The sequence below is a fragment of the Adhaeretor mobilis genome (genome assembly GCF_007741515.1).
In the GTDB taxonomy this organism is placed as follows: domain Bacteria; phylum Planctomycetota; class Planctomycetia; order Pirellulales; family Lacipirellulaceae; genus Adhaeretor; species Adhaeretor mobilis.
On the sequence record NZ_CP036263.1, the window covers coordinates 863,635 to 978,977 of the forward strand.

The 115,343-nt window shown below is 56.1% G+C and carries 95 protein-coding genes and 2 tRNA genes (1 of these 97 running past the window's edge); 53 read left to right on the forward strand and 44 right to left on the reverse strand.

What is annotated here, in order from left to right; translation table 11 throughout:
• The 4 genes from HG15A2_RS03350 to HG15A2_RS03365 all read left to right on the forward strand — a co-directional run.
• Positions 1–536, forward strand: the 3' portion of a protein-coding gene (locus tag HG15A2_RS03350; protein ID WP_145057830.1) for a hypothetical protein. 214 nt of this gene lie to the left of the window's left edge; the window shows 536 of its 750 coding nt (coding positions 215–750); the start codon falls outside the window, past its left edge; it ends in the stop codon at positions 534–536.
• A 66-nt stretch (positions 537–602) separates the two neighbouring features.
• On the forward strand, positions 603–1,211 hold the full coding sequence (locus HG15A2_RS03355; protein WP_145057832.1) for an RNA polymerase sigma factor: 609 nt from the start codon (positions 603–605) through the stop codon (positions 1,209–1,211).
• A 280-nt stretch (positions 1,212–1,491) separates the two neighbouring features.
• On the forward strand, positions 1,492–4,182 hold the full coding sequence (locus tag HG15A2_RS03360; protein ID WP_246117946.1) for a serine/threonine-protein kinase: 2,691 nt from the start codon (positions 1,492–1,494) through the stop codon (positions 4,180–4,182).
• A gap of 48 nt (positions 4,183–4,230) precedes the next feature.
• Positions 4,231–5,559 (forward strand): hypothetical protein, encoded by a 1,329-nt coding sequence (locus HG15A2_RS03365; RefSeq protein ID WP_145057836.1) that lies wholly within the window; start codon positions 4,231–4,233, stop codon positions 5,557–5,559.
• A 95-nt stretch (positions 5,560–5,654) separates the two neighbouring features.
• On the opposite strand, the gene HG15A2_RS03370 is transcribed toward HG15A2_RS03365, so the two are convergent.
• Both HG15A2_RS03370 and HG15A2_RS03375 read right to left on the reverse strand, forming a co-directional pair.
• Complete coding sequence (locus HG15A2_RS03370) at positions 5,655–8,114, reverse strand: beta-propeller domain-containing protein (protein WP_145057838.1); 2,460 nt, start codon at positions 8,112–8,114, stop codon at positions 5,655–5,657.
• A gap of 281 nt (positions 8,115–8,395) precedes the next feature.
• Positions 8,396–9,337: a mechanosensitive ion channel family protein gene (locus HG15A2_RS03375; protein WP_145057840.1), complete on the reverse strand. Its 942-nt coding sequence runs from the start codon at positions 9,335–9,337 to the stop codon at positions 8,396–8,398.
• A gap of 191 nt (positions 9,338–9,528) precedes the next feature.
• On the opposite strand from HG15A2_RS03375, the gene HG15A2_RS03380 reads away from it, so the two are divergent.
• From HG15A2_RS03380 to HG15A2_RS03410, 7 genes are all read left to right on the forward strand, one after another.
• Positions 9,529–10,173: a hypothetical protein gene (locus tag HG15A2_RS03380; RefSeq protein WP_145057842.1), complete on the forward strand. Its 645-nt coding sequence runs from the start codon at positions 9,529–9,531 to the stop codon at positions 10,171–10,173.
• Between the two features lie 259 nt (positions 10,174–10,432).
• The gene (gene scpB, locus HG15A2_RS03385; RefSeq protein WP_145057844.1) at positions 10,433–11,137 is read left to right on the forward strand and encodes an SMC-Scp complex subunit ScpB; all 705 of its coding nucleotides are present in this window, start codon (positions 10,433–10,435) and stop codon (positions 11,135–11,137) included.
• Between the two features lie 166 nt (positions 11,138–11,303).
• On the forward strand, positions 11,304–12,014 hold the full coding sequence (gene rpe, locus HG15A2_RS03390; protein WP_145057846.1) for a ribulose-phosphate 3-epimerase: 711 nt from the start codon (positions 11,304–11,306) through the stop codon (positions 12,012–12,014).
• Positions 12,015–12,055: 41 nt separating this feature from the next.
• The gene (locus HG15A2_RS03395) at positions 12,056–12,640 is read left to right on the forward strand and encodes a histidine phosphatase family protein (RefSeq protein WP_145057848.1); all 585 of its coding nucleotides are present in this window, start codon (positions 12,056–12,058) and stop codon (positions 12,638–12,640) included.
• 180 nt (positions 12,641–12,820) lie between these two features.
• Positions 12,821–13,708, forward strand: coding sequence for an acetyl-CoA carboxylase, carboxyltransferase subunit beta (gene accD, locus HG15A2_RS03400; RefSeq protein WP_145057850.1), 888 nt, complete (start codon positions 12,821–12,823; stop codon positions 13,706–13,708).
• 150 nt (positions 13,709–13,858) lie between these two features.
• Complete coding sequence (locus HG15A2_RS03405) at positions 13,859–14,734, forward strand: serine/threonine protein kinase (protein ID WP_145057852.1); 876 nt, start codon at positions 13,859–13,861, stop codon at positions 14,732–14,734.
• Positions 14,735–14,920: 186 nt separating this feature from the next.
• A complete protein-coding gene (locus tag HG15A2_RS03410) occupies positions 14,921–15,136 on the forward strand; it encodes a small basic protein (RefSeq protein WP_145057854.1) in 216 nt (71 codons plus the stop codon).
• Between the two features lie 106 nt (positions 15,137–15,242).
• On the opposite strand, the gene ilvB is transcribed toward HG15A2_RS03410, so the two are convergent.
• Together ilvB and HG15A2_RS03420 are read right to left on the reverse strand one after the other, a co-directional pair.
• The gene (gene ilvB, locus HG15A2_RS03415) at positions 15,243–17,012 is read right to left on the reverse strand and encodes a biosynthetic-type acetolactate synthase large subunit (protein WP_145057856.1); all 1,770 of its coding nucleotides are present in this window, start codon (positions 17,010–17,012) and stop codon (positions 15,243–15,245) included.
• A gap of 289 nt (positions 17,013–17,301) precedes the next feature.
• Positions 17,302–17,526 carry a hypothetical protein gene (locus HG15A2_RS03420; RefSeq protein WP_145057858.1) on the reverse strand — a complete coding sequence of 75 codons (225 nt, stop codon included), beginning with the start codon at positions 17,524–17,526 and terminating at the stop codon, positions 17,302–17,304.
• 258 nt (positions 17,527–17,784) lie between these two features.
• Here HG15A2_RS03420 and HG15A2_RS03425 point away from each other — a divergent pair, with 258 nt between their 5' ends.
• Entirely contained in the window at positions 17,785–18,603 is an 819-nt protein-coding gene (locus HG15A2_RS03425) for a glycosyltransferase family 2 protein (protein WP_145057860.1), read from the forward strand.
• Positions 18,604–18,714: 111 nt separating this feature from the next.
• On the opposite strand, the gene HG15A2_RS03430 is transcribed toward HG15A2_RS03425, so the two are convergent.
• Positions 18,715–19,116 (reverse strand): GxxExxY protein, encoded by a 402-nt coding sequence (locus HG15A2_RS03430; RefSeq protein ID WP_145057862.1) that lies wholly within the window; start codon positions 19,114–19,116, stop codon positions 18,715–18,717.
• A 228-nt stretch (positions 19,117–19,344) separates the two neighbouring features.
• Between HG15A2_RS03430 and HG15A2_RS03435 the strand changes: the two genes are divergently transcribed.
• The 3 genes from HG15A2_RS03435 to HG15A2_RS03445 all read left to right on the forward strand — a co-directional run bounded on the left by HG15A2_RS03435 (position 19,345) and on the right by HG15A2_RS03445 (position 24,756).
• The gene (locus HG15A2_RS03435; protein ID WP_145057864.1) at positions 19,345–19,716 is read left to right on the forward strand and encodes a hypothetical protein; all 372 of its coding nucleotides are present in this window, start codon (positions 19,345–19,347) and stop codon (positions 19,714–19,716) included.
• 364 nt (positions 19,717–20,080) lie between these two features.
• Positions 20,081–23,362: a transcription-repair coupling factor gene (mfd, locus tag HG15A2_RS03440; protein WP_145057866.1), complete on the forward strand. Its 3,282-nt coding sequence runs from the start codon at positions 20,081–20,083 to the stop codon at positions 23,360–23,362.
• A gap of 305 nt (positions 23,363–23,667) precedes the next feature.
• Positions 23,668–24,756: a peptidylprolyl isomerase gene (locus HG15A2_RS03445; protein WP_145057868.1), complete on the forward strand. Its 1,089-nt coding sequence runs from the start codon at positions 23,668–23,670 to the stop codon at positions 24,754–24,756.
• A 57-nt stretch (positions 24,757–24,813) separates the two neighbouring features.
• Here HG15A2_RS03445 and HG15A2_RS03450 read toward each other — a convergent pair whose 3' ends face one another.
• From HG15A2_RS03450 to fae, 3 genes are all read right to left on the reverse strand, one after another.
• Positions 24,814–25,683: an NAD(P)-dependent methylenetetrahydromethanopterin dehydrogenase gene (locus tag HG15A2_RS03450; RefSeq protein ID WP_145057870.1), complete on the reverse strand. Its 870-nt coding sequence runs from the start codon at positions 25,681–25,683 to the stop codon at positions 24,814–24,816.
• A gap of 305 nt (positions 25,684–25,988) precedes the next feature.
• Positions 25,989–27,278 (reverse strand): IS1182 family transposase, encoded by a 1,290-nt coding sequence (locus HG15A2_RS03455; RefSeq protein ID WP_145056780.1) that lies wholly within the window; start codon positions 27,276–27,278, stop codon positions 25,989–25,991.
• Between the two features lie 187 nt (positions 27,279–27,465).
• A complete protein-coding gene (fae, locus tag HG15A2_RS03460) occupies positions 27,466–27,963 on the reverse strand; it encodes a formaldehyde-activating enzyme (RefSeq protein ID WP_145057872.1) in 498 nt (165 codons plus the stop codon).
• 521 nt (positions 27,964–28,484) lie between these two features.
• Here fae and HG15A2_RS03465 point away from each other — a divergent pair.
• Positions 28,485–29,615, forward strand: a complete 1,131-nt coding sequence (locus tag HG15A2_RS03465; protein ID WP_145063908.1) for a DUF1559 family PulG-like putative transporter — start codon at positions 28,485–28,487, stop codon at positions 29,613–29,615.
• A 348-nt stretch (positions 29,616–29,963) separates the two neighbouring features.
• Positions 29,964–32,318 carry an MMPL family transporter gene (locus HG15A2_RS03470; protein ID WP_218932303.1) on the forward strand — a complete coding sequence of 785 codons (2,355 nt, stop codon included), beginning with the start codon at positions 29,964–29,966 and terminating at the stop codon, positions 32,316–32,318.
• A 78-nt stretch (positions 32,319–32,396) separates the two neighbouring features.
• On the opposite strand, the gene HG15A2_RS03475 is transcribed toward HG15A2_RS03470, so the two are convergent.
• A complete protein-coding gene (locus HG15A2_RS03475) occupies positions 32,397–33,395 on the reverse strand; it encodes a serine/threonine protein kinase (protein WP_145057876.1) in 999 nt (332 codons plus the stop codon).
• 384 nt (positions 33,396–33,779) lie between these two features.
• On the opposite strand from HG15A2_RS03475, the gene HG15A2_RS03480 reads away from it, so the two are divergent.
• The 3 genes from HG15A2_RS03480 to HG15A2_RS03490 all read left to right on the forward strand — a co-directional run bounded on the left by HG15A2_RS03480 (position 33,780) and on the right by HG15A2_RS03490 (position 37,742).
• Positions 33,780–34,769, forward strand: coding sequence for a glutamine synthetase beta-grasp domain-containing protein (locus HG15A2_RS03480; protein ID WP_145057878.1), 990 nt, complete (start codon positions 33,780–33,782; stop codon positions 34,767–34,769).
• 219 nt (positions 34,770–34,988) lie between these two features.
• Positions 34,989–36,416, forward strand: a complete 1,428-nt coding sequence (gene glnA, locus HG15A2_RS03485; protein WP_145057880.1) for a type I glutamate--ammonia ligase — start codon at positions 34,989–34,991, stop codon at positions 36,414–36,416.
• 141 nt (positions 36,417–36,557) lie between these two features.
• Entirely contained in the window at positions 36,558–37,742 is a 1,185-nt protein-coding gene (locus HG15A2_RS03490; RefSeq protein ID WP_145057882.1) for a hypothetical protein, read from the forward strand.
• A 155-nt stretch (positions 37,743–37,897) separates the two neighbouring features.
• On the opposite strand, the gene HG15A2_RS03495 is transcribed toward HG15A2_RS03490, so the two are convergent.
• Positions 37,898–39,583 carry an alpha-keto acid decarboxylase family protein gene (locus tag HG15A2_RS03495; RefSeq protein WP_145057884.1) on the reverse strand — a complete coding sequence of 562 codons (1,686 nt, stop codon included), beginning with the start codon at positions 39,581–39,583 and terminating at the stop codon, positions 37,898–37,900.
• A gap of 128 nt (positions 39,584–39,711) precedes the next feature.
• Complete coding sequence (gene mtnA, locus HG15A2_RS03500; protein WP_145057886.1) at positions 39,712–40,734, reverse strand: S-methyl-5-thioribose-1-phosphate isomerase; 1,023 nt, start codon at positions 40,732–40,734, stop codon at positions 39,712–39,714.
• A gap of 113 nt (positions 40,735–40,847) precedes the next feature.
• Here mtnA and HG15A2_RS25025 point away from each other — a divergent pair, with 113 nt between their 5' ends.
• Genes HG15A2_RS25025 through HG15A2_RS03515 form a run of 3 tightly spaced genes read left to right on the forward strand, consistent with a single transcriptional unit; the run spans position 40,848 to position 43,393 of the window.
• Positions 40,848–41,918, forward strand: a complete 1,071-nt coding sequence (locus tag HG15A2_RS25025) for an ISAs1 family transposase (RefSeq protein WP_145057888.1) — start codon at positions 40,848–40,850, stop codon at positions 41,916–41,918.
• Positions 41,878–42,390 carry an ISAs1 family transposase gene (locus tag HG15A2_RS24755; RefSeq protein ID WP_145057890.1) on the forward strand — a complete coding sequence of 171 codons (513 nt, stop codon included), beginning with the start codon at positions 41,878–41,880 and terminating at the stop codon, positions 42,388–42,390. Before HG15A2_RS25025 ends, HG15A2_RS24755 begins: the two co-directional genes overlap by 41 nt.
• A gap of 40 nt (positions 42,391–42,430) precedes the next feature.
• A complete protein-coding gene (locus tag HG15A2_RS03515) occupies positions 42,431–43,393 on the forward strand; it encodes a transposase (RefSeq protein WP_145057892.1) in 963 nt (320 codons plus the stop codon).
• A gap of 244 nt (positions 43,394–43,637) precedes the next feature.
• On the opposite strand, the gene HG15A2_RS03520 is transcribed toward HG15A2_RS03515, so the two are convergent.
• Both HG15A2_RS03520 and ald read right to left on the reverse strand, forming a co-directional pair.
• Positions 43,638–44,309 (reverse strand): hypothetical protein, encoded by a 672-nt coding sequence (locus HG15A2_RS03520; RefSeq protein ID WP_145057894.1) that lies wholly within the window; start codon positions 44,307–44,309, stop codon positions 43,638–43,640.
• A gap of 243 nt (positions 44,310–44,552) precedes the next feature.
• A complete protein-coding gene (ald, locus tag HG15A2_RS03525; RefSeq protein ID WP_145057896.1) occupies positions 44,553–45,665 on the reverse strand; it encodes an alanine dehydrogenase in 1,113 nt (370 codons plus the stop codon).
• A gap of 109 nt (positions 45,666–45,774) precedes the next feature.
• Here ald and HG15A2_RS03530 point away from each other — a divergent pair, with 109 nt between their 5' ends.
• The 3 genes from HG15A2_RS03530 (at position 45,775) to rpsI (ending at position 47,201) form a co-directional block, all read left to right on the forward strand.
• Positions 45,775–46,038, forward strand: a complete 264-nt coding sequence (locus tag HG15A2_RS03530; RefSeq protein ID WP_145057898.1) for a hypothetical protein — start codon at positions 45,775–45,777, stop codon at positions 46,036–46,038.
• Between the two features lie 237 nt (positions 46,039–46,275).
• Positions 46,276–46,725, forward strand: coding sequence for a 50S ribosomal protein L13 (gene rplM / locus HG15A2_RS03535; RefSeq protein ID WP_145057900.1), 450 nt, complete (start codon positions 46,276–46,278; stop codon positions 46,723–46,725).
• Between the two features lie 77 nt (positions 46,726–46,802).
• Positions 46,803–47,201, forward strand: coding sequence for a 30S ribosomal protein S9 (gene rpsI / locus HG15A2_RS03540; protein ID WP_145057902.1), 399 nt, complete (start codon positions 46,803–46,805; stop codon positions 47,199–47,201).
• Positions 47,202–47,863: 662 nt separating this feature from the next.
• Here the strand turns inward: rpsI and HG15A2_RS03545 are convergent.
• A complete protein-coding gene (locus HG15A2_RS03545) occupies positions 47,864–49,522 on the reverse strand; it encodes a hypothetical protein (RefSeq protein ID WP_145057904.1) in 1,659 nt (552 codons plus the stop codon).
• 273 nt (positions 49,523–49,795) lie between these two features.
• Between HG15A2_RS03545 and HG15A2_RS03550 the strand changes: the two genes are divergently transcribed.
• Positions 49,796–50,224 carry a thiol-disulfide oxidoreductase DCC family protein gene (locus tag HG15A2_RS03550; protein WP_145057906.1) on the forward strand — a complete coding sequence of 143 codons (429 nt, stop codon included), beginning with the start codon at positions 49,796–49,798 and terminating at the stop codon, positions 50,222–50,224.
• Between the two features lie 148 nt (positions 50,225–50,372).
• On the opposite strand, the gene HG15A2_RS03555 is transcribed toward HG15A2_RS03550, so the two are convergent.
• A complete protein-coding gene (locus HG15A2_RS03555; RefSeq protein WP_145057908.1) occupies positions 50,373–50,891 on the reverse strand; it encodes a zinc ribbon domain-containing protein in 519 nt (172 codons plus the stop codon).
• Between the two features lie 216 nt (positions 50,892–51,107).
• Positions 51,108–51,941, reverse strand: coding sequence for a 3-methyl-2-oxobutanoate hydroxymethyltransferase (gene panB / locus HG15A2_RS03560; protein WP_145057910.1), 834 nt, complete (start codon positions 51,939–51,941; stop codon positions 51,108–51,110).
• Positions 51,942–52,075: 134 nt separating this feature from the next.
• Here panB and HG15A2_RS03565 point away from each other — a divergent pair, with 134 nt between their 5' ends.
• A complete protein-coding gene (locus HG15A2_RS03565; RefSeq protein ID WP_145057912.1) occupies positions 52,076–52,888 on the forward strand; it encodes a hypothetical protein in 813 nt (270 codons plus the stop codon).
• A gap of 69 nt (positions 52,889–52,957) precedes the next feature.
• A complete protein-coding gene (locus tag HG15A2_RS03570; protein WP_145057914.1) occupies positions 52,958–53,371 on the forward strand; it encodes a RidA family protein in 414 nt (137 codons plus the stop codon).
• A gap of 57 nt (positions 53,372–53,428) precedes the next feature.
• On the opposite strand, the gene HG15A2_RS03575 is transcribed toward HG15A2_RS03570, so the two are convergent.
• On the reverse strand, positions 53,429–54,277 hold the full coding sequence (locus tag HG15A2_RS03575) for a class I SAM-dependent methyltransferase (RefSeq protein ID WP_145057916.1): 849 nt from the start codon (positions 54,275–54,277) through the stop codon (positions 53,429–53,431).
• 382 nt (positions 54,278–54,659) lie between these two features.
• Between HG15A2_RS03575 and gap the strand changes: the two genes are divergently transcribed.
• On the forward strand, positions 54,660–55,679 hold the full coding sequence (gene gap, locus HG15A2_RS03580) for a type I glyceraldehyde-3-phosphate dehydrogenase (RefSeq protein WP_145057918.1): 1,020 nt from the start codon (positions 54,660–54,662) through the stop codon (positions 55,677–55,679).
• Between the two features lie 128 nt (positions 55,680–55,807).
• Here gap and HG15A2_RS03585 read toward each other — a convergent pair whose 3' ends face one another.
• Both HG15A2_RS03585 and HG15A2_RS03590 read right to left on the reverse strand, forming a co-directional pair.
• A complete protein-coding gene (locus HG15A2_RS03585) occupies positions 55,808–56,320 on the reverse strand; it encodes a ferritin (protein WP_145057920.1) in 513 nt (170 codons plus the stop codon).
• A gap of 284 nt (positions 56,321–56,604) precedes the next feature.
• Positions 56,605–57,969: a Gfo/Idh/MocA family protein gene (locus HG15A2_RS03590; protein WP_145057922.1), complete on the reverse strand. Its 1,365-nt coding sequence runs from the start codon at positions 57,967–57,969 to the stop codon at positions 56,605–56,607.
• A 350-nt stretch (positions 57,970–58,319) separates the two neighbouring features.
• Between HG15A2_RS03590 and HG15A2_RS03595 the strand changes: the two genes are divergently transcribed.
• Positions 58,320–60,263: a family 16 glycoside hydrolase gene (locus HG15A2_RS03595; protein WP_145057924.1), complete on the forward strand. Its 1,944-nt coding sequence runs from the start codon at positions 58,320–58,322 to the stop codon at positions 60,261–60,263.
• A gap of 499 nt (positions 60,264–60,762) precedes the next feature.
• Here the strand turns inward: HG15A2_RS03595 and HG15A2_RS03600 are convergent.
• Positions 60,763–60,846: transfer RNA gene (locus HG15A2_RS03600), tRNA-Leu, on the reverse strand.
• On the opposite strand from HG15A2_RS03600, the gene HG15A2_RS23780 reads away from it, so the two are divergent.
• A complete protein-coding gene (locus HG15A2_RS23780; protein ID WP_218932304.1) occupies positions 60,817–60,993 on the forward strand; it encodes a hypothetical protein in 177 nt (58 codons plus the stop codon). The genes HG15A2_RS03600 and HG15A2_RS23780 overlap by 30 nt on opposite strands.
• Before the next feature lie 16 nt (positions 60,994–61,009).
• On the opposite strand, the gene HG15A2_RS03605 is transcribed toward HG15A2_RS23780, so the two are convergent.
• Positions 61,010–62,173 (reverse strand): Gfo/Idh/MocA family protein, encoded by a 1,164-nt coding sequence (locus tag HG15A2_RS03605; protein WP_145057926.1) that lies wholly within the window; start codon positions 62,171–62,173, stop codon positions 61,010–61,012.
• Positions 62,174–62,567: 394 nt separating this feature from the next.
• Entirely contained in the window at positions 62,568–63,905 is a 1,338-nt protein-coding gene (locus HG15A2_RS03610) for a citrate synthase (RefSeq protein WP_145057928.1), read from the reverse strand.
• Positions 63,906–64,254: 349 nt separating this feature from the next.
• Between HG15A2_RS03610 and HG15A2_RS03615 the strand changes: the two genes are divergently transcribed.
• Positions 64,255–65,997 (forward strand): tetratricopeptide repeat protein, encoded by a 1,743-nt coding sequence (locus HG15A2_RS03615; RefSeq protein ID WP_218932305.1) that lies wholly within the window; start codon positions 64,255–64,257, stop codon positions 65,995–65,997.
• Positions 65,998–66,239: 242 nt separating this feature from the next.
• Positions 66,240–67,772 (forward strand): dicarboxylate/amino acid:cation symporter, encoded by a 1,533-nt coding sequence (locus HG15A2_RS03620; RefSeq protein ID WP_145057932.1) that lies wholly within the window; start codon positions 66,240–66,242, stop codon positions 67,770–67,772.
• A 114-nt stretch (positions 67,773–67,886) separates the two neighbouring features.
• On the opposite strand, the gene mutY is transcribed toward HG15A2_RS03620, so the two are convergent.
• The 6 genes from mutY to HG15A2_RS03650 form a co-directional block, all read right to left on the reverse strand.
• Positions 67,887–68,972, reverse strand: coding sequence for an A/G-specific adenine glycosylase (mutY, locus tag HG15A2_RS03625; protein ID WP_246117870.1), 1,086 nt, complete (start codon positions 68,970–68,972; stop codon positions 67,887–67,889).
• Positions 68,973–69,051: 79 nt separating this feature from the next.
• Positions 69,052–70,533: an NAD(P)(+) transhydrogenase (Re/Si-specific) subunit beta gene (locus tag HG15A2_RS03630; protein ID WP_145057934.1), complete on the reverse strand. Its 1,482-nt coding sequence runs from the start codon at positions 70,531–70,533 to the stop codon at positions 69,052–69,054.
• 135 nt (positions 70,534–70,668) lie between these two features.
• Entirely contained in the window at positions 70,669–70,935 is a 267-nt protein-coding gene (locus HG15A2_RS03635; RefSeq protein ID WP_145057936.1) for an NAD(P) transhydrogenase subunit alpha, read from the reverse strand.
• Positions 70,932–72,161, reverse strand: coding sequence for a Re/Si-specific NAD(P)(+) transhydrogenase subunit alpha (locus tag HG15A2_RS03640; protein ID WP_145057938.1), 1,230 nt, complete (start codon positions 72,159–72,161; stop codon positions 70,932–70,934). Before HG15A2_RS03640 ends, HG15A2_RS03635 begins: the two co-directional genes overlap by 4 nt.
• A 93-nt stretch (positions 72,162–72,254) precedes the next feature.
• Positions 72,255–74,453: a hypothetical protein gene (locus HG15A2_RS03645; protein WP_145057940.1), complete on the reverse strand. Its 2,199-nt coding sequence runs from the start codon at positions 74,451–74,453 to the stop codon at positions 72,255–72,257.
• Between the two features lie 193 nt (positions 74,454–74,646).
• Positions 74,647–76,173 (reverse strand): carboxypeptidase M32, encoded by a 1,527-nt coding sequence (locus HG15A2_RS03650; RefSeq protein WP_145057942.1) that lies wholly within the window; start codon positions 76,171–76,173, stop codon positions 74,647–74,649.
• Positions 76,174–76,283: 110 nt separating this feature from the next.
• Between HG15A2_RS03650 and bshB1 the strand changes: the two genes are divergently transcribed.
• The 4 genes from bshB1 to HG15A2_RS03670 all read left to right on the forward strand — a co-directional run bounded on the left by bshB1 (position 76,284) and on the right by HG15A2_RS03670 (position 80,172).
• The gene (gene bshB1, locus HG15A2_RS03655; protein WP_145057944.1) at positions 76,284–76,985 is read left to right on the forward strand and encodes a bacillithiol biosynthesis deacetylase BshB1; all 702 of its coding nucleotides are present in this window, start codon (positions 76,284–76,286) and stop codon (positions 76,983–76,985) included.
• Between the two features lie 114 nt (positions 76,986–77,099).
• Positions 77,100–77,609 carry a peptide chain release factor family protein gene (locus HG15A2_RS03660; RefSeq protein WP_145057946.1) on the forward strand — a complete coding sequence of 170 codons (510 nt, stop codon included), beginning with the start codon at positions 77,100–77,102 and terminating at the stop codon, positions 77,607–77,609.
• Between the two features lie 105 nt (positions 77,610–77,714).
• Positions 77,715–78,425: an HAD family hydrolase gene (locus tag HG15A2_RS03665; protein WP_145057948.1), complete on the forward strand. Its 711-nt coding sequence runs from the start codon at positions 77,715–77,717 to the stop codon at positions 78,423–78,425.
• Positions 78,426–78,591: 166 nt separating this feature from the next.
• Positions 78,592–80,172, forward strand: coding sequence for an adenylate/guanylate cyclase domain-containing protein (locus HG15A2_RS03670; protein ID WP_145057950.1), 1,581 nt, complete (start codon positions 78,592–78,594; stop codon positions 80,170–80,172).
• Positions 80,173–80,372: 200 nt separating this feature from the next.
• Here the strand turns inward: HG15A2_RS03670 and HG15A2_RS03675 are convergent, their stop codons facing one another.
• The 8 genes from HG15A2_RS03675 to HG15A2_RS03710 form a co-directional block, all read right to left on the reverse strand.
• On the reverse strand, positions 80,373–81,947 hold the full coding sequence (locus HG15A2_RS03675; RefSeq protein WP_145057952.1) for a hypothetical protein: 1,575 nt from the start codon (positions 81,945–81,947) through the stop codon (positions 80,373–80,375).
• A 177-nt stretch (positions 81,948–82,124) separates the two neighbouring features.
• Positions 82,125–82,712 carry an ATP-dependent Clp protease proteolytic subunit gene (locus tag HG15A2_RS03680; protein WP_145057954.1) on the reverse strand — a complete coding sequence of 196 codons (588 nt, stop codon included), beginning with the start codon at positions 82,710–82,712 and terminating at the stop codon, positions 82,125–82,127.
• 75 nt (positions 82,713–82,787) lie between these two features.
• A complete protein-coding gene (locus HG15A2_RS03685; protein ID WP_449186546.1) occupies positions 82,788–83,459 on the reverse strand; it encodes a ClpP family protease in 672 nt (223 codons plus the stop codon).
• A gap of 143 nt (positions 83,460–83,602) precedes the next feature.
• The gene (gene tig / locus HG15A2_RS03690) at positions 83,603–85,081 is read right to left on the reverse strand and encodes a trigger factor (RefSeq protein WP_145057958.1); all 1,479 of its coding nucleotides are present in this window, start codon (positions 85,079–85,081) and stop codon (positions 83,603–83,605) included.
• Between the two features lie 268 nt (positions 85,082–85,349).
• Positions 85,350–85,421, reverse strand: a tRNA-Gly gene (locus HG15A2_RS03695).
• A 252-nt stretch (positions 85,422–85,673) separates the two neighbouring features.
• On the reverse strand, positions 85,674–86,330 hold the full coding sequence (locus HG15A2_RS03700) for a hypothetical protein (RefSeq protein ID WP_145057960.1): 657 nt from the start codon (positions 86,328–86,330) through the stop codon (positions 85,674–85,676).
• A 150-nt stretch (positions 86,331–86,480) separates the two neighbouring features.
• On the reverse strand, positions 86,481–86,897 hold the full coding sequence (locus HG15A2_RS03705; protein ID WP_145057962.1) for a hypothetical protein: 417 nt from the start codon (positions 86,895–86,897) through the stop codon (positions 86,481–86,483).
• On the reverse strand, positions 86,894–87,982 hold the full coding sequence (locus HG15A2_RS03710) for a M28 family peptidase (protein ID WP_145057964.1): 1,089 nt from the start codon (positions 87,980–87,982) through the stop codon (positions 86,894–86,896). Before HG15A2_RS03710 ends, HG15A2_RS03705 begins: the two co-directional genes overlap by 4 nt.
• Positions 87,983–88,209: 227 nt before the next feature.
• Here HG15A2_RS03710 and HG15A2_RS03715 point away from each other — a divergent pair, with 227 nt between their 5' ends.
• Both HG15A2_RS03715 and HG15A2_RS03720 read left to right on the forward strand, forming a co-directional pair.
• Positions 88,210–88,863, forward strand: coding sequence for a DUF4254 domain-containing protein (locus tag HG15A2_RS03715; RefSeq protein WP_145057966.1), 654 nt, complete (start codon positions 88,210–88,212; stop codon positions 88,861–88,863).
• A 121-nt stretch (positions 88,864–88,984) separates the two neighbouring features.
• Positions 88,985–90,118, forward strand: coding sequence for a glycosyltransferase family 4 protein (locus HG15A2_RS03720; RefSeq protein ID WP_145057968.1), 1,134 nt, complete (start codon positions 88,985–88,987; stop codon positions 90,116–90,118).
• Between the two features lie 26 nt (positions 90,119–90,144).
• On the opposite strand, the gene HG15A2_RS03725 is transcribed toward HG15A2_RS03720, so the two are convergent.
• A complete protein-coding gene (locus HG15A2_RS03725; RefSeq protein WP_145057969.1) occupies positions 90,145–91,218 on the reverse strand; it encodes a glycosyltransferase family 9 protein in 1,074 nt (357 codons plus the stop codon).
• A 228-nt stretch (positions 91,219–91,446) separates the two neighbouring features.
• Between HG15A2_RS03725 and wecB the strand changes: the two genes are divergently transcribed.
• The 9 genes from wecB to miaE all read left to right on the forward strand — a co-directional run bounded on the left by wecB (position 91,447) and on the right by miaE (position 102,178).
• Positions 91,447–92,586, forward strand: coding sequence for a non-hydrolyzing UDP-N-acetylglucosamine 2-epimerase (gene wecB / locus HG15A2_RS03730; protein WP_145057972.1), 1,140 nt, complete (start codon positions 91,447–91,449; stop codon positions 92,584–92,586).
• Between the two features lie 503 nt (positions 92,587–93,089).
• Complete coding sequence (locus tag HG15A2_RS03735) at positions 93,090–94,610, forward strand: MraY family glycosyltransferase (protein WP_145057974.1); 1,521 nt, start codon at positions 93,090–93,092, stop codon at positions 94,608–94,610.
• A 201-nt stretch (positions 94,611–94,811) separates the two neighbouring features.
• A complete protein-coding gene (locus tag HG15A2_RS03740; protein WP_145057976.1) occupies positions 94,812–96,062 on the forward strand; it encodes a glycosyltransferase in 1,251 nt (416 codons plus the stop codon).
• Entirely contained in the window at positions 96,062–96,946 is an 885-nt protein-coding gene (locus tag HG15A2_RS03745) for a sulfotransferase family protein (RefSeq protein ID WP_145057977.1), read from the forward strand. The genes HG15A2_RS03740 and HG15A2_RS03745 overlap by 1 nt, the downstream gene beginning before the upstream one ends.
• Before the next feature lie 42 nt (positions 96,947–96,988).
• Positions 96,989–98,191, forward strand: coding sequence for a glycosyltransferase family 4 protein (locus tag HG15A2_RS03750; protein ID WP_145057979.1), 1,203 nt, complete (start codon positions 96,989–96,991; stop codon positions 98,189–98,191).
• Positions 98,192–98,254: 63 nt separating this feature from the next.
• On the forward strand, positions 98,255–99,202 hold the full coding sequence (locus HG15A2_RS03755; protein ID WP_145057981.1) for a sulfotransferase family protein: 948 nt from the start codon (positions 98,255–98,257) through the stop codon (positions 99,200–99,202).
• Between the two features lie 122 nt (positions 99,203–99,324).
• Positions 99,325–100,689 carry a hypothetical protein gene (locus HG15A2_RS03760; protein ID WP_145057983.1) on the forward strand — a complete coding sequence of 455 codons (1,365 nt, stop codon included), beginning with the start codon at positions 99,325–99,327 and terminating at the stop codon, positions 100,687–100,689.
• A 21-nt stretch (positions 100,690–100,710) separates the two neighbouring features.
• Complete coding sequence (locus HG15A2_RS03765) at positions 100,711–101,511, forward strand: SDR family NAD(P)-dependent oxidoreductase (RefSeq protein ID WP_218932306.1); 801 nt, start codon at positions 100,711–100,713, stop codon at positions 101,509–101,511.
• A 91-nt stretch (positions 101,512–101,602) separates the two neighbouring features.
• On the forward strand, positions 101,603–102,178 hold the full coding sequence (gene miaE, locus HG15A2_RS03770; RefSeq protein ID WP_145057987.1) for a tRNA-(ms[2]io[6]A)-hydroxylase: 576 nt from the start codon (positions 101,603–101,605) through the stop codon (positions 102,176–102,178).
• 51 nt (positions 102,179–102,229) lie between these two features.
• Here miaE and HG15A2_RS03775 read toward each other — a convergent pair whose 3' ends face one another.
• Both HG15A2_RS03775 and HG15A2_RS03780 read right to left on the reverse strand, forming a co-directional pair.
• Positions 102,230–103,072, reverse strand: coding sequence for a class I SAM-dependent methyltransferase (locus HG15A2_RS03775; protein WP_145057989.1), 843 nt, complete (start codon positions 103,070–103,072; stop codon positions 102,230–102,232).
• 320 nt (positions 103,073–103,392) lie between these two features.
• Positions 103,393–103,968, reverse strand: a complete 576-nt coding sequence (locus HG15A2_RS03780) for a hypothetical protein (RefSeq protein ID WP_145057991.1) — start codon at positions 103,966–103,968, stop codon at positions 103,393–103,395.
• 228 nt (positions 103,969–104,196) lie between these two features.
• Here HG15A2_RS03780 and HG15A2_RS03785 point away from each other — a divergent pair, with 228 nt between their 5' ends.
• The 4 genes from HG15A2_RS03785 (at position 104,197) to HG15A2_RS03800 (ending at position 109,989) form a co-directional block, all read left to right on the forward strand.
• The gene (locus HG15A2_RS03785) at positions 104,197–105,276 is read left to right on the forward strand and encodes a 3-isopropylmalate dehydrogenase (protein ID WP_145057993.1); all 1,080 of its coding nucleotides are present in this window, start codon (positions 104,197–104,199) and stop codon (positions 105,274–105,276) included.
• Positions 105,277–105,403: 127 nt separating this feature from the next.
• The gene (locus tag HG15A2_RS03790) at positions 105,404–107,044 is read left to right on the forward strand and encodes an AMP-dependent synthetase/ligase (protein WP_218932307.1); all 1,641 of its coding nucleotides are present in this window, start codon (positions 105,404–105,406) and stop codon (positions 107,042–107,044) included.
• Between the two features lie 135 nt (positions 107,045–107,179).
• Positions 107,180–108,145, forward strand: a complete 966-nt coding sequence (locus tag HG15A2_RS03795) for a C-terminal binding protein (RefSeq protein ID WP_145057997.1) — start codon at positions 107,180–107,182, stop codon at positions 108,143–108,145.
• A 212-nt stretch (positions 108,146–108,357) separates the two neighbouring features.
• Complete coding sequence (locus HG15A2_RS03800) at positions 108,358–109,989, forward strand: coiled-coil domain-containing protein (protein WP_145057999.1); 1,632 nt, start codon at positions 108,358–108,360, stop codon at positions 109,987–109,989.
• Between the two features lie 64 nt (positions 109,990–110,053).
• Here HG15A2_RS03800 and HG15A2_RS03805 read toward each other — a convergent pair whose 3' ends face one another.
• The 5 genes from HG15A2_RS03805 to HG15A2_RS03825 all read right to left on the reverse strand — a co-directional run bounded on the left by HG15A2_RS03805 (position 110,054) and on the right by HG15A2_RS03825 (position 115,228).
• Positions 110,054–110,581, reverse strand: a complete 528-nt coding sequence (locus tag HG15A2_RS03805) for a DUF3299 domain-containing protein (RefSeq protein WP_218932308.1) — start codon at positions 110,579–110,581, stop codon at positions 110,054–110,056.
• Between the two features lie 23 nt (positions 110,582–110,604).
• Positions 110,605–111,318, reverse strand: a complete 714-nt coding sequence (locus HG15A2_RS03810; RefSeq protein ID WP_145058003.1) for a hypothetical protein — start codon at positions 111,316–111,318, stop codon at positions 110,605–110,607.
• 33 nt (positions 111,319–111,351) lie between these two features.
• Positions 111,352–112,980, reverse strand: a complete 1,629-nt coding sequence (locus HG15A2_RS03815) for a hypothetical protein (RefSeq protein WP_145058005.1) — start codon at positions 112,978–112,980, stop codon at positions 111,352–111,354.
• 74 nt (positions 112,981–113,054) lie between these two features.
• Positions 113,055–114,548 (reverse strand): ABC transporter permease, encoded by a 1,494-nt coding sequence (locus HG15A2_RS03820; RefSeq protein ID WP_145058007.1) that lies wholly within the window; start codon positions 114,546–114,548, stop codon positions 113,055–113,057.
• The gene (locus HG15A2_RS03825) at positions 114,545–115,228 is read right to left on the reverse strand and encodes an ABC transporter ATP-binding protein (RefSeq protein ID WP_145058009.1); all 684 of its coding nucleotides are present in this window, start codon (positions 115,226–115,228) and stop codon (positions 114,545–114,547) included. The genes HG15A2_RS03820 and HG15A2_RS03825 overlap by 4 nt, the downstream gene beginning before the upstream one ends.
• Positions 115,229–115,343 lie beyond the last annotated feature (115 nt).

The window sequence follows — 115,343 nt, forward strand, 5'->3', positions numbered from 1 at the left end:
CGGCTCCGAAGCCGAAAGAGGAGAAGAAGCCGGCGGCGAAGAAAAAGGCCGCGCCGAAGAAAGATGCAGCTAAGCCGCAAGCGGAGAAAAAGTTGTCGCCGCTGGAGATGGCACGCCAGCAAGGCTCGGCGGGTAAGGACGCTGCCGCGGCAAAGAAGCCCAAGTCAGATAAACCCAGTTCCACGTCTGACATTCTGGCGGCTGCTCGCGGTGGTGCAGCAAAGGCAGCACCTAAGCAAGAGGCAGTAGCGAAAACTGAGAGCTCGCCTAAGCCGCAAGCGGCCGGTAAGGTCGATCGCGGGAAGATGTCTGTCGCAGATATGCTTGCCGCAGCGCGTGGTGGCGCAGCGGCAGCGCCGGCGGAGACTGAACAGCCTAGAGATGAAGTAGCACCCGAAGATTCGCCAGCTGCGGAGGAAGTCGTTGAGGAAGCGGCTCCTGCTGCTTCGGAAGAAACTTCTTCAGGCGGCCCCGTCGACAAGTCTTCCATGAGCATCGACGACATGTTGGCGTATTGTCGCGAGCATGATGCTTAATCGGCATTTGGGCGTGTTGCACGGCTCGCTGGCGTCCCCGCTTCCGCTCTCACTATTCTTCAAATCATGCGCTCCGCTGATCGTTCCTCCGACACGCTTTCGTCGACGCTCCTGGTGCGACTTCGTCAACAGGAGCCCGACGCTTGGCTGCGGCTCACCAAGCTGTTTGGTCCCGTGGTGTACGGCTGGTGTCGGGGAGCAAACCTCAAGCCAGCCGACGCGGCGGACGTGACTCAGGAAGTCTTTCGTTCGGTCACGATGGGCCTCGCGAAATTCAGGCGAGATCGCCCCGGTGATACGTTCCGAGGCTGGATCTCGACAATCGCTCGGAATCGAATTCGCGACCACTTCCGCCGTTTAGCCAACCAGCCCCAAGTTCGCGGCGGTACGGACTTTCTCCAGCAGGTTCACAACTTGCCCGATCCAGAAGCGGAAGTTAGCTTCGACGGCCACAGCTCGGCCAGCGTTGAGTCCCGCGGCGTGTTGCAGCGGACTCTCGACTACGTGAAGGCGGAGTTCGAGTCTAACACTTGGCAGGCATTTCTGCTCACCACGGTCGAGCAGATGTCACCGGCGGACGTCGCCGGGAAGCTGGGTATTTCCGTGAACGCCGTCTACAAAGCCAAAAGCCGTGTGCTGCGACGCTTGCGCGAAGAGCTGGATGGGCTCGTTTAGCCGATCCCCTCGTTGACAGAGACTTCAGACCTCGGACCTCGGGCTTCAGGCCTCCACGCCAACCCTGAAGCCTGAAGCCCGAAGTCTGAGGTCTGAGGTCTGAAGCCCGAAGCCAGTACGCCTCGCCCCACTCTGCGATGCCCTGCCCCACACCCATGCTTTCCACAGTTTTCTGGCTTCCCAGAAATTTCTCTGGCAGACCCCTGCGTTCTTCCCTTAGGCAGCAAGCAAAACACAACTGCTTGCTTTTCAGTACCCGAACTGAGGAGAATGCACGGTGATGACCGCACTAGATCACCCGGCCCACGAAATGCTCAGCGACTACGCCCTCGGTCGACTTCCGGCCGACGAGCTAGACGAAATCGCGGAACACCTCCAGCAGTGCGACGACTGCCAGGAGACGCTCACTTCGCTGGCCGGTGAGGATACCCTCGTGCGAGGCCTCGCGATGGCTAACGATGGCTCGCCCTATGAAGCGGAGGCTGATCTGCAAGCGGTCCTTGCCAAGTTGCAGGAAACGGAGCCGCCTGAAGAAACGCACGATCTGCCGGAGAAACAATCCGCAGGGGGACCAGCGGGCTCGCTGGGTCAGTTGCGTGAGTATCGCCTGCTGGAAAAGCTCGGCTGCGGCGGCATGGGTACGGTCTATCGGGCGGAACATCAGAAGCTGGGCAGAATGGTTGCCGTGAAGGTGCTACCTGAGGAACGCATGCGTCATCCCGAAGCGATTGCCCGCTTTCATCGCGAGATGCAGGCAATTGGCAATCTCGATCATCCGCATATTGTGCGAGCGTTCGACGCCGGTGAATCTGAGGGTAAGCATTTTCTAGCGATGGAACTCATCGACGGCGTCGATCTAGGCGCGCTCGTGAAGCGCGAAGGACCGCTGCGCGTGGGAACTGCGTGCGAGCTAGTCCGCCAGGCAGCAATTGGTTTGCAATACGCACACGATCAGGGACTCGTGCATCGCGATGTAAAACCGTCGAACCTCATGCTCGATAAGCAGGGTAAAGTGAAAGTCTTGGACCTGGGACTGGCGAGGCTCTTGACCGATGCGCCCGAAGAGTCTGCTAGGCCTTCAGTAGCCACAGGCGACTTCCAAAGAATCGACGCCTCTTTAACCGGTACCGATCAAGTCATGGGCACGCCCGACTTCATGGCACCTGAGCAATGCACTGGCGGACGTATCGATGGTCGCAGCGATGTGTTTAGCCTGGGAGCAACGCTCTACAAACTGCTCACTGGCAAGGCACCTTATTCCGGCAGCCAGTACGACACGCTCGCCAAGAAGATTGCTGGACTTGCCGAGCGAGCTGTGCCCCGAGTGACTGAGCATCGTCAGGATCTACCCAAGAGACTTGTCGCAGTGCTAGATCGTATGTTGGCAAAAGACCCAAAGCAACGCTTTGAATCACCAGCGGCAGCCTCTGAGGCGCTCGCGCCGTTTGCTGATGTGTGCGGTCTAGTGGCGTTGAATCCCGAAGACGCAAACGCCACAGACGATCATTTGGTGAAGGCGTCTCCCGAGCCGCTAGCGGCTTTGCCGCCTCGTCGCGCAATCCCCGGTTGGACTATTGCCGCGGCGGCATTTGGAATCGTTCTGCTTGCTGCGCTATTGCTCAAGCTCCGCACCCCGGAGGGTCAGCTCACGGTCGAAGTCCCGCCTGAAGCGCTCGATCAGGTACAAGTGGAAGTCCGTCAAGGCAACCAAGTGGAAGTGATGAACCTGGAAGAAGGTTGGGAAGCGAAGTTGCTGGAAGGCCAATGGGATGTGACGCTCAAGAATGCTGGCGACCAGTTCAGGCTTGATAAGGATCGCGTGACGATCGAGCGGGGCGAGCAGCAGTTGGTGCGGATCATGCTGGATCGGGAGAAGTCGGCAGTCGGCCCAACTTCTGGAAACTCTGGGCAGGGGACGCTGGAAGTTGCTGACCACGATCGACAGACCAGCCCAGAACGAAGCGACTTCGGCCTCGACTGCACGCTTTACACCAAGGCTTACGAAATCGATGATGCCGGTAGGATCGATTTGGGTAAGAAACTCCGTTGGCAGGTGCGCTCGGAATATCGTGGGCACACTGCTCGGGGGCCCGTTGTCGATCCGCGAATCACCATTGCGCTTGTGGATGATGAGAAAAGCTTCTGGCCCATCATCGCTAAGCTGTCGTTAGACGAGGCGATAAAACTTCATGAATCGTTAACGGGTGCTGTCGACGAACTGGAAAAACAGACAATAGAGGATGACCCGGCCAAACCGCTTACTGCCTCGATGATTCTGCAAAGCTACGAGCCGGATGACATTGGGCGTGTAGAGTTGCCTTCACGAGTCCGTTTGCAGGTGAGCTGGGCTCCAGCCGCATTTTCAACGAATAGATTTCTCGGGCTCGGCATCTGGGACGTCACCGAGGAAAGCTTGGCATTCTATTCTAAAATGTCCTTGCTGACGGCATCACGACTGACGGAGCAGCTTGGCAGAACTATCAATGCGAAAAAACGCACGGTTGCCGTGAAACGACCCGATCCGAAAGTGTTGGCCACCTTCGAAAAAGGGAAAGATAAGACAATCACTCAAGACGAGCATGCCGGTTTGCTTGGGGCACCAGCTAATTCCTGGGAATTTCGTGCCAAAGAAGCCAAGACCATCCGGCTCTTTGAGATCGACCCATCGAAGCTAGAACCGCCAAGGGAACTAGAAAACTGTATCGTGACTTACCGCGCCAAATTGAAAACCAAAGACGCTACAGGCAAGGTCTATCTGGAGATGTGGTGCCGCGTGCCTCCGGGCCCCGCTTCATTCTCCAAGGGTTTCCACCATGCAGTGACCGGCACCAACGGTTGGGCTAACTACGAGACGCCGTTTTTTTTGAAGAAGGGTGAGAAGGCCGATCAATTGAAGTTGAATATCGTCACCGAAGGCAGCGGCACCGTGTCTGTCAAAGATGTCGAAGTGATTGTGGCCCCCATGCCGTAGGGCCCGCTGATGAGAGGTAGGGTACTGCCGAGTGGAGCGAGGCCTACCATGTCCGACGAACTACAGAAATTCCCAGCCCCACAGAACGGTCCGCACAGCGGACCCTACGAAAGGAACCTCATGCGAATTCCTTTAGTCCTAGCAATGGCCGTCTCACTTTCAACATGCACGGCGTTTGCCCAGCAACCCGTCTCCCCCGTCGTTGAAGCGATGCTTGTGCAAGGCAAGCTTTCCGATGCGGAGCAGCAACTGACCACACAACTCGCCAACAACAATGAAACCGGCGGCGAGGACCCCAACGCACAATTTGCACTTGGTGTGGTGCAAACGCTGCAGGGCGTCGAGGGGCTCATGCAATCGCTACACGAGTACGGGCTGAACCCCGCCTGGGAATCGATGCTCCCGTTCGTACGCTTGCCGGTGCCTAAGAACGACGATCCCACGCCGCTCACTAACGAGGCCTTCCGCCAGATGATCGCTGACTTTTCAGCTAGTCTGGCCCGTGCGGAAGCGACCCTCGCAAAGATCCCTGAAGGGGCAGAAGTAAAAGTTCCCATTCCGGTGGGCATGATACGGATGGACTTCGATTCCAATGGCACAGTGGATGAGAAAGAGGCCCTGTGGATCGTCTTCAATCGGGTGTTCTCACAACGGCGGCGCAACGCGGGGTTAACGCAGGAACAAGCTGAGCAGTTCGTGATCGGCTTCGACACGGCCGATGCCTACTGGCTGCGGGGGTACTGTCATGTGCTGCAAGCGCTGTGCGATATTCACTTGGCTTACGAGACGAAGGAATTGCACGATCGCACGGCTCACTTGTTCTTCCCCAAGGCGAAAATGAAATACCACTACGCCCGGAGAGCAGAAGTGTTTACCAACATCGCCGACGCGATTGCCTTCATACATCTCATCAAGCTCCCCGTGGTCGAGCCTGAACGACTGGCGTCTGCCAGAGAGCACATGCTGAAGATGATCGAGCTCAGCCGACAGAATTGGGAGGCTATTCAAGCAGAGACCGACGACGACCGCGAATGGCTGCCCGCTCCTCAGCAAACGCAAACGGCAATCCCAGGCATGCGAATCACTGGTGGCATGGTGAAAAGTTGGGACAAGACGCTCGGCGAGTTCGAGCGGATGCTCAATGGCGAAAAACTAGCGCCCTTCTGGCGCGAGCCGGCCAAAATGAAGGGACGCCGCGGGATCAACCTCAAGAAGGTCTTCACCGAACCGCAACCGCTCGATCTCATCCTCTGGGCTCAAGGGAGCGGCTTGGAACCGTTTCTGGAAGAAGGCGAGATCACCGACCCCCAACTGTGGCGCGAAATCCAGCGGACCTTTCAGGGCCGTTTTGTGATGTTTGCCTTCTGGATTAATTGATCGCAGATTAACTGAGATCGTGGATTGATTTGCACGTAGGCAATTCTCTCCGAGAATTGTGTCAGGCCCGAAGGCCTAGAGTCTCGGAGACTGAGCTACGCGTGAGCAGTTAGCACGTCGTCTAACAGCGAGTCACGCAATGTGAAATGAGCCTCTGCTGTTTCGCTCTCTCCCGAGGAGGTGAACACAGAATCCGTAGCTTGTAGATGACTCACTGAAAGGTGCGGCAAGGGGCTCGCAGTCTGCGAGGTTTGGAAACTATCTGGCCCTGACCAATCCTGTGGTTCCAGCGCACTCGCCAGTGGGACGTTTAGGTTGGCTCCCAAGGCTGCCTGGATTGCAAGTGCTTGTAGATCGACGTTGGTGGGAATCGTTAGGTAGTCTGATAATTCGACAACGCCGACATCTGTGCCGACGAGCAGCGACAAGCTATCCAGCTGGTTCGAGGGGTCGGCGAGCTCATGGGAAGTGATTTCGCCGGCAGAGAAAACCAACAGCGACTCTCCGATACGAAGCGATCTGAGGATGGGCGAGTCGTGCTCGATCATCGTGAGTGGTTCGAATCCGTTCTCGGTGCTCACGGAGAAGACTTGCAAACCACCGGTACCTGCGGCGAAGATCGGACGGTTGTCTACATTGGCCCAACTACTGGTATGCTGGTCGGCACTGTAGATGGGGATAGCCAGAATCTCTTCTGAGGGGAAGTAGCTGACGGCATGGTGATCGCCGTCGCCTTGGCTCCAGCGGCCACCTGTGGCAATCGAGGCGGTATTCCGGCCCCCTTCAAACGAGTAGCGGTGAGCAAGCAGAGGATCGTCGAGGTCGGTCACATCGAAGATCGAAACCTGTAACTCCTGGAAGAGCCCAATCGATTCGTCAGCCCCACGTCCTAAGCCTAGCAGGTGATTCTCGCCAATCGGTTGCAAATAGTCTGAGTAGCCGGGGATCTTTAACTCACCAGCCAGCTCTGGACTCTCTGGGTTGCTCAAGTCGATGGCAAACAGTGGATCGACTTTTTGGAACGTGACGAAAAAGGCCCGCTCGCCTAGGAAGCGAACCGAGTGCAGTCGCTCGCCGGGCGCTAAGTTTTCGACGCTGCCGACAATCTCGAGCCCGTCACCGACTTGCTTGAGGACATGCAGGCTGTGGCCGCTGCTCCAACCTGGTTCGCTGACGACGACTCGCAAGTACCCCTCGTGCTCGTCGAGCGAGAACTGGTTGAGTAGCGTGCCTGCGATCTCACCCTTGGCAGAAAGTTCGATGGAATGATCGTCGGAGTCGAGATCGAATTTCCAGATGGTCGTTGCTTGGGAGTAGTAGCGTCCCGAGTTGCCAGCGAGATAGATGCTATCCCGTGAAGAGTAGACGGTCGTGGCATTCGTGGAGAACAAAGTTTGAGAGTCAGCCGGGCCAATCTCATCGTCTAGCACGTCGAAGGTCGCAATGATCGTGCGATGCCCGCCCTCGCGCAGGCTGTAGCCGTTAAGTTCCTCCGGCCTCACCAGCTGTGACTTCTCAAGAAGTTGTCCATCGACCGAATACGAACGGGCGGTGGAAAGCAGGCTGTCGATCGTATCTTCAAGTACCCGCTCCAAGTAAGCATCTCGCGACTCATAGACGTAGTTGCCACCGTCCTCCGTGGACTCTGAGGAGAGGTGGGATTCGGGAGTAGGAAGATGGATGCGATCTTGCTGCAAAACAAGGCGCAGTTGTCCGCCCACCATTCGGGAGGAGACAACCTGGCCCTGCAGTTTGGTGCGCTCTACCAAACTAGGCTGCGAGCGATCAGTAATGTCGAGTACCGTTACGACGGTAGACTCGCGGCTAGTGGAGCCATAGCCGTAGCCAACATCGATGGTCAAGAGATTGATGCCACCAGTCGATGGCTCCCTGTCTGAGCTTCCTGAAGAGAGAAGCGTGAGTCGATCTCCCGAGAGATACATTCCAACGGGTTGCTCTTCCAGCTGAATACGAGAGGCGATGGACAGCTCATCGGGATCAGTGGCATCGACGATCAGTAGTTGCTTCCCTGAGATTAGGTAGAGGTACTCGCCGTCGGTTTCAATCAGGTCGGCTTCGTCAACGCCTTCGACCTGAACATTCGTCTCCGAATAAGAATCGCTAGCTATGCCGACGTTACTAGAGGCAGCATTGCTAACGAACAAGGCATTCGTGTCGAACTCAAAAAATTGAATAGTACGCCAAGGTCTTGTCGTCGCAGTGCCAAACAAATCGGCGTATCGTTGGTCGATCGCGTGGATCAGCCAATCTCTTACGGCTTGCTCAGATTTCAAGTCCTTAGCTTGCTCTGAGAGGTCTTGCCAGCGTTCGTAGGACCAACCAGCGTCGTCGACATCGACCAAGCCAACCAGTGGCTGGAATACGGCCGGCGTGCTTGCCACATCGAGCGCAGCGACCACGTTACTCGTGACTGGCGATATCGAGTTGTTGTCCGCATTCATCAGCAGCCGCGGCTCCAGCTGCTCAATGCCCAACTGGAAGCCGGTGCGTTGCTTGGGTAGTCTTGTGTTGCTTCGCTGTGGAGGCTTACGCATCGTTGATTCGCCTAGGCTAGCAGTCTGGTTGTCTTAGGGTGGCACTAGTTCTAGGCCGATGAACTGGCCAAGCGTTACGCTCCAAAGGAAGAAATTGTGAATATTCTGCCCTTCGGGTTTTGATCCCCTTTTCACTTACCGGTGAGGTACGCCTCGCCTGGACCAACACACTTCGGGGCAACACGGAGCAGCATGGATCAGCACCCTCTGGAGCAACGCGAGACAATACGCGACCTCGCAACAGTATGCAGCTAAGCCGCAAGCGGCAGGGATTGCTTGCGCTATACATTGGGTGTTTCTAAGTGCACATCCATCTGCGGAAACGGGATACTGATTTGTGCTTCGTCGAGTGCTAGCTTCACCGCCCGAGTGATGCCTTGCTTGGTCTTAGAAAAGTCGTCGTTGCGAGCCCAGCCGCGCACGGACCAGTTGACGCTCGATCCGCCCAGCTCTTGCAGCACGACTTCCGGCTCAGGGTCGGCAAGCACTTCCGGCACGCGGCGCACGGCAGCTTCCAGGACCTCTCGCGTATGGTCGAGGTCAGCCGCGTAGTCGGTTCCGACGGCCACTTCGGCGCGGCGTCTGGGATGGAAGGTGATGTTCTCGATCGTCGCGCCAAAGATCTCACTATTGGGAATAATGAAACGGCGATTGTCGAATGTGTCGATCGAAGTGGTGAATAGCTCGATTTCAAAGACTTTGCCGATATTGCCCGCGACATTCACCACATCGCCCACTTTGTAGGGACGGAAGATGAGCAGCATGGCCCCCGCGGCAAAGTTGGAGAGCGTGCCCTGAAATGCCAAGCCAATCGCCAAGCCGGCGGCACCGATGACCGCCGCGAAACTGGTGGTTTCTACACCGAAGTAGCTCAGGCAAGTCAGCCCAGCTAGCAGTAGAATGATCCAGCGCACGAGCTTCGCTAGGAACTTGGTGAGCGTCTCGTCGAACTTCACGCGGCGCATCGCTGTGCGTACCAGCGACGATGCCCAGCTGGAAAGTGTCCAGGCTAAGACCATCAGCACCAGAACAAAAGCAGCACGCAGGCCATAGTATTCGGCCGCGGATATCCACTCTTCGCTGTTCATGGCGGTAAACTGAAGCTTGTGAACGTGCTCCAGCATCTTGTTGCGAACCACGTCGGCAGAAGTCGATTGTTCTGCTTTTTCTGCGGTTTCGCCGGCAACCTTGCCGACGGCTTGGGCTAGGAGTGGGAAGTTCATTTCATTGACCAATGGTTAGCTCTGGCGGTGTGCGTTATCACAAAGTGCGCTATCTAAGCGGTTTTGGCGAACGGTTGCCAGAGCAACTTGCGAGAGTTGAAGACCAGGCACTAGAGACTAGGTATCCTGGTGCTTAGCATCGCCCAGATTCCTTGCCGCTAGACTCTCAACCTAGACTCTCGACTTTTAGAATGAATTTCTTCGCTCACGCTCAACATTGCCTCGACGATCCTTACCAGTGTGCAGGCGTGGCGGTGCCAGACTGGCTGGGGGTTTTTCGGCCGCGGGTACGTTGTCGCTCGCGCCATGTGGAGCCGCATATAGGGTCTCAGAACCCAGACATCGCAGCCCTCTCGGTGGGCATCATGCGACATCACACGGACGATGGCTGGTTCCACGAGACGGCAGCTTTCTCCGAGCTATCGGTCGATTTTGCCGGTCGAATCCGCTGTGCCACGGGCGACGTGGATGGCATGCGCCCCAGTTTTCTCGGGCACATTTTGGTAGAACTGCTGCTCGATTGGACGCTCATAGAGGAGAAACCCGGCGACCTTGATCGCTACTACAAGAGCCTTGCCAAAGTTTCGCCAACTCTAGTGGCAAGACAAGTGAGCAATATGTGCGGGCAGGACGCAGGCGAGTTGGAAAGCCTAATTCCCCGCTTTCTTGAAGTGCGGTTTTTGGAAGACTATGGCGAGGACGAAACGCTGTGCTATCGCCTAAACCAAGTGATGAAACGTGTGCGACTGGCGGAATTGCCTGTAACGTTCCGTGAAGTCCTCCCTCAAGCACGTCACGATGTGCGTGAGCGTCGACGTGATCTGCTGGCGAGGTAGTGCTAGCAGGGTGGCATGGGCAGCTTGCTGCCCTTGAGTTCCCTGGCTAGGCCGAAAGTTCAGAGGTATTGCCCTAGGCCTCAGACCTCAGCCTCCTGGCTTCAGGATTAGGAGATCCTACCGAAGCCCGAGACCTGAAGCCCGAGACCTGAAGCCCGAGGACTGAACTCGAGCACCTCAAGGGCAACAAGTTGCCCATGCCCCCCCCCCGAGAGCCTGCTATTGCGATAACAGCTACACAACCAGTAGTTTCCGAGTCATGGCCCATTCCCCCACAACTCCTGCTCCCTCAACCCCAGCGCCGAAAAACCCATCGCCGAAGTTCTCGCTGGCACGCCTCTCAACGGCGTTTGCGAAGCTGATGACTTCTCCCAACGGTAAGTCAGGGGAGAGTGAAACCGCAGAGAGCCAACCCCAGGTCGCGCGGGTTTCGCCCAAGATGATTGTCGAAGGGTTACTGTTTGTCGGCGACGAACAACGTAAGCCTTTGACCTCCGAAACGCTCGCTGGGCCCATCCGTGATGTATCGCCTGAGGAGATCGAGAACTTAGTCAAAGAACTGAACGACGATTACACGGCTAGTAACTCAGCCTACGAGATCGTATCCAGTGGCGGTGGTTACTCGTTACAACTTCGTGAGCCGCTGGTGAGACTACGGGATCGGTTCTACGGGGAAGTTCGTGAGACCAAGCTCACACCCGCAGCATTGGAGGTGCTGTCCATCGTCGCCTACCGTCAGCCGTTGACCGCCGATGCCATTGGCAAGCTGCGCGGAACCAAGAGCCAAGCAATTCTTGCCAATCTCGTACGACGCGAATTGCTGGGCGTGCAAAGTGATACTGCAGAATTGCCGGTCGGCGTTCGACCAACGCGGCAATATGTGACCACTGTCCGCTTCAATCGACTATTCGGTATCGCTTCGCCGGAGGAATTACCGCGTTCTGCGGAGCACGCAGATAGTTAAGCAGCTACATTGATGATAAAGTAATCTGTAAGCTGTTGTTTTACAACGGTTTGCGCCGATCTGCGTGACGATCTGCCCTAGCGACATCGCTGGCGACGGGTAGAATCTCACGCCGCCCTTCATTTAAGCCGTAACACTGTAATTTGTCTCGAAATCGTTGAGTCCTATGCCACGCGAATGTCTCGCTAAACTGCGTTCCGGCACGCCGGCTATCATGCCATCGATGCTGCTCTGTGATTTCGCCAATCTAGGTGCGGAAGTCCGCGCGATGGAAGATGCGGGTGCACGCGGGTTGCATCTTGACGTGATGGATGGGCAGTTCGTCGATAACTTCACCTACGGAATGACCATCGTGCGGGCTGTGCGATCAGTGACGAACTTGCCGCTGGACATTCACTTGATGATGGTCGAGCCGGAAAAGTACTTGGGCGATTTCGCCGACGCCGGCGCAGACATTCTAACGATCCACACCGAAGCGGTCGAAGACCCCAAGCCGTTATTGAAGGCGATTCGTGAGAGAAACGTTGGTGCCGGACTCGCCTTGAACCCCACAACACCGCTGGAACAGATTGCGGACGCGCTACCGTTGTGTGATTTAGTCCTGGCAATGAGCGTTCACCCTGGGGCGGGCGGCCAGTCGTTCAATCCTGTAGCACTGGAAAAACTCAGCTCGCTCAAAGACCAGGTCGCTAAGGAAGTCTTGCTTGAAGTCGACGGTGGCGTGAACAACACAACCGCTGCCGCTTGCGGCTTAGCCGGCGCTCATCTCTTAGTCGTAGGCTCGGCAATCTTCCGGCACGACCCGAGTGAGTACCGCGCGAAGCTCGAAGAGCTAACCCAATTGGCCGCATCCAAACTTGCCGCATCAAACCTTTAAGACGCTCGCCAGTGACGGCACATTGCCGGCGGCCAACACGCATGCTCACGCTTTATCTTATACGTACCGGCGACACCGAATACGATGGCCAAGGGCGCATCCAGGGAACTCTGGACATTCCGTTGAGCGCCGATGGTCGGCTGCAAGTCCAGAAAGCCGCCCAAGAGCTGGCTGAGCAGCAACCTCCGATCTCGACACTCTACACAGGACTATCTCGCAGCGTTCTCCAGACAGCGCAACTTGTCGGCGAGCAACTGAAGCTCAAACCGAAGAAGCTCACCACGCTTGGGAATCTTGATCACGGGTTGTGGCAAGGCATGCTGGTCGATGAGGTCCGCGAGAATCAGCCGAAGGTCTACAAGAGGTGGCGCGAGTCGCCCGAGAGTGTCTGTCCGCCTGAGGGAGAAACGCTGAGCTCAGCGAAAGAGCGACTGCAAAAAGCGATCGACAAGCTCGCCAAGAAACACAAGGAGGGAACAATCGCCCTCACGCTGCCTCGGCCACTGTCGGCCGTGCTTCATAGCTTGCTCAGCCAAGAGAAACTGGTCGATCTCTGGCATGTCGAGGAGGAGGGAGCTACTTTGTGGGAAAAGCTCAGCTACTCGCCGGAAGCTAAAGACGATTAGCCTCTTGACCAAGTGCCTCGGTGCGGTGCCTTATGGCGTCCGAAGCCGGTTTCAGGAGCAAACTCTCCATCGGGAGCTCCTTCCCGGCATGGTTGGCCACGCAATTCGCTGATATACTGGCAGCTGTTACCAAGCACGGCGACGAATCAGAAATACCCTGTTTTGAATACTAATTCCTCCATGGCGACTGGCAAACCACCGGCCGGCGGCGCTGAAAAGCGCAATCAAGAAGGCAAGAGCGGCCAAGAAGGCAAGCCCACGCGTGAGAAACGGGGCGTGCCTAGCGGCTTGTGGCTGCGCTGTGGGGGCTGCGGCGCCACCGTTTTTCGCAAAGAAGTCGAGCAACGACTAAGCACGTGCCCCGATTGTGACTTCCATATGTACCTCAGCGCTGCCGGGCGAATTGCGGCGGTGCTTGACGACGGCACCTTCGAGGAGTGGGACGGCAATCTCTCGCCGACCGATCCGCTGGAGTTTGAAGACAAGAAAAAGTATCGCGAACGGCTCATCGCCGAACAAAAGCGAACCGGTCTGCGCGACGCTGTGATGAGTGGTTCTGGCATGATCCGCGCACGCCGCGTGGCCTTCGGCGTGACGGACTCTGCGTTTATCATGGGCAGCATGGGTTCGGTGGTGGGCGAACGGCTCACGCGCCTTGTCGAACGTGCCACCGAACAAAAGCTACCACTGATTATCGTCAGCGGTTCAGGCGGCGGGGCGCGGATGCACGAGGGTATTTTCTCGCTCATGCAAATGGCGAAAGTCTCTGCGGCGCTGGCTCGTTACAGCGAGGCGGGCGGGTTGTTCATTTCCGTTCTTACCAATCCCACGATGGGCGGAGTGGCCGCAAGTTTTGCCTCGCTCGGGAATGTGATTTTCGCTGAGCCCAAAGCATTGATCGGATTTGCCGGCCCTCGAACCATCAAAGCCACCATTCGTATCGAGCTGCCCGAGGGCTTCCAAACGAGCGAATTCCTGCTGGAGCACGGTTATATCGATCGGATCGTTCGCCGCGCGGAACTTAAGAGCGAGATCGCCCGAGTCATCGATTACTGCGGCTGGAGTTAAGTTTGTAGCCATTTAGGCCTCTCGTTTTCGCTATCGGGACCGATGCCTCGCTTGATTGCCCTCTCTTGGGTACTTAAGTTGAAGAGGGCGACTGATTGCTCTCGAACGCCTTAGCCGGCGACTCCTCACACCAACAACAAGATTCTTCACATGGGTATAAGCGGCTTTTTCAAATCGATGTTGGAAGGAGGCAAGGTCGATATCGCGAAGCGGTACGAGATCATGCGCGACGCGGTCTCAGGCACGATGAGCGACTTCCACATGGCGCGCGATCGCCAGACGGAGCAAATCGTCGGCGTCAAGATTCTCGACAAGGAGAAGACAGAGCAGTTGGAGATGCGATTTCGCGGACTCGACAAGCCCATCGAGGGCGAGATCGCCATGCTGATGAAGCACCCGTTGATTGTCACTACCCACGGTTATGGGATGACGACCAAGGGAGAACACTTCGTGATCATGGAGTTCCTCGACGGGCCAGGACTCAATTCGCTGATTGTGGGCCAAAGCCCGCTGCTTGACGGAAACCGGCTGAATCTCATGCGCGAGGCCGCCGAGGGGCTTGGCTTTGTCCACGAACAAGGCTTTATCCACCGCGATATTTGCCCACGGAATTTTGTTTGTGCCAAGGATGCGACGACGCTAAAGCTCATCGATTTCGGGCTAACTGTTCCTGCCAAGCGGGAGTTCATGCAGCCCGGCATTCGCACGGGTACTCCCAACTACATGGCGCCTGAAATCGTGCGCCGTAAGACCACGGATCTGACGCTAGACATCTTTGCCTTTGGCGTGTCGATGTACGAGATGTTCTCCTTCGAACTGCCCTGGCAACGTGGTGCCGACGGCCTAGCCGCCATGAGCCACGGCCAGAGCGACCCCACCCCGCTGACCAAGCATTGCCCGGATATTGACCCAACTCTCGCTGAGGCGATCCACAAATGTATGCAAAATGAGCCTAAAAACCGTTTTCAATCCCTGAAGGCATTTCTCAATGCCATTCGCAATGTGAAGAGCGAAACGGTCGTCTAGCCTCAATTCTTGAGCCTGATCGCTCCAGCCAGCCTGGGAGGCAGGATCGAAGGAGTTGGCCCGCACGGCAAATTGCGGGCCTTTTCACTTCCGCGGGGGTCTCGTATACTACGAAATCGCCATAAATCAGTTATTGCTCGCTAGGCAGCTCTCTATCGCCGAAGCGAAGCCCGGAGACAAAGAAAAATGACAATAGACAAGAGCCTAAAAGTCCGCCGCGGCGGTGTGAGCAGCCGCAGCGTTTTAACCCGTGTTGAACGCATTTCTCAGCTCAAAGAGAACGGTCGCTGGAGCGAAGGCGATTCGCCGCTTGGCTTGCCCAAAGTGCGCGTGAAGAAGCTGGTCCTCAAGAAGAAAAAGAAGAAGGCCAAGGATGAGGACGGCGACGATAAGGCAGAATAGCCCGCTACCAAATTAATCAACCAGCAGACGCAGACAAAAAGAACGCCCGCCGAACGATCATCGTTCGGCGGGCGTTCTTCATGATTAATTCGTTTGGCGTGACTGTTTACTCCGTAATAATATCCTTTACCGTTTTCCCGCCGGGGATCATCGGCAGCACGTGTTCCTGGTAGGGAGTTTCCACGTCCAGAACGTAAGGGCCGTCGTAGGCGATCATCGCCTTGAGCGCAGGGATCAGGTCGGCCTTGTCTTTCACGTAGGCCGCACCGCAGCCGAAGCCGCGGGCGATGCTAACGAAGTCGGGATAGCGCTCTGGCGGGCCGATGCCGTCGCCTTCGCCTTTCCACTCAGGATTATCGATTGGCCCCAGGTAAGTGTGGGCCCGGTTTCCCTGCATGAAGCGATCTTCCCACTGCACGACCATTCCCAGGTGCTGGTTGTTGAGCAGCAGCACCTTTACCGGAAGTTTCTCGCAAGCGCAAGTCGCCAGCTCTTGGATGTTCATCAGGAAGCTGCCATCGCCGTCGATGTCAAAGACCAGCCGATCTGGGAAGGCTGTCTGAGCGCCCATCGCAGCAGGCAGGCCAAAGCCCATGGTGCCCAGGCCGCTACTGGAAAGCCAATTGCGTGGTTTGTCGAACTTGTAGAATTGGGCGGCCCACATTTGATGCTGTCCAACGCCGACAGCAACAACTGGATCCAGGTCGCGAGTGAGCTTATACAATTCATGAATGGCCAATTGCTGGGTAATGCCCGGGTAGCTTGCGTCGTAGCTGAAGGGATGCTCTTCTTTCCACTCTTTGCACTGAGCGACCCAGCCCGCGATATCTTCTGGTGGCTCAACAATCTTGTTGAGCTCTGTCAGGGCGTACTTCACATCGCTACAGATGGGAATGTGAGCTTCTTTATTCTTGTTTAGCTCGGAAGAGTCGATATCCACATGTATGATCTTGCCGTGCTTGCAGAACTCTTCCACTTTGCCAGTCACGCGATCGTCGAACCGAACGCCCAAGGCGATTAACAGGTCTGCCCCATCGACGGCCTTGTTGGCATAAACCGAACCATGCATGCCGAGCATATCGAGCGACAGCTCGTCTTCACCCGGAAAGGCTCCTAACCCCATGACGGTTGTGGTGATCGGAATGCCTGTCTTGGCGACCAGCTCGCGGAGTTGCTCGCTCGCCTCGGCAATGATAATGCCGCCACCAGCGTAGATAACCGGACGCTTGGCCAGCTTGATGGCCGCAGCTATCTGGTTGATTTGCTCTGGGCGGGCCTGCGGATCGTCGAACGAATAGCCGGGCAGGTCGAGCGTGGCATCGAAGTCGGGCACACACGAGTCGAGCTGTACGTCCTTAGGAATATCTACCAACACGGGCCCAGGGCGTCCTGAGGCAGCAATGAGGAACGCCTCCTTGAACACGCGAGCAAGGTCGTTCACGTCGGTCACCAAATAGTGATGCTTCGTGAGGCCGCGGCATGCTTCGACGACCGGCGTTTCTTGGAACGCATCGGTGCCGATAACCTTCGTAGGCACTTGCGCGGTAATAGCCACCATGGGAATGCTGTCGAGCTTGGCGTCGGCAATAGCGGTGATCAGGTTGGTAGCACCAGGGCCACTGGTGGCCATGCAAACGCCCACTTGACCTGTGCTGCGCGATATGCCCTGCGCAGCGAAGCCGCCGCCCTGTTCGTGGCGGGGCAGGATGGTGCGAATCTTGTCGCTGAATCGCGTGAGTGCTTGGTGCAAAGGCATGCTGCAACCACCGGGGTACGCGAAGATCACTTCCACGCCATGATTCACCAGCGACCGAATCACGATGTCAGCGCCAGAAGTCACGTCGCTCTTCGTTTTCGTCTTCTCAACAGTAGCCACAACTGCACCTCAGTTTACTTATGATCTGTAAAATCGAACGGATTTCCTAAAACCTCTTGGGCCGCATGGCAGGATCATGCCTGCACGAGTGGCGTAAACCTAACCATAGTAAGCGGATTTGCTCCCCAGAACAAGGATTTTCACCCCGTCTGTGGCTTAGCGGTGCTGCGGACTGGTTTGGCGGGCCGAATGGGTTGGCGGTTCCGCTAAGCCGCAAGCGGCACTTCAGCAGGACCGCTATGGCGACGGGGAAGTTCGCTGTGCCTGCAGTGCGGGGAAAATGCAGGGGCTATCCGTTCATCCGGCGGGGAATCGTGAAGGAGTAGAGAATCACGACCGCGCCACCGCCCATGAGGCTCCAGGGGGCCCACGCGGGTGGATCGAACGTGCGGACGGAATACCTCTCAGGGCTCCGCCGATCTGGGTATTTTATAGTCGCCTGCTCGAGCGCCAACGCTTCTACGCCTATCAATAGGCACGTAGCACCCAAAGCTAGAAAGAGGGATCGAAACATCGTCGGCTCCTCAGGGGAAGGAATTGGCAAGGGGAGTGGACTCTTGAAGAGGGCATCGGCACTTCCCTGCTATCACTGCAATAAGCCGTACATTTCGACAACGTGTGCGGATTTTATCGTTCCGCTGGTACGTGCTAGCACGATTGTGCGGTTTTTGGCCCGAGGTTCTTTTCTGCCCCCGTATTGATTCACGAGTAGTGTTCTCCTAGCATCCTTCGCGCGTGAATACCTTCCACCATCAAATTTGTCTCCACTCGCATGCCCAACCAACTTACTGTTATCGTTCCCTGCAAGAACGAGCTGTCGAACATCACTCACTGCGTTCAATCTGCCCTACTGGTAGCCGATGAAGTACTCATTGCCGATTCTGGTTCCACCGATGGCACGCTGGAGTTTGCGCAAAGTCATCCCGCTTGCCGCGTGGAGGAACGCGAATACCGCACTTCGGGCGACTTCAAGAATTGGGCGATTCCGCAGGCGACGCACAACTGGGTCATGATTCTCGACGCCGACGAACGCGTGACGCCGGCACTTGCCACGGAAATCAAAACGCTTCTCAACGGCGAGCCTGAGCAGGACGGCTACTGGATCTACCGCGCGAATCACCTCATGGGGCATCGCGTGAATCACACCGATTGGGCACGCGATAAAGTGTTGCGCCTATTTCAGCGAGACTTGGGACGCTACGAAGGGCCCAGCGATCATGGCGAAGTCGTCGTGTCGACAGGCAAGGTGGGAAAGCTAACCGAGCGCATGGACCACTACACGCTGTGGTCGTGGGGCGACTACATGAAGAAGTTCGATCGCTACACGCGTGTGCAAGCCGAACAGTGGTACGAAGCGGGCCGCAAGCCGAGCTGGAAACGCATGCTCTTCCAGCCGCCGCTGCGCTTCCTGCGCGACTACGTGTTCTTCAAAGGCTTTCTCGATGGCTGCGTAGGCATGCAAATCGCCTGGACGGCCGCCTTCTACAGCTACATGAAGCAAGCCCGGCTGTGGGAACTACACCACGGAATGCAGCACGGTGAGGTCGAGAAGCCAGTCCCAGCCTCAGAGGCCGAGTCGATAGCGGCATAGCAACGCTGTTGTTTTTCCGAGTAGAAACGACGAAATGGCATCGATTTGCGTAGATCGGCAGTAATAGTTTTACCACTAATGTGCGCTAATCGACGCTAATGAAGGAAGAGATCAATCGTCCAGGTATTCTGAGAGGATGAAACGTTGGTATTGTAGTTTGTCCGTTGGAGCAAAGTTGATCAGGTAGCCAACTGGCTGGCGGGTGACTCGCATGTAGTTGAGGAGTAGGGATTCGTGGTTCGAAGTGAGAGCCGAGACGGATTGTAGTTCGACTACGAAGTGTTGATGCACGAACAAGTCAGGGATGTATTTCGTTTCGAGCAATCTTTCTTTGTAGTAGACCCTCAGTTGCCGTTTTGATTGAAACGGAAGTTGACGCATTTGGAATTCAATTTCCAAACTCTGCTGATAGATTTCCTCGGACAGACCACCGCCCAGCACATTGTGCACTTCAAAGGCGGCGCCCAATAAATCGTACCCCTCTTGAGCCAGCGGCTGATCAGAAACAGCCATCACCACCTCCCCTTTCAATACAAAGTTATTAGCGTCCAATTGCGGACATTAGCGGTAAAAAACTAACCGCTAATGACCGCTCATGTTCGCTAATAGGCGACCAGTTTGCAAATTTGCGCAGGGTAGGTGCAGGTAACTGGCCTTCTGCTTTACTTTTCCGCATAAGAGCCGACCGTGCTTATCGTCTATCCCTACAGATTGTGGTTCTGGCAGAGTACAATAGGAGTCATGTCCTCAGCCTCTCGCCCCTGGTATCGCCTGCGAATTCGCACGCTGCTTCTGTTGCTCGTCCTCGTAGTCGTCGCGTGGAGTGTATACACCTACTGGAGCGACTACACCGAGCGCCATGCCCGAGTTTCGCGTGAATTGATGACACCCACTTCTGGAACGTCTTGCCGAGTACTGTTCCGAGGCGATGCGATCGGCGTGGAAAACTCCGGCGTCCGCTGGGGAGAGGTCAACGGCAGGGCAAACTATGTGCGTGGCGATTTCGTGAAAATGAATGAGCAGTGGCTGGTCATCGAGAGCGAGCAGAGCGAGAAAACCGTCGAACGCTGGATTCCTCGCGAGCAGGTGTTATTTATTGAGATTGAGAAGTAGAAGCAGGAACCACGCAGAGGATGTGGCAAGTCTCTCTGACAGGACTGTTTTTTTTGAACCACAAAGATCGCAAAGAGCACAAAGTAAGAAGGAAGAATCGAGTCTTATTCGAAAGGGAAAAGTAATGATCTTATCTCGCAAGGAGCTGATGATCTAATAGGCAAATTCTTTGCGATCTTCGCGGTTTCGAACGTATCGCTAGGAAGATTTGCTACGCACGCCTCAAGGGTATTCGTTAGATTCGTGCGATTCGTGGTCACTAAATACTTTGCCATGAAGGATCGTCATACACCTGCTGGGTCGCTCAATTTTGCTGTCGTGTTCTCGACTTTGCCAAATACGCACTCTGCGATAAGATGCCCTTGTGGCAAAAACATCTGAGGCGACGGAAACCGCCTCCCCGGTCGATGCGAGCGCCGCTGCGGCGATTCGTGACTTGCCCGGCTATCTTGAAACGCTCGACGACTTTACCGACGTACTCACCAGCCTCAAAGAAGGGCACGGAGGGACGCTCGGCGGAGTCTGGGGGTCTTCGCGCGCACTGGTCGCGGCCGCTTTGCAGCGGCGATGCGAGGGCACACTGCTGGTGGTCCTACCTCACGCGGCCGACATTGATGTATTTGCTAGCGATTGCGAGCTCTTCACTTCGGCCAGCATCGCAACGCTGCCCGCTTGGGAAACCGACGCCGGCGAGCGTGTGCTACACGACGAAATCTTCGGTACCCGACTGCGCGTACTCAAGGCTCTCGCTAAACCTAGTTCTAGCCGTGGGCCGCTTGAAGTTGTTATCACGTCGATTCAGAGTCTCTTGCAGCCAGTGCCTAGCGAAGATGATCTCGCAGCTGCAACGCGGAATATTGCCGTCGGCGAGGCGCTCGATGAGGCGGAATTGGCTCGCTGGCTCGTCGAGCATGGCTGCACGAACACGACGGCAGTGGAGCTGCCAGGTGAGTTCTCTGTGCGTGGCGGTATTCTCGATGTGTTCCCGCCCGATTCGCTCAATCCGTTTCGTATTGAATTATTCGGCGACGAGATCGAATCGATTCGCACATTCGACGTGGCCACACAGCGCAGCTTAGAAAACTTGCAAATTGCGCCGATCACGATGCTTGCTCCGAGCAGCGAAAGCCGCACGCACTTTGCCAGCTATTTGCCTCAAGGCAGCTGGGTGTTGCTGGTGGAACCCAACGAGCTTGAGGAGGAGGGACGCTACTACCACAAACGCCAAGAGAATGCAGAGAATTTTTTCGCCACGAGCACCACACTTGCCGAGCTGTACAAATTCCCCTCAGTCACCGCTTCCGGCGTGCCGAGTGGTTCTTACGAGACGACCGCACACTTGCAGTTTGAATCGGTCGAGCAGTTCTCCGGTGACGTGAGCCGGGTTCGCAATGAATTGGAAGTGGCCGCCGCTGGTCAGCAAGTATTTCTAGTTTGTGACGTCGAGGAGGAAGCCCAGCGACTAGCAGAGGTGTTTGCCGAGAGCCCGTTGCTAGCCCAGGGCGATCTGCACTTCACCCTTGGCCACTTGCGAAGCGGCTTTCGTATCGTGGGCCGACAAACGGTACTCATCAGTGCGGCTGAATTGTTCCAGCGCCAAGAACTGGCCCGCGGAAGCACGCGCCAAACGGGTCGCGCGATCGACAGTTTTCTTGAGCTGCGCGATGGCGATTTGGTCGTCCACTTGGCACACGGCATCGGACGCTATCGCGGTCTCAGACTCATCGAGAAAGCGGACCAAGCCGAAGAGCATCTGGAGCTCGAGTACGACGGCGGCACGCGCATCTTCGTGCCTGTCAGCAAGATCGAGCTAGTCCAAAAGTACATCGGCGGCCGCAAGGCAAAGCCGAAGCTGGCCAAAATTGGTGGCAAATCGTGGGCACGGCAAAAGCTGGCGGCTGAGAAAGCCGTCGTCGATATGGCCGCCGACATGATCCAAGTGCAAGCCACCCGTGCCGCTCGCCCGGGTATCGCTTTCCCAGACGATAGTCAGTGGATGGATGAATTCGAAGCAGCTTTCCCGTATCAAGAGACGCCTGATCAGCTGACTGCTATTGCCGCCATCAAAGGCGACATGCAAGAACACAAGCCGATGGACCGCCTCCTCTGCGGGGATGTTGGCTTCGGCAAGACCGAGATGGCCATTCGTGCAGCGTTCAAAGCCATCGACGCGGGCTATCAAGTCGCCGTGCTTGCACCGACCACAGTGCTGGCCGAACAACATCGCCGCACATTCACCCAACGCATGGCTGAGTTCCCCTTCAAGATTGCTTGCCTGTCTCGCTTCTGCACCGCCAAGGAACAACGCGAGATCGTGAAAGGCGCTGCTGAGGGAACCATCGATTTGGTGATCGGCACGCATCGCTTGGCTTCGCCTGATGTTTCATTCCAGAACTTGGGCTTACTGGTGATCGACGAGGAGCAACGCTTTGGCGTCGCAGTCAAGGAAAAACTGAAAGCCCTGCGTGCAGCCGTCGATGTGCTCACGATGACGGCGACGCCCATTCCGCGCACGTTGCACATGTCGCTGTTGGGCGTGCGGAGTATTTCCAACTTGGAAACGGCCCCCAAAGATCGTCTCGCGGTAGAAACTCGCGTATCACGTTTCGACGAGACGCTCCTACGACACGCAATCCTGCGAGAACTAAATCGCGATGGACAGATCTACTTTGTCCACAATCGAATTCACGACATCCAAAAAGTATCACAACGCTTGCAACAGATCGTGCCTGAAGCGACCGTCGGTATCGGTCATGGGCAGATGAGTGCTGGAGAGTTAGAGGAAGTCATGCTCGGCTTTGTGCGCAAAGACTACGACATCCTGCTAGCAACCACGATCATCGAGAGCGGGCTCGACATTCCCAACGCGAATACCATTTTCATCGACGATGCGGATCGCTACGGCCTTGCCGACCTGCACCAACTGCGTGGGCGCGTCGGCCGTTGGAAGCACCGGGCGTATTGTTATTTGCTAGTCGATGAGAATCGCCACTTGTCACCGGAAGCCGCACGACGCCTGCGGGCGATTGAGGAATTTAGCCAGATGGGTGCCGGCTTTGCTATCGCCATGCGCGACCTGGAACTTCGCGGTGCCGGGAACATCCTCGGCACGCAGCAAAGCGGGCATATCGCCACGGTGGGGTACGAACTGTACTGCACGCTACTCGAAAAGGCGGTCCGCCAATTGAAGCAACTGCCACCGAAACAATCGGTGGATGTGTCGGTTGATCTACCCATCATGGCTTACCTGCCGGGCAGCTATGTGCCGGACATGCGGATGAAGATCGATCTCTATCGCCGCCTCGCACGCGTAGCCACCGAAGAGGAACTCGACGACTTCAGCGGTGAGCTGGCCGACCGGTTCGGCACACCGACCGAAGCGGTTGAGGAGCTGCTGCGCGTCACGCGGCTGCGAATCTGGGCCTACCAGCACGATATCCATGCGATTCATCTGGAGGACCAGTACGTCGTACTAACCTTCAGCGAGCGGGCGAAAATCGAACGCCTAGTTGCTAGCAGTGCCGGAAGACTGCGCATTGCCGACAAGCGTAGCGCGTATCTGCCATTGATCGCAGATGTCGACGATTCGCAAGCGGTGCTGGCGGAAGTGGAATCGCTCTTGCAACCAGCGGGGGTCGGTGCCTAAACTCCTGCCGCGCTGCGATTTCACGTTTGCTTGCTAGCAGCGAAGATGCCCCAGTGATCCCCTCCCAGTCTTGAGAAAACTCCGCCGAGGACACTCCGCTGTTTCCTTTTGCAAAACCAATACGACTCGTTGCGCTGGCGCTCATCGCTTGCGGCTTAGCCGCGGAATCCTGTCTTGCGCAATCGCCCTTCGCTCCGCCGCCATTGCCGGCCACTGGAAGTGCTGCTCCTTCCAGCGTACGTGGTATTTATGATCCTAATCGGGCTCCTACGGGGCCCGTTGCGCCGTTGGTTGATCCTGGTGCGATGACAACCCGTGTTGGAACCTCAGTTAAGCCGCAAGCGGGTGTGATTACGCCTACGCCTGTGGGGACTGCCCAGCCGGTTGAGGGCGGGCAGATCATTGCTCGCATCGACGGACAAGTTGTGCTTGCCAGCGATTTGCTGTGGCAAGTCAACCAAATCGTTGAGCTCAATCGCGATCGCATTCCCGATGAGGAACTCGATACCGTTCGCCAAATGCTCCTGGAGAAGCAGCTCGTTAGCACGATCGATACCAAATTGCTCTATGCAGATTTTGTTGGCACCATCCCTGCCGAAAACCTTCCCAAGGTGAAGACGAGTCTCGCCAAAGCGTTCGAGGAGCATGAAGTTCCCCGTTTGATCAAGATGATGAAAGTGAAAGATCAAACTGAGTTGGAAGCGAAGATCACGTCCTACGGCGGATCGATGAAGGACATCCAGCAACAGTTTTTTGAACGCTCAATTGCCGGCGAATGGCTACGGCAACGCACGCCGAAGCCCAAAGAAGTTACGCACGAGCAAATGCTCACGTATTACAATCAGCACACTACCGACTTCGAATTCCCCACTCAAGCACGTTGGGAAGAAGTGATGGTTCGTTTTGATCGCTTCAATGGCGATCGCGAAGCGGCTTGGCGGGCGCTGGCTAAGATGGGGAACGACATCTGGCAACAAGTAGCCGCTAATCCCAATCTACGCGGGCCGGTCTTTACAGCTGTGGCCCAAGATCGTTCGCAAGGCTTTACCGCCAAAGATGGCGGCATCCACGAGTGGACCGTGATTGGCGATCTGAAGTGCGAGGACATCAACAAAGCGCTAGCCAACTTGGAAGTGGGGCAGATGAGCGACCCGATCGTCAGTAGCCGGGGCTTTCATTTGGTGCGCGTAATTGAGCGAAAACAGGCAGGCCGTACTCCGTTTACCGAAGCGCAAACGAGCATTCGCAAGACGCTTGAAGACAAGCAGAAGAGCGGACTGGCGATGGCTGAGATGGAGAAGATGCGTAAGCAAGCGCAAGTGTGGACCCACTTCCACGGGGAACTCCCTACTGCGAGGCTCACGGAACTGCTCGACGCGCGACAAAGACGATAGACCATAGCGAGGGGGCAATCTTGCTCGGGCGGTCCGTTGATCCGCGGCTATTTCCCTCTAGCCTTCTAGCTCTTTGCCTAGAGCGTAGATCTCTAGCGCATCGAGCACTTGGTCGTTGCCATCGAAGAGTCTAGCGACGGCTGCCTTGTGGATTTTCATTTTCGTACCGCCGACTCCTAGCGCGCCGTAACACAAGTGGCCGTCTCGCTGGACGGCATGGTCTTGCACTTCGACACCCCCTAAACCCAGCGGTGGGACGGCGTTGAGATCTAATGCCACTTCTAGCGAACTGCATTCTGCTCGCAACTCGGCCGATGCCAGTTCGACCGCCGGTGGACCAGAAGCGACAAGCACTTGCGTGCCCTCCAAAGCGGCGGGCATGGCTTGCGGGTTGGATGTCTCTAACGGTTGAAGGTGGGCATCTGCGACAACCGCTTTCACTTCTTTACACGTCTGCTCAGCCGCTTCGAGTTTGCGGGAACAGACTCGCACGCTGGCTCCTTCTTCGGCGAGCAATCGCACCACACGTTTACCGACTGAGCCGGTCGCCGCCAGTACCGTCGCTTGTAGGCCGCGCAACGACACATGCCGTCGCGCTGCCAGTACCGTCGCAGCGGCCGTGGTGTTCGCTCCGTTACTATCGAGCATCACCGAGGTGCGCATCGGCCCGAAGAATGCGTCTTGTACTTCTGCCATCACCGCTTCGCCAGCAGTGACATTTGACCCGCCGACGAAGACAGCAGTGGATTGCAAGTCTTCAATACCGCGCGTGAAGATAGCCCCGTAGACCAAGTTCCTCACAACCTCAGGCGTGACTCCACCGTGACGGAATAGCTGATCGACCCCTGCATCCACGGCTACGACGCCATCAAACACGCTCGGCTGGGGATCGGTATCGAGGCAAACGAGAATTTTGGCTTTGGACATTTAAGTAGGGTCCGCTGTGCGGACCATTTGTTCGAGCTTAGGAGACGAGTAGATGAACGTCGCTGATAAATGGCACCTTTATTTTGCAACCACGCTAGGTGGTCCGCACTGTGCTATTAATCCGCACAGCGATATTGGTCCGCACAGAGGCCGTGAATTTTTCTCAACCGGGCCTGAGGTCCTAGTGCTCGGGGGTTCTTTCTTGAAAGGTTGGTTGTGTCGTTGTTAAACACCCCTGTTTGCTAAAGTTGCTTGGGATGCTGACGACCCGATGGCGTTGGCATCCTTGCCTGATCATCACAAGCTTACCCGGTCGCTTGCCGCCGTAAATCAAGTGTTCTCTGGAAGTTGTGCGCTAGTGCCTGCCATAAACAGATCGCTCTGGCTTTCAGCAACCCTCGAACCGGGAACTGACCCAGCCCCCGATTCCGACAGCCGGCGTTGGGGAACTCAGCAGTCGCACTGCGCTGCTGATAGATCTCTTTCGCTGTGGAAGTGCCCATCCGGGCACGCCACCGCTTGACCTCTTCGCTATCGCCTTTCACCGGAGCAAACGGGTCGATCCCCTTGGACTCCTTACGTGTTTGCTCCATGATCGGCAGGTACGTTGTGATACCCGCCTGCTCAAGGGCAGTAATGTCGTCCAGCTTCACGAAGCCCCCATCGGCCAGGTACTGCTCGGGAGCCTGCTGGTAGCGCCGCTCAAGTTGATCAATCAAGGGCTTCATCTGACCACCGTCAGTCCCCGCATTGACCACATCCACACCAGCAATCACCAGCGTATCGGTCGTCGTCGCAAACTGTACGTTATAGGCCGGACGAAAGCCCCCATCGGCCATCTTCATCTTGCGTGCTTCGGGGTCGGTGGTCGAAGCGCGTGCTTCGCTACCAGAACCCTTCTTACGACGCTCCATTTTCGGAACGAGCGTTTCACGCTCTTCTAAAGCCGCTTCAATACGCTCCTGCCGCTCACGAGCCGCACGCACCCGTGCTGCCTGTTCACGACGGTTCTCAACCCCGACATCTTCTTCGCTCTCCCTCTGAAGTGTTTCCAGATGTTGCTCCGCCTGGGCGAGGCATTCATCGAGGGTGGGCTTCCTGCGGAAGGAACTCGAACTGGCCGATGCGCGAACACGCATCCCGTCTTGGGCCAGGCTGTTGAGTTCAATGAGTCCCTGGTGCAGCAGCGTGGCCACGCTTTGAGTGAGCAGGTCGTCGAGAAACTCATGGTGTTGGGTGCGAAAGTCGCTCAGCGTATGGTAATTCACGCTCACTTCGCCACAGATCCACAGGTAAGCCAAGTGTTCTTGGCAGAGCTTAGCGAGTCGACGAGCGGAGGTGACTCCCTCGACGGTGGCGAAGAGCCACAACGAGAGGAGAATCTTTGGATCGATCGGATTGCGACCAGCATTCCCATCCACCGCCTTAATCTTCTGATACAAGAGCGTCAGGTCGAGTCCTTCCACGTAGGCCCAAATCAGTCGCGCTGCGTGATCTTCAGCAAGCAAGTGATCGAGTGCGAGCGGGCGAAACTCGATCTGTCGTCGCTCAGCACGCTGAAAACGGGCCGTGCCGGTCTGTGTGGTACGTTCCATCAAGAACCTCCATCGCAAAGCATGTTAGAATCAAAGCAGTCACCGATTCTAAATTCTTAGCTGCCGAGTAGGTAGCTGAATAATTCACAAGCTCACAGCGGACCCTACAGAAAAAACCACGCGCCGTTGCCGACGCGTGGCTTGATTCTTCGTGACTACGGCATCTCTGCAATCGTGATCCTCACGCTTAGAAGCCGCGATAAGGATGGGCGGCTGATTCCTTACCTTCGATCATCTCGTCAGCTGAAGGGCTTCCCTCCATGGCATTCTTAATGGCCATTTTGGTCGCTTCGTAGTTGTAATCGTAAATCTTCTTGTCGTCGGCTGCTTCGGGGTGAATGAACACACCGCACACACAAACGAGGTCTTCGGCTTGTCCCTTGTCGATCACGCCGTCGGCGACGCTATCGGCAACGGCCTTCGCGACAGCTGCTTGGGCGGGGCCAAACATCTGCACCGCTTGGCGCATGCCCTTGATAGTGACCTTGGTGATCATGACGGTCGCCGGCTTGACCGCTAGATTGGGTTCCAGCACGGCCAGCAAATTCGAATGCCCGTCACTCTGGCGAGCCAGAGCATTTGCAAAGGCGGTGCCGACGGGGCCCTCTTTGCTACCGATCATCAGATCGATATGTGCGATTTCATTGCCGTCGCCGGTGAGTGCTTCTCCGATGAACATGCTCATGGTTTTGTTACTCCAAAGTGGGGGTCGTGCGGTGGGCAGTTGTGTTGAGCCTTGCACGAATGATTTCCGCAACGCGATTTGGAACACGTCGCGCGGTGGCCAAGCCACAGTTTTCTAGTACATTGCTAAGTGTCGGCCCGAATCGTCAATTTTCCGAATCGGGACGAGCCGCACAGGATACCGCACTGGGGCAGCCGATTTCAACCGGCCCAGGACCGGCTGTGCATAGCACTACGGCTAGAGTCTCTATATTACATTTGGAGAAGAATATCGGGTAAATAAGCGTTTCTGGACAAACTGGCCATTTCCTGCGACAATTCAGGATGAGGCCTTTTCGTAGACACCCTACGCTATATTTGGTTTTATTGTCTTCGAAGCATCTGCGGACTGCGCCTCGTTTTGTCCAGGTTAGTAGTATCACCCACGGTGAGCGTTTCTTAGAGGCAAACGCTTGCCGAGGTTCCACTACTGGCTGCTCCCCCCACTTGTCTTGAGTTTAGAACGAACAGAGGAGACCCTCCATGATTCCAAACACTGCGAAGCGACACTCCCGCATCCACCATCACCGCCATGTAGGCTTCACGCTCGTCGAACTGCTGGTGGTAATCGCCATCATCGGCACGCTCGTTGGTTTGCTTTTGCCAGCCGTACAAGCGGCTCGCGAAGCAGCACGGAATAACACGTGTAAGAATCGTATGGGGCAGTTGCAGAAGGGCATCTCGCTGCGTGAATCTTCGACGGGTGACTATCCTGGTTACATTAATAAGCTTGGCATCGCGGGTGCAGGCATTGCAAATCAGACACGTGCCAGTTGGGTAGTGATGACTTTTCCACACATTGAACAAACTGCACTCTGGGATAGATGGAATCAAGGCTTTGGATCCCCACCCAACCTGACGAATGCCTACTCAAACATCGAAATCTTGTCTTGCCCGAGCGATCCCGCAGAGATCCTCGGTGCGCCAATTCTCTCTTATTCAGCCAACGCTGGTTTTATTCAGCGCGATCCTACGTCTGAATCGGGAAATGTAACGGAGAACGCAGCCAATGGTGTATTCTTCGATCTAACTCGTGTCGAAGATGGAAATGGAAATTCAACTGGAGTTCCTGGCCCCGCAGATATTCGTGATACGCCAGGTCCTGATGCGAAGATTACGATGACACCGGCTTACATCCAGGCCAAGGGTGATGGACTGACCGGCACGATCATGCTCTCTGAAAACCTGAATGCTGTCTTCTGGGGATATCGGTCTGTCGACGACTACACGAGCAATGCTCCCGACAGGAAGTTCCACTTCGGAATTTGCTGGGAACAACCAGTCGTGGTTGCACAAGCGCCTGGTAGTACTCCAAATGACAAGCTGGACGACAGAGCCCGGCGAATAAATGGCCAGAAAGGAAATGCTGCGGATCATTTTGGAAATGATGATATCTCGATGGGCGATATGGTGGTCAACGATGGCTTCCCGTCAAGCAATCATCCCGGTGGTGTAAATGCTGCCTTCTGTGGTGGTTCGCTACGATTTATTACTGACCAAATCGAGCCTTTCGTTTACGCACAACTCATGACCTCGAATTCCAAGAAGTCTGACCTGCAGTTCAATGGTGTGCAAGAAAAGGACCAACCTCAACCTTCGGATGCCGACTACTAAGGCAACCGAGTCGAGAAAAGCATCCTAACGAGGCGTCGCGTACTGCGTGGCGCCTCGTTTTTGTTTGCAGGGCAGGTCTCGCAGCTAGATCGTTTTCGAGTTCGCTGGTGCGACTCAATTCGTTGAGTAGCCGGCGAGCTACGCCTCGCCCGGACGCCTCGCCCGGACTCTGCGACCCTGGCACTCAGGCGAACTGCAAAGTCGACATTCCAATCCTCCCGGACTCTGGAACTGCATCACCGATCTGAGAACTGCTCTAGTCGGTACAAGTTCTCGACGGGCCGTGATGAACGTAATCACGTGTTCCCCCGCTGTCGTTTTGGCTGGCGAGTGAGTACGATCAGAGGTGTGCTCTACCGTGTCGGCCAGTTTCTGAATTCCCATCGCTACGCAGTCATCATCGCCTGGCTTGTGCTGGCTGGTGGACTGAAGCTCACCGCTCCCAGTTGGACGAGCGTGGCAACCGATGGCGACCTTGAACAACTCCCTGCCGACACCACCAGTGCAAGGGCCGCTCGACTCAACCGCTTAGCCTTCCCTGAGGATCGCGCTCTTAGCTCCATCGTGCTGGTATTCGCTCGCGAAGGGGTTCCGCTGATCCAGCAAGATCGGCAGTTCATTCTGGCGATGGCCAAAACGCTCAGCGAACGAACCGATTTGCCGTTCAGTACTCCGCGCAGCGACGAGGGTCCGGACCTCAGTGTCTGGACGGAGAGAACCCCCGTCATTGGCCCCATGCTGAAGAACGAGTCGGGCTCCGCCCAAAGAGTGGTTGTGCAGCTTACGAACGACTTCATGGCTACCGACAATATCCGTGTGTTGGAGGTCGTGGAGCAAACTCTTTTGCAATTCCAGCCGCAAGCACCTGCCGGTCTGGCCATGGGAATCTCCGGTTCAGCCGCTATCGGTGGCGACATGCTTTCTGCCGCCTCGGAGAGCTTGCGTAGTACCCACCTCACAACTTTGTTGCTGGTGTTTACGGCGCTCATGTTGATTTACCGATCGCCCCGATTGGTTGTGATTCCGCTACTTGTGATCACCTTGTCAGCTTCGGTATCACTCGATCTGCTCGCTCTGATGGCTGAGTTCAGTCAAAACCATCCAGACCTCTGGCCGACGATCCGTGTGTTCACCACGACGAAAATCTTTGTCATTGTACTACTCTTTGGAGCGGGGACTGACTACTGCTTATTCCTAATTGCCCGCTTCAGGGAATTGCTCGACACCGATTCCCACCGTGTGGAATCTCAGGGTGAGGCAGTCGCTCAGTCTCTAGATCGTGTCGGGCTGGCACTGGCGGCCAGCGCACTGACGACTGTCGTGGGCCTCACCATGATGGGCTTCGCAGAGTTTGGGAAATTCGCCTACAGCGGCCCTGCCATTGCGGTGAGTCTGCTTGTGACACTCGTCGTGTGTCTGACGCTAGCCCCCGCCTTGCTCTCGACGCCGTTGGCTGCGCCTCGGAGCAATGGCGCTGCAAAGACCCCCGATGCCGTTTCTTCGGAGCAAAGGCGCGCCGCGTCGCCGTGGTGGAATGAGATCGCACAGCGAGTTACCCGACGACCCGGCGTGGTGCTTGCGGCAAGTCTGCTCGTTGCCTTGCCACTCGCTTGGCACGGTTGGTCGACGCCGGTTTCCTACGACCTATATAGCGAACTCCCCTCCGGCCGAATAAGCCGTCAGGGCACGCGTCTGCTCCAACGCCACTTCCCTCCGGGTGAGTTGGGCCCGCTGACGGTGCTTGCCTTTTCACCCGATGCAGAATTAGATACCGCCGAAGGTCGCATCGCCATCGCGCGACTAGTCAAGCCGTTGACTGATCTCCCGGGCGTCGCCAAAGTGCGAAGTCTCGATCAACCGACCGGCGATCCACCCGGTACCGTGCGACTGGGCTCGGTAGAAGGACTTGCGGCACTCGCAGCGAAGTCCAATCCGCAAACCAAGGCAGCATTCGTCTCTACCTCGTCACCACTGGCAGGAGAAGTCACGCGTTTGAGATTGGTGCTCGACCACGAACCTTTTTCTGCTGAAGCGGTAGCGACGTGCGATCGTATTTTGGAAACGCTCAATCAAATGAAGGTAGACAAAGAGTCCGACTGGTACGGCGCTACCTTCGAGCTCTCGGGCCCCACGGCAGGCATTCGCGACTTGGAGAATATCACCCAGTCGGATCGACGTCGAATCGAAGTGCTCGTCGCCGGGGCTGTATTCCTTGTCTTGCTATTGCTACTGCGCCGCCCGCTGGTGTGTTGCTACCTAATTTTCACAGTCGTGGTTAGCTACTTGGTCACCTTGGGACTCATCAGTCTCATTTTCCAAAGCTTCGACGGCTATGCTGCTGGCACTCTATTGACCGGAGAAGTCGCCTGGGCGGGCGTGAATTGGAAAGTGCCCGTGTTCCTGTTCGTCATCCTCACCGCAGTCGGTCAGGACTACAATATCTACCTAGTGACCCGCGTTTTTGAAGAGCAACGCCGTCTGGGCCCCATCGCCGGACTACGCAAAGCCGTGGTGCAAACCGGCAGCATCATCACGAGCTGCGGCTTGATCATGGCAGGCACGTTCGTCTCCATGATGACCGGCAGCCTGCGCGGGATGATTGAACTGGGAGCTGCGCTCTCGCTGGGAATTGTTCTGGACACGTTCGTCGTGAGGACGATCTTAGTACCAGCGTTCTTGGCGCTGTTGGCACGTCGGAAGTAGGGTCCTCTGTGCGGACCACTTGAAGAGGCTGCATCGCTCCCCGGACAAGCTGCCGCCCCCAGGTCCGCGCAGCCGACCCTAACCGCCACTGATCACCGCCCAGGTAATCAACGCCGCCAGCACGCCGAAGACGACCAGCATTCGCAGAGTTCGGTTGCCTGACGAATCTACCTCCAGAGGTGGCAGATCGTGCGTTAGCTCACGGGACTCCTCACCGAACTTGTCTTCCAAGCGATCGCGGATTAGGCCCTGCACACTTCTTGCATTGAAGGGGCGGTCCTGCGCGTCCTTCGCTAGCAAATTCATGATGAGCTCTTCCAGCCAGTCGGGACAATCGACGCCGTACTCGGCCAATGGCTTAGGTTGTTTATGGAGATGCTGGTCCCAAATCTGTGCAAAGTTCGCGCCCGTATAAGGAGGTCTACCTGCGAGCATTTCGTAAAGCACGCAGCCTAGTGAATACAAGTCTGCTTGCGCAGTGATCTCGCCATCGGCGGTGATTTGTTCCGGCGACATGTATGCATAAGTGCCTACCGTAATGCCGTCGGCGGTGATGTCTGTCTCGTGCGTATCGCGCGCGATACCAAAATCTCCCAGCACGACGTCCCCCGAGTCGTCGAAGAACAGGTTGCTTGGCTTCAAGTCGCGATGGATGATGCCGTGGTTGTGCGCATGTTGCAATGCCGAGGCAATTTGCGACGCGTAGGCTGCCGCTTGGGGCCAAGGTAGCGGACCGTGCTGAGTGAGTCGGTCTTTCAGCGAGCCGTGCTCCAGCAATTGCATTGCATAAAAATACTGCCCATCAAGGATGCCCCCGCCGTAGTGGCGGACGATGTGCGGATGGTTGAGCTTCTGCATGATTACGATTTCGCGCTGAAATCGATCGACGATATTCGGATCGTGCGCGATGTTCGGATGCAGGAGCTTCACCGCAACCGGCTCCTCGAAGTCGGGACTGGTGGCCCGAAACACGGCTCCCACTGTGCCGATTCCCATCTGCTCATGCAGCTGAAATGTGCTCTTAGTCGGGATGAATTTCATCCGCCGCGGCGAGGGGTTGGAAGGTGTGAGGCTCATCGCTGGGGAAGCAACCGGGGACGGATCTATCTAGAAAATCAGTAATACTGCGTTGCACGCACTGTGGCGGGACGGCAGGTTATTGGCAGATTCTATCATACGATACAGGTTCGGTGGTATGAACGGGTAAGCTTGGCAGAGCTGCTCAGGGAGCGGATTTTCGTCAAAACAGGCTGTCTGGCATCTAGTCGCGGGCCGTTTCACTGCCTACGATATGGGCTTGGTCTTTTGCGGTCGCTTGGTCTCTGGGGATGGTCTCTGAGAACTCAAGGGGCACCGCAAAGCGTCAAACCCTTCCAGGCAAAGCAGGGCGGTACTCACACAGTGTTTAGTTCACTTAGCGTTTAGTTCACGAAGCAGGTTTTACGTAGGAGTAGAATTCAGATGAGTTACAAGCTTGAATACATTTGGCTGGATGGTTACACCCCCGAAGCGAATTTGCGCAGCAAGACGAAGGTCGTTGATAGCGAACCCAAGTCGCCCGACGACTGCCCCGGCTGGTCGTTCGATGGCAGCAGCACCGAGCAGGCGGAGGGCAGTTCGAGTGACTGCTTACTCAAACCGGTTAAGCTCATTGCCGACCCCCAACGCAAGAATGCTTCGCTCGTTTTGTGCGAAGTGCTGGCTGCTGATGGCTCGGTGCATCCCTCGAATATTCGTGGCTCGTTCGAGGACGATCCTGATCTGTGGCTCGGCTTCGAGCAAGAGTACACCATCATGAAAGATGGTGCACCGCTGGGCTTCCCCAGAGATGGCTACCCCGGACCACAAGGTCCGTACTACTGCTCGGTCGGTTACAAAAATTGTGTCGGGCGTGATCTTGTCGAAGAGCATTTGGATGCTTGCCTCGACGCGGGCCTTTCAGTGACCGGCATCAATGCCGAAGTTATGAAGGGTCAGTGGGAGTATCAGCTGTTCGGCAAAGGTGCCAAGAGCGCCTGCGACGATGTCTGGCTGAGCCGCTTCCTACTGCATCGCACAGCCGAGAAGTACGGCGTGGTGATCGAGCTGCATCCCAAGCCAGTCAAAGGCGACTGGAATGGTAGCGGCATGCACTGCAATTTCTCGACTACTGACATTCGCGAGAAGGGTGGCGAGGAGTTCATCAAGGGCATTTGCGAGAAGTTCCGCGGCCGTCACGACGAGCACATCGCTTCCTACGGTTCGGAGAACGACCAACGCCTGACTGGGCTTCACGAAACGCAATCGATCGAAAAGTTCAGCTTCGGCGTGAGCGATCGTGGCGCTTCGATTCGTATCCCAATCGGTACCGTCCAGAACGACTGGAAGGGTTACTTGGAAGATCGACGCCCCGCGTCGAATGCCGACCCCTACAAGGTCACCTCCAAGATTCTGGGCGCTTTGAGGTCTTAATGCCGGGCGTTCCTCGTGGCAGCTCGAAATAAGCTTTGATCTACGCAACCCCGCTTTGCTACCAGTAGCAAAGCGGGGTTTGTTTTTTTAAGCTTAGTTAGAGATACACGGCGAGACCGCAAGCGCCGCGGCATGTCGAAGAATTTGCATGTGTGCTGTGTCTGTTTGCCGTGACGCTTGCGGTTTCGCGGCCCCCAATCATTCGCCTAGAAAGCCACCATGATCTCCCCTCAAGATGTGCTCGCCCTCTGCCGTGAAAAAGACGTGAAGGCAATCGACCTGCGCTTCACCGATCTTCCCGGTTTGTGGCAGCACTTCACGATTCCTGTTTCCAAGCTTGACGACGACGTATTCGAGGACGGACTTGGCTTCGACGGCTCGAGTATCCGCGGCTGGCAGGCAATCAATGAGAGCGACATGCTGCTGGTGCCCCAGAGCGACACCGCCAAGCTCGACCCGTTTCCTGAGCTACCCACACTCTCGATGATTTGCAACGTGCAAGATCCGATCACTCGAGAAGATTACACACGCGACCCGAGGAATATCGCCCGAAAAGCGTCGAACTATCTCAAGAGTACCGGCATCGCAGATCGCTGTTTGATCGGACCGGAAGCAGAGTTCTTTATCTTCGACGAAGTGCGCTACGACCAAACCGCCAACAGCGGGCACTACCATCTCGATAGCATCGAAGGAGTGTGGAATCGCGGCCAAGACATGACGTTTATGGGTAAGCCGAATTTGGGCAGTCAATTGCGACTTAAGGAGGGCTACTCTCCTTGCCCGCCGGCCGATCAGTTGCAGGATCTGCGCAACGAGATGATGCAGACGATGATCGATTGCGGACTGGATGTCGAATGCCAACATCACGAGGTCGCTACGGGCGGGCAGGCAGAGATTGACCTGAAGTACGGCGATCTTGTTTCCATGGCCGACGACATGTGTCTCTACAAGTACATCGTGAAGAACGTTGCGTACAAGCACGAAAAGACCGTCACCTTCATGCCCAAGCCAATCTATGGCGACAACGGCTCTGGCATGCATACGCATATTTCGTTCTGGAATGGGGATCACCCGTTATTCGCCGGCAACAGCTACGCCAGCTTGAGCGAGGAAGCCCTCTACGCCATCGGAGGCATTCTGAAGCACGCTCCAGCCTTGTTGGCGTTCACCAACCCGACGACGAATAGCTACAAACGCTTGGTGCCGGGCTACGAAGCGCCGGTCAACTTGGCGTACTCGCAGCGAAATCGCTCAGCCGCCTGTCGGATTCCCATGTATAGTCCCAATCCCAAATCAAAGCGCATCGAGTTCCGTTGCCCCGATCCCAGCAGCAACCCCTATTTAGCCTTCAGCGCTCTGATGATGGCCGCCTTGGATGGAATTCAGAATAAAATTCACCCCGGCGATCCGCTCGACAAAGATATCTACGATCTCGAACCCGAAGAGCTAGCCAACGTGCCCAAAACGCCAGCAAGTCTGTCCGAGGCACTTGAGGCACTCTCACGCGACCACGAGTTCCTCCTGCGCGGCGACGTCTTCACGCAGGACGTGATCAATACATGGATTTCGTACAAGAAAGAGAACGAGGTCGATGCATTGGCCCTAAGACCTCATCCGTATGAGTTCTGCTTGTATTACGACGTGTAATGTTCCTCGAAGACTCGACTCTTAGCCCGCGAGCTACGTCTCGCGCGGAAACCTTGTACTCGCTCCACCGCGCGAGTCGTAGCTCGCGGGCTAAGGGATCGTCATGAGCTCCCGACGCTTCTGAGTAAGCTATCCTTATGCATGGCCCTTCTGCGCTTGCTCCTCCTGCTCGTTTCGCTGATTCCCTCGTATTGTTGTGCGCAAGGCGTCCCCCTATGCCCCTCTATTCTGCTTTTCTATAAAGAACATCACCGCAGCGGCATCGAGCAGCTGCAGAAGGCGGCTCAATTAGGGTTCGAGCAGGTGAATCTGGTCGTCACCCTGCGCTGTGAGATCGATAACGAGGGACGTGTCCTCAGCTACGGGCGAGTAAGACATGGCAAGTACCGGCCTTTGACCAACTTCTCATTGACTGCTTTTCGGAGAGAGTTGCTTGCCACTTGCCGAGAAGCAAAGCGGCTTGATTTGCGACTGAGCATCCTGCCTCATCTGGATGCCGCTGGGGAAATCTACGAGTGGCGAAACCACTTCGATTTCGATCCGCTGCAGTTCTATCAGGGCCAGAGTTACGATCAGGCGATGCTCCAATCGATTGCCAGCGCACTAAACGGTTCTGGCTATGGCGAACAGGAAGTCTACTTTGCGTTGAGTGGCGAGATGGGGCGGAGCTTGTTTATCTACCCGGATTCCTACGCGGCGATTCTCAAGCAGCTTCGCACCGACCCACGACTCACTGGCATTCGTTGGGGAATCTCGCTCAATTTCAGTGAGGTGGCAGGCGAAGCAAAAGCCACTGCTGAGAGTGGCCCAGCCGTTCAGCGGGTGATCGACCAGTGCGACTTCTTAGGGCTGTCGCACTACCGTCCGTTCAAGTTGCCGGCACGCCCGGAGCACTTCGCAATCTCTGCGGAAGGATTTCTTGCCGAACTGGCGGAGCACCAAGTAGAGTTCCCTGAGAGTTTAGAGCTGCACTTCAGCGAGATCGCCTTGGGGGGTGGTGGAGCAGATTCACCGGTCGCGAAGACGCCAAGCGACGCGGCGGCTACGCCCTGGGAAGGCAGTGCGGACCCGCGGAAAAATCCTTGGGACACTCCCGAAATGCGCACCCTGCGCGTTGGGTTTCACAATGCACTCTTGGAGTACCTTGCCGATCCTGCTACGCATCACGCGACACTAAAAAATCCGGTAACGGCTGCTTATCTTTGGAACGAAGGTTCGTGGGATCCAATGGACTTGGCGGAAGATGGTTTTGCGGATGAAGAAATTACCGCCACGATCCAGCAACACAATGAACAAGTCGAAGAGTCAGCTACGGATCGACGCTGAGCAAGGTAGGGACTGTCGCAAAAGTAGGGTAGGTCGAGTGGAGCGAGGCGTACCATGAACCAAGGCGGAGGGCGGAAGGCGGAAGGGGGAAGGCGGATAGGTGCCGCTTGCGTCCGCCCTCCTCTATCTTCTTGGGTACTACCAGCCATCCATTGTTAGCTGCTGGTTTCTTTACCGGTAATCACAGTCTTGCTCATCATTTCGGCAAGTCGTTCGAGCGAAGCGCTGCAATCTTCTTCCGCGAGTCGCACCTGCAGAATGCTTGGCTGAGATCGCTCGGCCCATGCTGTCGTCAGCGCTTGGTCGAATTCTCCTTCGGTTCGTATATCGTAACCATGCCCACCACCTAGCACCTCCGGCAGCTTGTGGTGCTGCCAGCTGTGAACATCGTTGAATTCGTAATCGCCAGGGTGTAGCAAGCGTTCGGTTCCATAGCCACCATTGTCGAGAACGATGACGATCACTGGTAGTCCGCCGCGCACCAAGCTAGAAAGCTCCATGCCGGTCATTTGAAACGCCCCGTCCCCCACAATCGCCACAACGCGTGCCTCTGGCTGAGCGATTTGCACACCCAGCGATGCGGGCACGGCAAAGCCCATCGACGTGTAGTAGGCGGGGCTCAGGAACTCGGAACGCCCGTGGGTCGTCAGCTCCGTAGACGCGAACAGTGCGTCGCCGATATCGGCAATCACGATCGTGTCATTCTCAGAAGGCTCGGCCAGTTGCTCGTCAAGTCGGCGAATCATCCTTGAAACCGTAATCGGCGCGGCGGGCTGCAGCTCGAACGACTCTGGCTCCCATTCCGTGGGAGCCCGCCTCGGGTGCGAGCTTTTGAGATCACGCTTGGACAGCTCGCCGATGAAGTCTTGGAGACGAATCTCGTGAAAATGGTGATGTCTTATTCGCAACTGCTCGCTCGTAGCATAAATGCAGTCGCCGATATTCAACTCTGCCGTGTAGATGCCTAGGTTGATATCCGTCATGAAGGTGCCCAGCATGACGACGCAATCACTCGCTTCGACGTACTTGGTGACCTCCTCACGCCCGAGCGCACCTTCGTATAATCCCATGTACAGCGGATGCGTCTCGGCCACCACACCCTTACCGAGCATCGTGGCCGCCATCGGGATGTTTGCTTTCTCGGCTAGATGCAACACTTCGTCCTGCAAGCCAAAGCGATGGACCTCGACGCCCACCAAAAGCACCGGCTGCTTAGCAGCTTCAATTCGGGCAGCCGCTTCGCTCACCGCCTCGGCCAAGACTTGCGGATCGCTACGCGGCTCGGGCTGCGGCGCTGGTGCGGGGGTGCCGGGCACCACGTGGACCATGTCGCGGGGGATTTCCAAGTAAACGGGCCGCTTGAATCGTTGGCAGGCGGCAAGAACGCGATCGATCTCGCGGAAAGCCGTCTGTGAATCGTCCAGCTCAGCCCCTGCCACGCACAGTTTTTCAAACACATCGTACTGCGTGCGAAAATCGCGCACCATGTGATGCAGCAGCGGATTGTGCACCCGCTCACGCAGCCCGGGCGAGCCGGTAATCATCACCACGGGTGACTTTTCCGCGTAGGCACCGGCGATCGAATTGCAAACACTCAAGCCGCCCACACAATAAGTTACGCACAGTGCACCCATACCGTTGACGCGAGCATAGGCATCTGCCGCGAATCCTGCACAATCTTCCCGCGTGCAACCCACTGTGTTGAGCGGGCTTTCCTCCAGCATCGTGTAGAATGAGAGAACGTAGTCACCAGGAATGCCAAACACATCGGCAATGCCGTAGTCCTGAAGTCGCTGGATGAGATACTGGCCAATGGAAAGGTTTTCGGCTTGAAGAGTCATGATCGCTCACTCCTTGAATAGCGCGGTACTGATTCATTGTTGTTAGCCCGCATCGTCCCGATGCCGCTACAAAGAATTATACGCGTTCAGAATTGCACGGCAGCGGCCCGCTTCAGAAGCAACGCGGGCTAACTCAAATTAAACTCATCCATCGCCCTCTCCTCAGTAATCCACCCTGCGATCAGTTCCGCTGGGGTCACATCAAACGCAGGATTGTAAACCGAGACACCTTCCGGAGCCGTGACGCTGCCAAAGCCGTTGGTGACTTCTTCCGCGTCGCGTTCCTCAATGGGGATCTCTTCCCCCGTAGCAAGTGCAGGGTCGATCGTGCTCGTGGGCGCGGCGATGTAGAAGGGGATATCATGGGCCCGGGCGAGCGTGGCCGCGCCGTAGGTACCGATCTTGTTGGCGGCGTCGCCGTTGGCTGCGATTCGATCGGCACCGGTGACAACTGCCTGCACACGGCCTTCTTTCATAACCGTTGCGGCCATGTTGTCGCAGATAAGCGTGCAGGGAATGCCTCGTTGAGTGAGTTCCCACGCCGTCAGGCGACTACCTTGCAGCAAGGGGCGGGTCTCATCGACCCAGACATGCACGGGCAAATCTCTGCGAGCCAGCTCAAAAATGACCGACAGCGCCGTGCCTTCGCCCCCGGTGGCGAGTGCGCCTGCGTTGCAGTGCGTAAGAATGCCGATGCTTTCGCTAGTTGCTTTCTCAAACAACGGCACGAGTATGTCGGCGCCGTGCTTGCCTATGGCAGCGCACATGGCGGCATCTTCTTCGTGAATCGCTCGTGCCTCGTTAAGCAGTGCCTCGCCGCTGGGATCTTGCTCTACAACGGAACGCATGCGATCGAGCGCCCAGAATAGATTGACCGCAGTGGGCCGGCTTGTAGCAAGATAGTCGCACGCCTTGCGAACTTCTGCAATCGTACCACCAGCCTGTGTTGCGAGGCACACACCGTAAGCCGCCGCCACGCCAATGGCCGGGGCGCCGCGTACGCTCAGTCGCTTGATGGCTTGCCAAACGTCCTCAACCGTGTGGCAGTCGATCTCGACCAACTCCGTAGGCAAACGAGTTTGATCGATCAGACGCAGGTGGCCGTCCGTTTCGCCGATCCACTGCAATGTTGGTGGGCAATCTCGGTTCATAGGATGTAGGGTCCGCTGTGAGCTTGTGAATTATTCAGCTACCTACTCGGCAGCTAAGAATTTAGAATCGGTGACTGCTTTGATTCTAACATGCTTTGCGATGGAGGTTCTTGATGGAACGTACCACACAGACCGGCACGGCCCGTTTTCAGCGTGCTGAGCGACGACAGATCGAGTTTCGCCCGCTCGCACTCGATCAATTGCTTGCTGAAGATCACGCAGCGCGACTGATTTGGGCCTACGTGGAAGGACTCGACCTGACGCTCTTGTATCAGAAGATTAAGGCGGTGGATGGGAATGCTGGTCGCAATCCGATCGATCCCAAAATACTCCTCTCATTGTGGCTCTTCGCCACCGTCGAGGGAGTCACCTCCGCTCGTCGACTCGCTAAGCTCTGCCAAGAACACTTGGCTTACCTGCAGGACTACGCAAAGAATGAACCTGTGCAGATCAGGTTGCGTACGTGTTTTAGAGCAACTAACGTTTCGTCCTTAATTTCAGGAGGTTTTACTGTGAATGCCGCTCACGCGGAGAGTCTGCTAGCTCACTTGCAGCAGATTCCCGACCCGCGTGGGGCTAAAGGAAGGCGCCACTCATTGCAGGCCATGCTGGCCACCGTTGCCTGTGCCGTATTGTGCGGTGCGCGAGGCTATGAAGCCATTGCCCAGTGGATTCACGCTCAAGAGAAGAGCGTTTGGTATCTGCTGGGGTACTTTCGCACGCCGCCCAAAGAAGGCGCGTTTCGTTACTTACTGAACATGATGGACCCGGAGCAACTCGAACAAGCCTTGCGTGCTTGGATCACTCCTCACGCAGAAGTCGACCCCCAAGCAATGGCCTGCCTAGCCATTGATGGAAAGACGCTTTGTAAGACCCTGGATCGGTACGGCAAGTCGGTCCATCTCTTGAGCCTGTTTGATCAGCAGACCGGCTGCGTACTCAGCCAAATGCCTGTCTCGGGAAAGACGAACGAGATTAAGACCGCCCCCGAAATTCTCCAGACGCTTGTCTTGGAAGGACGTGTGGTGACCGGAGACGCGATGTTCGCACAGACCGAGATTTGTAGGACCATTACCGATTCGGGCGGTGACTTCCTGATTGTCGTAAAAGGCAATCAGGGAAACTTAGAAGAAGACATCGCCGGTGATTTCTTACCGGCCTTTTCCCCCCGCCAGTCAGCATAAAAAAGAGGCGTTCCAAACCGAGGTCCGGACGCACACCAAAGAGCATGGTCGCGTTATCACGCGGCATCTTCAGGCCAGCACGCGGATCGTTCCGCACCTCTCTCGCTGGCCCGGACTTCGGCAGGTGATTCGCTTAGAGCGTACGAGTCGTCGCAACAACGAGACGATCACCGAGGTCCAGTATGCCATCACCAGTCTCTCTCCGCAGCGTGCCGATGCGGAGAAGCTGCTTGAGATCTGGCGTAGCCATTGGGGCATTGAAAACCGTTTGCACTGGGTTCGTGATGTCCTCTGGCAAGAAGACCGTTGTGGGGTCCGTCATCACCGTGGAAGCCAAAACTTAGCCTGCTTCCGCAATGCGGCTATCAATCTGCTCCGTTTAGCCAAAGTCCCCAGCCTCATCGGTGCTATCAGAGAAAACGCTTACCGAGTCGATAAGCTATTCGCCAAGCTGGGTATCATGAAACTTTGAATCGCCCTGGGCTTACCTGTGGATCTGTGGCGAAGTGAGCGTGAATTACCATACGCTGAGCGACTTTCGCACCCAACACCATGAGTTTCTCGACGACCTGCTCACTCAAAGCGTGGCCACGCTGCTGCACCAGGGACTCATTGAACTCAACAGCCTGGCCCAAGACGGGATGCGTGTTCGCGCATCGGCCAGTTCGAGTTCCTTCCGCAGGAAGCCCACCCTCGATGAATGCCTCGCCCAGGCGGAGCAACATCTGGAAACACTTCAGAGGGAGAGCGAAGAAGATGTCGGGGTTGAGAACCGTCGTGAACAGGCAGCACGGGTGCGTGCGGCTCGTGAGCGGCAGGAGCGTATTGAAGCGGCTTTAGAAGAGCGTGAAACGCTCGTTCCGAAAATGGAGCGTCGTAAGAAGGGTTCTGGTAGCGAAGCACGCGCTTCGACCACCGACCCCGAAGCACGCAAGATGAAGATGGCCGATGGGGGCTTTCGTCCGGCCTATAACGTGCAGTTTGCGACGACGACCGATACGCTGGTGATTGCTGGTGTGGAGGTGGTCAATGCGGGGACTGACGGCGGTCAGATGAAGCCGATGATTGATCAACTTGAGCGGCGCTACCAGCAGGCTCCCGAGCAGTACCTGGCCGATGGGGGCTTCGTGAAGCTGGAAGACGTTACTGCCCTTGAGCAGGTGGGGGTCGAAGCGTATCTGCCGATCATGGAGCAAACACGTAAGGAGTCCCAGGGGATCGACCCGTTTGCTCCAGTGAAAGGCGATAGCGAAGAGGTCAAGCGGTGGCGTGCCCGGATGGGCACTTCCACAGCGAAAGAGATCTATCAGCAGCGCAGTGCGACTGCTGAGTTCCCCAACGCCGGCTGTCGGAATCGGGGGCTGGGTCAGTTCCCGGTTCGAGGGTTGCTGAAAGCCAGAGCGATCTGTTTATGGCAGGCACTAGCGCACAACTTCCAGAGAACACTTGATTTACGGCGGCAAGCGACCGGGTAAGCTTGTGATGATCAGGCAAGGATGCCAACGCCATCGGGTCGTCAGCATCCCAAGCAACTTTAGCAAACAGGGGTGTTTAACAACGACACAACCAACCTTTCAAGAAAGAACCCCCGAGCACTAGGACCTCAGGCCCGGTTGAGAAAAATTCACGGCCTCTGTGCGGACCAGTAAAGTTTTTCGTTAATGAAAGGGCACGACCTCGTTTCGATTTCCACCGAAATATTGGTCCGCACAGCGGACCCTACGACAACTCGGGATACAACTTCTTGATCGACTTATCGTGCCGCATATTCTGCCGCACGAAAAACCAGTACGGCATGTAGGCAGGCCACATGGGTAGCTCCTTGACAGCTGCGACTTGCTCGCGGACGGAGCGTTCCAAGATGTCAGGGAATTTTCCTGAGGGCGTTCGTGGCGTGAAGGCTGCTCGTTGGGCAAGTAGTTTCAAGGCGCCCTCGTGCTTTCGCCATAACTCAGTAATCGCAACCGTCTCGAAAGTTTGGATGTAATGTCCCTCTTTCACCGGTAGCAGTTGTCCGCCCTTGTTAGAGCCCGTGGTCAACATGCCGTCCTGACTGAGAGTGATGTAGTCGGTCACCTTCTGGTCGGCGACTTGATAGACGCAAAAGAAGGTGTCTTCCTCCGGCTTTCGCCACGCGACGATCAGTGTGGGTGCAGGTCCACCCGCCATGTCGTAGGCGCCCACTGGCTCGAATCCTAACGATTTCACAAGCAGCGGATCAATCAAGCCGCCCGACTTCAGTGGCAGGAAGTAACCACTGGCGATATTGTCCGGCAGCGCGGTGAGAGAGACGTTGCCCATCGAAATGACAGACTTGCTACCCGCGAACACAACCGCCCCGAGAATAAGCAGTGTGAGTAACAAGCCGCCGACTAGGGTTGTCCAAAGCATGTTTGACCTTTGGTCAGGGGGACACGATTCCGAATATCAGCTGCAACGCGCTAGCGTCCGGTTAATCATCTGTCATTTCTCGTAAAGGTTGTTAACGTTTTTAGCATACGATCGGGACCGCTTGCGGCAAGAGGCTGAACTGCCTTGTGCTCAACGCCCGTAACCTCTTGTGCTGCGCACACCGACACATCTCCCTTGCAACATTACGAGAAAGCGAAGCGTAATACGGAGAAAGTGTCGGTACTATCCCCTGCCGAATTGGTCCGAAAGCTCCAAATCAAACGTCTCGGCCACTGCCGCGTTCGTGACTTTCCCGCCATGCATGTTGATCGCTCTGGCGAGTGGCGGCAACTCCTTAGCGGCCGATTCAATGCCTCGCTGGGCGAGTTGAATCACCCAGGGAAGCGTGACGTTGCACAGGGCGTAAGTGCTCGTGCGCCCGACGGCTCCTGGCATGTTCGTGACACAGTAATGAACTACTTCGTCCACGATGTAGGTAGGATCGTTGTGCGAAGTGGGCTTACTGGTCTCGATGCAGCCTCCCTGATCGATTGCTACGTCGATGATCACGCTACCCGACTTCATGGTTTTCAGATGCTCTCTCCGAATCAGGCACGGCGCTTTCGCCCCGGGGATCAACACAGCGCCCACTACCAGATCAGCACGGTCGAGCTGTTCCGCTATCGTGTGACGATCACTAAACAGGCAGTCGACATTCGGTGGCATGACATCGGCGAGGTAGCGCAGCCGATCGACATTGATATCGAGAATCGCGACGTTCGCGTTGAAGCCGGCGGCGATCTTCGCCGCATTCGCTCCGACGACTCCACCGCCGAGAATGAGGATATTGGCCGGTGCCACGCCCGGCACGCCGCCAAGCAGAATGCCGCGACCCATCTGTGGACGCTCTAAGTACTTCGCCCCTTCCTGAATGCTCATGCGCCCGGCGACTTCGCTCATGGGCGTGAGCAGTGGTAGTTGCCCTTTTGCATCGGATAGGGTTTCGTAAGCAATGGCTGTCACGTCGCTCGTCAGTACGGCCTCGGTCAGTTTTCGATCGGCTGCGAAGTGAAAGTACGTGAACAGTGCTTGCCCTGCACGCAGCAACGGCCACTCGCTCTCCTGCGGTTCCTTGACTTTGACAACCAGCTCGGCACGCTCGAATACTTCCTTGGCTGTGGCAACCAGCTCGCAACCAGCTCGCAAATAGTCGTGATCGGCGAGTCCAGAGCCCAACCCGGCACCCGCTTCCACTAGTACGGTATGCCCGCGATTGGCGAGCTCTTCGACACCCACCGGCAGCATGGCCACGCGGTACTCGTCCTGTTTGACTTCCCGAGGAACTCCAATGATCATGGCGGCGGCTCTGCTTTTCGGTTAATTTGAGTAATTGGCAACGGCTGGTTCATATTAGTGAGTCGTCGGCAATATTTCACGATCCTCTGTACGTCCTATTTTCTCTCTTATGCGCCAACCTTCCCCTAATGCCCGCTTGCTTACCTGGCTTACCTTCGGGGCCGTCGCCCTGTGGTGCCTGCTGCTGGCGCTGGGCTCGTTTCTGGGGCTCGACAACAAGACCCCCAGCTACGATTGGCGCCGCATGGCCGTTATGTTGGGCTCTAGTGGGTTTTTCTTGGGGCTTTGGCTGCTGGCGATGGGGATGCGAGCCCGACGGATTCGTCGAGAGGAACAAGCTGAAGAAGCTGCGAATCGCCCGTCGAACGAGTAGTGCGAATTCGCCACTTTCCACCACATTTTGGCGAGCGAGCTTGCTCTGCGATCTCCAGCACCTCAGGTCGCGAAGCAAGCTCAGGGGGCTAAATGGCAGTCCAGCCGGCATAAGGCTCACAAAAGGGGCAGGAAATTGGCACTCTGCCTGTTCGCCACGGTTGCCTCTCAGGGGGAAATTGGCTATTTTGGTCGATTCGCAACATATTTCGATAGCAAGCCGATACTGAGCAATTCAATGAAAACGTACATGGCCCGCCCGCGGGATTTTGAGAACGGCACGATTGACCGCAAATGGTTGCTGGTCGACGCGGAAGACAAGATCGTGGGCCGTTTGGCGAGCGAGATCGCCGTGATCCTCATGGGCAAGCACCGCCCGACCTACACGCCGCACATCGACACGGGCGACTACGTCGTCGTGATCAACGCGGAAAAGGTGAAATTTACCGGCAAGAAGTGGGAGCAAAAGAAGTACGCTTGGTACACCGGCTACCCACAGCAACGCACAATCACCGCCGGCGATCGCCTAGAGAAAAAGCCGGAGATGATCCTCCGCGAAGCCGTTCGCCGCATGCTTCCCAAGAGCAAGATGGGCCGTGCGATGCTCAGCAAGCTTAAGGTTTACGCTGGCACTTCGCACGAACATCAAGCACAGAACCCCGAGCCGACTGATTTGGCGGCGAAGTAGAGAAAACCCAACACAGCAAGGGCAGCAGCTGCCCATGCCACCCGAATATAGTTAGAAAACTCTAGCAGGAAAAACCCATGGCAGCCACTATCGAAGAAGCCCTTGGCACAGGCCGTCGCAAGACGTCGGTCGCTCGCGTTCGCATTCGCCAAGGCGATGGCAAAATCTTGATCAACAAGAAAGAGCTGGACGAGTTCTTCAAGGTCGATCAAGACCGCAACGCTGTGCTTGCTCCGCTGCTGCACTGCGAAGTCCGCGACACGGTCGACGTGCTGATCCGCGTCCACGGTGGCGGCACCACTGGCCAAGCCGGTGCGTGCATGCAAGGCATCGCCCGCGCCCTGGTGAAGCACGATAGCGATCTGGATGAGAAGCTTCGCGAGAAGACCTTCCTGACACGCGACAGCCGCATGAAAGAACGTAAGAAACCGGGCCTCCACGGTGCTCGCCGCGGAACGCAGTTCTCGAAGCGTTAATCTGCCGAGAGTTACAATTTACGAGACACAACAACCCGCGACGCAAGTTGCGGGTTGTTTTATGTTGAACCGCCAAGGACGCGAAGAGCGCCAAGATATGTAGGTCCGCACGATCGCGAAACGGGGAAGGGCGAAGCAATAGGTGCAATTCTGCGATCAAGATACGCCGAAGGTGTTGCATATCATAGCCCAGGGTAAGTTGCCGCGAGCCTAGGCGAGCAAAACGCCACCCTGGGTTACAATCACGACCAAATTCATCGACCGAGCGGTTGGTGTTGCGGGCGAGAAGAGTTTGCCGAGGTCGAAACTCGGTTGGTTTCGACCTCGTTTGTGTCTGCTCTCGAAATCGATCAACCGCTCGGTCGATGAATTGGCGTCCGGCCGTTACCCAGGGTAGTACCTTGCTCGCTTAGGCTCACTGCGGTCCAACCCTGGGCTATAGTATGCAACACCTTCGGCGAAATTTGTTGGCAAACCGGCTAGATCGTTAGAGTGTCAATCGGATCTATTCTCGGCACGGAGACCATCAAACGGTCCGGGTGACAAAAAAGCGAATCCGTGTCATCCGTGCAATCCCTGGCTAACAGCAACGGCGACAACACGAGCACGTATTGTCCTTGGAACCTAGCGCTCTTTGTGTCCTCGGCGGTTCAAAACCAATCCTACCGCCCCTCGCGTAGCGTATTGAAATACTCCTCCGCATGATCGCGGCGCGACTTGGGCAGCTGCTCGAGGACCATGGGGTCGGCCGGTTCGCTGCCTTGGGAGCTCATCTCCGCTTTCATCTGCTCGACTACCTCGCCGCGGATGTTGGGGCCGTCGGCTTCGCCAGCTAAGACGGCAGCGCCCTTGCCCACGTTCTGTCGCACACGTGAGTCGCGGAACCTCACGTCGTTCTTTGTGTCAGGTCGCGTGCCGCCACCGGGGCCTTTGCCATTGGCGTTCTGGGAATCTTGAGGGTTCTCACCGCCCTCGCCGCCTCCGCCGTTACATTCCTGGCAGCCCTCGCCTTGGCATTGTTGGCAGCCAAGTGCATCTTTGGCCATTTGTAGGTCGTCCATCATGGCGTCCAGCAACTCGCCCTCGGCCATCTGGGCCTTCATTTGTTCCATCTGCTCCATCATCTTGTCCATGGCTTCGCCGGCGGCCTGTTGGTCGCCTTTTTCCATGGCTTTCTGGGCTTCGGCCATCTGTTGGGCCATTTTTTGCATCTGCTGGTTGGCCTGGGCTTGCTTCTGCATCTTGTCGAGCTGTTGCTGCATCTTGCCCGCCTCGGCGGTGTTGCCTTCACGTTTGGCCTGCTCGATCTGTTGCTTGAGTTGGTCCTGGGCTTTCTTTTGGGCGTCGGCCGCATTGGCCAGCCTCTCTTGCATTTGCTTCATCTGCTCCTGCAGCTGCTTTTTTGCATTCTCATCAAGCTTGCCATTCTTCACTTTCTCAGCCAGCTTCTTGAGTTCGTCTTGCGCCTTTTTCCAATCGCCCTTCTTCATGGCGTCGGCCAACTTGTCGGCAGGACCTTTGTTGAAGTCCTTCATCTGATTGAGCTGTTTTTGCATCTCCTTCTGGCCGCCGACTTTCTCCTGACGCTTCTCCAGCTGCTTCGCCAAATCGTTGAGCTTCACCATCGCCTTCTTGCGGCCTTCTTTCTTCTCGCCGGCAGCTTCCAGTTCTTTTGACTCTTTCTCTAACTGACGGAAGAGTTCCTCAGCATCTTTGAGGCCCGCCTCGGCAGCTTTCTTGCGGCGCTCTTCGAGACGCTTGCGAGTCTTCGCCAAGTTCTCCTGAGCCTGCTTGGTTAGTTCTGTGGATGGCGGAGTCACATTGCTCTGGGCTATTTGATTATCGAAGAACATGGTCACAGCGAGTCCCAACAATGCGGGCACCAGTGGTAGCCAAGCCTTACGGCCTAGGCTCATGCGGAAACGCTCGTCCACTTCCACACGTTGCACGGCGCGGACGGCATCGCCCACCAGCGCTTGTCCGGCCGGAGAGTTTAGCGATTGCTCGGGCAACGAGAGACTACTTGCCACGCGTTCGCGCAGGTCGTAACGGCTGTCGATTTCGATAGCGGCATCGAGATCAGTCTTGCGAGTGAGAAGCATCCAAAGGGTGGCAGCTATCAGCCCCAAGCCGGCGGCGCCGGCGATGCACCAAATTACGTAGTCCGACGGCAACCCCTCGATGGCAACCACTTTGGGCACCGCCAGGGCAAACACGCCAAGCGTGAACGATGCGAACCAGCACCAGAGCAGGCGCTTCACAAACAATTCTCGATTCAGCCGGGCGCGGGCGCGGGCGACTTGCTGGTAGATTTGGTCCATAATGAACTCGTTAGTATTAGTCGCTGGTCGCAGTCAATCGGGTAGAATTGGTACGTGTTATTCTACGCGGTGTCTGAGCAAACGTCACGCACACTCTAGTAGCCGCAGCTTCAGTATGGACTATTCAGCGGCTGCCGGAGCGCTAGAGTAAGCTTAACCGGACGAGCAATTCACCGGCGACTTGTTAAGTCGCGGCTATCGCCTTCGGGTTGGTAACATGGATAGAATCGCATTACTTACGGTACATCCCTCACCCTTTTTGTCGATTTAACAATGTCCGAAGTTCCACAATCGCCGCTCCCGACGCCCTCAGAGCGTCCAGAGGCCGATGTCGTGCTTTACGATGGCAAATGCGGCATCTGTTCGGCTGGGGTGGCCAAGCTGCCCTGGTGGGACTGTCAGAGGCACCTTGCGTACCTCTCGTTACACGATTCGCAGGTTGCTGAGCGCTGGCCGGACATTCCCCTTGATCGGCTGCTGGAAGAAATGTGCATTATCGACCAGCAGGGCAAGCGCTATTGGGGGGCCTACGCGATGCGCTATCTCACGCGTCGACTACGGCGCCTCTGGTGGGCAGCACCGCTGTTGTACTTCCCTGGGAGCATGATCCTCTGGAAGCCGCTCTATCGCTGGGTGGCGCGGAATCGTTACCGGCTTAGCGGCACAGAGTGCGAAACGGGAGCGTGTGAAATTCACCGCTGAACGAATCGTTTCGTTAGCCGAGGGGCTTGCTAGCCGAGCGGTTTGCGCAGCGATTTACTCCTCGGCAGGGTTTACGGCGAGTAAGCCCCTCGGCTAACGAGACCTACGAGAGCATTGAAGAGTACCCGCAGGATTACCCTCTGCCAAACTAGGCCGCTCGCGACGCTTGCTCTAGCTGTGCAAACAAGACGTTCAACGCCCTGTTGCTCTTTCCCCAGTCGTAGAGCTGGCCCGGGATGACTGTGACGGCTTCTACACGAGTGGCTTGCAGCGACTGCTCGAGGGTAACAATTAGCGAACCGGCAAACGACAGTAAGTCCGACGGCAAAGCGGCTTCCAGAACGCAGCCATTTTCCGCGGAAGTTGCCGACTTTAATTCCTGCCCTCGCTCGGCCAGCGAGCAGAGCGTATCGACGATGACGCTTCCGATCGGAGAGCGAACATATTCGGTACGTGCCTTGCCGGTTTTCACGCCCAGCTTCGCGTAGAACGACACGCTGATTTTTGCGACCGGCACGAGGGGTACCCCGGCGGTTAGCGGCGAAATAAACTTGTCGCAAAGCTCCAGAAACTGCTCACCCGTCATCCGCTTTTCACTCTTGGCGGCAGAACTGGCAATCCGCTCACGCACCGCTGGGATTTGTAGCAAGAGGTCACAATCGGTCATTGTTGACCAATCGAGATGCGAGCAGTCTGCCGGCTCCTCAAGCGGAACCAGTACAGGAGCATCGGTCGTGCTAGCAGCTAGGGGGGTCCCGCACGCAGTGCAGAAATTCCCAGACGCTTGCTTTCCGCAATGACTGCAAAACATGGCGAGACTCGATAGAAACGGAGAAGATATGCAACTCTGTCTTCTATCGGCAAACCGCAGGGCAGTGCTTGATTATTCGTACTCGTGCTCGTTCGCAGGAAATTCCCCGCCGCGAACTTCATCACGATACTGGCGAACCGCTTTGGTGATTGTCTCGCCCAGGTTCGCGTAGCTCTTCACGAAGCGGGGTACGTAGTCAGTTGCGAGACCTAGCACATCGTTCAGCACCAGCACTTGCCCGTCGCAATCGGGACCGGCGCCGATGCCGATGGTGGGAATATCGATCAACTCGGTAATCTTCTTGGCGGTTGTTGAAGGGATGCATTCGAGCACCATCGCGAACGCACCCGCCTCTGCCGCCGCACGCGCGTCGTGCAGCAAGGCCGGTTCGTCGCGTTGCACACGATAGCCGCCAAGCTGGTGAACATTCTGCGGCCGTAGACCGCAATGCGCCATCACAGGAATGCCGGCCTTCACGAGCGCCGAGATGACCTCAGCTTGATCGGCACCACCTTCCAGCTTCACCGCTTGGCAGCGGGTTTCTTTGAGTATGCGCCCAGCGTTTTCAATCGCCTTGTGAACGCCCAGGTGATAGCTGGGAAACGGCATATCGACCACCACCAGCGCGTGCTGCACGGCGCGACCGACCATCTCCGCGTGATAGATCATTTCATCGAGCGTCACGGGCAAGGTATTCTCGTGACCCTGCACAACCATGGACATAGAATCGCCCACAAGTACGCCCTCGACACCCGCTTGGTCCACCAACTGGCCCATCGCGTAATCGTATGCCGTGATCATCGAAAGCTTCTTGCCCTTTTCCTTGTAGGACGCGAAGCGCGGCACGGTGATCCGCTGTAGACGCTTGCTGTTCTGTGAATCTGCGTTAGGAGTGTCATCGGCCATGTGTGCAGGCTAATCGAGCGGAGCCCAGTGCGTCAACGCGTCATGCAGCATGCATGGTTGTCGGGTCCGAGTGGGAAGCCCATAATTCGGCAACCTGATCGTCCTCCCTCCCATGGATTCAAGGAGCCAGAGCCATGAGAATCGTCTACAATTTGCTAGTATTGCTATGCCCTGCCCTGCTGCTTGTCGCTTGCTTCCCTCAGGCCGAGGCACGTGCAGTTGAGGGCGGCCTCTCGGTCAAGCCGGTCGGACTATCCATCGCCTTGAAGGACCCCGACAGCAAATTCAATAGTTCCTTCTCGCCCGGAATGCAGCCAGGCGTTCAAGTGGCCCTGCTGGTTGAGTCAGCTAAGCGAGGCATTGTCAGCGTCGCGGCAAACCCAAAGCAAGCAATCAAAATCTCTGCCGACGGCAAATCAATCTCAGAGGAAGACGATGACAGCTGGCAATTCCTCCACCCGAGAATTAGTGACGACGGGAAGCGGGCAACGTTTAATGTGTCTGCGGAAGATCTGCCGGCAGCCGACACCGCGAAATTGAGCGTAACCGGCGAGCTACTCGTCAGCACTGGTAGCAAGACTGCCGAAGACGAGATTCAGGCGAAGCTTGTAAAGGGCACCAAATTTAAGCTGGCTGGCATAGCGGTTGAAGTTACCGAGGCGGGCAAGCCTAGTTGGGGCGAGGAGCCACTATCGGTGACTCTCAATACCTCGGATCCGGGCGGCTTTGACAAGATCAAGTCGGTTGAGTTTCATGACAAAGCGGGCGAGCAAATCAAATCGAAAAGTGGCGGCTCGATGACTATGAACATGGGGGCTCACAAGCAAGTCTCCATTGATTACCGCCTAGGCAAGAAAGTCGATGCCGCGACGATCAAAGTGGTGTACTACGCCGATCTACAGACAGATCCCTTGCCGCTGAAGTTGGAAGTCGGCCTAGGGCTCTAGGTGTCTCGACAACCCCCAGACCTTCGCCCTAGCAACTTAGCCCTTACGCAACCATAGAGGATTAATCACATGTCCGACATCAACATTACCGTGACCGACCGCCACGGCCGTCAATGCGCAAGCAGCGGATCTGCCTGGGAGCCGAAGATGGGATATAGTCGTGCGGTGCGCGCTGGCAATACTATCGCCGTGACCGGCACGGTCGGCGTGAATGCAGATGGTAGTTACTCTGACTCGCTGGCCGACCAAACGCGACGCTCGTTGGAAATCATCCAGGCAGCACTGGAAGCACTCGGTGGGCGAATCGAGCAGGTCTATCGTACGCGCATGTACGTGACCGACGTAAGCCTTTGGGAAGAAGTGGCCAGTGTGCACGGCGAAGTATTCGGCGACATTCGCCCCGCGACGACGATTGTGGAAGTCACACGACTAATCGACGACGCGGCGCTCATTGAGATTGAAGCGGATGCGCTGGTTTCCTAGTTGGGAGCAGAAGTTAGCCACGGATTGCACTGATAATGAACATCGGTGCAATTCGTGTCATCCGTGGCTGTTTCTTTTGAGTTTTGATTGTCGGCAAACAACGATCCACCCATTCGCCCGCAACGGCCCGAATAGCCAGGGCCACGGCAGTGCATGCCTCCGCGTGGCGTCTAGCGGCACGCGCTTCTCGATTGTGAATCCAGCTGCCCGTAGATCGGCGGCTAGCTCCGTCCAGCGGAACACGTGTAGGAACATGCTGGGTAGCCCCCGGTAGGGGAACCACTTGTCACCCAGTTCCACCTCTTTCTGGAATGGCGCGGTTACTAGATTCTTCAGCAGCCACCAGGGACCGCCCGGGTCGCGCAGGTTGTACCAGTAATTGTGGACATGCAACACGAAGTGGCCGCCCGGCTTCAAGATGCGGTGCGTGTGGGCCAAAAATTTGCGTCGGCTCTCTCGCCCGCGGATCATCCCTAACGTACTGAACATGCACATCGCGTAGTCTACCGACGCATCTGCGAGCGTATCCAACTCCACGAGATTTGCCTGCAGGCATTCGATCGGCAAATTGCTGTCAGTGGCTTTTTGTTGAACTTCCTTGAGCATCGGTAGCGAGAGATCGACTGCGAGCCCGCGGTGACCTGCCTCCACCAAAGGCGTCAGTGCCCGCCCGGTGCCGCAGCCCAGGTCTACCACAAGCCCAGGCTCGTCGAACGCCTCAGCCAGCATTTGGCTGTCGAAATCGAAGAGCGTATTGTGAGCGAAGTAGTCATCGTAGTCCGTGGCAATGGACTCGCTGTGGACGTAATCCCACAGCCCACGCGAAACGCCCGGTGGTAATTTCCACGCTGGAGGTTGTCGCGGGCGTTCCTGGGGGCGTTCCTGGGGGCGATCTGGGGGATTCATGCGTTATTTGGGTGGCATGGGCAACTTGTTGCCCTTGTAGGACTACCAGCGGGAATCGGGGGCTAAGACGACCTACGTTCAGGTCAAAAACAACAGCATTGCAGTCAATACAGAGTGTTTCAGTGACGTCTCAAGGGCAACAAGTTGCCCTTGCCACCCTCTAGTTGAAGTAGCAATCGGCTTGTATAATCGCTGATTCGCTTTCGGCCCGCTAGCGGCGGCAGGGGGCTGCGACTTTTGAAGTGGGAACCGTTTGAAGTAACCGGCTTCGGAAGCAAAGCTACCCGTCAGCCGATCAGCCATATCGTACGAAGCTCGGCTCTCCGAGTGGCCTCCCCCCTAGGGAAGCGTTACAAATCAACCTCATTTAGGAGAAATTCTCGTGGCAATCAAAGTCGCAATCAACGGTTTCGGCCGCATCGGACGTCTGACCTTCCGCAACCTGATGCAACGCAAGGACGAGTTCGAAGTCGTCGGCATTAACGACCTGACCGACAACAAGATGCTTGCCCATCTGCTGAAGTACGATAGCACTCACGGCCGTTTCGATGGCACCGTGACCCACGACGACGAAAGCCTAACGGTCAACGGCAAGAAGATCGCCGCGATGGCCCTCCGCAACCCGGCTGAGCTCCCCTGGGGCGACATGGGCGTGGATGTGGTAGTCGAAAGTACCGGTATCTTCACCGCTCGTGCGACCGACGCCAAGCCTGGCTACGATTCGCATCTGAAAGCGGGTGCCAAGCGTGTTGTGTTGAGTGCCCCTGCCAAAGACGGTGCTGACCTCACCTGCGTGTTGGGTGTCAACGACGACAAGCTCAATGCCGACCTCAAGTGCATCAGCAACGCAAGCTGCACGACCAACTGCCTTGCTCCTGTTGCCAAGGTGCTACACGAGACGTTCGGCATTGAACGCGGCTTGATGACAACCGTTCACGCCTACACGAACGATCAGCCGACGCAGGATCAGCCACATGCCGATCCTTACCGGGCTCGTGCCGCAGCGATGAACATCATTCCTACTTCGACCGGTGCTGCCAAAGCGGTTGGCTTGGTCATTCCTGAGCTCAAGGGCAAGCTCACTGGCATGGCTCTTCGCGTGCCTGTGATTACCGGCAGCGTGGTCGATTTGACCGTCAACCTTGGCAAGAGCGTCACCGAAGCGGACGTAAACTCGGCGATCCAAACGGCCGCCGAAGGCCCGCTCAAGGGCATCCTCAAGTACACCGAGGACCCCATCGTATCGACCGACATCGTGGGCGATCCGCACAGCTCGATCTTCGCCGCCGACTTCACTCAGGTGATCGACGGCAACATGCTAAAGGTTGTCAGCTGGTACGACAACGAGTGGGGCTACAGCAGCCGCACCGCCGATTTGATTGCTCGTATCGCTCAGTTCTGAGCAGTTGGTTCGAGTCAGAATAGAAACAAAAAGGCCGCGTTCTCACTACTGAGAACGCGGCCTTTTCTTTGTTACCTTTATCGTCGTGCTAGCCCGCATCGGGACAATGCGGGCTAACGACCCGGGATCTAAGCTCCCTCTTCGCCCTCGCCCTTACTGCGGTCGCCCATTTCGCGATCAATGTCCAAGAGCGAAGCGGGATCGTCCTTCACGAGCTTAAGCTTGTGAACGACTTCGCGTGCTGTCTTCTCCTCTTCAACCTGCTCGGTAATGAACCACTCGAGTTCGACTAACGCGGCGAAAGCCTTCTCGTTGAACGCCAGTTCGTACAGTGAGTCGATCTGTGCAGTCACGCGCTCTTCTTGAGACAGTGCCTTCTCGAAGACTTCGACAATCGACCCGTAATCATGTTCAGGAGCGTCGATCGGGTGCAGCTTCACGCGACCATTGCGCATTCGTAGGAAGTCGTACAAACGCATCGCATGAGCGTTCTCTTCTTCGCTCTGCAGGCGTAGCCAATGACCGCAGCCGACAAACTGTTCGTGTTCGCACCAAGCGGCCATCGCGAGGTAGCTGTACGAGGAGAACAGCTCGTTGTTGATTTGTTGGTTAATCGCATCTTGAACGACAGGACTCAGCATCGGTGGTCTCTCTAATACTGGCGGAGGGTTGGAGTGAACGACTCTCTTCGCATCCTAACCGCAACAAGATCGAGTCGTCCACGGCTAGTTGATTAGTCGCAGAAAGAAAACAGGCTCGGAGCCAATTGTTGACTGCGAGCCTCAATCTCAATAAGCCACCCTTCTATAGACGACGGGCCAGATAATACGTAACACGTCAAGCAAATCTTTTCGAAGAGCGATCCCAGGGAACGTCGGATATCACGTCCGTTCCCGATTCACCCGATGTCAGAACGCTTCTGTCGCTACCCCTCGATCTCGTAGCCTTCGCGGTAGGGCCGAGCTAGCATGCTGTTGGCTTGGTCGTCGCCGGTGATCTGCTCGGTTTCGCCATTCCAATTGATGGGACGCCCTAATCGCGCGGTGATGCCCGCCAAGTGGCAGATATTCAGCATCTGCATGTGCGAATGGACATCGGAGATTGGTTCTTTGCGTTCGCGGCAGCAGTAGAAGAAGTTGGCCCAATGAGCTTTTCGCTCGTTGGACTCAACCGGCAATCCTTTATACGCTTTGCTGATCGCGTCGTCGGGCAATGGATTTCCCTTGAGATCTTCGACCGGCTTGCCTGTAAGCCTGCCACGGTTCACGCGAATTCGACCCTTGTCGCCTTCTAAAGTGATGCCATTGCCCTCGCTGCGAATGGTCATCTCCACGTCACCCGGGAACAATGCCTTGAAGTTGAATTTCGTAGCGGTGTTGTACCTATCGTTGAGCGTCGGCATGCCGTTCTCGAAGGGTATAGGATGGGTGGCCTCGCCGCCAATCGACAGCGGGGAGGTCGCTTGGCCATTAGCTCGCAACGCCCAGATCGCAATGTCGACATGGTGCGCTCCCCAATCGGTAAGCTTTCCGCCAGAGTACTCGTACCACCAACGGAATTCGTAGTGGCAATTAGAGAACGGACGCCCTTTCTTGCGTTGCAAGGCGCGGTAATCGACATACGGTGCAGGGCCCAGCCAGCGATCCCAGTCTAGGTTCTTAGGCGCCTCAACAGCTGGGATAGCGGGCGACTCAGGCGCGCCTCCAATGGCCACGTCGATTTTCTTAATCGTTCCTATTCGCCCCTCGGCTACCAGGGCGATTGCTTTAACAAAAAGATTGTAGGTGCTGCGCTGTTGCGTGCCGACCTGAACAATGCGCCCGGTATCTTTCACCACTTTGCGAATCAGCTTGCCTTCATCAATGGTCAACGTCAGCGGTTTTTCGCAATAGACATCGTGCCCAGCCCGTAGGGCCTCGATCAGGGGCTTGGTGTGCCAATGGTCTGGCGTGGCGATATGAATGGCATCGAGGTCGTCACGCTCAAGAATCTTACGATAATCATCGTAGACGTCCGCCTTGCCTCCGCTGAGATCCTTGTTGGCTTTATTCAGCCTCTGTGAATCAACATCGGCGATCGCGACCACGTCGCACATCGCTTTCGCAGCATTCATGTTGCCAACGCCCATGCCGCCGGCGCCAATCAAGGCAACTTTCAATCGATCGTTCTTAGACTGAGTTTCGTCGGCGAACGTACGTGGCTGAGAAAAGAAGTAGGGCACCGCCCCGGCAACAGCAAGACCGGCTGTTGATTTCACAAAATCGCGACGAGTTGAGTTCTTATTGAGCATCGAGATACACCAAGCTAGGGATATGGGGCTGGAGCGGCAGCAATGAACAGCAAGTATTCTATGCAACCCGACCACCTGATACAAATGCGACGAGCTAGCCGGCTCCCAAAAAGGGAGACTCCGTAGATGCCCGTTAACCAACCAGCGAGATGAAGATGGGCATTCCGAAAGCATGTTAGAGCGAGCCCGAGGCGATCTTACCGCCCGAAGGCGCTGCGATACGGGGCCAGCGCAACTTGACGGTGCAACGCGACGGCGTAAAACGAGTTTTCAGAGACGTAGCCCGCCGCACGTGTTTGAAGCCCGGTGACGGGCCTATGAACGCTGTTCAACCATCCAAGCACGAGAAAATGCCAAACGATCGCCACACGCTAGCCATGGGGAGGGCCGCAGGGGTTACAATCGAAGACGATCCATGCCTAGGGTGGTTCCAGGATGAGTCCTATGGGGATTCCCAGTTTAGTTTCACACTATTTTGCAAAGTGGCAGATATGATCAAATTATCGTCGAGGTTTGCTTTAGTCGCCTCCGGGTTCACGTATTTGGTTTGCTGCGTAGGATTGTCAGCTTGTTCTGCGATCGCTGCCGACCCCTCAGATGACAAGATCAAGGTCTTGATTGTCGACGGTCAAAATAATCATGGCGACTGGCCAAAGATCACGGCGATGCTCAAGCAGTACCTCGAGACGACCGACAAGTTCAGTGTTGATATTGAACGAAGCAGGTATACCTGGAAAGGCGAGGATTGGCTCAAAGATTTCAGCCTGGACGATGGAAAAAAATACCAGGTTGTGAAGAGAGCCCGCACGGATCCTGACTTCAAACCGGACTTTGCTCAGTACGACGTGGTTGTGAACAACTTTGGCTACGGCGCAGCCGACTGGCCCGCTGACACCCAGGCCGCTTTTACGCAATTCGTCAACGAAGGTGGTGGCTTCGTTTCGGTCCACGCCGCCGACAATTGTTTTCCGAACTGGCGGGAGTATAACGAAATGATCGGCCTGGGCGGGTGGGGTAACCGCAATGAGAAAAGCGGCCCCTACGTGTACTACGACGAGAAAGGCGAAATTGTAAGAGATGACTCCGAAGGCAGTGGCGGCGGGCATGGACCACAACATGAATTCCAGCTGGCAGTTCGTGACACTGAGCATCCAATTACAAAAGGGCTCCCCAAATCGTTCCTGCACGCCAAAGACGAGTTGTACGAGCGTTTGCGGGGGCCAGCAATCAACATGAATATTCTGGCGACTGCCTTCGCTTCGCCAAAACGTAAAGGAAGCGGACGCCACGAGCCGACCTTGATGACGATTGATTATGGGCTAGGTCGGATCTTCCATACGACCCTTGGTCACGCGACTTACTCCTGCGAATGCGTCGCGTTCGTGACAACTTTTTTGAGAGGCACCGAGTGGGCCGCCACGGGTGAAGTGACCATCGAGGTCCCGGAGGATTTCCCAACCGCAGACAAGGCCGTCTCAAGAAAGTTCGCCGTTTCAAGAAACTTCGAAATGGCCGCAGCTACCGAGGCCAAAGCTGCTCAGCAGGCCCCGCAAGTGCAGAAGTTAGAAGATGGTTTCATTCCACTCTTCGACGGCAAAACCTTGGAAGGTTGGACTTCTGCTCATTCCAAAGGCGAGGGCGACTGGGGCCCCTATTCTGTGAACGAAGCAGAGCAAGCCATCCACGTTTACGCCGGACGCGAAGCAAACTCCAAACAATCGACCGACTGCCTCGTCAGCGACCAACAGTTCAGCCATTTCATCCTTAAGCTGGAATACAAGTGGGGCGAGAACCGCTACGCGCCCCGTACGAATTGGGACCGCGATGCGGGACTCCTCTTTCATGTCCACGGCGATCTCACCAAGGTTTGGCCGTTTTCTCTTGAGATGCAAATTGGCGAATCACCGGGTGACAAGCCGGATGCGAAAGGTGCCAAGGGTCGCTTCCACTCGGGAGACCTCTTTGTCCTTGGAAGACATCTTAGAACTGACACCCCTCGGGACGGCAAATTCTATCTCAAAGACGCCAAGCGACGGGCCGGCGGGGGTGTTCGCACACACCTGGGAGTCGAAAAGCCGAAAGGCGAGTGGAACGAAATGGAGATTCGCGTTCACGGAAGCGAGAAGGCGACATTCATTTTCAATGGCGAAGTGGTTCTAGAAACCTTCAACTTTACCCAAGAAAACAAACAGGGGGAAAAGCTTCCTTTGAGCAAGGGTCACATTGGCCTGCAAGCGGAGTGGGCTGAATTGATGTATCGCAATATCCGCATCAAAGAGCTTCCCGCCGAATAAGCTTTCAAAAACTGATTTGCCTGACTAATCCCTGATGCGAGTTTCGCGCTTTGCTTTCTGCTGGCGCTTGCATCCTCCGCCAGCTCGAAAGAGTGGTGCTAAGATTCAGCGGTAAGTTCAGCGAACGCAAACCTGCGGAGGTCATAAAAACGCATCAATGCCAAGGCGGGCGTGGAGTCGTGGCCGATGCTATTTCAGAATCTTTGCAGAAGCGCCCGCAGTGAGGACCAACCCAGCGCGGCGCAGTCAGTGCGTGAATCGCCTTGCCCCAGAAGTACCAGCCCTAGAAGTACCACCAGTGGGCAAACAAATCTTATCTGAGAATCCAAAGGAAAAGCCAACCCTCTCGGACAACCGCAATGGGTTCTCAGAAAAGTTTGGCTTGTCCCAATAAATCAGTGGGCAAACAAATCTTATCTGAGAATCCAAAGGAAAAGCCAAGCCTCTCGGACAACCGCAGCGGGTTCTCAGAAAAGTTTGGCTTGCCCCAATAAATCAGTGGGCCCGACTGGAGTCGAACCAGCACGCCCTTGCGGGCACATGCCCCTCAAGCATGCGCGTCTGCCAATTCCGCCACGAGCCCAAAACTGCCCTACCACAGAATACCTGTGAAAAAGCACTCGCCCCGGCTGAGGAAAACAGTGCAGGAGCGAACCTAAAAGTCTACTCGCCGGAGGCCGATCGTCAAGGCGGCTCCTCCAGGGTTGGCATCTTCTTAGCGGGCGGCTAAGCCGCTAGCGGCCGTGCTAGGCGATTTGCTCGACCTTGGCCCAGCTGCCGCTCTTCTCAGAGTCGTTTACCGCTTCGAGCACGGCGCTGCACTGGGCACCGTCCTGGAAGTCCGGACTGCAGTCCTTGCCACTCGCGATGCACTGGGTGAGGTCGTAGACCACGTTGGTGAACGTGTGGTCGTAGCCCAGCATGTGACCCGGGGGCCACCAGCTGCCGGCGTAGGGATGATCGCCTTCGGTTGCCAAAATCTTCCTGAAGCCTTGCTGCGTGCCTGGATCGCTCGTGGAGTAGAACTCCAGCTCGTTGAGCGACTCGAAACACCACACCAGCGAACCTTTGCTGCCGTTGATCTCGATGCGGTTATGATTCTTGCGGCCCGGTGCGAGGCGAGTCGCTTCGAATGAACCAAGTGCCCCGCCGGCAAACTTCGCAAGGAACAGCGAAGCATCGTCGACCGTAACTTTTTCCGTCCCTTCGCCTGCGGTAGCTGTCAGGCCATCGGAAGTACCCTCGGCGGGACGTTCGGTGATGAAGGTTTTCTTCGTACCCACGACTTCATCGATCTCACCCGCTAGGTAGCGAGCCATGTCAATCGAGTGCGCACCAAGATCGCCGTGCGCGCCACTGCCGGCAGATTCAGCACGCATGCGCCAGTTCATCGGGAAATCAGGATCGACGAGCCAATCCTGCAAGTAGGTGCAGCGCACGTGACGGATTTCACCGATTTCGCCGGCGTCGATCATCTGTTTTGCCAGACTTATAGCTGGGCAGCGACGATAGCTAAAATTCACCATGTGCTTCACGCCGGCCTTGCGAACGGCAGCGAGCATCTGCTTGCTTTCCTCCAAGGAGTTCGCCAGCGGTTTTTCACAGAACACATGCTTGCTCGCAGCAGCGGCGGCCAGGGCCATTTCGCAGTGGGACGCTCCCGGGGTGGAAATGTCGACTAAATCCACATCGTCGCTTGCAATGGCTTCTTGCCAATTGTCTGAGGAGTTCTCCCAGCCCCAGCGCTCGGCAAATTCACCAACCGCTGCGCCATCGCGCCCGCATACAACTTTCATGACCGGCTGAGCGTCCAGATCGAAAAACTTGCCCACCTTCAGCCACGCCTGGCTGTGGGCCTTGCCCATAAACTTGTAACCAATCAGGGCGACATTCAACGTATCTTGTGGCATGGATCGGGGGCTCCAGAGGAGAGAATTGCGGTTGTCGTAAGCCAGTAGTCTAACAATTCTGGCACGCGTGCGTTAGCCGTCGAGCTTGCTCGCTGTGAGCTCAGCCTGGGAGTGGGTGGTCTTTTTCGGCTTTGGTGAACAACGGTTCACAGCACTTCTATAGAATAATGTCTCGCTCGATTCGCGAGACTTTGCGGGCGGTGCGTTACTGAGGTCGAAATAGACCTAGGGTGATTTCAGTCTCGGCATGGTTCCGCCTGCCAACTACCCGTACTGCATTCAGAATCATGTGCCGGGGCTACCAATTCGTGAGTGAAGGACTTCAGTCCGCAGCTCACGAATCTCCAAACCCACCGGATTCAGCCGGTGGTAGTTTAGTCTAAAGAAGTATTGCCTAGGATCGCTGATCGATGGGCACGAACTCGCGCACCGTGGGACCGGTGTAGATTTGGCGGGGCCGGCAAATGCGTTTGTGCGGGTCGGCATGCATCTCTCGCCAATGAGCAATCCAGCCCGGCAAGCGGCCGATGGCAAATAGAACGGTGAACATCTTCTCGGGGATGCCAATCGCGCGATAAATGACCCCTGAGTAGAAATCAACATTTGGGTACAAGTGCCGTTCGATGAAGTACTCGTCCTTGAGTGCCGCTTCTTCGAGTTGTCGGGCGATGTCGAAGATAGGGTCCTCGAGCTTTTGCTTTTCCAGAATGCGATGGCAGGCCGCTTTGATGATGGTCGCCCGTGGGTCGAAGTTCTTATAGACGCGGTGGCCAAAGCCCATCAGTCGAAAGCCGTCCTCTTTGTCTTTGGCCATGTCGACGTACTTCTTTACATTGCAACCATCATCGCGAATGCGTTCGAGCATGTTCACACACGCCTCGTTCGCACCGCCGTGCAAAGGACCCCACAAGGCACTAATGCCAGCAGAGATGGAAGCGAAGATGTTTGCGTTCGACGAACCGACCATACGCACTGTCGAGGTGCTGCAGTTCTGTTCGTGATCTGCATGCACGATTAGCAGCAAATTGAGTGCACTGACAAAATCAGGATCGACTTCGTAGTCCTCAGTCGGCACAGAGAACATCATGCGCAGGAAGTTCTCGCAATAGTTCAAGTGATTCTTCGGATAGACAAAAGGCTGGCCACTCGATTTCTTATAAGCCCAAGCCGCGATCGTGGGCAGCTTCGCCAGCAAACGTACCATCGAGACTTCCACGTGCCAATCGTCGTGCGGATCGAGCGAGTCCTGATAGAACGTGCTCATCGCTCCGACGACCGAGCTGAGAATGGCCATGGGATGAGCGTCGCGTGGGAATCCGTCGTAAAACAGCCGCAAATCTTCGTGCAGCATTGTGTGTGTACTGAGTTTCTCACGATAGACTTCGAGCTGTTCGTCCGTGGGCAGCTCGCCGTAGATCAGCAGATAAGCCACTTCGATGAATTCGCAGTTTTCAGCGAGTTGTTCGATGGGGTAGCCGCGATAACGTAGCACGCCTTCTTCGCCATTGAGGAATGTGATCCCGCTGGTGGTCGAGCCCGTGTTCACATAGCCAGGATCAAGCGTCACGACGCCTGTGGTGCCGCGTAGCTTGCTGATATCCAGGCCTTGCTCTTGCTCAGTCCCTTCAACAATGGGGAGCTCCAACTCTTTGCCAGCTACCTTCAAAGTGGCCGTGTCCGTTTGTACGGGCGGTTTGGTGACCGCTGTTGGGGTAGTTGTGGCATTACTCATAGAGGGATTTCCTTCCGCTGCGCCTACTGGGCTGCACTTGATTGCATGGAGATAGCCAGCTGAAACTGGGCATCTGACCTGAGAAGTTCTCTTTCAACTGGGCAACTCCCCGCCCTGTCACTTGTCTTAAATGGCCAATCGTCAGACCTCAAGTGTACCGCTGCCAGGGGTGTGGTTCAATCGGGGTCAAATTCTCTAGTTGCTTCTCAGGCGACTCACACAGCGTATGGCGGCTAAGCCGCAAGAGGATGAGAGAAAAAACTTGCGTGGTCAGCCCGCGCCCAACACGCAATAATGATTGTCAGTCCTCTGATGTGACGTTGAATGCCACTTAATGCGAGATTCCCATATGAAGCTCATTCGCCTGCCCGCCTGCTTGCTGACCTGTTTGCTGTCCCTAGCAGCAATACCAACTGTCTCCTACGCCGAGGGTCCCGGCCAGCACGATTTCGATGAAGCGCTCCGTAATCGCATCACGGGCCAAGGGATGCGCGACTTGAACGGCGTGATCGAATTATTGGAGTCGGCCCTGGACAAGGGGCTCGACATGGAAAACTCCGACTTTGCCGAGGGGATGCTCTCCAGCGCACACTTCGAACGGGCAAGTATCCTGCTCAACGCGCTGACGACTCGTCGGCTCGGGGCACAACAATCGGGCCAATTGGCTCGCATGGCTCAGAGTGATTTGCGTACAGTGCTCTCTTACGACGATCCACCTCCCGAAGCACGATTGATGCTAGCAAAATTGCTTTCTACTCCCGGCGGCGACCCGGCAGAGGCACGCCGCCTGCTCGACAAGTATTTGAGGTCCACCGACGCTGAAGGCGAGCCCCTACCCGAAGCCAAGCAGGCTGAGGCTCTCGCCTTGCGCGGCAGTTTGCAACGCGATCCGGTTCGCGCCATGTCCGATTTCGATGATGCGTTGAAGCTTGATCCCGAGAATCTCAACTTTGCTGTAGCGCGGGCGACTTTCTTGAGGACGCAGAAACGCTTTGATGAATCGTTGGCTGCGGTGGAAGCCCTCTTGGAGGATCACAAAGAAAACATACCGTTGCAAATCTTCCAAGGAGAGGTGCTCCGCCAACTTGAGAAGAACGAGGAAGCGCTTACCGTGTTTGATGCGATTGACGAGCAAAAGGGCGATCTTTGGAGCGTCTATCAAAATCGTGGCGAGATCTATCGCCAGATGAACGAACTCGACAACGCTTTAGAACAGTACTCAAAAGTTATCGAATTGCGTCCCGATTCTATCCTCACCCGCATTCAGCGTGCGGAGACGTACTACACGCAGGGCAAAACGAACGAAGCGATGGCCGATGTCGATGCGGTTCTCGAGGCCAACCCCAACGTAGTGACGGCCTATCGCTTGAAAGCAGAGATCCTGGCAGGCGAAAAAAGGTTTGAAGAAGCAATCGAAACCATCCGTAAGGTCACCGAAGCAGCCCCCGACAGGGCCGAGCTGCAAGGGCAACTCGCCAGTTATTATTACCTGAGCGGCAATCCTAGCGGAGCTATCAAGGCCTATACCAACATGTTGGCCGCCGATCCAGACAATTACTTGGCCCTTCGTAGTCGTGGCGATGCGTATCTAAATGTCGGCGATCACAAGTCGGCCAGTGCTGACTTCGCCAAGGCTTACGAACAAAAACAGGACGATGCTTTTCTGCTAAATAATTACGCCTGGCTGCTCGCAACCTCTCCCGACGATGAGGTGCGCAATGGCAAGCTAGCTATCGAGCTGGCTACGAAGGCGTGCGAGCTCGAAGACTACAAAGCAGGCCACATTCTCAGCACCAAAGCGGCTGCCCATGCCGAGGCGGGAGACTTCGAGGAAGCGATCAAGTGGTCTGAAAAAGCCATCGAAGCCGCCAAGCCGGAACAAGTCGAAGCGCTCAAGAAAGAACTGGAAAGCTTCAAGCAAAACAAGCCCGTTCGCGAGCTCAAGAACGAAGCCGACTTAAAAGAAGAACTCGAATCAATCCTCACAGGCGAGCCAAGAGAAGAAGCCACCAGCGCAGAGGAATCAATGGCGGAAGAAGCAGAGCCTGAGGAAGACATTGAAGTCGTCGAAGAACCCGCCATCGCTGAATGACTGGAGATGCGGGATTACTGATTTGGAAGCTCTCAAGGAAATGAAGGTGGGGTGCCGAGGGCGACAGCGCAACGCACCTGGAGAAGTGATTAATTGCAAACCGTGTGACAATGGTTCAGCAGCCATTTGAAACGAGCTCTTGAGCGTTGCTGGCTGGTGGTGCATTTTGCTAAGGCTTACGGTACCCTACGATCTAGACTGACAGTCTCGTGATCTCAATCCTCTAGCCACTTCTACAATACATGCGAGTCGCCCTCCACTGGCAAATCCTCATTGCCATGTTTCTCGGCACCATCATTGGCATCGTGTTAAACGTAGGGGCCAGTTCCTATTCGCCGGGACCTCCTCTTGAACTCAAGAACGCGCGGTTCTGGTCATCGGACTCGCCCGATCGAGTGTTACTGTCGATATCTGAAAACAAGGAAGCGCGCAGGATTGTTGTCGGCGACAAGTCGGACGGAGATATCCGGTGGCCCGCTCATTTGCCGGGTTCCGATGAGACGGAACCCGAGTTCTATCCAACCCTAGCCGTACTTCAGAAGAGCGACCCGACGGCTTTCAAGCTGTTTTATCACCATGGCCGCAGCACGGCCCGTTGGATTGGCGACACGGCCAAGCTCATAGGCGATTTGTTCCTGCGTATGCTGAAAATGGTCTCCGTGCCGCTGATCATCGCCTCGTTGCTCTCCGGCGTCACAGGTCTGGGGCACGCAGATCGACTAGGGAAGATGTTCGGACGCACGCTGTTGTACTACGTAACGACCAGCATGTTAGCCATCATGACCGGGCTGTTGATGGTGAATTTTGTCCGGCCTGGGGTGGGTAACTTAGGCCCGGTGGCGGCTAAGCCGCAGGCGGCGGTGGCTCAGGAGGCGCAATCCCTCGGGGAAGTGCTCTACGAGCAACTGCTAAACATGATTCCCACCAACCCGTTCGCATCGGCCGCCAATGGGGACTTTCTCTCGATCATTGCTTTCACGATTTTCTTCGGTGTTTGCACAATTCTCGTGGGCGGGACTGCAGCCGATCGTATCAACGAGTTTGTCGAAGCCCTCTTCGCAGTCATGATGAAGCTCACCACGCTCATCATCAACCTCGCACCAATCGGCGTGTTCTTTCTCATGCTGGCTGTCACGGCCACCCAGGGCGTGGGCATTTTCGGCACGCTTGGCTGGTACATGCTGGCTGTGGCGCTCGCGCTGGGAGTTCACGCACTCATCACCTTGCCACTGATCTTGCGATTGGTAGCCAAGCGTAGCCCTTGGAAGTACGCCCAAGCAATGAGCCCCGCGCTGCTCACTGCGTTTAGCTCCGCAAGTAGCAATGGCACTTTACCGCTCACGCTTACCTGTGTGGAAGAACGTGCGAAGGTGAGCAATCGTGTCGGCTCGTTCGTGCTACCCCTGGGCGCGACCGTGAACATGGACGGCACGGCGCTGTACGAAGTGGTCGCTGTGCTGTTCATTGCCCAATTCAACGGGCTCGATCTGAGTATGGCAGACCAACTAATCGTGGCATTCACCGCGCTGCTAGCGAGCATCGGAGCGGCTGGCATCCCGCACGCGGGCCTGGTCATGATGGCTATTATCCTCCAAGCCGTCGGCCTGCCGACTGAGGACCAAGCGCTCATCATCGCAGTTGATCGTGTGCTCGACATGGCCCGCACGGCGGTAAACGTGTGGAGCGATTCCTGCGGCTGTGCGGTGATTGCTCGGTTCGAGAGCGAAGGCGACGCAACTTCACAAGTGCCGATTGAGGGCGAGTTGAATATCTAGTTCGCCGCGTTGTGACTTCGCGGCGTGACGCAGCGGGTAACACCGTGTTGTGACGGCTAAACCACAGGCGAGAGTGCAAAATGATTTGCTCAGGTCGCCGCCTGAAGTCGTCTGCTACGAACAAACCAGCTTCGCAATCTTCCGACCCGTGACGCTCAAGGGCAACTCAGCCAGTTCTTTCGCATCAATCCAGCGCACTGGTTTGGCTTTGCTCGAACGCACCCGCCCACTTTTGAACTCCGCATCGTAGCAGTCGAGTGTGATGCGAAAACGGGTCACGCCGTGCTTGAGTGTTTTCATGAGTTGCGCGTTGCCAATCACAATGCCAGTTTGGTCGGCTACCTTCGTGGCAAGTTCCTTGTGCACGAATAGTGGCCCCTCTGCATCGACCTCAAACCGCGGAAAGTCCCACAGACCGGCCCAGCGTTCGCCTTCGGCGCATTGACGTACGAGTAGTTGGTTCTTCTTGCGAACCACAACCGCCGCTTCGCGTACATCGGTGAACTTCTGCTTTTTCTTCGATGCAGGTATCTCCGCTTGCAGGCCCAGGCGATTCGTCTCGCACACGGACTTCGCTGGGCATTCTGAACACATCGGCATTGCCGGTTTGCATACCAGCGAGCCGAGCTCCATGAGCGCCTGATTGAAGCGGGCTACGTTTTTCTTCGGCAAGAGTTTCTCAGCCGTAGCCCACAGCACTTTTTGGCCGGCAGACTTCGTGGGATCCTCGCGATAGCCGACAAGGCGTGCGAACAGGCGAATAGTGTTCGCCTCGAGAATGGGCGCCGGCTTATCGAACGCGATCGAAACAATTGCCCCAGCGGTATAACGCCCGATCCCCGGCAATTTCATGAGCGTGTGCACATCACTGGGGAATTTGCCGCCATGCTCCTCGACGATTACCTTGGCTGCAGCGTGCAGCCCACGAGCGCGACGATAGTACCCCAGGCCTTCCCACAATAGCAGAACTTGCTGCTCGTCCGCTGCGGCCAACTTGCGTACCGTGGGGAACGCTTTCATGAAACGCTGGAAATACGCCTTCACCGTCTCCACTTGGGTCTGCTGCAGCATGACCTCGCTGACCCACACGCGATACGGATCGCTAGAACGTCGCCAAGGCAAATCCCGCTCGTGCTTCGCATACCAGGCGAGTAGCTTGCGACGGAAGGTTTGCTTCCATTTCGGTTTCAGCTTAGTCACGGTGAGTGGCCTCTCGCGAAGGCGCTAAGGCGCAAAGACTTCATGTTCATTCTTTGCGCCTTAGCGCCTTTGCGAGAGATCAACCCTCTTTGATTGCGGAAACTAGCTCGGTAAGTGCCTTCTTGCCATCGCCGAAGAGCATCAAGCAGTTATCGGCGGCGAACAGTGGGTTTGGAATGCCGGCGAAGCCAGGGCTCAAGCTGCGTTTGATGACGATCACTGTGCGGGCTTCGCTCACGTCGAGGATCGGCATGCCGGCGATGGGGCTGGTGGGGTCGGTATTCGCCACGGGGTTGACTACGTCATTCGCTCCAATGACGATTGCCACATCGCACTGGCTGAACGTGGGATTGATTTCGTCCATCTCCTTGAGCTGCTCGTACGGCACATCTGCTTCGGCCAGCAGCACATTCATGTGCCCTGGCATGCGACCTGCCACGGGGTGGATGGCGTACTCGACGGTAACGCCGTCCGCTTCCAGCAAGTTAGCCAAGTCACGCACGATATGCTGCGCCTGGGCGACCGCCAAGCCGTAGCCAGGCACAATCACGACGCGTTGCACGCCGTCGAGCAACATGGCCAACTCCTCCGGCGACGTGCGTTTGATCTTACCCTCGTAAACCTCGTCAGCTGCCGGACCCTCAGCGGCAGGTCCCATTTTTGCAAACAGTACATTCGAGAGCGAGCGATTCATTGCTTTGCACATGATGCTTGTGAGAATCAGCCCCGAAGCGCCAACCAAGGAGCCGGCAATGATCAGTACGTTGTTTGAGATCACGAAACCGGCAGCAGCTGCTGCCAAGCCGGAGTAACTGTTCAGCAGGGCTATAACAACAGGCATGTCCGCTCCGCCAATGGGCAAGGTCAACAGAACGCCCAACAAGAGAGCCAGCAGTACTAATGGAAAGTATTCCCAGCCGGAGTTGTCGACCATCATAAAAACTAGCAACAAGCCAACGCACAGCAGTACGAGGTTGGTGATTTGCAGTCCATCAAAGCTCCACGGCTTCTTGAACTGCGGCAGCTCTTGCAGCTTGCCGGCAGCGACCATCGAGCCACTGAAGGTCACCGCGCCGATGAGTCCTGCAATTCCTGCCGCGAAGCCGGCGACCACGCCATCGGTCTCTGGTGAAGGGCCCTTGAGAACTTCTGCTCCAGCAACAAGTACTGATGCGATGCCACCGAAAGCATTAAATAGAGCCACCAGCTGGGGCATCTGTGTCATCTGTACACGCTTGGCAAGCACCATACCGCCGGCACTGCCCACGATGATGCCCGACAGAACCACCGGTAGCGAAACGCCTTGCTGAAGTAGCGTCACCAGCACGGCAAGAAACATGCCCACGGCACCCAGCAAGTTTCCTCGCACAGCCGTGCGAGGGTGCGTCATGCCTTTGATGCCGAGGATGAACAACACAGCCGCCACCAGATAGCCAATCTGTGCGAGTTGCTCTCGCCCGGCCGAACCAACCACTTCCGTGGCTGCCTTTTCTAGCTCGGTTGTATTGGCTTTGGCGAAGAGTATGAAGTTTTCAAGCACGGCTAGTTGATTCTTGTTCATTAGTTTTGACGCAGAGTCGCAGAGGGCGCGAGGACTTGCGAAGATTGAAATTCGATTTCAGTGCAGCAGTGAAACATTTCCTGGATCCTTGAGTCTCCGCGATTCCTAGAGTTCTTTGCGTCTTAGCGTCAATATCTACTTCTTCTTGAACATCGCCAGCATGCGATGGGTTACCAGGAAACCGCCGACGACGTTGAACGTGGCGAACACAATTGCCAGGAAACCGAGTATGCTGCCAAACGTGCTGCCGCCGGCCAAGATGGCACCGACCAGCGTGATGCCGCTAATGGCATTCGAACCACTCATTAGCGGCGTGTGCAAGGTTGGCGGCACCTTGGTAATGACTTCAAAGCCAATGAAGATGGCCAGTACAAAGATGGTCAATGCGGTGATGAGTGTCATTGGTTACTTCCACTGGCGATGTGTTCCGCAGGCGCTTCAGCCGCGGGCTTGGTCAACGGTTCCATCCCGAGCATGTCACGCAGGCGGTCGTTCTGAACCTGGCCGTCTTTGGCGGCGAGCGTGTCGCGGATGACTTCGTCTTTGAGATCGATATCGAGTTGCCCCTCTTTAATCAGCAAGGCGAGTAACGTGGCGACGTTCTTGGCGTACATTTGACTGGCGTGCTGCGGCGCATCGCTGGGCAGATTCGTGGGCCCGCAGATCGTGACGCCGTGCTTCACGACCGTTTGGTCGGCCTCGGTGAGTTCGCAGTTCCCGCCCCGTTCCGCCGCAAGATCGACAATCACCGAGCCGGGTGCCATGCGTTGCACGGCATCTTCGGTGATCAAAAGCGGCGAGGGCCGCCCGGGGATGGCTGCGGTAGTAATGCACACGTCGCACTCGGCGGCGATATCGGCTAGCTGCTCGCGCTGCTTGACTTGTTGTTCTTCGGTAAGCGCCTTCGCGTAGCCGCCTTTGTCTTCGGTGTCGCCCGTGTCAAGATTGAGCTCGACGAACTTCGCGCCGAGCGACTCGATCTGTTCCTTCACCACGGGCCGCACGTCGTAAGCTTGCGCGACTGCGCCTAACCGCTTTGCAGTAGCAATCGCCTGTAGTCCCGCGACTCCCGCACCGAGAACAAAAACCTTGGCTGGGGTGAGCGTGCCCGCGGCCGTCATGAGCATCGGGAACAGTTTGGGTAAATGATTAGCCGCTACGATCACTGCTTTGTATCCGGCAATCGTAGCCATCGAGGAGAGCACATCCATGCTTTGGGCACGCGTGATTCGCGGGATCAGTTCCAATGCGAACAGTGTGACATTCTTCTCGGCCAGTTCCTTAATGGAACCCGCCGCTCCCAAGGGGTCGGCAGTGCCGATGAGCACTTGGTCGCGCTTGAACGAATCGAGATCGCTGCGGCCCGCTTCTTGATTTGCTCCCAACGTGCGGACTTGCAAGAGTACGTCGGCTTTTTCCAGTAGCGATTTGCGATCGTCCCAGACTTCTACACCACGCTCGCGGTACATGTCGTCGGTAAATCCAGCCGCTTCGCCGGCACCAGTTTCCACGAGAATCTCTACTGGCTGCGTATCGGTGCCAAGCTTCTGTATCTGAGGAACAACTGCCGGGACGAGCGCAACGCGCCGTTCGCCAGGGAAGGTCTCACGCAAAACGGCAATCTTCATAGTTGGCTCGCGGGGGCAGCTCTAGCGGTGTCGAGAGCTGTGATTGTGCCACAAATCGGGACGAGAAAACAGTGCCCGATTGCGGCTTAGCGCCTACTCTTCCAGCGGGAAGGAATCGTCCGCGACGATGGTCTGCGGCGAATCTCCCGTGTAGTCGCGTAGCGACTCCCGCGGATTTGCGGCCACGACTCCCACCACGCCAATGAAATCGCCTGTGGTGAAACGCAATCGAGGCATGAGGACCGGCAGGATAATGCTCTCGTCCTCCCAGGAGACTTTCACCAAGTACTCGTCCAAAGCACCAATGGCTCGGACATTGACCACGGTTCCGGCAAACAAAATCCCGTAATTTGGGCGTTGGTCAAACTCAGCCCAGCGAGCGGCGATTTGAGAAACCTCGTCACGCTCGTACTTGTCGCTGGCCGCGTGACGTAACAGGTCTTTGCCGGACGCGAGATTGGCAAGAAAGTCGGCGCGTTCCGTACTAGGGCCTGACAACTCCGAGGCATCGGCCAGCGCTACCGCCTGAGCAAGGCGGGCCAATGTCTTGTAGGCGTTACCTTTGCGGGCGATGGAACTGCGGTCGGAAAGGTCGCCTGTGAGCAACTCCGGCACCGCAGCGCGGGCCTCTTCGACCGCTGTATGAAGTTCGTCCGCAGTGACCACGCGAGGATTCACCAGTAGCTTGACCATGTCACCAGCCAACGGCACGACCGAGGCCCTTGGCTGGGAAGCTTCAGAGACTTGGTCTGTTTTAGCACTCGGCTCAGATTCTGGTAACTCAACTGGGGAAGATGCCGAAGCCGGCGCAACGCTACGGTCCTCTGGGGATTCACCAGCGTTCGGAGCTTCAACCGGTGGAATCGGCTTCGCTTGGGCGAGCATCTCCTCCGCTAGTTTTTCAGCTTGTGATTTCTCCACGTCAGTCACTCGCAGCGAATCGGGTAACACAGCCGCGGGTGCCCAACTGGCCAGTTGCAAAAAGTCGCCCTTGGGACCCAAGAGCCAAGGCAAGCCATACCCGGCCGCCAAGCAAGTGAGCAGTACGCCGCCACCGATGCTGGAGAGAGTCTTCAAGCCGCCGCGTTGTGATGCAGCGCTAATTTGCAGGTCGAGATAATCCTCCTGAGCGGAGTCTTGTGTCGGTTGAAGGTGGCTCGATTCGACAGTGTCTTGCAGCAGCTCGTCTTGTATAAGCGATTCCTTCGGCGGTACCTGTGGTTCGCTAGCAGAAAAATTTGTGGCAGTGAAATCGTGCGAATCGTATTTTGGGCTCGCTACTGGCTCCGTTTCTGGTTTCACCGCCGGCAACTCGCGCTGCAGCGAACGGACGGTATGGTCCAGTGATTGATCAAAGTCTGGGGAGGAGCCTTCGAGCGCGTCCGCAACGGGCTCGGGCAATGAATCTGTCTTGGGCAGTTCGATTCGCTTCTCAAAAAGCGAAGAGGGTTCTGGCTTGTTGGCAGTGTCATTAGTCGTTTGAGACTCGATCGCCTGTTCGGTGGAACTGTCCAGCTGCACTGCTTCCGTTGGAGATGAATCAGCAATTGACTCAGCGTCATCGTCAACAGGCGGCTTACGGAACTCGGCTAGCATATCCTCGAGCGAGCGTTTGGCGCCGTCTACCTTTTCGGTCGCTTTCTGTGCAGACTCTTCGACTTTTTCGGTCAACTCATTCACGGCGTCAGTGGCCTTGTCGACTTGTTCCCACTCATGCTGAACAAACTCCTCTGGCTCGTCGATAACACCAGAGTTATTAGAGGTAACCGCCTCTTCGGTCTCGGCAGGCTTATCTGAACTCGCCTTTCCCAATGCCGTACCATCGAGGAACGCCCCTAAGGTCAACTTCTCTTGCGCCGGTTCATCGCTCGCAGTTTCTGGGGTTGGCGGCTCTGAGGTGGATAGCTCTGTGGGAGCAGTTTCCTTGATCGTCGACTTGAGTTGTTCTAGTTGCTCGTCAGCATTTGTTTGTGTCTCGTCCGCATTTGCTGTGGCATCTCTTGTCAGCTCGCTGCGGAGTTGGTCCCAGGGGTCTGCCGACGGTGCGGCAGTCGGAGAGGGCGTGATATTTTCAGCGGCCGTTTCCTGTGCAGCGGTGGGCAGTTCGCTTGAGGGGAGTCCTATCGAGGGCTTGGGATCAATCACCTGTGCTTCTGGCAGTGCCTGAAGCGGCGCTTCGCTGACGGCAAACTCTGCGCCGCACACCGGGCAGCGGATGCTACTCTCAGCGAACGCACCGAAGGGGATTTGCAAAGTGGAAGTACAGCGAGGGCAAGCAGCGATCGACGACATCAGACGCGTAACTCCAAGGGTTCAACTGACGCTACGAGAGCGACAGTCGGCTAGATGGGCGAGCTAACAGTTTACCAGTCTTAAGGCCGCTTGTCGGCTTGGCGACGTTTTTCTCGAAGTTTCCAAGCTCTGCTAGCTCCACTAGTATGGTGGACTTTGCCGACTGGGCCATATCTCACGGGCTAGTACGTGTTTACAGTCGGTACAGTTCGCCGTACTTCGACCTCAGTTGCGACAAGAGTGGCTCGTGGGAAAGCGGCTCGCCCGTAACTCGTTCGACCAATTCGGCCGGTGAATAACGCTGCCCCGGCTGGTGGATGTGCTCACGTAGCCACCCCAGCAGGCCGCCAAATTCCCCCTCAGCGAACGCCGCCTGTAAATCGCCCAAATCCTGTTCCGCTTTCGCGTAAAATTGTGCCGCGTATAGATTGCCGAGCGCGTAAGTCGGGAAATATCCGACGAGCCCAGCACCCCAGTGGACATCTTGCATGACACCCTCTGCATTCGAGGGGGGCGTCAGACCGAGATACTCTTGGTACTTCGCGTTCCAAGCCTCAGGAAGATCGGCGATCGAGAGCCGCTCTTCGAGTAGTGCTTGCTCAATTTCAAACCGGATGAAGATATGCAAGTTGTACGTGACCTCATCCGCATCCACACGAATCAACGACGGTCGAACGCAATTGAGCGCCGCGTAGAATGCCTCCGGCGAACTATTCTTTAGTACTGTAGGGAAGTGTTCCTGGGTGACCGGGAAAAAGTGCTTCCAGAAGCCGCGACTAAATGCGACTTGGTTTTCCCACATGCGAGACTGCGATTCGTGAATACCCAAAGAAACCGAAGTACCAGTAGGCAAGCCGTGCTGCTCGCGTACCAAGCCTTGCTCGTATAAGGCATGGCCTACTTCGTGAATGGTACTGAACAGTGCGTTCTCGAAATTGTCGATACTGTAACGTGTGCAAATGCGAACATCACCAGCGCCGGGGGTGCAACAAAAAGGATGTACCGTGGTGTCGAGACGCCCTGCATTGAAATCGTAGCCGATCTGTTCCGCTACGTGCCGTCCCAGCTTTTCCTGCTGGGTGATCTCGTAGTCTTGCTCAAGTACCGAACGATCAGGCTGATGGTTGCTGCCGATGATCTCTTGGACAAGTGGCACGATTTCTTCTCGTAGCGCGCCCAGCACGCTGGCCACGTTCGCTGTCGACTCGCCCGGCTCGTAGTCGTCGAGCAACGGATCGTAGGGCGTGGCGTTGAATCCCAACGCAGCAGCTTCTTGGCGTTTCAATTCAAAGGTTTTCTCTAGTAGCGGCGCAAAGGATGCGAAATCGTCGTTCTTGCGAGCTTCCGCCCACGTTTGTTGAGCGAGCACGCTGGTGCGGGAAAGTTCCTCGACGAGCTTTTGAGGGAGCTTGGTTTTCTTCTCGTAATCGCGAGCCAACAGGCGAATATTGGTGCCGAATTCGCTATGCGGATCAGCCGCCAGCGGGCTGTCTTCCAGTTCGGCCAACCACTCGCCCAATCGTGAATCGGTATGCCGTTTGTGCAAAATCCCTGCTACCAATGCTACTTGTTCCGCACGATAGGGCCCGGCAGCCGGCGGCATTTTGGTGCATTCGTCCCACTGCAACAGTTCCTCTACTCCAGAGAGCATGGCGGTTTGCTGAACATAATCGCACAGCGATTGATAGGTTTTCTGAAGCTTCTGGGCGTTGGCACTCATGGCGTTCTCAGCATGACGAATGTTGGCGAATTGCGTTGACTTTGGATCGAAGCTAAGCGAAATTGCACACCGAAACAACCGTTTGCTCAACTGAACACCCAAACCGCTCTATGCCTAATCTTCCCAAGCTGGATATTCTGGTCATTGCCCCGCACCCCGATGATGCCGAACTGGGCATGGGTGGAGCGATCCTCAAGTTCAAGGCCCAGGACAAGAAGGTCGGCGTGTTGGACCTCACCTCTGGCGAGCCCACGCCGCACGGCTCCCTGGGGCTGCGCGCTGCGGAAACGGCCAAAGCCACAGACATTCTGGGTCTTGATTGGCGCGAGAATCTCGGACTGCCGAATCGCAGTTTACAGGCGACGCTCGAAGCACGCGAAAAACTAGCCGGCGTAATCCGCCAGCAGCGACCGCGATGGTTGTTTGCGCCATATTGGGTCGATGCACATCCCGATCACACGGCAGCTACCGAGCTGGTCGATGCGGCACGGTTTTGGGCGAAGCTCAGCAAGACCGACATGCCGGCCGAGCCGTTTCATCCAGAGCGGATTTACAATTACTACTGCGTCCACTTGAAGATGAACCCGCAGCCGGCATTCATCTTGGACATCAGCGACGAGTGGGAGCAGAAGCTCGCGGCCATCGCTGCCTATGAAAGTCAATTCATCACCGGTCGCCCCACAAATCCATCATTCCTCGATCAACTGCGCGACGAGGCGGCCTACTGGGGCAAGTCGATTGGCACGAAGTATGGGGAACCGTTCGCGTGTCGCGAGCCTCTGGGGCTAAGCTCCATGAGCGAGTTGGTGTGAAATGGGGTAAGGTTGTTAGCCGTCGACCTTGGTCGCCGCGGAGTATTTTCGCATGCAACGTAAAATCACTGAGCAAGCTCGGCGGCTAAGTCGGTGTTCTGAAAGTCGTCGTTAATGCACGCAGCTTGCCAACCCATCGACCACCTTCTTAAGGATTGCACGATCCAGCGCACACGCGGTTCGGGCCCCGGCGGACAGCATCGCAATAAGGTGGAAACAGCCATTGTGGTGACGCACACGCTAACAGGTGTCCGCGGCGAAGCGTCGGAACGGCGCAGCCAGGCAGACAATCGCAAGATGGCGATCTTTCGGCTGCGTTTGAAGCTGGCAGTGGAAGTTCGCACACCGCAGCAGGCTGGGATTTCCGAGTATGGCCCCTCGGAATTGTGGCAGTCTCGTCGCCAAGGTAGTCGGATTGCTGTGAACGATCAGCACGACGATTTCCCATCGCTGTTGGCCGAAGCGCTCAACTCGCTGGCCAACGCAAACTGGCAACCTGCTGAAGCTGCAGAGTTCCTGGGCGTCTCTTCGTCGCAGCTCGTGAAACTCTGCAAGCAGCATGCCCCTGCGCTAACTCAAGTGAATCGTCAACGCGAAGCTCTAGGGTTTGATCGCTTGCGTTGAAATGAATGTCTCACGATACAAACAATACGACGGGTCGCAACGCAATGCTTTGCGAACTAGAATGAACGCACGCGAGTCACTCCCTATCCTTTGTGAAAGCCAACGATGTATGCCGTGTTATTTGATATCGATGGAACGCTCATACTCACCGGCGGCTCGGGACAGGTGGCCTTTTCTCGCACGTTTGCAGAGGATTTCGGGCTAGCAGAGATCTCACGTGATGTGCCCTTCGCTGGCCGCAGCGATCGGGCGATTGCACTCGATTTGATGCAGCACGGCGGTATTGAACCTTCAGATGCGAACTGGCGTAAGTTCCAAACCGGCTATCTGAGTCGGCTGCCAAGCACACTTGAAGAGCTCAACGGTCGCGTGCTGCCAGGTGTTTTCGAGTTGCTTGATCGCCTTACCGACATTCCTGACGTGGCCCTTGGGCTGCTCACGGGCAATATGCAGCGCGGCGCGCAGGAGAAACTCACTTACTATAACCTGTGGGATCGCTTTGCCTTCGGTGGCTATGGCGACACTGCGACCGACCGCGCTCACATCGCCGCCCAAGCAGCGGCACAAGCTACGCAGCATTCCCAGGAAAATGGCAAAGGGCAACTGTGTGGCACGATGGTTCTCGGCGACACCATACACGATGTGCGTTGCGGAAAATCGATCGGCGCATTGACCGTTGCCATTCCAACCGGCAACGCGGACGCTGCTGAACTTCGCACCTCAGAGCCTGATCTACTGATCGACGATCTCACCCAGACCGACCCACTATTGCAAGCGATCACCGCCGCCTTGAACGAATTCCGCGCTACTGCCTAGCTGATACTTTCAAAGATTAGCCACAAAGGCCCCGAAGACTGCGACCTTGAAGAGTTCATTCTTTTCACCTTAGTGCGCTTTGTGCCTTGTGTGGTAAACACAATAACCGTTGTTGCGATTCTCTGCTTTGCGGATGAGTCTGAAGCCAACCTGAAAGCCAACCCACTTGGAAGCTGAAGCAACTAATTCTCCGACCACAAACTTGCGCCAGTGGAGCTTTGCCCAGCGGCACGGATTGCTTCTCGTCGCAATTTCGCCGGTGGTGGCGAACCTCATCGGTAGCGTGTTTAACATTTGGTACAACAAGGAGCAGATCCGCCCCGAGCTCTCCCCCGCCCAGGTCGAGCGCTTTCAAGCATGTTGGCAGGTATTCAACCTCGTCATCTACCCGCTTGCCGTTGCCTGCTGGGTGGCACCAATTCTTTGGCTGCGTGGCGTGCATCGAAAGCTGCTAGCGGGTAAGGAAACCGACCCCGAGCTATTAGTGCGTGCCCAACGCACCGTAGTGAACTTGCCGTGGTGGATCCTCGCGGTCGCCGGCGTGAGCTGGCTTGTGTGCATTCCAGTCTTTCCAGCAGCCTTAGCGAGCCTGCCGGAGCCGCTTTCACGAACCGTTGTTTGGCACCTAGTCATTTCGTTTTTCTCCGGCGGTATGATTGCCGTAACGCACAGTTTTTTTGCCGTAGAACTCGTGAGTATGAGCTCGCTGTATCCCGTGCTCTTCCGACGGCAAAACCCAGCCGAAGTTCCTGGAGCGACTCCTATGACCATGACCACGCGCGGGCTCATGTGGGCCCTCTCGGCCGTTGTCAGCCCCATCGTTACGCTCGTCCTACTACTTATCACCCCGCAAGCCACTACGGAAACGCCCTACTTCGGAGTCGCGGTTGGCGGGGTAGCGATTCTATTCGGGTTGGCGACCGTGTGGATGATCAAAGACCTAGTCAACTTGCCCTTGAAGCGGCTAGAGAAGGCTGCCATCCGAATCTCCAAGGGCGATCTTGACACACGGATCAACCTCAGACGCGCTGACGAGTTCGGCACCGTGATTGCAAGTTTCAACGACATGGTCCAGGGGCTACGCGAGCGCGAACGCATCCAACAAACCTTTGGTCGCCACGTGGGACAAGCGGCTGCGGAGCAGATCCTCTCTCAAGGCGATGGTCTGAGCGGTGCTGAGCAAATGATTTCCGTCATGTTCGTAGACGTGCGAAACTTTACCGAACATTCATCCAAGCATTCGCCCGAGGAAGTGGTCGAGGCGTTGAACCTTTTCTTCACTATGGGAGTCGAAACTGTCGAGTTGCACGGCGGTATGGTCAACAAGTTTCTCGGCGATGGCTTCATGGCGTTGTTCGGTATCGGCAGCGTCACTGAAGGAGACACAAGCGGCGCGGAGCAAGCCGTTAAGGCTGGTTGTGCATTACTAGAGTGTGTTGCCGGCTCGTGCGATGAGCTCGCAGCAGCCGGCTGGCCTGGACTGGCAATCGGCGTGGGCATCAACACGGGGCCAGCGGTCGTGGGAAGCATCGGCTCGCCGCAGCGACAGGAGTACACTGCCATTGGCGATACGGTGAACGTGGCAGCACGGGTCGAGTCGCTTACCAAGCAAGTTGGCAGGTCGCTACTCGTGACCGAAGCCACGCGAAAGCAATTGCCAGAAGAGCTACCGCTGGAACTCTTGCCCCCACAAAAAGTGAAAGGCAAAGGAGAGGCGCTTCGAATCTACGCGCTTCGCAACGTATGAGCACTCGCACGAAGTAGCAAGAAGTTCCCTACTTGCAAAAACTACGTGTCGCCAGGGGCACTTCGGTCGCCCACGCTTGCGGCACGCTTTGAGGTTAAACCGAATTGCCTTTGAGGTTCGTGGAGAACGTTCCTCGCACATTTCACCGCGCTGCTTGCACCGTGATGTTGTTGTTTCGCTACAGTAAACTCAGAAATGTTCTAATCAAACGGTTTCCAGCGAGTTGCACTAGGAGCCGAGCTGGGTTTTGATTCCGTCGGAGATTCGCGCAACGGATTCACAATCGTCGTTGACGTAGAGTTTGCCATCGGCTTGCCGGGTGACCAGCGAGCGATACGACGATCCTTCGTCGAAGCATATCCGCCCGGTTCGGGATTGGTTCTCGCGGCTTTCGAGTTACGCCATTGCGAGGTGGAAGTTTCACCGTTGTCGATCGGTTCGCTCGCGAATGCCTGCACGACATTTCCATCATACTGGATTCCCTCGTACTGACCTTCGACATCAGTGGGAACTTCATGCTCCGCAAGTTCAAACAACTGATTGTCTTGCGCGGCGAATTCCTGTCGAGATGCTCCGTCGTCTGCGAAAAGTTCGGATTCCACTTCGGCAAGGGTAGCCAGTTCGGGCTGTCTAAATGGCAACTTCGTGAGAAGTTTGCTGCCATCTTCGCGGACTAATCGAACCCACAGTTCTAGTGGTTCGGAGGGAAGCTGGCCGCGAGAGATCGGCAACTCCAAATGCAAGCCGTCTCCCAGCGAAGTCGATTGCCAAGCGGCAGCGGCCTCGTCTGCGGTGAAGTCCCAGCGTTGGAATCGCTGTTGCTCGCCCGAGGGTGAGTTCTCAGCCGCGGTGAGTACCATCACAGATAGCTCACCTACCGCATCGACTGGCTCGTTCACGTCGGTTAGCGCTTCGACCACTACGAGCAGCCCTTCTGCGTTGGCTTCGAGTTCCTCTCCCGGTCCCCGCAACAAACGGCGAACTTTCAGATGATCAGCTACCAGCCGTTGCGGTTCTTCTTGGTTATCCATGGGGGACTGGTATTGCTCAGTTCTCTCAGCGTCAGCCCGGACAACAAATTGAGCTCGCTCAGTCTCTGGCTCGCCGGTTTCTCCGTCCAGTGTCTCCTCTGCCGACGCATAGTTTGCCGGATCAGGGATCAGCAGCCGATTGCCTCCACCCCGAGTAGTAGTGGCAACTCTTTGTGAGCGAGTCGCCTGTGTAGACGAGGTGGGCTCAATCTCGAAGTCGGGCACTTCCATCTCTTCCGGAATGATCGGCTGAGGTTCGATGGGCTCGGGCTCGATCGAACCACGTTCAATGGGCTCTGGCGTCGGGATCGCCTCTTCCGGTACAGACTCCGCTGGTGTTGGCTCTGGCAAATCATTGTCGTCGATGTGCATCGGCGTATCGTCAGCCAATTCCGGCTCGGCGAGTGGCGGTCGCGATCCTTTGGTTGGAGTCGGACTGTCACTTGGAGTTGATTGGCTGGAGAAAGCAGGATCACTCGTAAATGCCGGCGCCGACGACGCTGCATGTTGAGGATTATTGCAGCGGCAATCACGAAGTTTTTCGGAATACTCCAGTAGGTAATCTTCGAGTTCGTAGATGTAATCTTCTTGCTCACGCGAATGGCGCTCGAGAACGTCCACTTGCGCATTGTCCACGCTTCGGCACCCGCTTGCCGACAATGACAAAGCGCCAATGGAGAGGGCTCCAACGCAGGCAATGGCTTGCTGGAACAGGGTTTGCCGAGGGAGTTTCGATTGATTCATAACGCTATTTCTCACGGAATACTTACCAGGTGCGCAGGGCTCCCTGCATTTACCATTCGTTTTTCCATGGGGAGAAATAGAAAATGCCCCGATACGCGTCAATCGCGATCAGGGCATTTGTCGTTCGGGTTCAAGTGCTAGCTGCCGCCTGCGGCTTAGCAGCGCTGTCAAGCGGCATCAGGCTTCCATGTGCTCAACCACCTTATCAATGATCCGATACTCGAGCGCTTCTTCAGAAGACATGAAGTGATCGCGGTCCGTGTCGGCCTCAATTTGCTCCATGGTTTGGCCGGTGTGCTCCATAATAATCCGGTTGAGCTTTTCTTTAGTCTTCTTGTACTCAGTCGCGTGAATCATGATGTCTTCAGCCGTGCCCTGCATACCAGCAGAGGGTTGGTGAATCATGATGCGTGAGTTCGGCAACGCGTGCCGTTTACCGGCGGCTCCGGCTGCTAGCAGTACGGCCCCCATCGAGGCGGCCTGCCCCAGGCAGTACGTGGCAACGTCGCAAGTGACGAATTGCATAGTGTCATAGATCGCCATGCCAGCGGTCACACTGCCGCCGGGCGAATTGATGTACAGGTGGATGTCCGCTTTCGGGTCGTCCGACTGTAGGAACAGCAGTTGGGCAACCAGGCTGTTGGCCACATCGTCGTTTACGCCAGAACCCATCAGGATGATGCGATCCTTGAGCAACCGGCTGTAAATGTCCATCGCCCGCTCTTCGCGGCCGGACTTTTCAATAACGTAAGGAATCAGATTCATAACCAAATCAATCCATTGAGTCTGTTGTATTGCAAATGAAGGGTCGCGCCAGTGAGCGACCGATGGTTTTGTCGCTTAGTCGTCTTCTTCGCTAGGAGCTCCCGGCGGCTTCGTGAGAATGTCGTCCACGATCCCAAAATCGACCGCTTCTTGAGCAGTCAGATAGTGGTCGCGATCGCAGGCCGCTTGAATCTCATCAGCCGTCTTGCCGGTGTGTCCGGCTAGAATTTCGTTGAGCGCTTGCCGCGTCTTGAGGATCTCGTTCGCCTGAATCTCGATGTCTGAGACTTGCCCACCCACGCCGCCATGAGGCTGGTGAATCATGACTTTAGAGTTCTTAAGGGCGAATCGCTTGCCCTTTTCGCCACCGGCAAGCAGCACCGATCCGCCGCTGGCTGCGAGACCAACACAATAGGTCGATACCGGTGGGGAGATCATCTGCATGGTGTCGTAAATCGCCAAGGTCGATGTGACACTACCGCCGGGTGAGTTGATGTAGAAGTGGATGTCCTTGCGGCGGTTTTCGCTCTGCAAGTACAGCAGTTTCATGACCAGTTCGTTGGCATTGCCATCGTAGATCTCGCCCTGGAGGAAGATCACGCGATTCTCCAGCAGCAAATCGCCAAGCGTCATCTGACGTTGGCGCTGCATGTCTCGCGAAGCTGCGGCAAGCTGAAGGTCCCGGTGGGGAAGATAGTCCTGGGGAGCGGCATCGGGAGTGCCAGAGAGGCCTTGATAGTCCATCATTCTCAATCCTTTGTTTTTTGCTTAGCGGCACAAGCCAACTTACTTGATGCCGAATAATTCCTGGGCCGAATGTCTTGTGGCCTAATGGTTTTATGGACACAGCGTTTCGTCAACACGGTGCGACGGAGTCGAATGAGCGTCGATTAGGCCTCAGCCTCACCCTGCTCTTCGTCTTCTCCGGTCGCATCAGGGATGCTCGCGACGCCTTCGCCACCGCCGGCAGCCATATGGATTGCCTCAGTATCGTCCTTGGCGGGCTCGAAGGGCTCGTCCGTGAACTTAGCTTCTTCTTGAACCTTCTCCAGCACTTTGCGTTCGACAATCTGGTTCTGCAGTACGTCCATGAGACCGCGTTTTTCAATCTGGGCACGCACGCGACGGGGCGATTCGCCGCTTTGCATGGCGATCAGGAAGATTTCCTTGTCAAAATCACCCTGCTCCGCCTCGATATTCTCCTCTTCAGCAATTCGCTCCAGAATGAAGTGCTCCTTGAGGGCACCGGCTGTGGATTTGGCACTGTTCTGGCGGAGCATGTTCTCGCGAGCGCGAATCTCTGCCTCGCCGAAACCGGCACGGCGAAGTTCCATGGTGGCTCGTTCGACTTCGCGAACCGACTGGCGTTTGAGCAGCGCTGGCGGTAGTTCCCAATCAGCCTGCTTAGTGAGTTCTGCGGTGATTTGGGCTCGCGACCTTTGCTGTTGCTCGTACTCCAGTTGGCGCTCAAGGTTCGCTCGGATCGCTTCAACGAATTTCTCTTCCGACTCGAAGTTGCCGATTTCGGCGAGGAAATCCTCTGTGAGCTCAGGCAGTTTGATCTTCTTAACTTCGAGGACCGTAAATTCGAGCTCGACTTCTTTGCTGCGAAGCGCTTCGTTAGGAGCGTCGCCGCCGAGGGTGACTTTAGCGGTTTTCTTGTCGCCTTCTTTGGCACCGGTCATCAACTTGTCAAAGCCTTCAAGCTTTGTGTCGCGGAAGCTCAGTGTGGGCAGCACGCGAACCACGCGATCTTCCACCTTCGCAACTTGTTCACCATCGTGACGGGCAACGATGTCGAGCGTAACGTGGTCCCCTTCGCTAGCCGGCCCATCGTGCGGGGCCAGCTTGCCATAGCGAGCGAGCATCTGCACTTTTTGGCGTTCGATGTCTTCGTCGGTGAATTCACGCATCGGCCTGACAATTTTCAGGCCCTTCCACTTCGGCAGGTCGAATTCGGGGCGCACCTCGATGTCGAACTCGAAGGTCATTGGCCCTTCGTCGGGTACCTCTACGGCATCGAGATTCAACTCGGGCTCGCTAATAGCCGTGAACTCTTGTTCTTCGCTGATCTGGCCGAGGCTGTCCATCAGCAGCGAGCCCTTGATCTGATCACCCACTTCGGTTTTGAAGCGGTTCTCCACAAGCTTGCGCGGAGCGCGGCCGATACGAAAGCCGGGCACCGAGGCGCTGGCCATCATCTCGCCATAGGCATCGTCGAGATAGCGATCGATATCCTCGCGCGAGATAGTCACAGTGACGTGACGTTCGCACGCACTCGGGCTAGTGACCTCGACTTCGAGGTTCAACTTTTCAGGAGCCTCTTCGACCGCGACGGCATCTTCAGCGGTGGCTTCGTCTGTACTCATGGCAGATTCTTTGTCTCTGTAGTATTGGTTTGAATTTTCACGCGGCGGTGACGGGTCCAGGCAAAGAGAGGTCGGTTAGTCTGGCTTGCGTAGGCCTTAATTGCCTACTTCCCAAGCTGCCCGCCCCTCAACAGACCATCCTTGAACTGCCCACCCCTAAAATTTTAGAGCCCAACACCCTCTGACAAGAAAGCGTGGGCCCCTGGCACGACTCTTACTAGTTCTCAATCGGGAGGCGATGTCCATTTTACGAAATCACCAAACTGAGAGCGGGTGATGGGGATCGAACCCACGACAATCACGTTGGCAACGTGATGCTCTACCACTGAGCTACACCCGCAGCATCTCATCCCCGCCTAGCTCTGGCGAGCCCCGACGGTCCCCGAATTATATGTAGCCCCCCTGCCCATGCAAGGGGGAAGCAGTGCCAGAGAGGAAGGCGGAGGGCGGAAACCCCCAGGGAAGCTCTGCACAGGGATTCAGTCCCCGGATCGACCGAAAGTCTACGCTGGAAATCCCAGCCCTTAACGCCCGTCCTTGCTGCCCACGATCCACCCGCTTGCCGATTTCGCCGTCTGTGACGTCCCACAGCCTAGAATAAAAACATCTCGCCCATTGCTTGAGCCACTTCTTGAGGGCTAGCAAGCAGTCGTGCCATACATACGGCTACCAGAGCCGTCGCAATGAGAAATAGCCCCAGTGACCGAGGGTTGGGTCTCACGGGCAGTTCGTCGAGTTGGTTGTGCATTTCTGCAGAGAGCGCTCGCCAGCCTTCCAGTTTTTGTCTTGCGCCGCTGGAAACGATCGACACGTGGCGCATCAGGTCGAAACTCTCCAGGTGTGCTTGCACACCGAGTGTAGGTAGCGCCAGGCTATCGCCAGCCCAGCGAGCTTGCGGGTCGACCTTGCGAGCTGCTTCGGAGAGTACCGGTCGCAGTTCGTCTATGCTCGCGTTATAGACCACCATCCTCGGTCTGGTGAGCAGGACCGCCAGCCATACCCAAAGCCAGTAAAACAGCAGTAGGAACAACCAAACGTAACGGCCGAATTCAATACGTGTGGCTTCAGGTCGGAACAGTTCTATCGGCCCGATAAGCACCAATCCAGAGAGTGCCGCACCGAGCGCCGCCAAATCGCACCCGCCGGTAGTCAAGAAAGGTCGTCGTCGCGCATTGACCACGCCAATCAGCAGGCAATACACCGCGATCGGCAGCAAAGCGATGGCAAGACGTAGCGGGTCGGGGATCATAATGAGCAGGTCATATAGTGGAAGCTCAGCGAAAAAGCAGTGCTCTATGGTAAGTAGTCCACTGCAAGAATGCCATTGGCTTGCACCGCCTTAAGGGGATCTGTTAGCCGTCAGCCTTGGCCGCCGTGAAGTTTGAACCTTGGGTGAGGCTCAGTCCTCACTCACCTGCTTGTCCAAGTGCTCTTTCAGCGAATCAGCCAGCTCATCGATCCGCTTTTCATGCTCCCGTTGCCGGTTAGCCATCATGTCAGCGAATCCGAGGTAGAAAATCAACCCGGTAGCTACGACCATACAGGCCGAGTAGATCGCAATCGGCCAGGGGCGGCGGGGGATTTGCTCGAACATGACCATTGCCAGGCCCACGACCCCAATCAGCGCGCTCCCCTGACTCCGTCGATTGAGCTGCCGAGCGTGGAATTCTTCCCGCTGCGGCCCTGCATCGCGCCAGGCTTGCCAGTGAGCTGCCAGCAAACCGGCCGAGAGGGCGAGCAGTCCATAGCCAAAGAGAGTGGCACCGCTGATGGCAAGTAGCGGGAGACCCAGCAGCGTTATCGTGAGGAGACTCATGGCCGTAGCTTGCTCCGCAGCCATTCTTGTAGCACCCAGCCCACTTTGCCGAGCGATTCGGCTGAGCAATTCTCCGGCACGTCGGCCGTGGTGTGCCAGTAGCCGTTGCGAGCGTTGGGATACTCAAAGTCGATAATGTCGATTACCGGAATCTCCGCGATCTTGTTCAGCGGCACATGATCGTCTAGCACCGGCGGGCGGCCTACCTTGTGTATGAATTCGCGCACACGAAGCTGCTTGGCAACGCCCCAAATCTCTTGCACGATCGGTCGTGTGGCTGCCCAAGTACTGCTGTGCATTTCCTGAGCGATCCCCAGCTTCTTGTCGGCAACCATATCGACCAGCACGCCAAAAGCGTAGCGATAGGAAGGCGGGTGATCGCGATACTGCTGCGCAAAGTATGTGCTCCCGTAGAAATACTCATCGATGCGTTCGTCATAGATGTATTCCTCGCCATCGAAAAATACGAAGTCGATGCCCAAGGTAGTCTGCGTTGGCAGGCGTCGTCCCAGTTCCATGAGCAATGCGACGCCGCTCGCCCCATCATTGGCCCCTAAGAAAACGCCATTCTGTCGTTGCCACGGATCGGGGTCGCGATCAGGTAGCGGGCGCGTATCGTAGTGGGCGCACAGCAAGACTCGCTGTTGTGCTTCTGGATGGAACTGTACGATCAGGTTTGCCATCGGCTGCGGCAGCCCAGTTGCCGGATTTCGCCCGGCTCGCAGCTCTTGCAGTGAAACTTTCGCACCGAGTTGCGTGAAGTGCTGGGTGAGCATTTCCTGCTGAGCAGTCATCCCAGGTGAATCACTGGTACGTGAGCCCAGCTTGCAGATTGCTAGCAGGTGCTCGTAAGCAGCCTGGCCGTCGAAGCGTTGCTCTTTCGGCAAAGGTTTTCCGATCTTGAGTGTCGGCCTTCGCTGAGCAGCGATTGCTTTTGTGGGCGTGCTCGGATCGCCAATCGGTGGCGGGTTGTATTGCCCAAACGGGAAAAAGTAGCATGCTGCCACTGCTAGCAGCACGGCCAGCGCCGTTCCGAATATTGTGACGGTCTTAGATTGCGGCGGATTCATTGCAGAGGCGCTCATCCCTCGATTGTAGCCGCTCGCGGCTTAGCTGCCATCGCCTGAGAAGTCAGTACCCTGGGATCATGACTCCAAGCTCACACGCGTTTCAGCTAAGTCACAAGCGGCCATGTCCTTACCTATTCTGCCTTGCTGGCGAGCCCGGGCCCTACTACTATCCGCCGTCCGAGCGATTCCCGCTTGATACCCACCGTACACTCAGGGCACCATTTTCGCGCAAGGATACTCCGATGCCTGAACAAGCCAGCTTCAGTTTACCCAGTTCTAGCTCACCCAGTCCAAGTGATTCCGTTTCCTTCGTTTCAGCCGTGCTCGATCTGCATCGCGATACGGTTGCCGGTTGGCACGAACGCGAGCCAGATAACCCCTACGAAGGCCTACTGGCCACCATATGCCACCAGCATCAGTTCAACTTTCTGTTGTGGCACGAGGAAGACGTTGCACGCAGTCACGATGTTACCGATGCGCGTATCGCCATGGTGAAGCGTGCCATCGATGGCTACAACCAGAACCGCAACGACTGGATCGAGCGCATCGACGAGGCAATTATCGAGTCGCTTGGCGAGGCAGGCGTGTCGCCACAAAACGACGCTGGATTGAATACCGAAACCCCTGGCAGCGCCATCGACCGGCTTTCGATCATGTCGCTGCGAATCTTCCACTTGGAAGAACAACTTGACCGCGACGACGTGGACCAAGCGCATCGCGAAAAGGTCACCGAGCGAATCGATCGCTGCCGCTTGCAACTGGCCGATCTCTCGAATTCCTTGTCAGAATTGTTGGCTGATCTCTTCGCCGGTGAAAAGCTACTGAAAGTGTATCGCCAGATGAAAATGTACAACGATGCCACTTTGAATCCGTATCTTTATAATAAGGCGGCGTAGCGCAAGGCAACAATTTAGTCACCCAGTTCGTCGGCATCGCCCCGTTGCCGTGAGGTCAAGCTCGCGCGGAATCGTGACGACGCAGGCTAATACAACAATCTCTACTCCACGCGAAATTCTCATGCCCACGACCACCAAGAGTACAACACGCCGGCAGCGGCTTTCTACGAGTTCGAAGAAGCCTATTACTCGTCGTGTGCTGCAAGTGATTACCCCATCGCACATGTCAGGTGCTGAGATGCAGCTCGCGCGGCTCACCAAGCAAATGACCGCGCGGGGGCACGTGATGCCGGTGCTAGTGAAGCACGGCTCACCAGCTATCCCTGAGATGCGCCATCAGGAGCTCGATGTCGACGTCGCCCGTATCGGCGGCAAAGTGAACATCGCGGCGCCGGCATTGATTGCTCGTGCAGCAAAACGCCACAACGCGGATATCGTGCAATCGACACTTTCCTCGGCCAGTTGGTGGTGCGGCTGGATGGAATCATTCGGCGGCCCCAAGTCGATTGGCCACGTGCAGGGTTTTACGTCCGCCAATTGGCACTCGCGGCAGACGCATCTGCTGTGCGTGTCTAACGCGATAAAACAGCACATGGTGGATCAGGGAATCGAGGAAGAAAAAATCACGGTGCTCTTAAATGCATTGGGGCAAGAGGAGTTCCTCCCCACACGCGATTCGCTGGACGTACGCCAAGAATTTGGCGCTGATGCGTCTACACCGGTTGTTGGCACGTTCGGGCATCTGTCCGTGAAGAAGGGTTATCGCGAATTATTCGACGCGATTCCCCGCATCTTGCACCTATTTCCCACGACCCAGTTTTGGGTCATGGGCACAGGAAAGCTACACGATGAATTGGAGCAAAAGGCCTCAGCAGAGGGGTTTCTCAAGAACGTACGTTTCAATGGTTTTCGTCGTGACACGGCCGACCTGATGAACGCAATCGACGTGATGGCCTTGCCCTCGCATCGCGAGCCGTGCGCACTGGTTTACATCGAGGCAGCCCTCAGCGCCCGTCCTATCGTCGGCTGCAAAGCGGGCGGGGCTCCTGAATCGATCGCCGACGGCGAAACAGGCCTGCTGGTTCCCGTGGGCGATGGCCCGGCCGTTGCAGAGGCGATTATTACACTGCTAGACAATCGCGACTTTGCCCGTCGCATGGGTGAAGCTGGTCGCCAGCGTGCCCAGGAGGTGTTCTCCTGGCGTCGTTTCACAGAAACGCTCGAAGGTGTATATGAGCGTGTGCTTGATAGCTAGATCGCTCAAATAGTAGCGACACGGTGCTAACCACAATGCTGCAACGTTCGTTGCGAGAGCAACTCTTCAGTTGCCGCGAATACATCGTCAACCGAAATCGCCCGCATCGCGGTATTCTCAGCACTCCGTCGCTCTTTAGCTGAGCCATCCTGATAGTAAGCCTGTACGCGACGGTTCTTTGCGCCGTACGCGCCACACCATTCGGCTCGGCTGGTTCCATGCACGCTAACCGCCGGCGTGTCGTGCGCGACGGCCAAGTGCATGGGCCCGGTGTCGCTACCAACGAATAGCCGCGCTCTTCGCAGCAGGGCGCCAAGTTCCCTTAGGGATGTCGCGGGAGCCATGACAGCAGTGCCCGCACTCGTGCCCACTATCGTGTCGGCCATCGCTTGCTCTTTGCCTCCACCCCACACAGCCAATGATCGTAGTCCGAACGCCTGGTGGATTCTTTGGGCCAAGTCCCCATATCGCTCCGCAGGCCAGAGCTTCGAATCCCAACCGGCGCCCGGATTGAGTGCCACGAAATTCTGATCCTCAAGCTGCAACTGTTGGAGCGCTTCGCTAGCGAACTGGCCATCGGCCTCGCGTTCGGACAGGCCGAAGCGAACATCGGGTTGAGGGATACCTAAGGGGGCGAGAATGCCGAGATAGTGATCGACTACATGGCTCGCCTGCACCACGGTTAGCTCGTTGTTGAACCAACCGCTCAATTCACGAGCACTTGCCCCGCCGGCACCCAGACGGCGCTTGGCACCACTGAGCTTCGCGATGACGGCGCTTTTTGTGAGGCATTGCAAATCGACCGTTGTGTCGAATTGCAGTGCCCGCAACTCTCGTCGGACTTTGCGGATAGAGCGGAGCGATTTCCACCACCGTCGAGGCACGCGAATCAGATGGTCGATTGCCGAATGCCCTTCCAGGAGGTCCCCGCCGCCCCCTTCGACTACCCAGCCAAGCGTGGCGTTGGGAAAGGCATCTCGCAAGGCACAGGCCACCGGCGTTCCGTGGATCACATCGCCCACAGCCGTGAGGCGAACAATGAGAATCCTGGGGCGGTCATCGCTTGATTTAGAGCGTGACGCTGTCTCTGAAAGCGACATGGGCGCTGCTTTCTGCAGTCGTAGTTCGATATTCCGATGAAGCGACCACGATAGCAACTAGTAAAAAATCAGGCAATCGGAGAGCCGCTAGCGCCTTAGTCGCGACCCACAATGCGAGCCCTGATTTGCAAACCCAAATTCTGCTAACAATGATAGCACTGCACCTTTCTCACTCGTGATCTCACTCTCATGCTCTTAACCTCTTCCCCCTAACTCTCTCCCCTCGCCATGCATCAAGTTGCCGTATTCATAGGAACTCGCCCCGAAGCAATCAAGATGGCCCCTGTCGTGGCTACCTTGAATGCAGCGGAAGGAATTCAGCCCGTAGTGGTCAATGCCGGTCAGCATCGCGAAATGATTCGCCAGGTAATCGAACTATTCGGCATTCCCGTCGATGTCGATCTCGACGTGATGGTAAAGGATCAAACGCTCGCCGGCTTAACTTCGCGACTTGTCACTCGCATAGATGAAACCCTGTCCGAGATCAAACCTGATCTAGTGCTCGTGCAAGGCGATACAACTACGGTGCTCTGCGCGGCCTTGGCTAGCTTCTACAACAAGATCCCGATCGGCCATGTGGAAGCCGGCCTGCGTACAGGCAACATGCAGTCGCCATTCCCGGAAGAAGCCAACCGCCGACTGGTGAGCCCGCTGGCCGATCTGCATTTTGCCCCAACAGATACGGCCCGCGATGCGCTACTCGCCGAGCGCATTCCGGCCGAGCGCATTCTGGTCACCGGCAACACAGTCATCGACGCGTTACTCATGGAAGTAGCGAGGCAGGAGCAGCCCGAAGTTGCTGATTCGTTAGCGGCAGAACTCGCAGAAATTGTTGGCGAATCACTCATCGGGCGCGAGATGATTCTCATCACCGGGCACCGACGCGAGAACATTGGCGAAGGATTCTTACAAATCTGCCACGCGATTCGCGAGCTTGCCACGCGGAGGCCCGACGCGCTGCTCGTGTACCCAGTTCATCTGAACCCACGCGTAAAGGACGTGGTTCACAAGCAACTTGCCGATCTAGCGAACGTGCGGCTAATCGCCCCGCAACCTTATACGCAGTTCGTGGCGCTCGCCCGGGCAAGTCGCCTGATACTCACCGACTCTGGCGGCGTTCAGGAGGAAGCTCCCAGCTTGGGCAAGCCGGTGCTCGTCATGCGCGACACGACCGAACGCCCCGAAGGCGTAGAAGCCGGGGCTGTCCGGCTTGTCGGACCCAATGCAGATCGCATCGTGAGCGAAGCGATGACATTACTCACCGACGAGGCCACCCATCAAGCCATGGCTCGAACCGCCAATCCCTACGGCGATGGCCAAGCGGCTGAGCGCATTGTGCAGCGGGTGCGTGAATTCTTGCAATCATGAGCTGCTCAACTCTGTTCTCTTTGTTGCCTCCTGTTCAAAAAAGGAGATGCCTTTTCTGCCCCTTTATCTGGATTCTCTGTCCCTGGCTTCAGCTCTAAAGTCCCTGTAACCCTTACAAACCTGCTTGCAGCCCTTGCTGCGCTTGCACAACGCGTAATCCCGCAAAAGGTTGCGAATTGTCATCACGGACGAGTCCGCATACCATTTGATTGACAGCACCCCGGCTTTTGCTACCGTGATGATGGGGTAGAGGATATCGCAGAGAGGCGTTCCTGTTTTCGCGTTAAACCCTTGTGTTACCAAGGTTTACCGCGGGATATGCGGAGTCATCGGCGGTCTCAATCGCCGGGGGAACATCCGTTCCAGACGCCGGCAGCAATCCTCTCACGTCGCAAATGGTCCGCTAGTTGCTCAGAGTGAGAAGTGTAACCGTGTTGATTTGTCGCGTCCCATGCGGCAGGCGGTTAGGAAGCGGAATTTGAGAAGCTAGGAACCGAGAACTCATGAAGCAACTTCTTGCAATCGCCTGTGCTGGAGTCATTGTCAGTTATTTGATGACAATGTTAGTACGCTGGGCTGCACGCAAGTGGGGCTTTGTCGATAGTCCCGACGGTCATCATAAGTACCACGAGGGACACGTCGCCCTGGGGGGCGGGCTGGCCGTCTATCTTTCGGTCATCGTGACCTTGGTCGGTGCGTTCCTCTTCATCCCTGAGATTCGCGAGTACGCATCAAGCACCATGGGCTCGCTGGCACTGGCTGGCGGGTGGATGGTCATGCTGGGACTATACGACGACCGTTACGGCATGCCGGGCAAATACAAGTTGCTGGGGCAAATTTTGGGCGTACTCATGCTCATTACCTCTGGTCTGTTGATCCCGGAGTTCGTCGCATTTGGCTGGCGAGTGAAACTAGGCGTGTTGGCCGTTCCGTTCACCATGTTTTGGTTACTCGGCGCGATTAATTCGCTTAATTTGCTCGACGGCATCGACGGCTTGGCTTCCACGATCGGCATCATCCTTTGTATTGCGATTGCCACTATGGCAACCACCGTATCCAATCCCCTCCGAATGGACGTGGCGTTGATCGCGGTTGCAGTAGCAGCTGGCTTGATCGGATTTCTAAAATACAACTTCCCGCCCGCGACGATGTTCCTCGGCGATGCGGGCAGCATGCTTATCGGATTGGTTGTAGGCACGCTTTCGATCGAAGGAGCGATGAAGGGCACAGCGACAGTTGCCATGGCCGCCCCAATCGCACTTTGGGCGCTGCCCATGTTTGATTCCATGGCAGCCATTGTGCGGCGGAAAATGACCGGTCGCAGTATCTATGCCACCGATCGTGGTCATTTGCACCATCGACTAATGAGTCGATTCGGCACGAATAAAAAAGTGCTTGCTGTGGTCTCCGTTTGCTGCGGTGTTACTTGTGTTGGCGCAGTATTGAGCATGCTCATGCACAGCGATCTGCTCGCACTAGCAGGCGTTGCTATTGTTGTTTGCATTTTGATCCTCACTCAGGCGTTCGGCCATGTGGAATTCTTGATGCTCGCTACCCGCGCGAAATCCCTCGGTTATAAGCTGCTGACACCCGTGCGAATGAATAGTGCCCAGAGCGAGTCGTTTCGACTGCAAGGCACACGCGAATGGAACTTGCTGTGGGAATCAGTTACCGAATTCGCAGAAAAGATGCAGTTGGTTGAAGCGCGTCTTGACATTAACTTAGCAGCGGTGCAAGAAGGCTATCATGCCACTTGGCGCAGACCCACTAATTCCGAACGCCGCGAGCAGTGGCGTACTGAACTTCCTTTGTTTTCGGCTGGTCACTCGGTAGGCAAGTTTACGGTGGTGGGCGAAAGAAAAGAGGGCGATTCCTATTGCCGGACGATCGAACGTCTCGCAGAAATGCTGGAACCGCTGGAAAAAGAGATCACTTGCTTGCTAGAATCCCACATCCAGACAGCCGTGACCCCAGAGGTTGCGCTCGCCGTCGCGGGGTCGAGTTCGGCCGTCGGAGACGGCTAATGCGAAGTCTAGGAGTTGTGAATTCTACGAGATAAAAGGCTGAATGCTTTCGGGCGACCGGACCTTTTACTGCACGACAGACGCCACAAGCCAGACTGCAGTTGAGCTTCATTGCCTTGCTCCTGGTCTCCAGTCGGTGCGACGCTGAATCATTAGACGAGAGACTGTCGTGAGCAACGGCCCTACTTATTGAAATATTCTATGGAACCGTTCTCCGAACCCCGTCGACCCCTACGTTGTCTGCACTATCTCCCCGCAGTGGATGAGGAGCTGGGAGGAGTTGTTCGCGCAGTACTCGACGTCGTGTCCGCACTGGCCGAGGGTGGTCACGAGATTACGCTCCTGACGCATGATGCGAAGGACTGCCCGGAAAGTTGGAGCGATGCAACCCAAGGATCAACAGAAAGTGCCAGCCTGCCACAAGTCGTACCATTGGGTCCGTTGTCCGGTCCGTTGCAGCGTGCCAGCGCAAGTGATCTGCAAATAATTAGCGAGCACGTTCGAGCGAGCGACGTGGTTCACCTCCACACGCCCTGGACACCTAGCAATTTGCAATTGGGAAAGATGGCTACCCAGCTGAACAAGCCCTATGTGCTCACACTCCACGGAATGCTAGACGACTGGTGCTTTGCCAGGCGGAAATGGAAAAAGGCAATGTACCTTCGCATGGGAGGCACCCGCTTGCTCGAGCAGGCTGCCGTGATTCATTGCACGGCACAGGAAGAGCAACGACAGTCCCAAAAGCACGCACCTGCTGCGCGGTGGGGCGTCGTGCCCTGTTTGGTCGACACGTCGCAGTACCAATCGCTGCCGGGAGAAGCCGACGCCCGAGCGAATTTCCCCCAGCTCAGCGAACCAGGTTACAACCTGTTGTTCTTGAGTCGTATCGACGTGAAAAAAGGTGTGGAACGGCTCATCGACGCCGCTGCTTCCCTGACAGCAGACTTCCCCGATCTCAAAGTATGGATTGCGGGCCCCGGCGAGCCGGGTTATCTAGAACAATTGAAACAACGAGCACATCGGCTTGGAATTTCAGGAAATATCCACTTCGTGGGAATGGTTCGCGACCAACTGAAGTTATCCTTGTATCAAGCGGCAGACGTGTTTGTCCTGCCCACCAGCCAAGAGAATTTTGGTCTGGTGTCCGTCGAAGCGATGCTCTGCAACACACCCGTCATGACCACCTTCGGGGTCGACATTTGGAAGGAACTGGAAGGGGGTGGTGCCGTGATCACGGAAATCAACGCCGGGTCTGTTGCCGACTCGCTGCGAACTCTTTTGAAGAATGCCAGTGACGAAACTATCGATAACAATCAGCAATCTAGCCTTTTAAGCCGCGGGCAGCGAGGTCGCCAGCATGTTCTGGAGTGGCTCGATCCGAGGAGCGTCGTCAATCAAATGTTGGAACTTTACGAGCAGGCAATTCGATTCAAGTCCTCGGGAGCTAGTTAGTGGAGTCTGACGATCAACTGCTGACCAGGCCGATCGTAGTTGTCGGCGCACCCCGTTCTGGCACGACCCGTTTAGGCCAGCTCATCGCGGCGCATCCCTCCTTGCACGAAGTAGAAGAGCCACGGCTCACCTGGCGCTACGGGAACGACAGTAAATCGGATGCATTGCGTCCCGAGGATGCACGACCGGAGGTGATTGCACATATTCGCAAAAGTTTTGCGGAGCAGATTCGCAAATCGGGCAAGACGCGATTGCTGGAGAAAACGCCAAGTAATTCCCTTCGTTTAGGCTTTGTCCTGCGCGTGCTGCCTGACGCGAAGCTCGTTCACATCACCAGAAATGGTATCGATTCGTCGCTATCGATCCGCAGTTTTTGGCAGAATGCTTCGCAGGGCACCCAGCATGTCATGCCAGGTAAATGGAAGGCGCGACTAAGAGAAATCAAGCTGCGCCAAATCCCCTACTATGCCATGGAAGTCTTGCGGCGCTTAGCCCCCAGGCCTCTAACGAAGGTGGTCGGCAAGAATCTCTGGGGACCTCGACTTCCAGGACTGCGCGGCATGGTGGAAGAACTCGACTTACTAGAGGTCGCCGCCCAGCAGTGGAGGGCCTGCGTCGAGGCGGCCCGCGCTGATGGCCTTCAATTTGCCAAGGAGAGCTATAACGAGATCAAGCTGGAGGAGCTCAGCCTGGAGACGTTCTGTAGGGTGCTCGGATTCCTCGAACTTGAAGACGAGCATGCGGTGATCGAAAACTTCCAAAAAGTTATCGACCCCAAACTCGCCACAGCCCGGCGATCGGCAGCTACCGCGGAGGATTTGGTTCTGCTTCGAAAATGGATCGAGCCGACGATGCAGTGGCTCGATTACGACTGGCCTCGCTAGTTCGCTTGTCAATGACTTTGTCAGCTTGCAGTGCACTAAACTATGACTATGCAGACGAATATCGACGATTCTACCGCTGGCGAGGAAGAGGCCAGAATATCGACGCGCGTCGTTATGCAGCAGCCGTCTCTTGCGAAGTACCGGGTGCCCGTCTTTCGCGAATTGGCAGGGCGCGATGGAATTGATTTCGAGCTGCTCTATGGCGACCTCGATGGAATCCCCAACGTAGCAGCAGAAGGGTTTCGTTCGGAGCTCGTCCCTCTCGGACAGTACCGAGTGTTGGGCACGGAACTGCTTTGGCATACCGCGCAGGGTAGCGCTGTCAGTCGAAAGCGGGCTGATGTTGCGATTCTTGTCTGGAATGTGCGCTACTTGAGTCTAGTGCCGGCGCTGCTCAAGGCAAAATTTTCCGGTGTGAAAACTATCCTGTGGGGGCATGCCTACTCTAAGCAAGAATCGCCAGTGAGGAAGTTCATTCGCCAGCGGGTTGCGCAATTGGCCGATGCCCTCCTGTTCTACAATCAGCAAGCGGCCACCCAGTTTCGCTCCGAAGGCTGGCCCGAAGAGCGGATGTTCGTTGCGCTAAATAGTCTCGATCAAGCGCCCATCATAAAAGCGAAGGCCCACTGGGCTGCGCAACCCGAGCAGCTCGAAGAATTTAGGCTGCAACACGGCCTCGCTGAAGGTCCCGTCCTACTGTACGTCTCGCGTTTCGATCCCGCAAACCGAGCCGACCTGCTCATTGCTGCGACCGCTCAATTGCAGAAAGAGTTTCCTAGCCTACGGGTTGTCCTGATCGGAAAGGAGAATGAAGAACGCCGCCGACTTGAGGAATTAGTTCGTCAAGCCGGTTTGGAGCAGCACGTTCAGTTCCCTGGAGCGATCTATGACGAACAGTTAGTTGCCCCTTGGTTCCTGTCGGCCGATGCTTTCTGCTACCCTGCTAATATCGGGCTCAGTCTGTTGCACGCTATGGGATATGGACTTCCTGTGGTCACCGGCGACGATATCGCCAGTCACAACCCGGAGATTGAAGCCCTGCAGGATGGTGTCAACGGGTTGCTGTTTCAACACGGCAGCGTAGATTCACTCACGGATTCATTGAGTCGCATTTTTTCAGAGCCGGAACTTCGTCACAGCATGTCCATCAATGCTGAAAAGACCATTGCAGAGAAATTTAACTTGGAAACGATGGTCGATGGCATGGCTGCTGCTGTGCGGTATTGTCGATCGTTAGCGGACTGACTCCTTGCTGGACGGTTCGAAACGCTTCCACTCCTCCCAAAGCAGTCGGAGTCCTCAAAGCAGATGTTGCCGCAATTCGTAGTCATCGGTGCTCAAAAGGCGGGCTCAACGTTCCTACTCGAGTGCCTGGAAGAGCACCCAGAGATTTTTATGCCGCCCTACGAGGTGGCTTTTTTCGATGGCGAGCTTTACGATCCAGCCAACCTGGGGAAATTCGAACGGCACTTTCAATCCGCCCAGCCAGGACAGCTGATCGGGATGAAGCGACCCAACTTGCTCGGCTTAGCGGATTGCCCGGAGAGGTTGCATCGACATTTCCCGGATGCCAAGCTGATTGCCATCTTGAGACATCCCATCGATCGCGCCGTGTCTGCTTATTTTCACTATATGAAGACAGGCTTCCTGCCAATTGTCCCCGTGGAGACCGGCTTGGCGAAGATTCTTGCAGGGGAGTACGACCAGTACCCACGCGCCGCAGAAGTGCTGACATTCGGACTCTATGCCAAACACCTAGCAGCTTACGATCAGTGCTTTCAACCTGAACAGATGCAAGTCATTCTTCTCGACGAAGTGAAACGCGACGCTCAGGGTGTGCTTTCTAGGCTCTATGAGTTCCTCCACGTGCGGAGCGATTTTCAGCCGACTTCTCAGCGCAGGCGGCCCATGGCAGCGAGCTATTCGCTCACTCGCCTGAAACTTTGGGAGAGTGTTGACCGCTGGCTTCGAGTCAGCCTGCATGGTGGTTCATTTTTTGAACGCCGCTCTGGCCTGCTCGCCAAGCTGGCCTATCGGACGAACGTCCTGATCGATCGGACCCTCTGGGCGAAGCTATTTCCGGCTAAGGCCCCCCAATTGTCTAGCGAATTGCGGGAAAAGCTTAAAGACTACTATCGAGCGGATGTCCGGCGACTTGAAAAACGACTAGGGACAAAAATACCGGCCTGGGACGATTCTAACGATTATGAAAAGCCTCTTGGAACCGACGCCAGTGCTGAAAGCTCAATTAACTAGGCTATAATCTAGGGGTTAGCCTAGATTCTGCCTGTTGCTAGCAACCCGCAGGATGCTCCGCTCTGAAATTTACTAAACCAAATGGTTGTCGTTGAACGCGACAAGAATCGAGTAGGTATACGATGCCCCCTGAAAAATTACTTATTCTCTTCAGCTGGATACTCATCGCAGTACTGGGGCTGGCGATTCTGGTTCCTTACATACGTCGTCGCAGCGACTTGATCACTGCGAAGAATATTTTCTTGTTGGGTTCGATCAACTTCGTCGGCATTGCTGGGTTGGTTTCAGGCTATTCTAGTGAGAAGTTCAAGATACTTGAGTATGAACGCTCCGATTACATGCTGTTCATGTGCGGTGCGATTGTTTTCTTTGTCACGATGTTTGCGTCCTACCATTTAATTAAGTTCCCCAAAAGACTTGCGGGAAAGTATTTTCGAAAGTGGCCAAGCGCCTCAGGCACGACCCTCTTCGTCATGCTAGGCATCGCGTTGCTCATGGGATTGGTTTCTGCATTCCCTCCGAACATTGTTGGCATTAGCTCAAGCATCGTACACATTGGCAACAAAGGAACCTCGTTCGCGATGGCGCTCGCTTTCGTAGCATGGTATCGGCAGAAAAAAAACCCGATCCTGATTGCTGGCCTGCTGGCTGTGTTGCTGTTCTCCATGCTTCTGGCTATTCGTGGCGGTGGCGGTCGACGCAGCTTTGTTGCAGTTCTGGCCGCAATCCCCATTTGCTTGTACTGGCTTAGCCTGCGATACCGAAAACCGAAACTCACTCTAAGCGTGATTGCAGGGATTGGCGTCCTAGGTTTCCTAGCGCTGTCCGCCTACACGGTGGTTCGTCACTTCGACCGCCGTGGTGATAAGACCGAGCGTACGTTTGCGTCTTCGTTCGAAGCGATCAAGTTGATTCCGTCCAAGCTGTTCAACTCCGACGTCGATGCCATGCTGGGGCAGAATGCTGTGCAGGTCTCCCTGACTGCAATTCACCTCTATCGTGATGCTTACCGACCTGAGCCCTTTCACACCGTCTATTTTGTCCTTTCCAACCCCATTCCGCGCGCTCTCTGGGAGAATAAGCCTGTAGGACTTGGCTATTCATTGCCCAAGAAAACCACGGCAAGGACCAGGGCAACCTGGGGTCCCGGCATTGTAGGGCATGGATTTCACGAAGGCGGACTTCACATGCTGGTATTCTATGGGTTGCTAGTCGGCGTAAGTCTAAGGTTCTTCGACGAATTGCTCGTTCGGCAGGCTGGCAATCCTTATATTTTGGGTATGCTTACGGCCATGAGTGGCCATCTCATTGGCTGGACGCGAGGTGACATTGGTACCTTCACACTGCAGATCATATTGTCTGCCATTGCCGGATTGCTTATCGCCTTCGTAGGTCGGCTGATCACCGGTACAGGTCTAGAGTACCCACGAGCCAACTGGCAACTAGCCGCTCCACGTCGACGGCGCTCGGTCTCGTTAGATGTCTAGGTCGTAAAGCGGGTGTATGCCGTGGCTAAACTGGCTTTGATCTCAGGAGGCAGGGGCACTCTAGGCGCTGCCTTCGCAAAGCAATTGCTTAGTCTTGGAGAGTGGCGAGTTGTACTCGCTGACAACGACCCCCCTAAGGCTCAAGCAATGCTCGCGCGACTCGATGTCCGATCGGGCCAAGGCTGCGAAGTTCGTGCTCTGAACGTCTCCCGCATTGAGGAGTGGTCCGAGCTGATTCGATTGCTACAACGCGAAAACCCGAAGATCGATCTCTTGGTTAACAGCGCAGGAGTCGCTTCCGGCGGAGAAGTTCACGAAGTCCCGCCAGAGGAATTTCAGCGAGTCATGCAGATCAACTACTTCGGCACGCTCTATGGTTGCCAAGCCGTCGTGCCTTGGATGAAGAGCTCCGGCAGCGGACACATCGTAAATGTGGCGTCTATTACGGGTTTCTTGTCCCCGCCAGCCACGGCGGCATATGCCAGTTCCAAAGCAGCCGTCATTGCTCTGAGTGAATCGCTTTACGCCGAATTGCGGCCACACGGAATCGGTGTTACGGTAAGCGTGCCGGGGTTCTTTCCTTCTCCATTGGTCGAGCGGGGTACTTTCTCTGAAGAGTCGCTCCGGCAGGAGGCTCAGAGCTATGCCGATCGCGCAACTCTTACCGCAGACGAGGTGGCTGAAGCAACGCTTCGAGCCGTAGATCGCAAGCAGCTTTACGCAGTTTCAGGTAGTCGCGCCCGTTGGTACTGGCGACTCAAGCGCCTCGCCCCACAGTGGCTGGCAAACAGGTTGAGCAAAAAACTTAGCTCCATAAACTAATAGGGCTCGGTAAGTTAACAGGATTCAATGGCCCGAGTACTAATGCATCTCGGCTCAGATCAACCCTCACTCCTACTCCCCAATTCCCACCATGCTCCACTTGCAATCTGAAACTGATGCCCGCTGGTTTGACCAGGTTGATGCACATCTCGACGAAGTGCTAATCGATCACGCCCACTGTGAGAAAAAGGCAGCCGGCACGGCGCTGAACCTTATCTTCCACTACGTGGAAAATCGTGATCTGTGCAGGGAGATGACGGAGATCGTCAACGAAGAGCTAGAGCACTTTCACATGGTGCTCGACCTACTGGAGAAACGTGGAATCGCTTTTCGTCGGCTCAAGCCCAGCCAGTACGGCCGCAAGCTCAACGATCTCGTCAGCAAGCAAGAGCCACAGCGGGCGGTAGATCGGTTGCTGGTAGCCGGCTTGATTGAAGCACGCAGCTGCGAGCGCTTCCACGCGCTTGCTCAGCATGTAGAAGATGCCGAGCTGTCGGAATTCTACGCCAGCCTGTTCGAATCGGAAGCACGACATCATTCGACTTACACCCGGCTAGCCAAACACTTCGCATCCGAGGAGCAGGTCATGTCGCGTCTCGACGAACTAGCGGCACTCGAAGCCCAGGTCATCGCAATAGGCGAACCGCTGGCGCGCATGCACAGCTAAGGAGCGTGTGACTCGGCTGTGAGCACACTTCGACCCGCTTCTCCTTACGCTTTACGATTTTTTTTCAAGCCGGCCGATCAGAGTCGCTAGACGGTCAGGTCGTTGCATGAACTTTCTCTTTGCCAGGAGGGGTGGCTTTAGCAACTTGAGAGGGCCGCGGAAGTAACTATAGGCCCCCGTCCCCTCGATGAACGAACACTTCGGTGGAAGAAACCCGTGTTGTTCGGCGCAAGCTGCCACTTGCTGCGGAGAGTTAAAGAGAAACTGTAGGGGGTAATGATACTCTTCGACCTGTTGTTTTCCGCGAACCAGTCTGAGCACCACCTCATCTATGCGTAGCCGATGCATGGCCCAACTCATCCAGGGCACGAAGCTGCGCGCATTGGGGGTCGCAAACAGATAGACTCCGCCAGGCTTCAAGCAACGCTCCAAGGCCGTCAAGAAAGCCGCCGGCTTCTCGACATGTTCCATAACCATGCTTGAGTAGGCTACGTCGAACTGATTCTCAGGAAGCTGTGCGGTTTCCATGAGCGCGTGCTGGAAATTATCGAATAGTCCTTCCACGGGGTGGATCGCATCGTCAGGCTCGATCCCCCAGTACGCTCCGCCTTGCTCGACTCCCAGGTGTTCCCGAACTGCCCACTGGAAATCGACATCTCTACCGATGCCACATCCACAGCCGACATCCAGGACTTGACTGCCTTCGGGGTTGGCTCGGCGCTGCATTTCCTCGACGATTAAGTTGCTCAGCACGCGGCCATACGACGAGACGTTTAAGAAGTTGTACCCCGCTTGCAATTGGCTGAACCCAATCGCATCATGCGCCGCCCTTGGCTCAAGGACGCCCTTGGGAGCTGGCTGTGTAGGATTGTTGTCATCGGAACTAGTCATCATTCATCGAATATAACGAGTGCGGGCAATTCAAGATACCGGCTGTGGCCCGAGGGGTGCAGCGACTACCATCCCATACCGCCCCTATGTCGCGAGACCGGACTCAGGGAGGCAACTGCTTTCGAGATCCAAACGCATTGCTAGCCTCTCGCAGCCCATTACTCTTCGATCATCGCCGTAGGCGAGCCCCTAGCACGCATGCACAGTTAACACGCACTTCTGCTGTTTTATCGTGGCATTTCTTCACAGCGCAAAAACAGAGGGAGAGCCCAGCACGCTGGGATCCCCCCTACTGATTTCGTTCCAATAAACTATTGGTATGTTTAGGCGTCTTCTTCGTCGTTATCGACGGGAACGGGGGTTTCGGTGGTCTCGACGACCGTCTTTGGTGCCGTACCGCGAGCCAGCTCGTACGCTAGAAAGATGCCACCAGCCATCGAGATGAATGGCCACATCGAATCTTTGTTTAGCGACTTGGGGGCACCGATGTTGCCGGTTTGTGCCGTGCCGCTGTCACGTTTTTGGGCGACTACCTCTTCAACGGGTTCTTCTGCCGCCGCTTCGGTGGTTTCCTCTTCGGTGTCGTTCTTTGCCGGGGCGGATGCTGCTTTGGCGGGCTGCGCGGCACTAGCGGCCTTGCTGGTCATCACTTCTTGTGCAATCACGTCACTTCCATAAATTGCACCAGCTGCAATTAAGCCAGCGATCGCGCCGCGTGCGTAACTTGCAGTTTTAGGAGGAGCACTGTCGGTCTTCATGACGCCTAGGCCTACGAGGATTCCCGTGATAATCGGAAACCAAATCGCCTGGCTCTCCATGCCGACTCGAATGCCAAGGTAAATGCCTATAGCTATAGCTGCACCAACGATTGCACCCACAAGGGTTCGCCCTAAATTCATCGCTGCGTCCTTCGGGAGATTGCTCCCAGTTGAAGAAATTCAGTTGAAGAAATTCAGATTAGATTCAGATTGCCGCAATCGGCGTGCTCGTGTCCTGCTTTTTGGTCCCTTCAGTCTACACAGGCAGCGTCCGCTCGGTCAATCAGTTCACGGGCTCGTCCGGGGCTTTGTAACGGGTTACAATTGCCATTACGTCTCCCAATCCTCAATCTTGCCCATCAATTACCAATGAAAATAGCAGTCATCGCCGGCGACGGCATCGGACCTGAAGTGGTCGGCGCCAGCCTAGAAGTTCTCAAAACAGTTGCCGCAGCCAACAATTTGAGCTACACAACTACCGATTTCCCTTTCTCAGCCAAGCATTTTCTCGACTCGGGTCATATTCTCGACGATGCGGATGTCGCGAAGCTCAAGGAATTCGACGCAATCCTGCTAGGTGCTGTCGGGGGGCTGCCCAACGACCCTCGTCTCGCCGGTGGGGTCATCGAAAAGGGGATCCTACTCAAGCTGCGGTTTGATCTCGACCAGTACATCAACCTTCGCCCAGTGACGCTCTATCCGGGCATCGATACCCCACTGAAGGACAAGACCAGCGAACATATCAACTTCGTTTGTGTGCGCGAGAATACCGAGGACCTCTATTGCGGCCTAGGCGGCATCGTTCGCAAAGGCACGCCCCAGGAGGTCGCCAATCAAACGATGGTGGCCACACGTTTCGGCGCGGAGCGATGCATTCGCTACGCCTTCGAACTGGCTCGCACGCGCTCTCGCAAGCATCTAACCCTAGTACACAAGACCAACGTACTCAATTTCGCCGGCGACACGTGGCATCGCGCTTTCGAGGAAGTAGCCGAGGAGTACTCCGATATCGAAACTGGCTACCACCATGTGGATGCGTGTTGCATGTTTATGGTTGCCCAACCGGAGGTGTACGACACAATCGTAGTGCCCAACATGTTCGGTGACATCATCACCGATCTAGGTGCAGCCATCGCCGGTGGTATGGGGATCGCCAGTAGCGGCAACCTGAACCCCGGTGGCACCGCACCAAGCATGTTCGAACCGGTCCACGGTAGCGCGCCCGATATCGCTGGTCAGAATCTCGCAAACCCTATCGCCACGATCGATTCACTCGGTTTGTTGCTGCGAGAAACGGGCCGCATCAAAGGCAATGCTGCGGCAGTCAAATGTGGCGAACAGATCGGTGCCGCCGTTAAAAAGGTCACGCCGAAATTCGCAGGGAAGAGTCTGGACCGTAGTGGTTTTGGAACCGACGAAATTGGGCGCATGGTGAGCGACGCGCTGTAGGGTTCGCTATGCGGACCATGAAGCACCTTGACGCCATCAGTTTTTGCATGTGTGAACTGCTTCAGTAGACTCCCCAGAGAAGGAACTTCCGCTGACTGTCTCACCAACCATCGGTAAAGTCGCTTGCTTGCCGCAATTTCTGTACGAGCGCTGCGCGCAGAGCGATGAGCCTGCCCTCACGACTATCGCCAAGGGCAAGCTTCACAGCTACAGTTGGCAGCAAGTGGCCGAGGACGTGTTGCGATGGACTGCGGCGCTCACAGAACTTGGATTCGGGCGCGGCCAGCGGGTGGCCTTGATCGGGTCGAACTCCTACCATTGGATTTTGGCCGATCTGTCGTTACAGCTTTGTGGAGCGGTCAGTGTGCCATTGCATACTTCGCTTTCGATCGAGCAGATTGTGGGGCGCATTGAACACGCGCAAGTTAGTTTGATCCTAGCCGACTCGCCCCGCGTCACGTCGGAGATTGGCGAAGAAACGAGTATCGAGAACTTCACTTTTGAGGAGATGCACACGAGAGCAGGGCAGGGCACGGTCGACACGAGCCATGTTTCGCAATGGATTGAGCATTCCGATCGCGAAGCCTTAACCACGATTCTCTATACGTCTGGCACTTCGGGTGAGCCGCGCGGCGTTATGCTTTCCCACCAGAATCTGGTGAGCAATGCGGTCGCAGTGAGCGACGCGGTTGCCTCAGCTGAGTTGGAGACGCGGCTAGCGTTCTTGCCGTTCTCACATATTTATGCTCGTACGTGCGATCTCGGCAGCTGGTTGTATCGCGGCACGCACCTCGTGCTAGCCGAATCGCGTGACACGATTCTCCGCGACTGCCTACTCGTCAAACCGACGACGCTCAATGGCGTTCCCTACTTCTATCAGAAGGTCGCCGATGGATTGCGTGTACCGAGCACCTCTGGCACGCCTGGCCGTAGTGCTACGCACAGCCGGGGTTCGCATCTCGATCAAAAATTGCCTCCTGAGCAAGACTTAAGAGCGGTTTTCGGTGGTAGCATCCGGCGACTCAGCTGTGGCGGCGCTGGCGTAGCCCCTGAGATTGAGCAGTTCTTCAGTGATCGCGGCCTGCCGATTCACTCGGGTTACGGACTCACTGAAGCCTCGCCTGTGATTACCGCCACACCAAGCGATGGATACGTGCCCGGTACCGTTGGTCGCCCGATCCCTGGAGTCGAGGTCCGCTTGGCCGACGATGGCGAGATTCTTGTTCGCTCGCCCGGCGTCATGATGGGCTACTGGCAGGATAAGGCTGCCACGAGCGAAGCGATCCAAGACGGCTGGCTCCACACTGGCGATCTGGGGCAATGGCGCGACGAGAACCTGCGCATCAGTGGTCGCAAGAAGGAGATTATCGTCCTTACCACGGGAAAAAAGATCGCTCCCACGAGCATCGAGCAGAGGCTGACCGGCTCGCCAGTCATAGAACAAGCGTGCGTGTTTGGCACCGGCCAGAAGTACGTTACGGCAATCATTGTTCCCAATCCGGATCGGCTCAAGGAAGAAATTCGCCGCCAGCGCCTGTGGGTGTGGTCAAAGCACCGCGCAGTCACTCACCCAAAGATACACGCTTGGTTCCGTGAGGAAATCGAACGCTGCCTCACTAGCGTCGCCCATCACGAAAAGATCGCTCGCTTTGCAATTATCCCGCGAGGCTTCTCCCAAGAGTTGGGCGAAATGACACCCAAGTTGAGCCTGCGTAGGCAGACCATCGAGGAGAATTTCCAAAAAGAGATTGAAGCAATGTATAAATAAAATCTGCCTACACACTTCAAAGAATAACCACAAAGAACACAAAGAGCACGAAGATACTTAGGCTTAGTGAGTTTGTGAACCAACTAACTTTGTGTCCTTTGTGCTCTTTGTGGCTAACTAATTAACGGATGAACCATGTCAAAAACCAAAGCACTCTACACCGATTACCCTTGGGCCGACGCCGATATCGAGCGTGAGCGTCTGGCCGAACTCGACTGCGAACTCATCATCTCGCCCGACAATCACGAGGAAACGCTCATCGAGCTAGCGCCCGGTTGCCATGTGATTCTCACGTGTTGGGCCCCCGTGACGGAGCGAGTTATCGAAGCGGCCGCAGATTGCAGGCACATTGCTCGCACAGGCATTGGGCTCGATAACATCGACGTCGCCGCTGCGTCTGCGCGGGGCATTCTTGTCACGAACGTGCCCGATTACTGCAATCTCGAAGTGGCTGAGCAAACCATCGGTTCGATCTTCACGCTTGCGCGGTACCTGCACGGCTATCACCTCGCTACCAAGTCGGGCGAGTACAATCTAGTGAAGGGGCTGCCCGTCACGCGTGTTGAAGGCAAGACGCTAGGCGTGGTTGGGCTGGGGCGGATTGGTTCGCTCGTAGCTCAGAAGGCGTTGGCGCTCGGTATGAAAGTGGTAGGAACGAACCGTTCGCAGCAGTGTCCCGTGGGAGTCCAATGGCTGCCCTTGGAGGAACTGCTTTCTGTTAGCGATTACGTATCGTTGCACACACCGCTGACAGACGACACGCAGCATCTTATCGATGAATCGGCGTTAGCTCAGATGAAACCGACGGCGGCACTGATTAACACCTCGCGCGGTGGGCTGATCGATCATACTGCGCTGGCCAGCGCGTTGGACGAAAACCGGCTTGCTGGGGCAGCGCTTGACGTGCAAGATCCCGAGCCGCCCAATCTGGCCGAGCCCCCCTGGAATCATCCACGGGTGATCGTAACGCCGCATATCGCCTTTCTTTCGCCTGAGTCTGTTCGAGAACTCCGTACTCGAGTTGCCCAGCAGATGGCCGACTTCCTCAATGGCAAGCAGCCGGAGAACATCGTGAACCCCGAGGTGCTATCGACTGACTGAGCTGATCGCCAATACCTGAGCTGCACGGTGACTACTGCCTCGCCGCGGCTGATCGCGATAATCGTTACCAACCGAACTGTTCCCCGGGTTGCTTTGACTAGCTCTTGATAGTGACCTACATATTGTTGGACTACTCTTCTCTACAGTATGGGTTCATCCAACTTAGGCTGCCGCAACGCGGTGCCAAGAAGCTGGCTGGACGTGGCAGAGGCATGGAAGACACTCAGGACAACCCGAACCTCAGCAGCGAGCGATCAGCTTCTATCGCTGCCAAACTGCGCGCCATTCGCGAGCAAACCGACCGCGGTTTGCAGGACTACGCGCGTCAGCTGGAAGAAGTTGATCAAGAAGTCAATCGACGCGTCGAAGAATTCATCGCCAGCTACGAAGCCAAGGCTTCAGAGGATGCCAAATCAAAGGAGGATAGCGCTGCCCAACTCGCAGCGGCAACTGCTGAGTACGAAGCCAAGTTGGCGGAATTCGAATGCAGCATTGCCACGTTGCAGGAGAGCTTCGATGCTCAGCTGGCAATTCGAAACGAGCAGGCAGAGCTAGACGCAAAAACCATCGAGACGCTCCAGTCGGAGATAGAAGCTCGCCAAGAGGGAGAGCGTACTGAGTCCACGACGACTGCCGAGCTTGAACAACGTATTAAGAAACTCGATCAGCAACTTCTATTACAACGCGAACAGTATGAAGCACTTGCAGGTGCCGCGTGTGAAACGTGTGAGCAGACGAGCCAGACGTTGGCAGAGGCAGAAAGCTCACTCATAGAGCTGCGCGCAGAGAGAGACACGCTGCAGACAGAGAACGAGACACTACTCGACCTCGTCGAAGCTCTCGAGGCGAAAGAGTTAGAACTCAACGGAGATCTTGGTAGCTCTGAAGCAAAGCGAGAAAAACTGGTCGAGTCGCTAGAGACTGCGAAGTCGCAAGTCGCCGAATTGCGGGAAGCAGCTCATTCATTGGACGAACTGGAGCCTCTGCAGCAGAAGTTCGATCTAGCTCTCGCGGACGTGCAGAAGATCAAACGAGAGAACGCCGACTTGCGTGAGGAACTGGCGCTGCGGCCTGAGGTTAACGATCAAGAGTCAGCCGATCTGATTGCAGCCCGCAGTGAGTGCGACCGTTTGGTGGAACGCATAGCACAACTAGAACAGCAAACCGGCCCGATAGGGGGGGATGACCTACAAGAAGAACTGGTCGAGCTACAACAACGCTTCGAACGCTCCGTCGAAGATGTACGGCAATACAAACAAGAATCAGCTGATTTGCGTGAAGAGCTCAACCAGCTGCGCATCACCTCGCCGCAGGTCGAAGCTGAAGCAGCCGCTGCTGGTGGATTCGACTGGCAAGCTCAGAAGGCTCGACTCATCGCCCAACTCGACGAAGAAGCGGCCGAATCGGAACCAACCGAAGCGCGTCGTGCCGAGCGAGCATCCCTGCAGGGAACGATTCGTATGACGGACGAAGTCATTGCAGAAAAGGATCGCGAAATTGCGGAGCTGGTTGAGAAGTTGAAACAGGGTGGCGTCGATATGGCGCTATCCGCCGTGAAGAAAGAAATTCTCGACAGTAACGAATTAGTCCAAGAAGAAGTCGAGCGGCTTAAAAAACTGCAGGGAGAGTGGGAGGACAAAGTTCGCAAGTCGGAACTCGAGTTTTCCGTGGAACGCGCAAAACTCGCTCGCGAGCGTTCGAAAATGGAAAACCAGATCTCGAACATCTCTAGTGAGGTTGCTGACAAACCAAGCCAAACAGAAGGCGATTCAGAAGTGCAGCCCAAACGCCGCTGGCTGGCCGCCTTGGGGCTGCGTGAAGATGGGGATTCGGGCGAGGACTGACCCAAAAACACTAGCCTCGGGTGCAGCCATCCATCTTTCAAAAAGCGACGCTCGTGTGTGCGGTTCACTTCACCGCTTCGCCGTCGAGCGCATAGATTGCCAGGTGAGACCCGTTCACAGGGTCCATGAACTCCTGGAAGCGGAAAGTCCCTTCCACGGCAATGGGCCGCGTGGAGAACTTGGCCGTCTTGCCGTCCTTCATGGTCACCAGAATGCAATCGAATAATGCCGCTCCGGGCCCAAAGCAACACTCCAAGTTGTCTCGCATCAGCACGAACTCCGTGAGGCCCTCACTGCGAGGCGTCGGCAGCATGTAGCCGCGAATCCGAATTCGCCCACCAAACAGTGCTTCAATCTCCGGAGTGAACAGCGAGCGCTTGAATGGGTCGGTCTTCTCCATTTCAAATTTAATATCGTCGAACGTTTTATCCTGAATGCGAGTTGAGCGGGCTACTTGAGATTTCGGTTTGGCTTTGTCTAACTCACTAACGGGAGATTCATCTTCTGCGGTAGCCTCTGTCGTAGAGTATGAAGGCTGCTCGCCAGAAGAGTCGCTACAGCCAGCAAGCATTGGCGAAGCGATAAGAAGCATCCAGAGTGTAGTCCGCAGGTGCGTCATTCTACGTGCTCAGCTTCAATGGAAAATACGGGGTAGCCGGGCCCACGCGTAGAGTTATGTGGCAGCACATGTAGTGTGCCGTGTACGCGGAACATGCCACGCGAATATTCCACGCCCTTTTTGTCTTTCACATTGACCGCCAACTGGTCGTAGTATTTTACCTTGCTCGCGTCGCCGTAGCAGCACTCGTTATTGTCTCGCACCAAGAGAAACTCCTTCACTCCTTTGGAAACAGCAATCGAGTCGGGCCGCATGAATCCCTTGATAAAAACCGGCTTGCCGTCGAGTTCTTCGATGTCATCTGGCACGGGATCGCCCAGATTCAGTTCATTTTGATCAGGGGCAAACTCGTAAAAGGAGGTCCTCTCGTAGCCTTCGCGTACTTCGGTGACGTGGACATAACTAGCGTAGCCCAATCCTCCGGCAAGGCTGATGACTCCTAGAATAATGCCAAGCATGGCAATGCCTCGCCCACTCAGTGCCTCTGGTTGAGATCGGATGCGAAACCAAGAACGTAATCCAACCGCCAGTGCCAAGATTGGCAACGGAGTAATCTTTAAGGCAGAGTCAAAAGAATTGCTTCCAGCTAGGAAAATAAGCGTGGACAGTGCTCCCAAAATGCCAGCCGCTACCGCGCCGGTGCTCAACGCACGGTAGTCGAACTCATCGCGTTCGAACGAAGTGTCGGGAATGGACTCAATCGTGGACATGATTCTTGTTTTCAGGATTCTCGGTGACAGATTCTAAGCTTGGTTTTCTGGGCGGGGACTTCTCGGGTCGGAGCCTCGCAGCAACACGGCAAAGATCCCAAACATCACGAGCCCTGCCAGCACTGCCACACCAATCATGGCTAAGCGACTGGGCACAGACACGGGGGCTAGCTCTGCGTCGGGTACGACCATGTCCGCGCCAGCTGTCGTCTTGTTCGGATTGACGCTCAGCGACGTACCGGCATCTACCCCGGGCCCTGTTTCTACGGCTTGATCGACTGTCGTGTTCAACTTTGCGGTCGAAGTCGTGTCAGCGGCAGAATCCGTCGCTGTGTCGTCAGTGACTTCAGCGTCGATTTCCTCATCGGCTGGGCGGTTTTTGGCGCGGCTCAGTGAGCCTAGTGCGCTGGAATGCAGGGGCAGCATGATACGGCGCATGGTATCGGGATCGAGCTCTTTGAACTCTTCGATGGCTGCTCGTGCTCGCTTGCCAACCTCTCCCGGTTGCTCTGCGGCGACTACTAAGTACGAACCGACAGGCATGCGGATGAAGGCATTCTCATCCGACTCACGAAACATGCTGACAAGGCGATCCATAATCTCCCAATCTTCCCAGCGCGTGAGGTCTGTGACCACTTGGTCCGCAAACTTGGGGTGATCCAGTGCAAGCCGCATGGTTTCCAGTAACTTCTCGCGCGGCAGTACGTCGGTCTCTTCGCCGTGGAAACGCAATGCCATCACCGCCATGTGGAGGTGCGTGTAGGACACATTCTGATTGCTGAAGAACCGTTCGTTCACCAGTTCCAATCCAGCAGGCCCTTTGAGCTTCAGATAGCAAGCGATCAACGCATCGAGGCATTCCTTCCGCCGGCGATCTTCAGCTCGCACCAAAGTATCAAGCATGCCTGCACCGACGGACGATCCCACTGACAGTGCGGCAATTGTCGAGCCGACGCCCGGCTTGATATCCTGGTAATCGAAGTTCAGCAGCTTCTCCAGCATTGCCACATCTTCGGGGCCGCCGCACACGCCGAGCATCGTTAGGTATAACCGGCGGCTGGAAGGGCCTACGTCCGGTGAATTGATCCAGTCCAATAGACGCGAGCGATCCATGCTGCCGGAGAAAGCGACAATTGTTTCGTAAGGCGCTCGCGCAAATTCGTCGTAGGCATCTTGAGCGAGGAGCGGATCTTCATGCTCGAAGTAGTTTTGGAAAAAATCCAGCCGCTCAGGGCCTTCCTCGGGCACAGACTCCAACTTCTTCACATACTTCACTGCCGCTTCGGACAATGGCAGCGGTGTGCCCCATTCCACTTGTGCGCCGGTAATCGGCTCGTCCTCACCCAGCGGCAGACTGAAACTGGTGATCATGAATCGCTTCTCGGGTGCCGCTTCGCCAAAGTACACAAGCTTCACGCGATCCCCTGCAGCGGCCGATGTGCCACGCAGCGATTCCTCCACAGCAAACACGGCAAAATCATCTTCGCCTGAAGACAGCTCGCCGACCTCTAGTTCTGGCATCGGGGTCTCTAGCCGGGCAATGACGGCGGCATCTGCCTCGTCTAATTCCTCGCTAAGCGTCTGCATCGGGGTCGTGCAGAAAGGGCACGCCCACGCGATTGATGGCAGCAGCATTAGGGTAATGGCTAGAAATGATCGCATGACTCTACTCGCTGAAAAACTCTAGTTCGCTGATTGAAAACAGGATTCCACTCGCTCAATTCTACCAAAAGAGGCTATCGCCCGCCGCTGAGAGTTTTGGCTACATCGGTGCGATAGGCGGTCAAAGCGGGTAGAAAACCGACCAAAGCAGCGAAAACCAGCAGCCCCGGCACAAGTAGCCACTCTTCAGGGCTCGTCTGCCAGGGAGCCACCATAACGCCGGTGTAACGTTCCACAATGGGGCTCGCCACAGCCAGAATACCGTGTCCCAGTAGCATGCCCGCGATACCGCCCAGCAGTGCCAGCAGCACGGACTCGAACAACACAATCAGCATTACTGCCGAGCGCTTCGCCCCCAGGGCACGCATGACGGCAATATCGTGACTGCGCTCGCTCATCGAATTGTAGATACTCACCAGAATGCTAATGCCGGCCACAACCACGATCATGATGGTCAGCACCAGCAGGATCATGCGCATGGGCGCGAGAAATCCATCGGCCAATTGCGCAACCACTCCGCGCGGCGCAACAACCTGCACCGTGCGATCGATACCCTTATTGATTTGCCGATCGATCTCACCCGCGTAGAAGGGGCTTTTGCAAAGGACTAGGATCGAAGTGACCTCGCGCTGCGCGCGAGGCAAAGGCTTTGTGCCATCGGCGGCCAGTGGTAACGGCTTCTCGGTGGTACTTGTAGCGGTTTTCGGGAGTTCATAACCCTCCGAAGGAGCAAATACTAGCTGGTCGTTGGAAGTACCGGTCGGCCCGAGTACGGCCAAAACGCTACTGCGCGCTTCGCCTTCCGCTTTCGAGGGCAACTTGTCTCCCACATTCAGGCCACTCCCAGAGGCGACTTTCGACCCGAGCACCACGGGCCGCTGTACTGCCGTTTTTGCAGAGAGCGCGTGACCTTCCTGCAGGTAGAAACCTTCCATGTTGATGAACATGGCCCGGTCGTTGGCCGTGCCTGTGGGAGCGAGCACCCCGACGACGGTGAATTTGTCGTGATCCCCCTGGTCGCTACTAATGCCATGGGCCGGGCGGAATTTGTCGCCTACGCCGAGGCCTGTCTTATAGGCAGCAACACTGCCCAAGACGGCCTCGTAATAGTTCTCTCGTTGGAAGTTCTCGCCTTCGGCAAATTCGTACTGCTTGTCTGCTGCGTAGGAAATTTTACTAAACATGTCAGGCGTGGTAGCCACAACACGCAGGCGAGTGCCGTCGTTTGCTTCGTAGCTATCGCCTAAGCAGATCGGGATCGCCGCTTCCGTGTAGGGGGCGTACTCGCCGCCATCGACGAACTTCTCGTAATAGCTATACGAAACTGGGTACAGCGGCGTGCCCAAATGGAACACCGTGCTGAGCACCACTTCAAACTTGCTGCCCTTCCCTCCCCCGACGATGACGTGATAGCCCTGCGCATCGTTGGTAAGCTGGTTCACCACCACTCCGTGAATGACCAGCACCAGAATCATCAGCGCTACGCCTAGCGCCATGGAAAAGGCTGTGAGCGTAGAGGCAAGAGCTCGCTGTTGGAGGTTTCGCCAGGCGATCTTCCAGAAACTCATGCGACCACCCCACTGCTTTTTGAAACACGATTGATCGCTTCGAGTTCTTCGACACGTTCGAATTGGTCAGCCACCTCAGGTGTGTGCGTTACTAGTAGCAAGGCGACTTCCTCCTGCTGGCACGATTCACGTAGCAAATCGACCACCTGTTGCTGATGGGCAGGATCGATGTTGGCCGTCGGTTCGTCGGCCAAGAGCAAGACGGGTCGATTGACCAGCGCCCGCGCGACGGCTACGCGTTGTTGTTCACCCACTGAAAGTGAACTCGGCTTGTGCGTGAGCCGATGATTCAGCCCCACTTGCTCTAGCAAAGTGGCAGCACGCTGGGGGTCGGCCTTCTGCTTGGTGAAGGTCATCCCCAGCAGCACGTTTTCTAATGCGGTGAATGCTGGTAGCAAATTGAAGGTTTGGAAGACGAAGCCAATGTGCTGGGCGCGAAAGCGATCGCGTGTTGCCTCAGGCAGGCCCACCAAGTCGCGCCCATTGATCTCGATGCGTCCTGAATCGACCGTCGTCAGCCCGGCGATACAATTCAGCAACGTGGTCTTCCCGCCGCCGCTCCGTCCGCGCAGGACGACCTGCTCGCCGCGATCCACAGCCAGGCGGGGGACATCTAAAATATCCAGCCGGCTGCCGTCGGGTTCGGCGTAGGACTTGCGGACGTCTTCAAGTAGGAGCATCGGTGGAAATATAGGGTTGGGAGCCACTGCTGGCTTGCCCAGCACTGTTTTAGCAAGCTAGGTATGATAGCGGGACGGGCAGAGGGGCAACAGGCGAGCCATGCAAGAAGAATAG

Bases quoted from the DNA above. Each gene is read 5' to 3' on its own strand.
- rpsI (WP_145057902.1), top strand. From the start codon at position 46,803: ATGGCAGCCACTATCGAAGAAGCCCTTGGCACAGGCCGTCGCAAGACG.
- tig (WP_145057958.1), bottom strand. From the start codon at position 85,081: ATGAGTACAGACGAAGCCACCGCTGAAGATGCCGTCGCGGTCGAAGAG.
- accD (WP_145057850.1), top strand. From the start codon at position 12,821: ATGGCGACTGGCAAACCACCGGCCGGCGGCGCTGAAAAGCGCAATCAA.
- HG15A2_RS03445 (WP_145057868.1), top strand. From the start codon at position 23,668: ATGACAACCCGTGTTGGAACCTCAGTTAAGCCGCAAGCGGGTGTGATT.
- wecB (WP_145057972.1), top strand. From the start codon at position 91,447: ATGCATCAAGTTGCCGTATTCATAGGAACTCGCCCCGAAGCAATCAAG.
- HG15A2_RS03825 (WP_145058009.1), bottom strand. From the start codon at position 115,228: ATGCTCCTACTTGAAGACGTCCGCAAGTCCTACGCCGAACCCGACGGC.
- HG15A2_RS03780 (WP_145057991.1), bottom strand. From the start codon at position 103,968: ATGAATTTAGGGCGAACCCTTGTGGGTGCAATCGTTGGTGCAGCTATA.
- HG15A2_RS03380 (WP_145057842.1), top strand. From the start codon at position 9,529: ATGAATTTCTTCGCTCACGCTCAACATTGCCTCGACGATCCTTACCAG.
- HG15A2_RS03635 (WP_145057936.1), bottom strand. From the start codon at position 70,935: ATGACACTCATCACCGCATTGACCATCTTTGTACTGGCCATCTTCATT.
- HG15A2_RS03640 (WP_145057938.1), bottom strand. From the start codon at position 72,161: ATGAAGATTGCCGTTTTGCGTGAGACCTTCCCTGGCGAACGGCGCGTT.
- HG15A2_RS03715 (WP_145057966.1), top strand. From the start codon at position 88,210: ATGCCTGAACAAGCCAGCTTCAGTTTACCCAGTTCTAGCTCACCCAGT.
- HG15A2_RS03740 (WP_145057976.1), top strand. From the start codon at position 94,812: ATGGAACCGTTCTCCGAACCCCGTCGACCCCTACGTTGTCTGCACTAT.
- HG15A2_RS03450 (WP_145057870.1), bottom strand. From the start codon at position 25,683: ATGTCCAAAGCCAAAATTCTCGTTTGCCTCGATACCGATCCCCAGCCG.
- HG15A2_RS03725 (WP_145057969.1), bottom strand. From the start codon at position 91,218: ATGTCGCTTTCAGAGACAGCGTCACGCTCTAAATCAAGCGATGACCGC.
- HG15A2_RS03435 (WP_145057864.1), top strand. From the start codon at position 19,345: ATGTCCTCAGCCTCTCGCCCCTGGTATCGCCTGCGAATTCGCACGCTG.
- HG15A2_RS03610 (WP_145057928.1), bottom strand. From the start codon at position 63,905: ATGAGTAATGCCACAACTACCCCAACAGCGGTCACCAAACCGCCCGTA.
- HG15A2_RS03395 (WP_145057848.1), top strand. From the start codon at position 12,056: ATGCTCACGCTTTATCTTATACGTACCGGCGACACCGAATACGATGGC.
- bshB1 (WP_145057944.1), top strand. From the start codon at position 76,284: ATGCCTAATCTTCCCAAGCTGGATATTCTGGTCATTGCCCCGCACCCC.
- HG15A2_RS23780 (WP_218932304.1), top strand. From the start codon at position 60,817: ATGCGCGTCTGCCAATTCCGCCACGAGCCCAAAACTGCCCTACCACAG.
- HG15A2_RS03545 (WP_145057904.1), bottom strand. From the start codon at position 49,522: ATGGACCAAATCTACCAGCAAGTCGCCCGCGCCCGCGCCCGGCTGAAT.
- ald (WP_145057896.1), bottom strand. From the start codon at position 45,665: ATGATCATTGGAGTTCCTCGGGAAGTCAAACAGGACGAGTACCGCGTG.
- HG15A2_RS03550 (WP_145057906.1), top strand. From the start codon at position 49,796: ATGTCCGAAGTTCCACAATCGCCGCTCCCGACGCCCTCAGAGCGTCCA.
- HG15A2_RS03705 (WP_145057962.1), bottom strand. From the start codon at position 86,897: ATGAGTCTCCTCACGATAACGCTGCTGGGTCTCCCGCTACTTGCCATC.
- HG15A2_RS25025 (WP_145057888.1), top strand. From the start codon at position 40,848: ATGGAACGTACCACACAGACCGGCACGGCCCGTTTTCAGCGTGCTGAG.
- HG15A2_RS03570 (WP_145057914.1), top strand. From the start codon at position 52,958: ATGTCCGACATCAACATTACCGTGACCGACCGCCACGGCCGTCAATGC.
- HG15A2_RS03650 (WP_145057942.1), bottom strand. From the start codon at position 76,173: ATGAGTGCCAACGCCCAGAAGCTTCAGAAAACCTATCAATCGCTGTGC.
- HG15A2_RS03520 (WP_145057894.1), bottom strand. From the start codon at position 44,309: ATGCTTTGGACAACCCTAGTCGGCGGCTTGTTACTCACACTGCTTATT.
- HG15A2_RS03530 (WP_145057898.1), top strand. From the start codon at position 45,775: ATGCGCCAACCTTCCCCTAATGCCCGCTTGCTTACCTGGCTTACCTTC.
- HG15A2_RS03620 (WP_145057932.1), top strand. From the start codon at position 66,240: ATGCGAGTCGCCCTCCACTGGCAAATCCTCATTGCCATGTTTCTCGGC.
- HG15A2_RS03565 (WP_145057912.1), top strand. From the start codon at position 52,076: ATGAGAATCGTCTACAATTTGCTAGTATTGCTATGCCCTGCCCTGCTG.
- rplM (WP_145057900.1), top strand. From the start codon at position 46,276: ATGAAAACGTACATGGCCCGCCCGCGGGATTTTGAGAACGGCACGATT.
- HG15A2_RS03680 (WP_145057954.1), bottom strand. From the start codon at position 82,712: ATGAATCTGATTCCTTACGTTATTGAAAAGTCCGGCCGCGAAGAGCGG.
- HG15A2_RS03755 (WP_145057981.1), top strand. From the start codon at position 98,255: ATGTTGCCGCAATTCGTAGTCATCGGTGCTCAAAAGGCGGGCTCAACG.
- HG15A2_RS03555 (WP_145057908.1), bottom strand. From the start codon at position 50,891: ATGACCGATTGTGACCTCTTGCTACAAATCCCAGCGGTGCGTGAGCGG.
- HG15A2_RS03710 (WP_145057964.1), bottom strand. From the start codon at position 87,982: ATGAGCGCCTCTGCAATGAATCCGCCGCAATCTAAGACCGTCACAATA.
- HG15A2_RS03660 (WP_145057946.1), top strand. From the start codon at position 77,100: ATGCACGCAGCTTGCCAACCCATCGACCACCTTCTTAAGGATTGCACG.
- HG15A2_RS03455 (WP_145056780.1), bottom strand. From the start codon at position 27,278: ATGGAACGTACCACACAGACCGGCACGGCCCGTTTTCAGCGTGCTGAG.
- HG15A2_RS03590 (WP_145057922.1), bottom strand. From the start codon at position 57,969: ATGCTCAATAAGAACTCAACTCGTCGCGATTTTGTGAAATCAACAGCC.
- HG15A2_RS03370 (WP_145057838.1), bottom strand. From the start codon at position 8,114: ATGCGTAAGCCTCCACAGCGAAGCAACACAAGACTACCCAAGCAACGC.
- HG15A2_RS03365 (WP_145057836.1), top strand. From the start codon at position 4,231: ATGTCCGACGAACTACAGAAATTCCCAGCCCCACAGAACGGTCCGCAC.
- HG15A2_RS03785 (WP_145057993.1), top strand. From the start codon at position 104,197: ATGAAAATAGCAGTCATCGCCGGCGACGGCATCGGACCTGAAGTGGTC.
- HG15A2_RS03360 (WP_246117946.1), top strand. From the start codon at position 1,492: ATGACCGCACTAGATCACCCGGCCCACGAAATGCTCAGCGACTACGCC.
- scpB (WP_145057844.1), top strand. From the start codon at position 10,433: ATGGCCCATTCCCCCACAACTCCTGCTCCCTCAACCCCAGCGCCGAAA.
- HG15A2_RS03475 (WP_145057876.1), bottom strand. From the start codon at position 33,395: ATGAGCCTCACACCTTCCAACCCCTCGCCGCGGCGGATGAAATTCATC.
- mtnA (WP_145057886.1), bottom strand. From the start codon at position 40,734: ATGAACCGAGATTGCCCACCAACATTGCAGTGGATCGGCGAAACGGAC.
- HG15A2_RS03800 (WP_145057999.1), top strand. From the start codon at position 108,358: ATGGAAGACACTCAGGACAACCCGAACCTCAGCAGCGAGCGATCAGCT.
- panB (WP_145057910.1), bottom strand. From the start codon at position 51,941: ATGGCCGATGACACTCCTAACGCAGATTCACAGAACAGCAAGCGTCTA.
- HG15A2_RS03750 (WP_145057979.1), top strand. From the start codon at position 96,989: ATGACTATGCAGACGAATATCGACGATTCTACCGCTGGCGAGGAAGAG.
- HG15A2_RS03700 (WP_145057960.1), bottom strand. From the start codon at position 86,330: ATGATCCCCGACCCGCTACGTCTTGCCATCGCTTTGCTGCCGATCGCG.
- HG15A2_RS03815 (WP_145058005.1), bottom strand. From the start codon at position 112,980: ATGCGATCATTTCTAGCCATTACCCTAATGCTGCTGCCATCAATCGCG.
- HG15A2_RS03495 (WP_145057884.1), bottom strand. From the start codon at position 39,583: ATGACTCTTCAAGCCGAAAACCTTTCCATTGGCCAGTATCTCATCCAG.
- HG15A2_RS03795 (WP_145057997.1), top strand. From the start codon at position 107,180: ATGTCAAAAACCAAAGCACTCTACACCGATTACCCTTGGGCCGACGCC.
- HG15A2_RS03430 (WP_145057862.1), bottom strand. From the start codon at position 19,116: ATGGCTGTTTCTGATCAGCCGCTGGCTCAAGAGGGGTACGATTTATTG.
- HG15A2_RS03675 (WP_145057952.1), bottom strand. From the start codon at position 81,947: ATGAATCAATCGAAACTCCCTCGGCAAACCCTGTTCCAGCAAGCCATT.
- HG15A2_RS03465 (WP_145063908.1), top strand. From the start codon at position 28,485: ATGATTCCAAACACTGCGAAGCGACACTCCCGCATCCACCATCACCGC.
- fae (WP_145057872.1), bottom strand. From the start codon at position 27,963: ATGAGCATGTTCATCGGAGAAGCACTCACCGGCGACGGCAATGAAATC.
- HG15A2_RS03665 (WP_145057948.1), top strand. From the start codon at position 77,715: ATGTATGCCGTGTTATTTGATATCGATGGAACGCTCATACTCACCGGC.
- HG15A2_RS03420 (WP_145057858.1), bottom strand. From the start codon at position 17,526: ATGTTTCGATCCCTCTTTCTAGCTTTGGGTGCTACGTGCCTATTGATA.
- HG15A2_RS03775 (WP_145057989.1), bottom strand. From the start codon at position 103,072: ATGATGACTAGTTCCGATGACAACAATCCTACACAGCCAGCTCCCAAG.
- HG15A2_RS03735 (WP_145057974.1), top strand. From the start codon at position 93,090: ATGAAGCAACTTCTTGCAATCGCCTGTGCTGGAGTCATTGTCAGTTAT.
- HG15A2_RS03605 (WP_145057926.1), bottom strand. From the start codon at position 62,173: ATGCCACAAGATACGTTGAATGTCGCCCTGATTGGTTACAAGTTTATG.
- HG15A2_RS03820 (WP_145058007.1), bottom strand. From the start codon at position 114,548: ATGAGTTTCTGGAAGATCGCCTGGCGAAACCTCCAACAGCGAGCTCTT.
- HG15A2_RS03630 (WP_145057934.1), bottom strand. From the start codon at position 70,533: ATGAACAAGAATCAACTAGCCGTGCTTGAAAACTTCATACTCTTCGCC.
- miaE (WP_145057987.1), top strand. From the start codon at position 101,603: ATGCTCCACTTGCAATCTGAAACTGATGCCCGCTGGTTTGACCAGGTT.
- HG15A2_RS03410 (WP_145057854.1), top strand. From the start codon at position 14,921: ATGACAATAGACAAGAGCCTAAAAGTCCGCCGCGGCGGTGTGAGCAGC.
- HG15A2_RS03645 (WP_145057940.1), bottom strand. From the start codon at position 74,453: ATGTCGTCGATCGCTGCTTGCCCTCGCTGTACTTCCACTTTGCAAATC.
- glnA (WP_145057880.1), top strand. From the start codon at position 34,989: ATGATCTCCCCTCAAGATGTGCTCGCCCTCTGCCGTGAAAAAGACGTG.
- HG15A2_RS03760 (WP_145057983.1), top strand. From the start codon at position 99,325: ATGCCCCCTGAAAAATTACTTATTCTCTTCAGCTGGATACTCATCGCA.
- rpe (WP_145057846.1), top strand. From the start codon at position 11,304: ATGCCACGCGAATGTCTCGCTAAACTGCGTTCCGGCACGCCGGCTATC.
- HG15A2_RS03805 (WP_218932308.1), bottom strand. From the start codon at position 110,581: ATGCTTCTTATCGCTTCGCCAATGCTTGCTGGCTGTAGCGACTCTTCT.
- HG15A2_RS03720 (WP_145057968.1), top strand. From the start codon at position 88,985: ATGCCCACGACCACCAAGAGTACAACACGCCGGCAGCGGCTTTCTACG.
- HG15A2_RS03575 (WP_145057916.1), bottom strand. From the start codon at position 54,277: ATGAATCCCCCAGATCGCCCCCAGGAACGCCCCCAGGAACGCCCGCGA.
- HG15A2_RS03405 (WP_145057852.1), top strand. From the start codon at position 13,859: ATGGGTATAAGCGGCTTTTTCAAATCGATGTTGGAAGGAGGCAAGGTC.
- HG15A2_RS03490 (WP_145057882.1), top strand. From the start codon at position 36,558: ATGGCCCTTCTGCGCTTGCTCCTCCTGCTCGTTTCGCTGATTCCCTCG.
- HG15A2_RS03480 (WP_145057878.1), top strand. From the start codon at position 33,780: ATGAGTTACAAGCTTGAATACATTTGGCTGGATGGTTACACCCCCGAA.
- HG15A2_RS03375 (WP_145057840.1), bottom strand. From the start codon at position 9,337: ATGAACTTCCCACTCCTAGCCCAAGCCGTCGGCAAGGTTGCCGGCGAA.
- HG15A2_RS03615 (WP_218932305.1), top strand. From the start codon at position 64,255: ATGAAGCTCATTCGCCTGCCCGCCTGCTTGCTGACCTGTTTGCTGTCC.
- HG15A2_RS03810 (WP_145058003.1), bottom strand. From the start codon at position 111,318: ATGTCCACGATTGAGTCCATTCCCGACACTTCGTTCGAACGCGATGAG.
- HG15A2_RS03425 (WP_145057860.1), top strand. From the start codon at position 17,785: ATGCCCAACCAACTTACTGTTATCGTTCCCTGCAAGAACGAGCTGTCG.
- HG15A2_RS03355 (WP_145057832.1), top strand. From the start codon at position 603: ATGCGCTCCGCTGATCGTTCCTCCGACACGCTTTCGTCGACGCTCCTG.
- HG15A2_RS03585 (WP_145057920.1), bottom strand. From the start codon at position 56,320: ATGCTGAGTCCTGTCGTTCAAGATGCGATTAACCAACAAATCAACAAC.
- HG15A2_RS03595 (WP_145057924.1), top strand. From the start codon at position 58,320: ATGCCAAACGATCGCCACACGCTAGCCATGGGGAGGGCCGCAGGGGTT.
- HG15A2_RS03685 (WP_449186546.1), bottom strand. From the start codon at position 83,459: ATGATGGACTATCAAGGCCTCTCTGGCACTCCCGATGCCGCTCCCCAG.